The organism is Bradyrhizobium sp. USDA 223, assembly GCF_044909005.1.
In the GTDB taxonomy this organism is placed as follows: Bacteria; Pseudomonadota; Alphaproteobacteria; order Rhizobiales; family Xanthobacteraceae; genus Bradyrhizobium; species Bradyrhizobium yuanmingense.
On record NZ_JBIYDR010000001.1, the window covers coordinates 7262501 to 7375280 of the forward strand.

Annotated in this window: 109 protein-coding genes, 1 tRNA gene and 1 pseudogene (2 of these 111 cut by a window edge); 59 read left to right on the forward strand and 52 right to left on the reverse strand. The window is 64.7% G+C overall.

What is annotated here, in order from left to right:
• The 5 genes from ABIA40_RS33815 to ABIA40_RS33835 all read right to left on the reverse strand — a co-directional run.
• A protein-coding gene (locus tag ABIA40_RS33815; RefSeq protein ID WP_157287597.1) for a TRAP transporter substrate-binding protein crosses the window boundary here: on the reverse strand, window positions 1-766 show its 5' portion. Its footprint begins 323 nt before the window's first position; the window shows 766 of its 1089 coding nt (coding positions 1-766); its start codon is at window positions 764-766; its stop codon lies beyond the left edge, outside the window.
• A 178-nt stretch (window positions 767-944) separates the two neighbouring features.
• Window positions 945-2258: an NAD(P)H-dependent oxidoreductase gene (locus tag ABIA40_RS33820; RefSeq protein WP_404545564.1), complete on the reverse strand. Its 1314-nt coding sequence runs from the start codon at window positions 2256-2258 to the stop codon at window positions 945-947.
• A gap of 153 nt (window positions 2259-2411) precedes the next feature.
• Window positions 2412-3212 (reverse strand): phytanoyl-CoA dioxygenase family protein, encoded by an 801-nt coding sequence (locus ABIA40_RS33825; RefSeq protein WP_404545566.1) that lies wholly within the window; start codon window positions 3210-3212, stop codon window positions 2412-2414.
• A 162-nt stretch (window positions 3213-3374) separates the two neighbouring features.
• The gene (locus ABIA40_RS33830; RefSeq protein WP_404545568.1) at window positions 3375-4052 is read right to left on the reverse strand and encodes a GntR family transcriptional regulator; all 678 of its coding nucleotides are present in this window, start codon (window positions 4050-4052) and stop codon (window positions 3375-3377) included.
• Window positions 4053-4191: 139 nt separating this feature from the next.
• Window positions 4192-5091 carry a sigma-70 family RNA polymerase sigma factor gene (locus ABIA40_RS33835; protein ID WP_404545570.1) on the reverse strand — a complete coding sequence of 300 codons (900 nt, stop codon included), beginning with the start codon at window positions 5089-5091 and terminating at the stop codon, window positions 4192-4194.
• 100 nt (window positions 5092-5191) lie between these two features.
• Here ABIA40_RS33835 and ABIA40_RS33840 point away from each other — a divergent pair, with 100 nt between their 5' ends.
• A complete protein-coding gene (locus ABIA40_RS33840) occupies window positions 5192-5647 on the forward strand; it encodes a carboxymuconolactone decarboxylase family protein (RefSeq protein ID WP_271546516.1) in 456 nt (151 codons plus the stop codon).
• A gap of 1 nt (window position 5648) precedes the next feature.
• Here the strand turns inward: ABIA40_RS33840 and ABIA40_RS33845 are convergent, their stop codons facing one another.
• Window positions 5649-6461 carry an alpha/beta fold hydrolase gene (locus ABIA40_RS33845; RefSeq protein WP_404545572.1) on the reverse strand — a complete coding sequence of 271 codons (813 nt, stop codon included), beginning with the start codon at window positions 6459-6461 and terminating at the stop codon, window positions 5649-5651.
• A 2-nt stretch (window positions 6462-6463) separates the two neighbouring features.
• Entirely contained in the window at window positions 6464-7282 is an 819-nt protein-coding gene (locus ABIA40_RS33850; protein ID WP_275497676.1) for an alpha/beta fold hydrolase, read from the reverse strand.
• Between the two features lie 136 nt (window positions 7283-7418).
• Here ABIA40_RS33850 and ABIA40_RS33855 point away from each other — a divergent pair, with 136 nt between their 5' ends.
• Window positions 7419-7961 carry a methylated-DNA--[protein]-cysteine S-methyltransferase gene (locus tag ABIA40_RS33855; protein WP_404545575.1) on the forward strand — a complete coding sequence of 181 codons (543 nt, stop codon included), beginning with the start codon at window positions 7419-7421 and terminating at the stop codon, window positions 7959-7961.
• Window positions 7962-8089: 128 nt separating this feature from the next.
• Here ABIA40_RS33855 and ABIA40_RS33860 read toward each other — a convergent pair whose 3' ends face one another.
• Together ABIA40_RS33860 and ABIA40_RS33865 are read right to left on the reverse strand one after the other, a co-directional pair.
• Window positions 8090-9634 carry an acyl-CoA synthetase gene (locus tag ABIA40_RS33860; RefSeq protein ID WP_404545577.1) on the reverse strand — a complete coding sequence of 515 codons (1545 nt, stop codon included), beginning with the start codon at window positions 9632-9634 and terminating at the stop codon, window positions 8090-8092.
• Window positions 9635-9751: 117 nt separating this feature from the next.
• Window positions 9752-10924, reverse strand: a complete 1173-nt coding sequence (locus ABIA40_RS33865) for an acetyl-CoA C-acetyltransferase (protein ID WP_109142268.1) — start codon at window positions 10922-10924, stop codon at window positions 9752-9754.
• Between the two features lie 149 nt (window positions 10925-11073).
• Here ABIA40_RS33865 and ABIA40_RS33870 point away from each other — a divergent pair, with 149 nt between their 5' ends.
• From ABIA40_RS33870 to ABIA40_RS33900, 7 genes are all read left to right on the forward strand, one after another.
• The gene (locus ABIA40_RS33870; RefSeq protein WP_404545579.1) at window positions 11074-11727 is read left to right on the forward strand and encodes a TetR family transcriptional regulator; all 654 of its coding nucleotides are present in this window, start codon (window positions 11074-11076) and stop codon (window positions 11725-11727) included.
• A 69-nt stretch (window positions 11728-11796) separates the two neighbouring features.
• Window positions 11797-12555: an SDR family NAD(P)-dependent oxidoreductase gene (locus tag ABIA40_RS33875; protein WP_024337318.1), complete on the forward strand. Its 759-nt coding sequence runs from the start codon at window positions 11797-11799 to the stop codon at window positions 12553-12555.
• Window positions 12556-12747: 192 nt separating this feature from the next.
• Window positions 12748-13554 carry an enoyl-CoA hydratase/isomerase family protein gene (locus ABIA40_RS33880; RefSeq protein ID WP_271546048.1) on the forward strand — a complete coding sequence of 269 codons (807 nt, stop codon included), beginning with the start codon at window positions 12748-12750 and terminating at the stop codon, window positions 13552-13554.
• Between the two features lie 43 nt (window positions 13555-13597).
• Entirely contained in the window at window positions 13598-15469 is a 1872-nt protein-coding gene (locus tag ABIA40_RS33885; protein WP_271546046.1) for an AMP-binding protein, read from the forward strand.
• 162 nt (window positions 15470-15631) lie between these two features.
• Window positions 15632-16759, forward strand: coding sequence for an acyl-CoA dehydrogenase family protein (locus ABIA40_RS33890; protein WP_271546044.1), 1128 nt, complete (start codon window positions 15632-15634; stop codon window positions 16757-16759).
• 131 nt (window positions 16760-16890) lie between these two features.
• Window positions 16891-18135: an acyl-CoA dehydrogenase gene (locus ABIA40_RS33895; RefSeq protein ID WP_271546043.1), complete on the forward strand. Its 1245-nt coding sequence runs from the start codon at window positions 16891-16893 to the stop codon at window positions 18133-18135.
• Between the two features lie 136 nt (window positions 18136-18271).
• Window positions 18272-19516 (forward strand): acyl-CoA dehydrogenase, encoded by a 1245-nt coding sequence (locus tag ABIA40_RS33900; RefSeq protein ID WP_157283172.1) that lies wholly within the window; start codon window positions 18272-18274, stop codon window positions 19514-19516.
• A 69-nt stretch (window positions 19517-19585) separates the two neighbouring features.
• Here ABIA40_RS33900 and ABIA40_RS33905 read toward each other — a convergent pair whose 3' ends face one another.
• Window positions 19586-21181, reverse strand: a complete 1596-nt coding sequence (locus tag ABIA40_RS33905; protein WP_271546039.1) for an ABC transporter substrate-binding protein — start codon at window positions 21179-21181, stop codon at window positions 19586-19588.
• Window positions 21182-21377: 196 nt separating this feature from the next.
• Between ABIA40_RS33905 and ABIA40_RS33910 the strand changes: the two genes are divergently transcribed.
• The 12 genes from ABIA40_RS33910 to ABIA40_RS33965 all read left to right on the forward strand — a co-directional run bounded on the left by ABIA40_RS33910 (window position 21378) and on the right by ABIA40_RS33965 (window position 34741).
• On the forward strand, window positions 21378-23036 hold the full coding sequence (locus tag ABIA40_RS33910) for an ABC transporter substrate-binding protein (RefSeq protein WP_404545583.1): 1659 nt from the start codon (window positions 21378-21380) through the stop codon (window positions 23034-23036).
• A gap of 244 nt (window positions 23037-23280) precedes the next feature.
• Complete coding sequence (locus ABIA40_RS33915) at window positions 23281-24234, forward strand: ABC transporter permease (protein ID WP_057028344.1); 954 nt, start codon at window positions 23281-23283, stop codon at window positions 24232-24234.
• A gap of 216 nt (window positions 24235-24450) precedes the next feature.
• On the forward strand, window positions 24451-25353 hold the full coding sequence (locus ABIA40_RS33920; protein ID WP_057028343.1) for an ABC transporter permease: 903 nt from the start codon (window positions 24451-24453) through the stop codon (window positions 25351-25353).
• A gap of 2 nt (window positions 25354-25355) precedes the next feature.
• Complete coding sequence (locus ABIA40_RS33925) at window positions 25356-26417, forward strand: ABC transporter ATP-binding protein (protein ID WP_271546033.1); 1062 nt, start codon at window positions 25356-25358, stop codon at window positions 26415-26417.
• Window positions 26414-26611: a hypothetical protein gene (locus ABIA40_RS33930; RefSeq protein WP_404545585.1), complete on the forward strand. Its 198-nt coding sequence runs from the start codon at window positions 26414-26416 to the stop codon at window positions 26609-26611. Before ABIA40_RS33925 ends, ABIA40_RS33930 begins: the two co-directional genes overlap by 4 nt.
• Window positions 26608-28023: an amidase gene (locus tag ABIA40_RS33935; RefSeq protein ID WP_271546028.1), complete on the forward strand. Its 1416-nt coding sequence runs from the start codon at window positions 26608-26610 to the stop codon at window positions 28021-28023. Before ABIA40_RS33930 ends, ABIA40_RS33935 begins: the two co-directional genes overlap by 4 nt.
• Window positions 28020-28997 carry an ABC transporter ATP-binding protein gene (locus tag ABIA40_RS33940; RefSeq protein WP_271546026.1) on the forward strand — a complete coding sequence of 326 codons (978 nt, stop codon included), beginning with the start codon at window positions 28020-28022 and terminating at the stop codon, window positions 28995-28997. The genes ABIA40_RS33935 and ABIA40_RS33940 overlap by 4 nt, the downstream gene beginning before the upstream one ends.
• Before the next feature lie 99 nt (window positions 28998-29096).
• A complete protein-coding gene (locus ABIA40_RS33945) occupies window positions 29097-29366 on the forward strand; it encodes a GlsB/YeaQ/YmgE family stress response membrane protein (RefSeq protein ID WP_035997080.1) in 270 nt (89 codons plus the stop codon).
• 254 nt (window positions 29367-29620) lie between these two features.
• Window positions 29621-31369, forward strand: coding sequence for a type I secretion system permease/ATPase (locus ABIA40_RS33950; RefSeq protein WP_057028339.1), 1749 nt, complete (start codon window positions 29621-29623; stop codon window positions 31367-31369).
• 10 nt (window positions 31370-31379) lie between these two features.
• Window positions 31380-32711, forward strand: a complete 1332-nt coding sequence (locus ABIA40_RS33955) for an HlyD family type I secretion periplasmic adaptor subunit (protein ID WP_271546022.1) — start codon at window positions 31380-31382, stop codon at window positions 32709-32711.
• Between the two features lie 205 nt (window positions 32712-32916).
• Complete coding sequence (locus ABIA40_RS33960) at window positions 32917-34386, forward strand: AMP nucleosidase (protein ID WP_271546021.1); 1470 nt, start codon at window positions 32917-32919, stop codon at window positions 34384-34386.
• A gap of 46 nt (window positions 34387-34432) precedes the next feature.
• Window positions 34433-34741, forward strand: coding sequence for a DUF1488 family protein (locus ABIA40_RS33965; RefSeq protein WP_271546019.1), 309 nt, complete (start codon window positions 34433-34435; stop codon window positions 34739-34741).
• A gap of 170 nt (window positions 34742-34911) precedes the next feature.
• On the opposite strand, the gene ABIA40_RS33970 is transcribed toward ABIA40_RS33965, so the two are convergent.
• The gene (locus ABIA40_RS33970; protein ID WP_404545587.1) at window positions 34912-35394 is read right to left on the reverse strand and encodes a CinA family protein; all 483 of its coding nucleotides are present in this window, start codon (window positions 35392-35394) and stop codon (window positions 34912-34914) included.
• Window positions 35395-35539: 145 nt separating this feature from the next.
• On the opposite strand from ABIA40_RS33970, the gene ABIA40_RS33975 reads away from it, so the two are divergent.
• The 3 genes from ABIA40_RS33975 to ABIA40_RS33985 are packed head-to-tail and all read left to right on the forward strand — an operon-like array spanning window position 35540 to window position 38146.
• Window positions 35540-36598 carry an amidohydrolase family protein gene (locus ABIA40_RS33975; RefSeq protein ID WP_271546015.1) on the forward strand — a complete coding sequence of 353 codons (1059 nt, stop codon included), beginning with the start codon at window positions 35540-35542 and terminating at the stop codon, window positions 36596-36598.
• Window positions 36599-36623: 25 nt separating this feature from the next.
• A complete protein-coding gene (locus ABIA40_RS33980) occupies window positions 36624-37733 on the forward strand; it encodes an amidohydrolase family protein (protein WP_271546013.1) in 1110 nt (369 codons plus the stop codon).
• On the forward strand, window positions 37733-38146 hold the full coding sequence (locus ABIA40_RS33985; RefSeq protein ID WP_157283159.1) for a Rieske (2Fe-2S) protein: 414 nt from the start codon (window positions 37733-37735) through the stop codon (window positions 38144-38146). Before ABIA40_RS33980 ends, ABIA40_RS33985 begins: the two co-directional genes overlap by 1 nt.
• A gap of 188 nt (window positions 38147-38334) precedes the next feature.
• Here ABIA40_RS33985 and ABIA40_RS33990 read toward each other — a convergent pair whose 3' ends face one another.
• On the reverse strand, window positions 38335-39663 hold the full coding sequence (locus ABIA40_RS33990; RefSeq protein ID WP_271546011.1) for an MFS transporter: 1329 nt from the start codon (window positions 39661-39663) through the stop codon (window positions 38335-38337).
• A 144-nt stretch (window positions 39664-39807) separates the two neighbouring features.
• On the reverse strand, window positions 39808-40707 hold the full coding sequence (locus ABIA40_RS33995; protein WP_157283157.1) for a transcriptional regulator GcvA: 900 nt from the start codon (window positions 40705-40707) through the stop codon (window positions 39808-39810).
• A 110-nt stretch (window positions 40708-40817) separates the two neighbouring features.
• On the opposite strand from ABIA40_RS33995, the gene ABIA40_RS34000 reads away from it, so the two are divergent.
• Complete coding sequence (locus ABIA40_RS34000; protein ID WP_271546010.1) at window positions 40818-41021, forward strand: DUF1127 domain-containing protein; 204 nt, start codon at window positions 40818-40820, stop codon at window positions 41019-41021.
• 68 nt (window positions 41022-41089) lie between these two features.
• Window positions 41090-41713 carry a GNAT family N-acetyltransferase gene (locus ABIA40_RS34005; protein WP_271546008.1) on the forward strand — a complete coding sequence of 208 codons (624 nt, stop codon included), beginning with the start codon at window positions 41090-41092 and terminating at the stop codon, window positions 41711-41713.
• A gap of 186 nt (window positions 41714-41899) precedes the next feature.
• Here the strand turns inward: ABIA40_RS34005 and ABIA40_RS34010 are convergent, their stop codons facing one another.
• Both ABIA40_RS34010 and ABIA40_RS34015 read right to left on the reverse strand, forming a co-directional pair.
• Window positions 41900-42730, reverse strand: coding sequence for an enoyl-CoA hydratase (locus ABIA40_RS34010; RefSeq protein ID WP_157283155.1), 831 nt, complete (start codon window positions 42728-42730; stop codon window positions 41900-41902).
• A 122-nt stretch (window positions 42731-42852) separates the two neighbouring features.
• On the reverse strand, window positions 42853-43554 hold the full coding sequence (locus ABIA40_RS34015) for an SDR family NAD(P)-dependent oxidoreductase (protein WP_404545591.1): 702 nt from the start codon (window positions 43552-43554) through the stop codon (window positions 42853-42855).
• 34 nt (window positions 43555-43588) lie between these two features.
• Here ABIA40_RS34015 and ABIA40_RS34020 point away from each other — a divergent pair, with 34 nt between their 5' ends.
• From ABIA40_RS34020 to ABIA40_RS34030, 3 genes are all read left to right on the forward strand, one after another.
• Window positions 43589-43792: a hypothetical protein gene (locus ABIA40_RS34020; RefSeq protein ID WP_404545593.1), complete on the forward strand. Its 204-nt coding sequence runs from the start codon at window positions 43589-43591 to the stop codon at window positions 43790-43792.
• The gene (locus ABIA40_RS34025; RefSeq protein WP_404545595.1) at window positions 43776-45560 is read left to right on the forward strand and encodes an acyl-CoA dehydrogenase family protein; all 1785 of its coding nucleotides are present in this window, start codon (window positions 43776-43778) and stop codon (window positions 45558-45560) included. Before ABIA40_RS34020 ends, ABIA40_RS34025 begins: the two co-directional genes overlap by 17 nt.
• Before the next feature lie 173 nt (window positions 45561-45733).
• A complete protein-coding gene (locus ABIA40_RS34030; protein ID WP_271546002.1) occupies window positions 45734-46822 on the forward strand; it encodes a Zn-dependent alcohol dehydrogenase in 1089 nt (362 codons plus the stop codon).
• A 116-nt stretch (window positions 46823-46938) separates the two neighbouring features.
• Here ABIA40_RS34030 and ABIA40_RS34035 read toward each other — a convergent pair whose 3' ends face one another.
• The 6 genes from ABIA40_RS34035 to ABIA40_RS34060 form a co-directional block, all read right to left on the reverse strand.
• On the reverse strand, window positions 46939-48411 hold the full coding sequence (locus tag ABIA40_RS34035; RefSeq protein WP_404545597.1) for an amidase: 1473 nt from the start codon (window positions 48409-48411) through the stop codon (window positions 46939-46941).
• Window positions 48412-48504: 93 nt separating this feature from the next.
• The gene (locus ABIA40_RS34040) at window positions 48505-49653 is read right to left on the reverse strand and encodes an alpha/beta fold hydrolase (protein ID WP_404545599.1); all 1149 of its coding nucleotides are present in this window, start codon (window positions 49651-49653) and stop codon (window positions 48505-48507) included.
• Between the two features lie 118 nt (window positions 49654-49771).
• On the reverse strand, window positions 49772-50638 hold the full coding sequence (locus tag ABIA40_RS34045; protein ID WP_404545601.1) for an MBL fold metallo-hydrolase: 867 nt from the start codon (window positions 50636-50638) through the stop codon (window positions 49772-49774).
• Window positions 50639-50653: 15 nt separating this feature from the next.
• Window positions 50654-51265, reverse strand: coding sequence for a glutathione S-transferase family protein (locus ABIA40_RS34050; RefSeq protein WP_157283150.1), 612 nt, complete (start codon window positions 51263-51265; stop codon window positions 50654-50656).
• A 150-nt stretch (window positions 51266-51415) separates the two neighbouring features.
• The gene (locus tag ABIA40_RS34055; RefSeq protein WP_271545994.1) at window positions 51416-52258 is read right to left on the reverse strand and encodes a fumarylacetoacetate hydrolase family protein; all 843 of its coding nucleotides are present in this window, start codon (window positions 52256-52258) and stop codon (window positions 51416-51418) included.
• A gap of 86 nt (window positions 52259-52344) precedes the next feature.
• Complete coding sequence (locus tag ABIA40_RS34060) at window positions 52345-53193, reverse strand: MBL fold metallo-hydrolase (protein ID WP_275497704.1); 849 nt, start codon at window positions 53191-53193, stop codon at window positions 52345-52347.
• Window positions 53194-53320: 127 nt separating this feature from the next.
• Between ABIA40_RS34060 and ABIA40_RS34065 the strand changes: the two genes are divergently transcribed.
• Window positions 53321-53797 (forward strand): DUF3775 domain-containing protein, encoded by a 477-nt coding sequence (locus ABIA40_RS34065; protein WP_271545992.1) that lies wholly within the window; start codon window positions 53321-53323, stop codon window positions 53795-53797.
• 170 nt (window positions 53798-53967) lie between these two features.
• Here the strand turns inward: ABIA40_RS34065 and ABIA40_RS34070 are convergent, their stop codons facing one another.
• Together ABIA40_RS34070 and ABIA40_RS34075 are read right to left on the reverse strand one after the other, a co-directional pair.
• Window positions 53968-54750 (reverse strand): SDR family oxidoreductase, encoded by a 783-nt coding sequence (locus ABIA40_RS34070; protein WP_271545990.1) that lies wholly within the window; start codon window positions 54748-54750, stop codon window positions 53968-53970.
• Between the two features lie 130 nt (window positions 54751-54880).
• Window positions 54881-55393, reverse strand: coding sequence for a CvpA family protein (locus tag ABIA40_RS34075; RefSeq protein WP_036021099.1), 513 nt, complete (start codon window positions 55391-55393; stop codon window positions 54881-54883).
• A 121-nt stretch (window positions 55394-55514) separates the two neighbouring features.
• Here ABIA40_RS34075 and ABIA40_RS34080 point away from each other — a divergent pair, with 121 nt between their 5' ends.
• A complete protein-coding gene (locus tag ABIA40_RS34080; RefSeq protein WP_404545604.1) occupies window positions 55515-56276 on the forward strand; it encodes an SDR family oxidoreductase in 762 nt (253 codons plus the stop codon).
• A 207-nt stretch (window positions 56277-56483) separates the two neighbouring features.
• On the opposite strand, the gene ABIA40_RS34085 is transcribed toward ABIA40_RS34080, so the two are convergent.
• Window positions 56484-58076: a GMC family oxidoreductase gene (locus ABIA40_RS34085; RefSeq protein ID WP_404545606.1), complete on the reverse strand. Its 1593-nt coding sequence runs from the start codon at window positions 58074-58076 to the stop codon at window positions 56484-56486.
• Between the two features lie 423 nt (window positions 58077-58499).
• Here ABIA40_RS34085 and ABIA40_RS34090 point away from each other — a divergent pair.
• Window positions 58500-58576 (forward strand) — tRNA-Met (locus ABIA40_RS34090).
• 248 nt (window positions 58577-58824) lie between these two features.
• On the opposite strand, the gene ABIA40_RS34095 is transcribed toward ABIA40_RS34090, so the two are convergent.
• The 7 genes from ABIA40_RS34095 to ABIA40_RS34125 all read right to left on the reverse strand — a co-directional run bounded on the left by ABIA40_RS34095 (window position 58825) and on the right by ABIA40_RS34125 (window position 65749).
• A complete protein-coding gene (locus ABIA40_RS34095; protein WP_193760727.1) occupies window positions 58825-59310 on the reverse strand; it encodes a biphenyl 2,3-dioxygenase in 486 nt (161 codons plus the stop codon).
• 177 nt (window positions 59311-59487) lie between these two features.
• Window positions 59488-61464, reverse strand: coding sequence for a peroxidase family protein (locus tag ABIA40_RS34100; RefSeq protein WP_404545608.1), 1977 nt, complete (start codon window positions 61462-61464; stop codon window positions 59488-59490).
• Window positions 61465-61795: 331 nt separating this feature from the next.
• Window positions 61796-62563, reverse strand: a complete 768-nt coding sequence (locus ABIA40_RS34105; protein WP_404545610.1) for an ABC transporter permease — start codon at window positions 62561-62563, stop codon at window positions 61796-61798.
• Entirely contained in the window at window positions 62560-63324 is a 765-nt protein-coding gene (locus tag ABIA40_RS34110; RefSeq protein WP_404545612.1) for an ABC transporter permease, read from the reverse strand. The genes ABIA40_RS34105 and ABIA40_RS34110 overlap by 4 nt, the downstream gene beginning before the upstream one ends.
• On the reverse strand, window positions 63321-64127 hold the full coding sequence (locus ABIA40_RS34115; RefSeq protein WP_404545614.1) for an ABC transporter ATP-binding protein: 807 nt from the start codon (window positions 64125-64127) through the stop codon (window positions 63321-63323). Before ABIA40_RS34115 ends, ABIA40_RS34110 begins: the two co-directional genes overlap by 4 nt.
• Window positions 64124-64828: a GntR family transcriptional regulator gene (locus ABIA40_RS34120; RefSeq protein ID WP_271545975.1), complete on the reverse strand. Its 705-nt coding sequence runs from the start codon at window positions 64826-64828 to the stop codon at window positions 64124-64126. Before ABIA40_RS34120 ends, ABIA40_RS34115 begins: the two co-directional genes overlap by 4 nt.
• Window positions 64829-64840: 12 nt before the next feature.
• Window positions 64841-65749, reverse strand: coding sequence for an ABC transporter substrate-binding protein (locus tag ABIA40_RS34125; RefSeq protein WP_333919954.1), 909 nt, complete (start codon window positions 65747-65749; stop codon window positions 64841-64843).
• Window positions 65750-65878: 129 nt separating this feature from the next.
• Here ABIA40_RS34125 and ABIA40_RS34130 point away from each other — a divergent pair, with 129 nt between their 5' ends.
• Window positions 65879-66868, forward strand: coding sequence for a fumarylacetoacetate hydrolase family protein (locus ABIA40_RS34130; RefSeq protein WP_271546514.1), 990 nt, complete (start codon window positions 65879-65881; stop codon window positions 66866-66868).
• Window positions 66869-66927: 59 nt separating this feature from the next.
• Window positions 66928-67704: a cyclase family protein gene (locus ABIA40_RS34135; RefSeq protein ID WP_271545971.1), complete on the forward strand. Its 777-nt coding sequence runs from the start codon at window positions 66928-66930 to the stop codon at window positions 67702-67704.
• 100 nt (window positions 67705-67804) lie between these two features.
• Here the strand turns inward: ABIA40_RS34135 and ABIA40_RS34140 are convergent, their stop codons facing one another.
• Entirely contained in the window at window positions 67805-68863 is a 1059-nt protein-coding gene (locus ABIA40_RS34140) for a GlxA family transcriptional regulator (protein WP_271545969.1), read from the reverse strand.
• A 25-nt stretch (window positions 68864-68888) separates the two neighbouring features.
• On the opposite strand from ABIA40_RS34140, the gene ABIA40_RS34145 reads away from it, so the two are divergent.
• From ABIA40_RS34145 to ABIA40_RS34155, 3 genes are all read left to right on the forward strand, one after another.
• Window positions 68889-69593 carry a DJ-1/PfpI family protein gene (locus tag ABIA40_RS34145; RefSeq protein ID WP_157283137.1) on the forward strand — a complete coding sequence of 235 codons (705 nt, stop codon included), beginning with the start codon at window positions 68889-68891 and terminating at the stop codon, window positions 69591-69593.
• A gap of 55 nt (window positions 69594-69648) precedes the next feature.
• On the forward strand, window positions 69649-70875 hold the full coding sequence (locus ABIA40_RS34150) for an ABC transporter substrate-binding protein (RefSeq protein ID WP_157283136.1): 1227 nt from the start codon (window positions 69649-69651) through the stop codon (window positions 70873-70875).
• 371 nt (window positions 70876-71246) lie between these two features.
• Window positions 71247-72860 carry an acyl-CoA synthetase gene (locus ABIA40_RS34155; protein WP_404545618.1) on the forward strand — a complete coding sequence of 538 codons (1614 nt, stop codon included), beginning with the start codon at window positions 71247-71249 and terminating at the stop codon, window positions 72858-72860.
• Window positions 72861-72896: 36 nt separating this feature from the next.
• Here the strand turns inward: ABIA40_RS34155 and ABIA40_RS34160 are convergent, their stop codons facing one another.
• Window positions 72897-73586 (reverse strand): helix-turn-helix transcriptional regulator, encoded by a 690-nt coding sequence (locus ABIA40_RS34160; protein WP_404545620.1) that lies wholly within the window; start codon window positions 73584-73586, stop codon window positions 72897-72899.
• Window positions 73587-73721: 135 nt separating this feature from the next.
• Between ABIA40_RS34160 and ABIA40_RS34165 the strand changes: the two genes are divergently transcribed.
• Window positions 73722-74075, forward strand: a complete 354-nt coding sequence (locus tag ABIA40_RS34165) for a hypothetical protein (RefSeq protein ID WP_404545622.1) — start codon at window positions 73722-73724, stop codon at window positions 74073-74075.
• Here the strand turns inward: ABIA40_RS34165 and ABIA40_RS34170 are convergent.
• On the reverse strand, window positions 74050-75249 hold the full coding sequence (locus ABIA40_RS34170) for an MFS transporter (RefSeq protein ID WP_404545624.1): 1200 nt from the start codon (window positions 75247-75249) through the stop codon (window positions 74050-74052). The genes ABIA40_RS34165 and ABIA40_RS34170 overlap by 26 nt on opposite strands.
• Window positions 75250-75435: 186 nt before the next feature.
• Between ABIA40_RS34170 and ABIA40_RS34175 the strand changes: the two genes are divergently transcribed.
• From ABIA40_RS34175 to ABIA40_RS34185, 3 genes are all read left to right on the forward strand, one after another.
• On the forward strand, window positions 75436-76239 hold the full coding sequence (locus ABIA40_RS34175; RefSeq protein ID WP_157283132.1) for an MBL fold metallo-hydrolase: 804 nt from the start codon (window positions 75436-75438) through the stop codon (window positions 76237-76239).
• Between the two features lie 147 nt (window positions 76240-76386).
• Entirely contained in the window at window positions 76387-77403 is a 1017-nt protein-coding gene (locus tag ABIA40_RS34180) for an alpha/beta fold hydrolase (RefSeq protein WP_404545626.1), read from the forward strand.
• A gap of 15 nt (window positions 77404-77418) precedes the next feature.
• On the forward strand, window positions 77419-78360 hold the full coding sequence (locus tag ABIA40_RS34185; protein ID WP_404545628.1) for a fatty acid desaturase: 942 nt from the start codon (window positions 77419-77421) through the stop codon (window positions 78358-78360).
• 56 nt (window positions 78361-78416) lie between these two features.
• Here ABIA40_RS34185 and ABIA40_RS34190 read toward each other — a convergent pair whose 3' ends face one another.
• Complete coding sequence (locus ABIA40_RS34190) at window positions 78417-78665, reverse strand: hypothetical protein (protein ID WP_028138614.1); 249 nt, start codon at window positions 78663-78665, stop codon at window positions 78417-78419.
• Between the two features lie 137 nt (window positions 78666-78802).
• A complete protein-coding gene (locus ABIA40_RS34195; protein ID WP_275497720.1) occupies window positions 78803-79783 on the reverse strand; it encodes a YafY family protein in 981 nt (326 codons plus the stop codon).
• 86 nt (window positions 79784-79869) lie between these two features.
• Between ABIA40_RS34195 and ABIA40_RS34200 the strand changes: the two genes are divergently transcribed.
• The gene (locus tag ABIA40_RS34200) at window positions 79870-80514 is read left to right on the forward strand and encodes a glutathione S-transferase family protein (protein WP_271545955.1); all 645 of its coding nucleotides are present in this window, start codon (window positions 79870-79872) and stop codon (window positions 80512-80514) included.
• A 7-nt stretch (window positions 80515-80521) separates the two neighbouring features.
• Here ABIA40_RS34200 and ABIA40_RS34205 read toward each other — a convergent pair whose 3' ends face one another.
• The 3 genes from ABIA40_RS34205 to ABIA40_RS34215 form a co-directional block, all read right to left on the reverse strand.
• Window positions 80522-81307 (reverse strand): enoyl-CoA hydratase/isomerase family protein, encoded by a 786-nt coding sequence (locus tag ABIA40_RS34205; RefSeq protein WP_404545631.1) that lies wholly within the window; start codon window positions 81305-81307, stop codon window positions 80522-80524.
• Window positions 81308-81430: 123 nt separating this feature from the next.
• Entirely contained in the window at window positions 81431-81649 is a 219-nt protein-coding gene (locus ABIA40_RS34210; protein ID WP_018321417.1) for a hypothetical protein, read from the reverse strand.
• Between the two features lie 253 nt (window positions 81650-81902).
• Window positions 81903-83348, reverse strand: a complete 1446-nt coding sequence (locus ABIA40_RS34215; protein ID WP_404545634.1) for a TAXI family TRAP transporter solute-binding subunit — start codon at window positions 83346-83348, stop codon at window positions 81903-81905.
• A 403-nt stretch (window positions 83349-83751) separates the two neighbouring features.
• Here ABIA40_RS34215 and ABIA40_RS34220 point away from each other — a divergent pair, with 403 nt between their 5' ends.
• Both ABIA40_RS34220 and ABIA40_RS34225 read left to right on the forward strand, forming a co-directional pair.
• A complete protein-coding gene (locus tag ABIA40_RS34220; RefSeq protein ID WP_050991738.1) occupies window positions 83752-84099 on the forward strand; it encodes a DUF3307 domain-containing protein in 348 nt (115 codons plus the stop codon).
• A 308-nt stretch (window positions 84100-84407) separates the two neighbouring features.
• Window positions 84408-84806 (forward strand): hypothetical protein, encoded by a 399-nt coding sequence (locus ABIA40_RS34225; RefSeq protein ID WP_035997226.1) that lies wholly within the window; start codon window positions 84408-84410, stop codon window positions 84804-84806.
• Here ABIA40_RS34225 and ABIA40_RS34230 read toward each other — a convergent pair.
• Both ABIA40_RS34230 and ABIA40_RS34235 read right to left on the reverse strand, forming a co-directional pair.
• Window positions 84803-85117: a YkgJ family cysteine cluster protein gene (locus ABIA40_RS34230; protein WP_198399697.1), complete on the reverse strand. Its 315-nt coding sequence runs from the start codon at window positions 85115-85117 to the stop codon at window positions 84803-84805. The two genes, ABIA40_RS34225 and ABIA40_RS34230, sit on opposite strands and share 4 nt — an antisense overlap.
• A 5-nt stretch (window positions 85118-85122) precedes the next feature.
• Complete coding sequence (locus ABIA40_RS34235) at window positions 85123-85821, reverse strand: YafY family protein (RefSeq protein ID WP_025033709.1); 699 nt, start codon at window positions 85819-85821, stop codon at window positions 85123-85125.
• Between the two features lie 113 nt (window positions 85822-85934).
• On the opposite strand from ABIA40_RS34235, the gene ABIA40_RS34240 reads away from it, so the two are divergent.
• Together ABIA40_RS34240 and ABIA40_RS34245 are read left to right on the forward strand one after the other, a co-directional pair.
• Window positions 85935-86210 carry a hypothetical protein gene (locus ABIA40_RS34240; protein ID WP_035997233.1) on the forward strand — a complete coding sequence of 92 codons (276 nt, stop codon included), beginning with the start codon at window positions 85935-85937 and terminating at the stop codon, window positions 86208-86210.
• Window positions 86211-86248: 38 nt separating this feature from the next.
• Window positions 86249-86977, forward strand: a complete 729-nt coding sequence (locus ABIA40_RS34245) for a glutathione S-transferase family protein (RefSeq protein ID WP_035997236.1) — start codon at window positions 86249-86251, stop codon at window positions 86975-86977.
• 148 nt (window positions 86978-87125) lie between these two features.
• Here ABIA40_RS34245 and ABIA40_RS34250 read toward each other — a convergent pair whose 3' ends face one another.
• From ABIA40_RS34250 to ABIA40_RS34275, 6 genes are all read right to left on the reverse strand, one after another.
• Entirely contained in the window at window positions 87126-88277 is a 1152-nt protein-coding gene (locus ABIA40_RS34250; RefSeq protein ID WP_404545636.1) for an ABC transporter substrate-binding protein, read from the reverse strand.
• Between the two features lie 78 nt (window positions 88278-88355).
• Window positions 88356-88775, reverse strand: a complete 420-nt coding sequence (locus ABIA40_RS34255; protein WP_157283120.1) for a thioesterase family protein — start codon at window positions 88773-88775, stop codon at window positions 88356-88358.
• 10 nt (window positions 88776-88785) lie between these two features.
• Window positions 88786-89547, reverse strand: a complete 762-nt coding sequence (locus ABIA40_RS34260) for an SDR family NAD(P)-dependent oxidoreductase (protein WP_404545638.1) — start codon at window positions 89545-89547, stop codon at window positions 88786-88788.
• Between the two features lie 230 nt (window positions 89548-89777).
• Window positions 89778-91661, reverse strand: coding sequence for a feruloyl-CoA synthase (locus tag ABIA40_RS34265; protein ID WP_271545938.1), 1884 nt, complete (start codon window positions 91659-91661; stop codon window positions 89778-89780).
• Between the two features lie 10 nt (window positions 91662-91671).
• The gene (locus ABIA40_RS34270) at window positions 91672-92481 is read right to left on the reverse strand and encodes a crotonase/enoyl-CoA hydratase family protein (RefSeq protein WP_404545640.1); all 810 of its coding nucleotides are present in this window, start codon (window positions 92479-92481) and stop codon (window positions 91672-91674) included.
• 127 nt (window positions 92482-92608) lie between these two features.
• On the reverse strand, window positions 92609-93454 hold the full coding sequence (locus tag ABIA40_RS34275; protein WP_404545642.1) for an SDR family NAD(P)-dependent oxidoreductase: 846 nt from the start codon (window positions 93452-93454) through the stop codon (window positions 92609-92611).
• Between the two features lie 181 nt (window positions 93455-93635).
• Here ABIA40_RS34275 and ABIA40_RS34280 point away from each other — a divergent pair, with 181 nt between their 5' ends.
• The 5 genes from ABIA40_RS34280 (at window position 93636) to ABIA40_RS34300 (ending at window position 99038) form a co-directional block, all read left to right on the forward strand.
• Window positions 93636-95132: an aldehyde dehydrogenase family protein gene (locus ABIA40_RS34280; protein ID WP_404545644.1), complete on the forward strand. Its 1497-nt coding sequence runs from the start codon at window positions 93636-93638 to the stop codon at window positions 95130-95132.
• A gap of 111 nt (window positions 95133-95243) precedes the next feature.
• Window positions 95244-96371: an alkene reductase gene (locus tag ABIA40_RS34285; RefSeq protein WP_404545646.1), complete on the forward strand. Its 1128-nt coding sequence runs from the start codon at window positions 95244-95246 to the stop codon at window positions 96369-96371.
• Window positions 96372-96448: 77 nt separating this feature from the next.
• Complete coding sequence (locus ABIA40_RS34290) at window positions 96449-96604, forward strand: hypothetical protein (protein WP_404545648.1); 156 nt, start codon at window positions 96449-96451, stop codon at window positions 96602-96604.
• Window positions 96605-96620: 16 nt separating this feature from the next.
• Window positions 96621-97124 (forward strand): GFA family protein, encoded by a 504-nt coding sequence (locus ABIA40_RS34295; RefSeq protein WP_404545650.1) that lies wholly within the window; start codon window positions 96621-96623, stop codon window positions 97122-97124.
• A gap of 252 nt (window positions 97125-97376) precedes the next feature.
• Window positions 97377-99038, forward strand: a complete 1662-nt coding sequence (locus ABIA40_RS34300; protein WP_404545652.1) for a thiamine pyrophosphate-binding protein — start codon at window positions 97377-97379, stop codon at window positions 99036-99038.
• Between the two features lie 161 nt (window positions 99039-99199).
• Here the strand turns inward: ABIA40_RS34300 and ABIA40_RS34305 are convergent, their stop codons facing one another.
• Complete coding sequence (locus ABIA40_RS34305; RefSeq protein ID WP_404545654.1) at window positions 99200-100579, reverse strand: LLM class flavin-dependent oxidoreductase; 1380 nt, start codon at window positions 100577-100579, stop codon at window positions 99200-99202.
• Window positions 100580-100875: 296 nt separating this feature from the next.
• Here ABIA40_RS34305 and ABIA40_RS34310 point away from each other — a divergent pair, with 296 nt between their 5' ends.
• The 6 genes from ABIA40_RS34310 to ABIA40_RS34335 all read left to right on the forward strand — a co-directional run bounded on the left by ABIA40_RS34310 (window position 100876) and on the right by ABIA40_RS34335 (window position 106635).
• Complete coding sequence (locus tag ABIA40_RS34310) at window positions 100876-102273, forward strand: M20 family metallopeptidase (RefSeq protein ID WP_404545656.1); 1398 nt, start codon at window positions 100876-100878, stop codon at window positions 102271-102273.
• 87 nt (window positions 102274-102360) lie between these two features.
• Entirely contained in the window at window positions 102361-103272 is a 912-nt protein-coding gene (locus tag ABIA40_RS34315) for an amino acid ABC transporter substrate-binding protein (protein WP_404545658.1), read from the forward strand.
• Between the two features lie 145 nt (window positions 103273-103417).
• The gene (locus ABIA40_RS34320; protein WP_126259516.1) at window positions 103418-104149 is read left to right on the forward strand and encodes an amino acid ABC transporter permease; all 732 of its coding nucleotides are present in this window, start codon (window positions 103418-103420) and stop codon (window positions 104147-104149) included.
• Window positions 104150-104152: 3 nt separating this feature from the next.
• Window positions 104153-104845: an amino acid ABC transporter permease gene (locus ABIA40_RS34325; protein ID WP_128266201.1), complete on the forward strand. Its 693-nt coding sequence runs from the start codon at window positions 104153-104155 to the stop codon at window positions 104843-104845.
• Between the two features lie 12 nt (window positions 104846-104857).
• Window positions 104858-105589 (forward strand): amino acid ABC transporter ATP-binding protein, encoded by a 732-nt coding sequence (locus ABIA40_RS34330; protein ID WP_128266202.1) that lies wholly within the window; start codon window positions 104858-104860, stop codon window positions 105587-105589.
• Window positions 105590-105774: 185 nt separating this feature from the next.
• Window positions 105775-106635, forward strand: coding sequence for a D-amino-acid transaminase (locus ABIA40_RS34335; RefSeq protein ID WP_057028294.1), 861 nt, complete (start codon window positions 105775-105777; stop codon window positions 106633-106635).
• Window positions 106636-106771: 136 nt separating this feature from the next.
• Here the strand turns inward: ABIA40_RS34335 and ABIA40_RS34340 are convergent.
• The 3 genes and pseudogenes from ABIA40_RS34340 to ABIA40_RS34350 all read right to left on the reverse strand — a co-directional run bounded on the left by ABIA40_RS34340 (window position 106772) and on the right by ABIA40_RS34350 (window position 110058).
• A pseudogene (locus ABIA40_RS34340) lies at window positions 106772-107232 on the reverse strand (carboxymuconolactone decarboxylase family protein).
• Window positions 107233-107258: 26 nt separating this feature from the next.
• Window positions 107259-108869, reverse strand: a complete 1611-nt coding sequence (locus tag ABIA40_RS34345) for an MDR family MFS transporter (protein WP_404545661.1) — start codon at window positions 108867-108869, stop codon at window positions 107259-107261.
• A 4-nt stretch (window positions 108870-108873) separates the two neighbouring features.
• Window positions 108874-110058, reverse strand: coding sequence for an HlyD family secretion protein (locus tag ABIA40_RS34350; RefSeq protein WP_404545663.1), 1185 nt, complete (start codon window positions 110056-110058; stop codon window positions 108874-108876).
• Between the two features lie 189 nt (window positions 110059-110247).
• On the opposite strand from ABIA40_RS34350, the gene ABIA40_RS34355 reads away from it, so the two are divergent.
• Both ABIA40_RS34355 and ABIA40_RS34360 read left to right on the forward strand, forming a co-directional pair.
• Window positions 110248-111159: a LysR family transcriptional regulator gene (locus ABIA40_RS34355; RefSeq protein WP_275497738.1), complete on the forward strand. Its 912-nt coding sequence runs from the start codon at window positions 110248-110250 to the stop codon at window positions 111157-111159.
• Window positions 111160-111479: 320 nt separating this feature from the next.
• Window positions 111480-112499, forward strand: a complete 1020-nt coding sequence (locus tag ABIA40_RS34360; protein WP_404545665.1) for a DUF3616 domain-containing protein — start codon at window positions 111480-111482, stop codon at window positions 112497-112499.
• An 81-nt stretch (window positions 112500-112580) separates the two neighbouring features.
• Here ABIA40_RS34360 and iaaH read toward each other — a convergent pair whose 3' ends face one another.
• Window positions 112581-112780, reverse strand: partial view of an indoleacetamide hydrolase gene (iaaH, locus tag ABIA40_RS34365; RefSeq protein WP_404545667.1) — the 3' end only. The gene runs 1222 nt beyond the window's last position; only the last 200 of its 1422 coding nucleotides appear in the window; its start codon lies beyond the right edge, outside the window; its stop codon occupies window positions 112581-112583.

The window sequence follows — 112780 nt, forward strand, 5'->3', positions numbered from 1 at the left end:
GCCCATTCCACTTCTCGAGGTTCATGATGTTGTGGCCCTGGCCGGTGCCTTCCCACCAACCGGGATAGTAGTAGTACTTCGCCACCTTGACGAAGCCGAGCTTCTCGTCGTCATACGGACCGACCCACTCGGCAGCGTCGATCGTCCCTTTCTCCAGCGCGGGATAGATGTCGCCGGCCGCGATCTGTTGCGGCACGCCCCCGACCTTTGCGACAATGGTGCCGGCGAAGCCGCCAACCCGGAATTTCAGGCCCTTGAGATCATCGACGGTCTTGATCTCCTTGCGGAACCAGCCGCCCATCTGAGCCCCGGTCGAGCCGGTCGGCACGCCGATCGCGTTGTGCTCTTTCAAGAGCTCATTGAGCATGTCCTGACCGCCGCCCCATATCAGCCAGGAAATGTGCTGACGCGTATTGAGGCCGAACGGCAGCGAGGTGCCGAAGGTGAATGCCGGGTTCTTGCCCCAATAATAGTAGAGCGCCGTGTTGCCCATTTCGACGGTGCCGTTGGACACGGCATCGAGCACTTGCAGGCCTCCGACGATTTCGCCGGCCGCGAAGGGTTGGATCTGGAATCTGTTGTCGGTGATCTCCGCGACCCGCTTGCAGAAATACTCGCAGCCGCCGTAGAGCGTATCCAGTGATTTCGGCCAGCTCGCCGCCAGCCGCCATTTCACCTCGGGCATTGATTGTGCGACAGCCGGCGCTGCAATTGCGCTTGCGGCAAGGCCCAGTCCGCCTGCCGTCAGAAATTTACGACGTTCCATGCGTTCCCTCCTGCGGTGTCGTGTCCTCGACGAGGGATCGCGGTCTTGACGCCGCTTCATCTTCGCCGGTGGCCGACGTTTCTTGGTGTCCGAAATTCAATGTTCCCGGATCGCAGGCAGCATGACGAAAGGGGAACAGCAAATCAAGCTCGCTTTGGTTGTGCGCCTGCCAAGCCGATCAATGCTGCGGCGCGAACGCGGCTTCCATGGCCCTGCGTGCCTTCACCGTTTCGTTGCCGGGGTCGAATTCGACATCGCTCCAGCGTACCAACGTGCCATGGGCGACGTCGTGCTTAAGCTTGAGGCGATGTGCGAGCCCGATCGGCAGGGCCCCGGCCCTGAGGCTCGCGGCCGCCGGTATCAGCTTGCCCCATACCGTGTAGCCGCCTTCGCCGTCGAGCACCTCCCCGGCACGCAAGTTACGTTTGGCCACGGCGGCGACGTCGCCGCGGAAGCCGTAAGGCTGCCCGGTGGGCTCGCCCCGTAGCGCGGCCGACAGCACCGAGATGTTCAGCTCGAGCCCGATCAGGTGATACGGCTTGTACATGGCGGCGAAGCGTCCGCTGGCATCGGTCTTCAGTCCATATTGCCGGAAGCAGTCGGCGGCATAGTCGTTCGGTGCTTCCAGCACGACATAGACGCCCCAGCGCAGATCGCGAAACACCGGCCTGCCGTCGCGCTCGAGCGAGGAGACGACTTCGACGACACCGGATCGCTCCAGCACGCCGCCGCGCGAGCGCGGCCGCATGACATGCGGCAGATCGTCGACGCCGCACGGCGGAAACGCCAGGCCCTCCGCGGGCACGTCGAGGCCGCAGGCATTGGCAATCGCGGCCATCTCGATCGCCGATTTGGTGCCGTCGAGGAAAGAGTTGAACATTTGCGGATTCATGCCGGCCGACTGCGCTTCGCCCGCGGTCAGGCCATAGTGCTGCCAGACACCGTCGGGCGTCACGTCGTGATAGGCCGGCAGGTACTTCGTGCCCTTGCCGGCGGCAACGACGTGAAAGCCTGTGGCGCGGGCCCAATCGACCATCTCCGCCGTCAGCGCCGGCTGGTCGCCATAGGCGAGCGAATAGACCACGCCGGCTTTGCGCGCTTCGTCGGCGAGCAGCGCGCCCGCCAGCACGTCGGCCTCGACATTTACCATCACGATATGCTTGCCCGCCGCGATCGCGGCGCGCGCGTGGGCAATGCCGACGGCGGGATTGCCGGTCGCCTCCACCACCACGTCCATGGCGCCGCCGGCGATGGCGCGCACGCCGTCATCGGTGAACACGGTCGCGGCGATGCGCTCGGCGCTCCAGCCGACGGTCCGGCAGGCCTCGCGGGCCCGGTCGCGGTCGATGTCGACGATGATGGGCACCTCCAGCCCCGGCGTGTGCGGCACCTGTGCGAGGAACATCGAGCCGAACTTGCCGGCGCCGATCAGCGCGACACGGACGGGCTTGCCGGCGGATGCGCGGGCTTGCAGGAGGCGGAAGAGGTTCATGGGGGGTCCGAGATCGCTATGGCTGTGAGGTGACACTGTCAAACTTCGTCATTCCGGGGCGCGCGAAGCGCGAGCCCGGAATCCATTTCTCCACAAGCACTGCGGCCCGATGGATTCCGGGCTCGACGCTCCGCGTCGCCCCGGAATGACAGGTTACTCCGCCGCCTGCCGCGGTGTCCGTGCCAGCCGCAGCAGCGCGTCGTCGTCGACCGTCTTAATCGGCGTGAAATCGCGATGCGCGATGTAATCCGGTCGTGTCGGTGTGCGGATATGGTTCGAGACCGCATTCAGCGTCAGGTACACGATCTTGCGCGGATAGGGCGTGATGTTGCCGCTGGAGCCGTGCACGAGATTGCCGTGGAACATCAGCATGCCGCCGGGCTTGCCGGTGGGCGCGACGATGCCGCCCTGCTTGACGAGGCGCGTCACCGTATCCTCGTCCAGCGTCCACAGCGGGTAGGAGGTGGTGGCGAGATCGTGCGAAGCCTCGAGATCGCCCGCATTCTGGCTGCGCGGCACCAGCATCAGGGGGCCGTTGATCGGCATCACCTCGTCGAGGAAGATCGCGATGTTCATCGCCCGCGGCTCCGGCATGCCGTCGTCGCGCTTCCAGGTGCCGTAATCCTGGTGCCATTGCCAGACGTCGCCGGTGAAGGCCGATTTGGCGTTGATCTTGAACTGGTGCATGTAGACGGGCTCGCCGAACACCTGCTCGACCGGCTCGATCATGCGCGGATGCGCGCCGAGGATCGCGAACGCCTCGTTGTAGACATGCGCGGCAAAGGCGGTGCGCGGCGCGCCGCTCTTCTCGCGCCAGACCTCGGGCCGGTTGGCATCGTAAATGGCGACCGCCTCTCGCGCGAGCAGGTCGACCTCCTCTTGGGCGAACAGCTCGGGCAGGAACAGCCAGCCCTCGCGGTGGAAGAACTCCAATTGCTCCTGGGACAGTTTCACGGGTCGTCCTCCTGTTTGCTTTGTTTTGTCATTCCGGGGCACGCGAAGCGTGAGCCCGGAATCCATTCCTCCGCAGTCTCTGCCGCCCGATGGGTTCCGGGCTCGACGCTCCCGGGCCGCGCTTCGCGCGGTCCCGTCGCGTCGCCCCGGAATGACGGCGTGCTACGCCGCCGCCTCTTCCGTCACCCGCAATCTCTCCTCGGTCATCCGTCCCGCCGTCTGTGCATGCGCGAGCGCGGCGCGTTCGGCCGCCGTCGCGTTGCCGCTGAGAATATGTCCGGCAATATCGGCATGCTCCGCCCAGGCGCTGGCGCGATAATCGAGCTCGGAGAGCACTGTCGCCATCGAGCGCCGCATGTGCGGCCATTGCGGCGCCATGGCCTCCTCGATCACGGGATTGCCGGCGAGCTGATAGATCGCGCGGTGAAAATCGACATCGAGGGTGATGAGCTCGGGTAGAATCGTGTTGCGGTCACTGCGGCGCCCGGCGGCGAGCGCTGCCTCCAGTCGCGCGCGTCCCGCTGCGTCGCTGGCCGCGCGCTGAGCGGCCAGCCCGGCCGCCAGCGCGTCGATGGCGCCGCGCACCTCGTAGAGCTGACGGATGCGCGCGGGATCGAGCTGTGTCACTTCAAAGCCGCGGCGGCCGCTCTCGGCGACCAGGCCTTGCCGATGCAACAGATGCAGCGCATGCGACACCGGCTGGCGCGACACGCCGAGCCGATCGGCGAGCTCGTTCTGCCGGATGCGCTGGCCGGGCCGAAGCGTGCGGTCAGAGATCGCCTCCAGGATCCGCGCATAGACCTGGTCGATCAGGTTCGGGAGCGGGTCGAGAGGGATCACGCCGGCAGCTCCAAGCTTATCGGAATACGGAATTCCGTATTCGAACTTACGCTCGGCCAAGTAGAGCGTCAAGCCGTATCTGGGGCGATCCCAATGGCTTCATGTCACCCGGGTAAGCTGTTGATTTTCCTAAGTCCGTCTACTGTGCATGGGGTTGTTTTCGCGACAACGGGTCCGGATCTGAGCCATCCAGCACCTGCACCTCCATCGCGGCGATGTCGTCCGCATCGGCGACGGCCTCGATCGCGCCGATCCGCTCGCCCACGAACGTCACGCGCAGCGCGACCCGCAACTGTCCGCCGAGGATGACGGCAGCACCCATCTCGCCATCGACCAGCGCCGTGCGCGCCGCCCGGGCGCGGCCCTTGTAGAGCTGCGCGACAGCCTCGGCGCCGCGGACCTCCGCCAGCGAGCCGAGCCGCACCGCCGCCAGATCGGCGCGGAAGACGACGTCGGGATCCAGCACCGCGAGCAGCCCTTCGAAGTTGCCCCCGCGCGAGGCTTCGAGAAATGCATCGACGATCCTTCGCTGTTGCGTCAGATCCGTCTCCGGCACCGGTGCGCCCTGCACGCGCCGCCGGGCGCGGCTCGCCAGCTGCCGCGAGGCATCGACCGAGCGGCCGACGATCGGCGCGATCTCCTCGAACGGGACGGCGAACATGTCGTGCAGCACGAAGGCGAGCCGCTCCGCGGGCTGCAGCGTTTCCAGCACCACCAGCAGCGCCGCACCCACCGAATCGGCCATCTCCGCTTCGCGCTCGCGGGTATCGTCGACCGGCTCGGGTACGTGCGGACCCATCGGATACTCGCGGCGCGATTTCCGGGCGCGCAGCATGTCGAGGCAAATACGGGCAACGACCGTGGTCAGCCAGCCGCGCAAATTCGCGATGTCGGACAGGTCGTAGCGGCTGACCCGCAGCCAGGCCTCCTGCACGGCATCGTCGACCTCGGCGCGGGAGCCCAGCATGCGGTAGGCGACCGCACGCAAATGGTCCCTGCTCGCTTCGAACTGCTCAGTCAGAAAATTTTCTTCGGTCATCGGTCACATTCCCTCGTCGCGATCCGTCAAGCCCATGACGAAGCCAATCCAGTCGATGTGACCGGAACCTTCGAAATTCGACAGATGGAGTTGCAACATGATGCACGCCCGCATGAAACACCCTGTCATGGTCCTGCCGGAGGCCATGAATGTCCTTCAGTCCCTCGGCAACCTGACAAAACAGGGTCTGCCGGAAAAGCTCTTGGAACTGGTGCACCTGCGCGCCAGCCAGATCAATGGCTGCAGCGTCTGCGTCGACATGCACCCGAAGGTCGCCCGCAGGCTGGGCGAGACCGACGAGCGCCTGTTCGCCGTATCCGCCTGGCGCGAGGCGCCCTACTTCACCGATGCCGAGCGCGCCGCGCTGGCCCTGACCGAAGCCGCCACGCGCCTTGCCGATCGCGAGGATCCGGTGCCCGATGCGATCTGGAATGAAGCCGCCAAGCACTTCGACGAGCGCGAGCTCGCCACCCTGATTCTTGCGATCGCGACGATCAACGTGTGGAACCGCTTGAACGCGACGATCAAGATGCCCGTCGGCGTGTGGAAGGTGTGAGCTACTTCGCCAGGAACCTACTCACCACCTCGCCGAACTCGAGCGGCGCCTGCTCGAACATCCAGTGGCCGGCGTTCGCGATCACCGCCGTCTCGGCGCCCGCGATGTGCGCGGCCAGCACGCGCCACATCACTGACAGGCTGCCGGTGGTGGCGCCGCCGCCGATCAGCAGCGTCGGCGTCCTGATCGCCTGCGCATCGCCGAGCGTGTAGGGCCGGCGCTGCTCGTTGATCTGGCCGAGGAAGGTGAGCGCGTTGTCGCGCAGTTGCTGCTTGGCCGCAGCCGGCACGCGCCGCCAGGAGCCGTCGCCTTCGATACCTTCGTAGAAATTCCGCACCGCGCCCTCGAGGTCGCCGGCGCGGATCATCTCGACCGACCGCGCGGTGCGCGCCGCCAGCGGCGGATGCGCGGGCGTGCCTGCCGGCACAGGCAGGGATACGTCGAGATCGCCGCCGGGCTCGGCGAGCACCAGCTTGCGCAACAGATCGGGCCGCGCCTGCGCCACGCGGAAGGCGATGTGGCCGCCGCGCGAATGGCCCATCAGGTCGACGGGGCCGGGCTTGACCTGCTCGATGAAGGCGATCGTATCGGCAACGTGCTGCGCCATCTTGTAGTCGTCGCCGACGGCGTCCCAATGCTCGGGAAAGAAGTGCCGCAGGCTGACCGCGATCACGCGATGGGATTTCGACAGCGGACCGAGCACCGAATACCAGGTGCGGAAGTCGCCGAGTGTGCCGTGCACGCAGACCAGCGGCGGACCCTCACCGACTTCGAGATAGGCCATATCGTAACCGTTGACGTGGAAGCTTTGCATGGTCAGCTCGCCAGAAAATCCAAAACCACTTCGGAGAATTTCTGCGGCGCCTGCTCGAACATCGGATGCGTCGCGTTCGGGATGATCGCCGTCTTGGAATAAGGCACATGGGCGGCCAGCGCATGCAGCACTTTCGGCAAGAGGCCCTTGGTCCGCGCGCCCAGGATGAACAGCGTCGGCATCTTGATCGCCTCCGCGTCCGCCCTAGAGAACGGCGGGCGGCTGTCGCGGACCTGGCCGATCAGGGTATAGGCATTGTCGCGCAGGTTCTGCTTCACCATCGCGGGCAATCGCGGCCAGGTGCCGGGGCCTTCCAGCGTGTCGACGAAGACGGCAAGGCCGCCGTCGACATCGCCGGCGGCGATCTTCTCGGCCGAGGCGGTGAAGCGCGCCAGCAGCGGCGAGGGGCCGCCGACGTAATCCGGATCAAGGCTGGCATCTAGCTCGCCCCCCGGTTCGGCCAGGATCAGCCGTCGCAACAGATCGGGCCGCTGCTGTGCCACGCGGAAGCAGATATGCCCGCCGCGGGAATGGCCCATCAAATCGACCGGCCCGAGGTCGAGCTTGTCGATGAAGGCGATGACGTCGCTGGCGTGCTGGGCGATCGAATAGGTGTCACCGACCCCATCCCATTTTTCCGGGAAGAAGTGCCGCAGGCTGACGGCGATCACCCGGTGCCGCTGCGTCAGCGGCCCGAGCACGCAGCCCCAGACGCGGAAGTCATTCAGCGATCCATGCACGCAGACGAGTGGCGGACGGCCCCTGTCTTCGCCCACGTCGAGATAGGGCATGTCGTAACCGTTGACGTGGAGGCTCTGCATTATGGACTCGCGGGAGAGGATTGGAACGCCTGTGCAAGATTCCCGGAAACCGGGTGGATCGCAACTATTTCCAAGCCTAGATTTGGCACGACATCAAAGTGGGGGCCTGCAACGAAAGCAATCCAGGAACCAAGTCATGACCGACCAGCATTTTGCCCTGTTCGACACAAAGATCGGCCTGTGTGCCATCGCCTGGGGCCCGCGCGGCATCAACGGCACGCAATTGCCGATGGGCGGCGAGCAGAAGATCCGCACCCGCATCAGCCAGCGCCATCCTGACGCCATTGAGGCCGAGCCGACCGCCGAGGTGCAACAGGCGGTCGACCGCATGACGAGACTGCTCGCCGGCGAGCCGGATGATCTCACCGATATTCCGCTCGACCTCGACGGCGTGCCCGAGTTCAACCGCGGCGTCTACGCGATCGCCCGCGCGATTCCACCCGGCAAGACCGTCACCTACGGCGACATCGCCAAGCAGCTCGGCGGCGTCCAGCTGTCCCGCGACGTCGGCCAGGCGCTCGGCCGCAACCCGTGCCCGATCGTCGTGCCCTGCCATCGCGTGCTGGCGGCGGGCAACAAGCCCGGGGGCTTCTCCGCGAACGGCGGCGTGGTCACGAAGCTGAAGATGCTCGAGATCGAAGGCGCGCTGGTGAACCACACCCCGAGCCTGTTCGATTGAAGATACCAAAGCTTGCTCGGCGTCATGGCCGGGCTTGACCCGGCCATCCACGTCTTCCTTTGCGGTACAAAGAACGTGGATGCCCGGGACAAGCCCGGGCATGACGGTGTTGAGAGCGGCCGCTCTCCCTAAATCTTCGCCGCTGTCTTCGGCCAATACCGATCGCGCAAATGCCGCTTCACCAGCTTGCCGGTCGGCGTGCGTGGCAGCTCGGCTTCGAAATCGATCGAGCGCGGGCATTTGATGGCGGAGAGGCGGCTCTTGCAATAATCGATCAGATCGGCCTCGAGTGCCTTGCCGGCGCGGCTCATGTCGTGCGGCTGCACCACCGCCTTGACCTCTTCGCCCATCTCCTCGTTCGGCACGCCGAACACCGCGACGTCGGCCACCTCAGGGTGCGTGATCAGTACGTCCTCCGTCTCCTGCGGATAGATGTTCACCCCGCCGGAAATGATCATGTAGGACTTGCGGTCGGTGAGATAGAGGAAGCCGTCCTTGTCGAGATAGCCGACATCGCCGAGGGTCGACCAACCCTTGGCGTTGTAGGCCTTCTTCGTCTTCTCGGGATCGTTGTGATAGGTGAATGCGGGCGCGTCGGCGAAATAGACGGTACCGATTTCGCCGACCGGCAGCTCCTCGTCATTCTCGCCGAGAATCTTGATCTTGCCGACCACTGCGCGGCCGACGCTGCCGCGGTGCTCCAGCCATTGCTGCGAGTTGCAGACGGTGACGCCATTGCCTTCAGACCCGGCGTAATACTCGATCAGGATCGGCCCCCACCATTCGATCATCTTGGCCTTGACGTCGATGGGGCAGGGCGCGGCGGCGTGGATCGCGCCCTTCAGGGTGGAGACGTCGTACCTCGTGCGCACCTCGTCCGGCAGCTTCAGCATGCGCACGAACATGGTCGGCACCAGCTGTGATTGCGTCACCTTGTACTTTTCGACCAGCTTCAAGAACTCTTCGGCGTCAAAGTGCTCCATGATGATGGAGGTGCCGCCGAGCACGATCGCCATCATGTTGAAGCGCAGGGGCGCTGCGTGATAGAGCGGCGCCGGCGACAGATAGGTGCTCTCCGCATTCATGCCGCACATGTCGGCGCAGAGCACGCGCAGGAAGGCGTTCGGCACGTCGATCCTGTTGCCTTCGAAAGCCTTCTTGATTCCCTTCGGGCGGCCGGTGGTGCCCGACGAATACAGCATGTCGTAGCCTGCGACCTCATCGGCGATCGGCGTGGTCGGCTGCGCGGCGGCTTCCTTGTCGTAGGAGCGGAAGCCGGGCAGCGGGTCGTCCATCATGTAGAAGATCGGCTCGCCGGGCGTGCCCTTGATCAGGCCTTTGATCTGGTCGGCGCATTTCGGCGTCGTGATCACGACCTTGGCGCCGCAATCGGCGATGATGTAATCGATCTCGTCCTGCTTCAGGTAGCGGCTGATCGCGGTGTAATAGAGCCCGCTGCGCTGTGCCGCCCAGCACAGCTCCATGAAGGCGAGCCGGTTCTCCATCAACAGCGCAATGTGGTCACCGGCCTTGAGGCCAAGCGAGCGAAACAGCTGCGCGCCCTGGTTCGAGAGCTCGTCGAGCTCGCGATAGGTGATCGCCTTGCCGGTCCCGGCCATCTGGTAGGCGATCTTGTCGGGCGTCGTCTTGGCGTGGATACAGGGGTGGGTCATGGCGTTTCCTCAAAACGCGAATGGCGAGTAGCGAGTGGCGAATAGGGAAGAAGGGCAAACCGCTCTTCGCCTAGTCACCATTCGCTACTCGCCACTCGCTACTCGCTTTTGCTTTTCTTACAGCCGCTCCACGATCGTCACGTTGGCCATGCCACCACCCTCGCACATGGTCTGCAGGCCATAGCGCTTGCCGCGCTGGTGCAGGGCGTGGACCAGCGTCGTCATCAGCTTGGTGCCGGAGCCGCCGAGCGGATGGCCGAGCGCGATGGCGCCGCCGTTGACGTTGAGACGCTCCGGATCGGCACCCGTGGTCTTCAGCCAGGCGGTCGGCACCGAGGCGAAGGCTTCGTTGACCTCGAACAGGTCGATGTCGCCGATCTTCATGCCGGCCTTCTCCAGCGCACGCTTGGTGGCGTGCAGGGGAGCATCGAGCATGATCACGGGATCGCCGCCGGTCATGGTCATGTGATGGATGCGGGCGAGCGGCTTGACGCCAAGCTGCTTCAGGCCCTTCTCGTTCACCACCATGACGCCGGAGGCGCCGTCGCAGATCTGGCTGGCGCTGGCTGCGGTGAGCTTGCCGTTCTCGGCGATCAACTTGACGCCCTTGATGCCGTCGAGCGTGACATCGAAGCGGATACCTTCGTCGATGTGGTGGGTGTCCTTGCTGCCGTCGGCGCGGGTGATCTCGAGCGGCACGATCTCCTTCTTGAAGTGACCTGCTTGCGTCGCCGCGATCGCGCGCTGATGGCTGTCGTAGGAGTACTGGTCGAGCTCATCCTTGGAGAGGCCGTACTTCTCGGCCATCATCTCCGCGCCGGTGAACTGGCTGAACACGATGTTCGGATACTTCTTCTCGATGCCCGGGCTCTTGTAATTGCCAAAGCCGTTCTTGGCCGGAAGCTGCGACGACAGGCCCATGGGCACCCGCGTCATCGACTCCACGCCGGCCGCGATCACGACGTCCATCGCACCCGACATCACCGCCTGCGCGGCGAAGTGCAGCGCCTGCTGCGAGGAGCCGCACTGGCGGTCGATCGAGGTGCCCGGCACGCTTTCCGGAAGCTTCGAGGCCATGATCGCGTTGCGCGCGACGTTGTTGGACTGTTCGCCGACCTGCATGACGCAGCCCATGATCACGTCCTCCACCTGGGCCGGATCGACCTTGGTGCGGTCGACCAGCTCGTCCAGCACCTTCGCGGCGAGATCGGCCGGATGCCAGCCGGCGAGGCGGCCCCCCTTGCGCCCGCCGGCGGTACGCGCTGCGGCGACGATGTAAGCCTCGGCCATTCGGTCTCTCCCTGGATTCTGATTGGGTTAGTTGTCGGGGACGGATTTAAGGGGCCGAAGATCGTTTAGTCAATCGATCAATTAACTCTTGTGATGAGGCGCTGCTTGCGCTTATCTGCGCCCGCTCCAGCGGCCAAACAGGGATCTCCGTGGCGACCAGCGTACCGAACAGGCTCCCCAGCGGGAAAAATTCCACGGCAGAGAAATTGCTGGTGGCCGCGAGCGAGCTGATGATCGAGCGCTCGTCGATTGAGATCTCGCTCTCCGACATTGCGCAGAAGTCGGGCGCCAACGCGGCCCTGGTCAAATATCACTTCGGCAACAAGGACGGCCTGCTGCTGGCGCTGCTCGCGCGGGATGCCGCGACCGAGATGACCAACCTCGAATATCTGCTGGCGCAGCCGATCACGTCGACGGCGAAGCTGAAGCTGCATGTCGCCGGCATCATCCGCGCCTATCATCGGTTCCCCTACATGAACCGGCTGATCCACTATCTCTTGCACGAGACCAGCGCGAGCTCCGCCGACGAAGTCTCGAAATTCTTCGTTGCGCCGCTGTTGGACTTCCACCGCCGCCTGCTGGCGGAAGGCGTCAGCCGCGGCGAATTCCGCCCGACCGATCCGGTGCTGTTCTACACCAGCCTGATCGGCGCCTGCGATCACCTGTTCTTCGGCCGGCACGCGATGTCCCGCGCGACCGGCGTCGGCCCGGTCACCGATGATGTTTGCCGGCAATACATCAAGCACATGGAAACGCTGATCTGCGGCGGCATACTGAACGAGCGAATGGCGAATGGCGAATAGCGAATTGGGCCGCAGGCTCCATTCGCCACTCGCTATTCGCCATTCGCCACAACAAGGAGAGGTTCTAAAATGCAGTTGAAAGACGTAGCCGTTCTCATCACCGGCGGCGGCTCGGGCCTTGGTGCCGCGACCGCCCGCGCCATGGCCGCCAAGGGCGCCAAGATCGGCGTGATCGATCAGAGCAAGGAAAACGCCGAGAAGGTGGCCGCCGAAGTGAAGGGCGTCGCGCTGCACGCCGACGTCACCAGCGAGGAGCAGATCAAGGCTGCGATTGCCAAAGCGGAAGCCGCACACGGCGTCGCCCGCGTGCTGATGAACTGCGCCGGCATCGGCGGCTCGCAGCGCATCGTCGGCCGCGACGGTGTCTATCCGCTCGAAAAGTTCGCGCGCATCATCAACGTCAACCTGATCGGCACGTTCAACTGTCTGCGTCTGTTCGCTGAGCGCCTCGTCACTGCGGAGCCGATCGGCGAAGAGCGCGGCGTCATCATCAACACTGCCTCGGTTGCCGCCTACGAAGGCCAGATCGGCCAGATCGCCTATTCGGCCTCGAAGGGTGGCGTCGTCGGCCTCACGCTGCCGGCCGCGCGCGATCTCGCCAGCCAGAAGATCCGCGTCAACACCATTGCGCCCGGCCTGTTCTTCACGCCGCTGCTGATGGGCTTGAACGAAGAGGCCCGCAAGAGCCTGGGCGCCCAGGTGCCGCATCCCTCGCGTCTCGGCGATGCCAACGAATACGGCATGCTCGCGGTGCACATCGTCGAGAACCCGATGCTGAACGGCGAGACCATCCGCCTCGACGGCGCGATCAGGATGGCGCCAAGGTAGGCGGCTCTCTCTTACCCTCCCCTGGAGGGGGAGGGTCGGCGCGAAGCGCCGGGGTGGGGTGATCTCTCCACTCGGGCACTGTTCGGTGGGGAGAGACTGTCACCCCACCCCGCTCGCGCTGCGCGCGATCGACCCTCCCCCTCCAGGGGAGGGTGGGAGACGGTCTCTGTGTGGCACGAAGGTACGAGCCTCATGTCCCAACCGCTGCTGATCGAGCATGACGACGGCGTCGACCGGGTGACGCTCAATCGGCCCGAGCACCTCAACGCGCTCGATCCCGCGCTGATCGATGCGCTCAACGATTATTTCCAGGGCCTGCAACGCAATCGCGACACGCGCGTCGTCGTGCTCAAGGGCGCCGGCAGGAATTTTTGTGCCGGCCTCGATCTCAAAGCCGCGATGGAGCGCCGGGCCGGGCAGCAGGAGCCGCCGGGCGTCACGGAGTCGCTGGATTCGCAGCGGCGCATCGCCGACATCGTGATACTGATGCGGCGCTGTCCGCAGCCGATCCTGGCGCTGGTGCAGGGCGCGGCCGCCGGCGGCGGCTTTGCGCTGGCGCTGGCCTCAGACATGCGCATCGCGACGAGATCGGCGCGGATGAATTGTGCCTTCATCAAGCTCGGTCTCGGCGGCTGCGACATCGGCACCAGCTATTTTCTGCCGCGCCTCGTCGGCGTCTCCGTTGCATCCGAGCTGATCCTCACCGGGCGCTTCATCGGAGCGGAGCGCGCGCTCGCGGTCGGCCTCGTCTCGGAGCTCGTGGACGAGGACAAGCTCGATGACGCGGCAGGGCCTTACGTCGAGGCGATGATGACGGCCTCGCCCGTGGGCCTACGGCTATCCAAGGAATGCCTCAACATGAGCGTCGATGCCGGCTCGCTCGAAGCCGCGATTGCGATGGAGGATCGCAACCAGGTCCTGTGCAGCCGCTCGGAGGAGTTTTCGGAAGGCATCAGGGCCTTCCTTGAGAAGCGAAAGCCTGTCTATATCAGGCGCTGAACGAGAACGATCCGCAAAGGACAGTAATTCCGGGAGACGCAAAATGAGTGGAAGCGCGGCAGCGGTGATGACGAAGCCCGCCTTTCGCAAGGTCCAGTGGCTCGCGCGCGACATCGACGTCGAGCGCCGCGCCGACGGCACGGTGGTGCTGAAGTCGCGCATTCCGCTGCAGCCTTATGAGAAGCACATTCCGGCGTCGCTGGCGAAATGGGCGAAGGAAGCGCCCGAGCGCATCTGGCTGGCGCAGCGCGGCGGTCCGAACCGCGAATGGCGCAAGGTGTCCTATGGCGAAGCCAAGCGCATCGTGGACGCGCTGACGCAAGGCTTGCTCAATCTCGAGCTCGGCGGCCGGCCCGTCACGATCCTCTCGGGCAATTCGATCGAGCATGCGCTGATGACGCAGGCTGCGATGCAGGCGCGCGTCCCCGCAGCGCCGGTATCGCCGGCCTACTCCTTGATGAGCCACGACCACGTCAAGCTGAAGTATCTGTTCGACCTGATCAAGCCGGCCGTACTGATGGTGCAGGACGGACCGACCTTCGAGAAGGCGCTGAAGGCGCTCGACCTCAGCGGCGTCACCGTGGTCCACGTCGCGCGGCCCTGCGAGGGCATCAAGAGCGTCAGCTTTGCCGAGCTCGCAGCAACGCCCGTCACGGCCGATGTCGAGGCCTCGATCGCGAAGATCACGCCGCAGACCATCGGCAAGCTGCTGTTCACGTCGGGCTCGACCGGCATGCCCAAGGCCGTCATCAACACGCAGGAGATGATGTGCGCCAATGCGGCGATGATGATGCAGGTGCGGCCGCGCGATCCGAACGGGCCTGTTGCGACCATGCTGGACTGGATGCCCTGGAACCACACCATGGGCGGCAATGCCGCGTTCCATCCAATATTGGTCGACGGTGGCACGCTCTATATCGACGACGGGCGCCCGATGCCGGGCCAGTTCGAGGAGACGCTGCGCAATTTGCGCGAGATCTCGCCGACCTATTACGCCAACGTGCCCGCCGGCTATGCCGCGCTCGCCGCCGCCATGGAGAAGGACGACGCGCTTTGCCGCTCATTCTTCAAGAACCTCTCGATCATGGCCTATGGCGGCGCGCGCCTGCCTGACGATCTCTACGAGCGCATGCAAGCGCTGGCGGTAAAGACCACCGGAGAGCGGATCGTGTTCTATACCGGCTGGGGCTCGACCGAGACCGCGCCGACCTCGACCGGCACCTATTGGGACACCGAGCGCGTCGGCCTGATCGGCCTGCCGTTCCCAGGCGTCGAGTTGAAGATGGTGCCTTGCGGCTCGAAGTACGAATTGCGCCTGCGCGGCGTCAACGTCACGCCCGGCTATTTCGGCCAGCCGGAGCTGACCAGGAAAATGTTCGACGAGGAAGGATTCTACTGCATTGGCGATGCCGGCATCTTCGTCGACGATGCCGATCCGGTGCAAGGCATCATCTTTGCCGGCCGCGTGGTGGAAGACTTCAAGCTCACCACCGGCACGTTCGTGCATGTCGGCTCTCTGCGGACCGATGCGATCGCAGCAGCGACGCCTGTGGTGCACGACGCGCTGGTCGCGGGGCAGGACCGTCCCTTCATCGGCCTCTTGGCCTGGCCGAACCTGCACGCCTGCCGCCAGCTGGCCGGCAATCCCGATCTGAGCTTTACCGATGCGGTGAAGCATCCCGAGGTGATCGCCTGCTTCAGGCGCGGCCTGGAAGCCCACAACCGTGAGTGCGAAGGCGCCAGCAGCCGGGTCATCGCGCGCGCGATGCTGATGGTCGAGCCGCCTTCGATCGACGGCAACGAGCTCACCGACAAGGGCTACATCAACCAGCGCGCCGGCCTGGAACGCCGCGCGGCGCTGGTGGAGCGGCTCTATGCGGACAAGCCGGATGAAGATGTGATCGTGCTGAAATGAGAGCGCAACTCTCTCCCCTCGTCATTCCGGGATGGCCCGAAGGGCCAGGCCCGGAATCCATAACCCCGGCTCGTGGTTATGGATTCCGGGCTCGCGCCAAGGGGCGCGCCCCGGAATGACGGTGCCAATAAATGACAACGAATAAACAAAGGTAGCCCCGCCATGAACTTCGATTTCTCCGACGACCAAAAACAGCTCCGCGACCAAGCGCGCAAGTTCCTCGCCGAGAAATGCTCGCCCAAGGCGGTGCGTGTCGTGCTCGACGGCAAGACGCCTTACGACAAGGAGCTGTGGAAAGGCCTCGCCGAGATGGGCTTCCTCGGCGTCGCGATTCCCGAGGAGTTCGGCGGTGCCGGCGCGGGCCATCTCGAGCTGTGCGTGATCGCGGAAGAAATGGGCCGCGCCAACGCGCCGGTGCCGTTTTCCTCGACCGTGTACCTCGCCGCCGAAGCGTTGCTGATCGCCGGCAGCGACGCGCAAAAGAAGAAATGGCTGCCGGCGATTGCGTCCGGAGAGGCCATCGGCACGCTGGCGCTGTTCGAGGGCAAGGGCAACCCAGCGCCGAAGAACGTCAAGCTGACGGCTGCGAACGGGGTGCTCAACGGCGTCAAGAAGCCGGTCGCCGACGGTGCCATCGCCGATTTTGCGGTGGTTGCCGCGCGCACGGGATCGAGCGGGCGCGACAATGACATCTCGCTGTTCCTGGTCGATCTCAAAGCCGGCGGCGTCGAGGTCAAGAACCTCACTAATCTCGATCCGACCCGCGGGCAGGCCGAGATCACCTTTAAGGACGCCAAAGCCGAGCCTCTCGGCGCCGCGGGCGACGGCTGGAGCATCCTCACCCAGGTGCTCGACCGCGCCGCGGTGCTGTGCGCGTTCGAGCAGGTCGGCGGCGCCGACCGCGCGCTGGAGATGGGCCGCGACTACGCGCTGGACCGCATCGCCTTCGGCCGGCAGATCGGCTCGTTCCAGGCCGTCAAGCACATGCTGGCCGACATGTACGTCTCGGCGACGCTGGCGCGATCCAACAGCTATTACGGCGCCTGGGCACTCTCGACCAATGCGGCCGAGCTGCCGGAAGCCGCCGCCGCCGCGCGCATCAGCGCGACGCAGGCGTTCCAGCACTGCGCCAAGAACAACATCCAGGTCCACGGCGGCATGGGCTTCACCTGGGAATTTGACTGCCACATGTACTACCGCCGCGCCAATGCGATGGCGCTTGGCCTGGGCAGCCTGTCCTATTGGGAGGATCAGCTGATCGACCGCATGCGGAAGAAGAACGCGGCGTAACCCTCGCTCGTGTCCCGGACGCGGCGCGGAGCGCCGCAGAGCCGGGACCCAGGGGCTGCAATGGACCCCGGCTCTGCAGCGCACCGCTTCGCGCTGCGCAGCGTCCGGGGAACGAACCGAGAGATGAGACCATGAACTTCGACGACACCCCGCAGGAAGCCGAGTTCCGCGCCACCGCCCGCGCCTGGATCAACGCCAACGCGCCCAAGCAATACGAGGAGGAGCTGCGCAAATCCTCGCTCGGGCGTACCGTGCTCAAAAACGCGGATATCCTGCAGGTCGCAAAAGCCTGGCAGAAGAAAAAGGCCGACGCCGGCTGGGCCTGCCTGCACTGGCCGAAGGAATATGGCGGCCGCGGCGCCTCGCCGATCGAGCGCGTGATCTGGCAGCAGGAGGAAGGGCCGTTCGGCCAGCTCTCCCGCATGTTCATCATCGGCCACGGCATGTGCGGGCCGACCATGATGGCGTTCGCGCGCGAGGAGCATAAGCGCACCTATCTGCCGCCGCTCGCCTCCGGCGAGAAGGTCTGGTGCCAGCTGTTCTCCGAGCCCGCCGGCGGCTCTGATGTCGCGGGCCTCCGCACGCGTGCGGAGAAGGACGGCGACGACTGGGTGATCAACGGCCAGAAGATCTGGACCTCGGGCGCGCATTATTCAGACTATGGCATCCTGCTCACGCGCACCGATCCGACCGTGCCCAAGCACAAAGGCCTCACCATGTTCTTCCTGGACATGAAGAGCCCCGGCGTCGAGGTGCGGCCGATCAAGCAGGCGAGCGGCGCCTCGGATTTCAATGAGGTCTATTTCACCAACGTCCGCATCCCCGACCATCAGCGCCTCGGCGAGGTCGGCGACGGCTGGAACGTCTCGCTGACCACGCTGATGAACGAGCGCAGTGCGATCGGCGCGGCCGTATCGACCGGTTTCCCTGAATTGTTCGAGTACTGCTCCAGCTTGATGCTCGACGACGGCCCGGCGATCGAGGATCGCGCGGTGCGCTCCAAGCTGGCGAACTGGGCGGTGAAGGCGAGCGGCTTGAAATACACCAGCATGCGCGCGATCTCGGCGCTGTCGAGGGGCGAACGCCCGGGGCCGGAGAACTCCATCGGCAAGCTGGTGGCGGGCTCCATGATCCAGGACGTCGCGACCTACGCGTTGGATCTGCAGGGCGCGTCCGGCGTCGTCAGCGGTGAGGATGCCGAGCTCGCCGGCCGTTTCCAGGCCATGCTGCTGCGCGCGCCGGGTACCCGCGTCGAAGGCGGCACCGACGAGATCATGCGCAACATCATCGCCGAGCGGGTGCTGGGCCTGCCAGGCGACATCCGCGTCGACAAGGACGTGCCGTTCAACAGGATCCCGACGAAGGGAAGGAATTAGCCGTGTCCCGGACGCGATGCAGCACGCAGTGCTGCTTCGCAGAGCCGGGACCCAGATGGCCGCAATGGGCCCCGGCTCTGCAGCGCACCGCTTCGCGCTGCGCAGCGTCCGGGGCACGAGAGAGGAGAGCTCGAAGATGAATTTCGACGACACCCCGCAGGAAGCCGCGTTCCGTGAGACCGCGCGCAAATGGATCGAGACCAACGCGCCGAAGGAGCTGCATGGCGAGCTATCAAAGTCCTCGCTCGGCCGCATCCGCCTTGCCAACCGCGACATCGTCGAAGTCGGCAAGGCCTGGCAGAAGAAGAAGTTCGAGGGCAATTGGGCCTGCCTGCACTGGCCCAAGGAGTATGGCGGCCGCGGCGCGACGCCGATCGAGAAGGTGATCTGGCAGCAGGAGGAGGGCGTCTACGGCAAGCTGACGCAGCCGTTCCAGATCGGCGAAGGCATGTGCGGACCGACCGTGATGGCGTTCGGCAGTGAGGAGGCCAAGCGCCGTTACTTGCCGAAGCTCGCATCGGGCGAGGAGATCTGGTGCCAGCTGTTCTCCGAGCCGTCTGCCGGCTCCGATGTCGCAGGGCTTCGCACACGCGCGGAGAAGAAGGGCGACAATTGGGTCGTCAACGGCCAGAAGATCTGGACCTCGGGCGCGCATTATTCCGACTATGGCCTCCTCATCGCACGCACCGATCCGAACGTGCCCAAGCACAAGGGCCTCACCATGTTCTTCCTGGACATGAAGAGCCCCGGCGTTGAGGTGCGGCCGATCAAGCAAGCCAACGGCATGCAGGAGTTCAACGAGGTCTATTTCACCGATGTGGTGATCCCCGATAGCCAGCGGCTGGGCGCCGTCGGCGACGGCTGGAACGTCTCGCTGACCACGCTGATGAACGAGCGCATGTCGATCGGCGCGCGGCTCGCGACCGGCGTGCCTGAAATGTTCGAGCTCTGCTCGAACCTGATGCTGGAGGAGGGCCTCGCCATCGACGATCCCGCCGTGCGCTCGAAGCTCGCGAGCTGGGCGGCGAAGTCGAACGGGCTGAAATACACCAGCTACCGCACGATCTCGGCGCTATCGAAAGGCGAGCGCCCGGGCCCGGAGAATTCGATCGGCAAGCTGGTCTCGGGCATGATGCTGCAGGACATCGCGACTTACGCCATGGACCTGCAGGGTGCGGCCGGTGTTCTCACCGGCAACGACGAGGAAACGGCCCAGGGCCAATTCCAGCAGATGCTGCTGTCCTCGCCCTCGATGCGCATCGCCGGCGGTACCGACGAGATCCTGCGCAACATCATCGCCGAGCGCGTGCTGGGCCTGCCGGGCGACATCCGCGTCGACAAGGACGTGCCGTACAACAAGATCCCGACCAAGGGGCGGTGATCGCGCGCGCTGAGCATGGACCTCGGGTGGGCAAAGGCGCAAAGCGCCGTGCCCACCCTTGCGCGTTGCTCACTCCACCCCGATCGTCGTCAAGTCCTGGAACCAGTGCTGCGCCTGCACGAACTGCTTGATCTTCGGTGACAGCGCGTGCGGGTTGGTGTCGTGGACGACCCACACCAGCGTGGCATCGTCCACGATCAGCGCATGCGCCTGCGCCAGCAATTGATCCTGCTTGGTGCTCTCGAAAGTCTGCTTGGCCTCGTCGATCAGCGCGTCGACCTTCGGGTTCTTGTAGCCGCCCCAATTGACGCCTACCGGCGCGATCTGGCCGGAATGGAAGAAGCGGACGATGGCGTAAAGCGGATCCGAGGTGACATAGGCGATGTTGTTGGAGGTGATGCCGGCGTTCATCTCGTCGGCGGCGCCCTTGCGCCAATGCGTATAGAGCGTCTCCAGCTCGACCACCTTGAAGTCGATCTCGATGCCGATCTCCTTGAAGCTTTGCTGCAGGAATTCGTTCATCGGCAGCGACAGCATCTGGCCGGTGCCGCCTTGCGCGATGATGAAGGTGGTCTTCAGCGGCTTTGCTTTGGAATAGCCCGCTTCCTCCACCAGCTTCTTGGCGGCGGCGAGATCATATTTCAGCTCGAAGCTGGGCTTGCCGAACCACGGGCTCGACGGGTCGACCTGGCCCTTGGCGGGCTTGGCGAGGCCGTTCATCAGTCCGACGACTTCGTCGCGGTTGATCGCAAGGTTCAGCGCCTTGCGCAGGCGGATGTCGGTCCAGGGCGAGCCCGGCAGCACGCTGAGGTGATAATTCCACACATGCGGCGTGACGTTGTCGACCAGCTTCATTCCGGCCGCCTTCAACTGCGGCACGGCATCCGGCGCGGGTGTCTCGATCAGGTCGACCTGGCCGGCGAGCAGCGCATTGGTGCGCGTCAGCGCTTCCGGCATCGGTACCAGCACAATCTTGTCGGCCTTGGGAATGCGCTTCTTGTTCCAGTAGTCCGGATTTTTGCTGAGCTCGGCGAGCTCGCGCGGCACCAGCTTCGTCAGCTTGAACGGGCCGGTTCCGGAGGGCTGGCTGGCGAACTTGTCCCAATCCTTGCCGAGTTTTTCGTATTGCGCCGGGCTCGAGACCAGGAACCACAGCATCTGGTAGGGGAAGAAGGAATCGACCGTCTTGGTGGTGATCTCCACGGTGGAGTCGTCGATCTTGGCGTAGCTGGCGACGGAGGGGAGGCGGGTCTTCACCTGCGCGCTCTGCCGCTTGTCGAATTGCGGCGCCTTGTCGTTGAGCACCTTGTCGAGATTCCAGATCACCGCATCGGCGTTGAAATCGCTGCCGTCGTGAAACTTCACGCCCTTGCGCAAGCTGAAGCGCCACTTCGTCTTGTCGGCATCGTCCACCTTCCATTCGGTGGCAAGGCCCGGCACCAGCTTGCCGGGGCGGTCGGCGACGTCCATCTCCCAGGCCACCAGGGGATCGTAGATCGTGTAGGCCGTGAACTGATAGGCGCCGGCGCCGCGATCAGGCTGGCCGGTGGTGAGCGGAATATCCGCCATCGAGATGCCGTAGCGCACAACACTCTCCGCGCGCGCCGAGATTGCGGAGGACGCCAGCGCAAGCACGGCGAGACAGGTCGATAAGCGAATACGCATGGTCCAAGCTCCCAGGGATTTCGGAGCCGAACTTGCAATCTTGATGCCAGAATAGGCAGCCCGCCTGGTTGCCTCCTGGCGATCCACAAGGACTTGTCGCCGCAGGCAAGATTTGCAGAAAAAGTTTCTCCTTGGCATAGCCATTGCATACCATTGCATCAAAATTAATCATCCAAAGCCGGAGAAGGACGAGGCGATGCTTACTAAGAAGAAGACACGTGCGGCACTGATCGCGGTGCTCGCTCTGACGACAGCCGCCGCATGGCCGCGTGTGGCGAGCGCGCAGACCGTGCTGCGCATCGGCATGACCGCTGCCGATATTCCGCGCACGCTCGGCCAGCCCGATCAGGGTTTTGAAGGAAATCGCTTCACCGGCCTCACCATGTACGACGCGCTGACCGGCTGGGACCTGTCCTCCGCCGAGAAGGCGAGCGTGGTGATCCCCGGTCTTGCCACCGAGTGGAAGGTCGACGATGCCGACAAGACCAAATGGGTCTTCAAGCTGCGCCCCGGCGTCACCTTCCACGACGGCTCGCCGTTCAACGCGGACGCCGTGGTGTGGAACGTCGAGAAGGTGCTGAAGCAGGATGCGCCGCAATTCGACGCCAGCCAGGTCGGCGTCACGGCCTCGCGCATGCCGACGCTGGCCTCGGCGAAGAAGATCGACGACATGACCGTCGAGCTCACCACCAAGGAGCCCGACAGCTTCCTGCCGATCAACCTCACCAATCTGTTCATGGCGAGCCCGGCGAAGTGGCAGTCCTTCTACGACAAGACCGAGGGCGCCGACGCCAAGGCGAAGTCGCAGGCCGCCTGGACTGCGTTTGCCAAGGACGCCTCGGGTAGCGGTCCCTGGAAAATGGCGAGCTTCACGCCGCGCGAGCGGCTCGAGCTGGTCAAGAACGCGAACTACTGGAACAAGGATCGTGTGCCCAAGGTCGACAAGATGGTGCTGCTGCCGATGCCGGAAGCCAACGCGCGCACCGCGGCGCTGCTCTCCGGCCAGGTCGATTGGGTCGAGGCGCCGGCACCGGACGCGATCCCCGAATTGAAGCAGCGCGGCTTCAAGCTCTACTCCAACGAGCAGCCGCACGTCTGGCCATGGCAGTTCTCGCGCGTCGAGGGCTCGCCCTGGAACGACATCCGGGTGCGCAAGGCCGCGAACCTCTGCGTCGACCGCGAAGGCCTCAGGGACGGTCTGCTCGCCGGCCTGATGGTGCCGGCGACCGGCACCTTCGAGCCCGGCCATCCCTGGCGCGGCAATCCCACCTTCCAGATCAAGTACGACAAGGCGGCTGCGCAAAAGCTGATGCAGGAGGCCGGCTACGGTCCCAACAAGAAGCTGACCGTGAAGACGCAGACGTCGGCGTCCGGCTCGGGCCAGATGCAGCCCTTGCCGATGAACGAGTATCTGCAGCAGGCGCTGGCCGAATGCTATTTCGACGTCCAGCTCGACGTCATCGAATGGAATACGCTGTTCACCAACTGGCGCCGCGGCGCCAAGGATCCCAGCGCCAACGGCTCGCACGCGACCAACGTCACCTACGCGGCGATGGACCCGTTCTTCGCGCTGGTGCGCTTCCTGCAGTCGGGCATGGCGCCGCCGGTCTCGAACAATTGGGGCTTCATCAACAACCCCAAGTTCGACGAGCTGGTGAAGAAGGCGCGCCAGACCTTCGATCCCGCCGCGCGCGACGCCGCGCTCGCCGAGCTGCACGCAGCCTCCGTCGACGACGCCGCTTTCCTTTACGTCGCCCACGACGTCGGCCCGCGCGCCATGAGCCCGAAGGTGACAGGCGTCGTGCAACCGAAGAGCTGGTTCATCGACTTCTCGCCGGTGTCGATCAAGCAGTGAGGTGAGTACGCTCTATCGACGCGTCATGCCCGGGCTTGACCCGGGCATCCACGTGTCTCCTCCAGCTCCGTCATTGCGGGATCGTCCGAAGGACCAGACCTCAGGTGTGCAATTGCGCACCGGGGAATCTCGAGATTCCGGGTTCGATGCTTCGCATCGTCCCGGATGACGAACCAAGAAAACGTGGATGGCCGGGACAAGCCCGGCCATGACGACCACTACGCACTAACTTGAGTAATCCAACGTGCTCGCCTATACCGCCAGACGCATTGTCTACGTCGTCCCGATCGTCATCAGCGTCGCGCTGGTGTGCTTCCTGCTCGTGCACATCACGCCGGGCGATCCGCTGGTCGCCGTGCTGCCGGCCGACGCGTCGCAGGAGCTCGCCGCGCAGCTGCGCGCCGCCTACGGCTTCGACCGGCCGCTGCCGGTGCAGTTCGGCCTGTGGCTGTTGCGTGCCCTTCACGGCGATCTCGGCAATTCCATCGCGACGGGGCGTCCGGTGCTCGCCGAGGTCATGCGCGCGGTCGGCAACACCGTCACGCTCGCAATTGCCGCCGCCATCATCGGCTTCACCATGGGCGTCTTGCTCGGCCTGATCGCCGGCTATTTTCGCGAGACCTGGATCGACAAGGTCGCGACCTCCTTTGCCATCGCCGGGGTCTCGGTGCCGCATTACTGGCTCGGCATGCTGCTCGTCATCATCTTCTCGGTCCAGCTGAACTGGCTGCCCGCGGTCGGCGCCGGCCCCAGCGGCTCCAACTCCTGGGCCTGGGATTGGGCGCATCTCAAATATCTCGTGCTGCCGGCGATCACGACGTCGGTGATCCCGATGGGCATCGTCACCCGCACGGTCCGCGCGCTCACTGGCGACATTCTCTCGCAGGACTTCGTCGAGGCTTTGCGTGCAAAGGGCCTGCGCGAAACCGGCGTGTTCCGCCACGTCATCAAGAATGCCGCGCCCACCGCGCTCGCGGTGATGGGGCTTCAGCTCGGCTACATGCTCGGCGGCTCGATCCTGATCGAGACGGTGTTCTCCTGGCCGGGTTCGGGCTTCCTGCTCAACTCGGCGATCTTCCAGCGCGACCTGCCGCTGCTGCAGGGCACGATCCTGATCCTGGCGCTGTTCTTCGTCTTCCTCAATCTCCTGGTCGACATCGCCCAAGCCGCGATCGACCCGCGCATCAAGCGGGGCTAGCGGGATGCATTTGAGCCGAGCTATAGCCGCGAAGCCGGTGCGCTCCCTCCCCCGCGAGCGGGGGAGGGTTGGGGAGAGGGTGTCTCCGCTCGCGAGAACCCCCAAGAGGCGAAAGCCCTCACCCGTCGCTTCGCGACGACCTCTCCCGCAAGCGGGAGAGGTTAACCGACCAAGCGGTTCGCACCGACCACACCGATACGCAACGGGAGCCAGCCGATGAGCGAGCTTCCGCTGTCCGCCACCGCCGACGCCGCGCTGCAGGCGGCGCCTGCCACCAAGGCGCGCGGCTATTGGGCGACCGTCGGCCGCCGCATCATGCGCGACAAGGTCAGCATGGCCTGCGCGCTGGTGTTGCTGCTGATCTTCCTCTCCGCGATCCTCGCGCCGTGGCTCGGTCTCGAAGACCCCTACAAGGGTTCGATGATCCGCCGGCTCCGCCACATCGGCACCACAGGCTATCCGCTCGGCACCGACGAGCTCGGCCGCGACATGCTGGCGCGGCTGATCTATGGCGGGCGCCTGTCGCTGGTCATCGGCATCCTGCCCGTGATCCTGGCCTTCTGCATCGGCACCTCGCTCGGCATCATTGCCGGCTATGTCGGCGGCAAGCTCAACACCGCCATCATGCGCACGGTGGACGTGTTCTACGCCTTCCCGTCGGTGCTGCTGGCGATCGCGATCTCTGGCGCGCTCGGCGCCGGCATCCTCAACTCCATCGTGGCGCTGACCATCGTGTTCGTGCCGCAGATCACCCGCGTCGCCGAGAGCGTCACCACCGGCGTGCGCAACATGGACTTCGTCGAGGCCGCCCGTGCCTCCGGCGCGGGCGCCTTCACCATCATGCGCGTCCACATCCTCGGCAACGTGCTCGGCGCGATCTTCGTCTATGCCACCAGCCTGATCTCGGTCTCGATGATCCTGGCGGCCGGTCTGTCCTTCCTCGGCCTCGGCACCAAGCCGCCGGAGCCGGAATGGGGCCTGATGCTGAACACGCTGCGCACCGCGATCTACGTCAATCCCTGGGTCGCAGCCTTGCCGGGCGCAATGATCTTCGCAGTCTCGATCTGCTTCAATCTCCTTTCGGACGGCCTGCGCAGCGCCATGGACATCAGGAATTAGCCATGAGCGAGATCAACGCATCTGTCGCCATGCTGGAGCCGGTCGAGGACCGCGGCGGGCTCGCGCAGCCGCTGCTTCAGGTCAACGGCCTGACCAAGCATTTTCCGGTGCGCGGCGGCCTGTTCGCCGCCAAGCGCACGGTGCGTGCCGTCGACAATGTCTCCTTCTCCGTCGCCAAGGGCGAGACGGTCGGCATCGTCGGCGAGTCCGGCTGCGGCAAGTCCACGACCGCGCGGCTCCTGATGCACCTGATGCCGCGCGATGACGGCGACATTATCTATGACGGCATGACCGTCGGTCAGTCGCTGAGCTTGCGCGAGCTGCGCCGCGGCATGCAGATGGTGTTCCAGGATTCCTACGCTTCGCTCAATCCGCGCCTGACGATCGAGGAGTCGATCGCCTTCGGTCCCAAGGTCCACGGCATGGCCGATGGCTCGGCGCGCAATCTGGCGCGCGAGCTGCTCGGCAAGGTCGGCCTGCGCCCGGAAAACTTCGCCAACCGCTATCCGCACGAGATCTCCGGCGGCCAGCGCCAGCGCGTCAACATCGCCCGCGCGCTGGCGCTGTCGCCGCGGCTGGTGATCCTGGACGAGGCCGTCTCGGCGCTCGACAAATCCGTCGAGGCGCAGGTGCTCAATCTGCTCGCCGATCTCAAGCGCGAATTCGGCCTCACCTATCTCTTCATCAGCCACGACCTCAACGTGGTGCGCTACATCTCGGACCGCGTGCTGGTGATGTATCTCGGCGAGGTCGTCGAGCTCGGCCCGGTCGACCAGGTCTGGGACAGCCCGGCCCATCCCTACACCCGCGCGCTGCTCGCGGCGATGCCGTCTTCCGATCCCGACAGGCGCACCGAGACGCCCCCGATCACGGGCGATCCGCCCAATCCGATCGATCCGCCCCCCGGCTGCCGTTTCCACACCCGTTGCCCGTTTGCGGAGCCGCTCTGCGCAAATGCGACACCAAAGCTCACCGCGCTGGATAATATGGGTCACGAGGCCGCGTGCTACATGGCCATACCGGGCTCAGGCCATAGCCGCGCCCCCAGGGGAGATATCGCATGACGAGACCGACACCGAAAGAGATCAAGCCGATCGCGCATATCGCCGGCGTGCCCGTGGACGACGAGATCGCGATCCGCATCTCCAATGCCATCGGGCCCGCCTTCGAAGGCTTCACCGCGATCGCCGGCACGCTGCCGTTCGATCTGGAGCCCGCAACTTACGTGCTCGCGCAGACGCAGAAGGTGTCGAAATGAGCCGTGAGCCCGCTCTGATGACGCTCACCGAGGTCGCGCGCGCGATCGCGATGAAGCAGGTGTCCTCGCACGAGGCGACGCGTGCGCTGCTGCAGCGCATCGCGCAGTGGCAGCCGCATCTCAACGCCTTCATGTCGATCGAGGCCGAGGCTGCATTGAAAGCGGCGGATGCTGCCGATGCCGAGCTCGCCAAGGGCAATGTCCGCGGTCCCCTGCATGGCGTGCCGCTTGCGCACAAGGACATGTACTACGATGCCGGCCACGTCTCGACCTGCGGCTCGCTGATCCGCCGCGACTTCGTGCCGAACGTCACGTCCACCGCCTTGCAGCGGCTCAAGGACGCCGGCCAGGTCCGGCTCGGCACGCTGCATCTCGCCGAGTTCGCCTATGGCCCGACCGGGCACAACGCCCATTACGGTCCGGTGCGCAATCCCTGGAACGTCGCCCATATCACCGGCGGCTCCTCATCCGGCTCCGGCTCGGCGGTGGCCGCGCGCCTGACCTATGCGGCGCTCGGCTCGGACACCGGCGGCTCAATCCGCATGCCCGCGCATTTCTGTGGCGTCACGGGGCTCAAGACCACGGTGGGCCGCGTCAGCCGCGCCGGCGCAATGCCGCTGTCGCAATCGCTCGACACCGTCGGCCCGCTGGCCCGCACTGCCGAGGATTGCGCGCTGTTGCTGGCGCTGATGGCCGGGCCTGATCCCGCCGATTCGACCTGCAGCCACGAGCCGCTCTCGGACTACGTCGCGGCCACCAAGAGCTCGCTCAAAGGTCTCAAGATCGGCGTGCCCGCCTCGTTCTACGTCGACGATCTCGACAGCGAGGTTGCGCGCGTGCTCGACGAGACCATCGCGGTGCTCAAGCGCGAGGGCGCCGACATCGTCCCCGTCGAGCTGCCCGACCAGCGGCAATTGTCCTCGGCCAGCCAGCTCGTGCTCGCCGCGGAAGCTGCCGCCTTCCACAAGCGCTGGATGATCGAACGTCCGCAGGACTATGGCCCGCAGGTCTTGATGCGGCTTCAGAACGGCCTCGCCGTTCCCGCCATCACTTACCTCGAGGCGATGCGTTGGCGCGGGCCGGCGCTCGCGGCCCACAATGCCGCGACGGCAGGCGTCGATGCGGTGATCGCGCCGGCGTCCCCAGTGCCGGCGCCGACGATCGAGGAGAGCGACGTTGGCGGCGGCCCGAACGCGCCGGCGCTGTTGCAGCGGCTGACGCTGTTCACCCGCCCGGTGAATTTCCTGGGCTTGCCGTCACTGACCATTCCGTCGGGCTTCACCACGACCGGCCTGCCGGTCGGCATGCAGCTGATCGGCCGCTCCTTCGACGAAGCCACCCTGCTGACCATCGGCGCCGCGTTCCAGCGCGTCACCGATTATCACGATCGATTGCCGAAACTGCCGTCATGACAAAACTCGTCGAGATCTCAGGCCTCAACATCCGCTTCACCGGCGAGCGCACGGTCTATGCCGTGAACGATCTCAGCCTCTCGCTCGGCAACAGTGAGGTGCTGGGCCTGCTCGGCGAATCCGGCTCCGGCAAGAGCGTGACCTTGCGTGCGCTGATGCGGCTGTTGCCGAGGAAGCGCACGCAGATCTCGGGCACGGTCAATGTGTTGGGTCGTGACGTGCTCGCCATGAACGACGAGCAGCTATCGTCCTTTCGCGGCCAGACCGTCTCGATGATCTTCCAGGAGCCTGCGCTCGCGCTCGATCCGGTCTACACGATCGGCGCGCAGATCGCCGAAAGCGTCGTGCGCCACGAAGGCAAGAGTTTTGCGGAAGGGCGCGCGCGGGCGCTGGAAATGCTCGAGGTGGTGCGCATTCCTTCCGCCAAGCGCCGGCTGGATGCCTATCCGCACGAAATGTCCGGCGGCATGCGCCAGCGCGCCATGATTGCGCTGGCGCTGGCCTGTCGTCCCAAGATTCTGCTCGCGGACGAGCCGACCACCGCACTCGATGCCACCGTGCAGATCCAAATCCTGCTGCTGCTGCGCGAACTCCAGCGCGAGTTCGGCATGTCCGTCATCTTCGTCACCCACGACATCGGCGTTGCGATCGAGATCTGCGACCGCGTCGCAGTGATGTATGCCGGCCAGATCGTGGAGCAGGGCACCTTGCGCGACATCGTCCGCTCGCCGGTGCATCCCTATGCCAAGGGCCTGCTCGCCTCCACCATCCACGGCGCCAGGCGCGGACAGCGGCTGGAGACCATCCCCGGCACGCCGCCGTCGCTGGCCGAGAAGCCGCACAATTGCTCCTTTGCTCCCCGCTGCAAGCTCGCCGAGCCGCGCTGCCTGGAGCAATTGCCTGCCAATGTCGAGGTCGGGTCGGGCCGGGCGGCGAGGTGCGTGCTGGCGGAGCCGGTCACCGCAGTATCATAGTTCGGATGAATGAGCCGGGCTGAGCGAGCCTCCAGCATTCACACCCCGTTCATTCCGGTTCCCGTTCCATGGCTCCGTTCACGGAGAGGAACCTCACGGATGTACATTTCCAACGAAGGCCTGCTCGTTATCCTGTTCGTCGGTCTCGTCGCCGGTTGGCTCGCCGGCAAGATCGTGCGGGGCGCCGGGTTCGGCCTTATCGGCGACATCGTGATCGGCATCTGCGGTGCGCTGGTGGCAAGCCTGCTGTTTCCAAAGCTCGGCATTCGCCTGGGCACCGGCTTGATCTCCCAGATCGTCTATTCTGCCATCGGCGCGGTCATCCTGCTGCTGGTGGTCCGTCTGGTGCGCGGCGGGGGCCGGCTCTAGCCTCTGCATTCGGCTGAGCGGAACTTGAGCCGCGCTTTTCGCGGAAGCGGCTGAAAGCCTGCAAGAAAAAGCCGCAAGCCTGTGGAATTCCGGACTTGCGCGGAAGGCTGTCGGGGGTAGATGTGGCCCATGAGGCCTCGGATTAAATTCGACCGCGTTGGACGGCCGGAAAACAGATGTTAATCCAAGGCGAGTACTCCTTGAATCGCCTTTGAAATCAGGGCTTTGCCCGTTAGCCGAAAGAGATCAGACTGATGGCAGCCATCCCTGGCGTCCGCCGTTCAGAGCTCGGTGACGCCTTGCGCGCTTGTCGCACGGCCTTCATCGGCGTGGGCCTGATGAGCTGCATGATCAACCTGCTCTATCTGACCGGGTCGATCTTCATGCTGGAGGTCTATGACCGGGTGCTGCCGAGCCGCAGCATCCCGACCCTGGTCGGCCTCATCATCCTCGCCAGCTTCCTCTACATGGCGCAGGGCGTGCTGGACATGATCCGCAACCGCATCTTGGGGCGGATCGGCACCGCGCTCGACGAGGCCCTCAATAAGCGCGTGTTCGACACCATCGTGCGCCTGCCGCTGCTGGTCGGCAGCCGCAACGAGGGCCTGCAGCCGCTGCGCGATCTCGACAATGTCCGTTCCTTCCTCGGCGGCATGGGCCCGAGCGCGTTCTTCGACCTGCCCTGGCTGCCGCTCTATCTCGCCATCTGCTTCGCTTTCCATGTCCTGATCGGCGTCACCGCGCTGGTCGGCGCCATCATCCTGGTCGGGCTGACGCTGGTGACCGAGTTCATGTCGCGCCAGCCGGCGAAGGAGGCGATGGGCCTCGCCGCCCAGCGCAACGATCTCGCCCAGGCCAGCCGCCGCAACGCCGAAGTGATGGTGTCGATGGGGATGGCCGGCCGGATGAACCAGCGCTGGAGCGAGGCCAACGAAAAATACCTCGCCGGCAATCAGCGGGCGAGCGACGTCGCCGGTGGTCTCGGCGCGGTCGCCAAGGTGCTTCGCATGATGCTGCAATCGGCCGTGCTCGCGGTCGGCGCCTATCTCGTCATCCACCAGGAGGCCACCGCCGGCATCATCATCGCCGGCTCGATCCTGTCCGCCCGCGCGCTCGCGCCGGTCGATCTCGCCATCGCGCATTGGAAATCCTTCGTCGCGGCGCGCCAGAGCTGGCAGCGTCTGACGCGCCTGTTGGAGCAGATGCCGGCGCAGGCGATGCCAACCCAGCTGCAGGCGCCGACCAGCCGGCTCTCGGTCGAGGGCGTCGCCATGGTGCCGCCCGGCGATCAGCGTCTCGTGGTGCAGGATGTCACCTTCGCGCTCGCCGCCGGCAACGGCCTCGGCGTGATCGGCCCGAGCGGTTCCGGCAAGTCGTCGCTGATCCGCGCGCTGGTCGGGGTCTGGCAGCCGGTGCGCGGCAAGGTGCGGCTCGACGGCGCGGCGCTCGATCAATGGACGAGCGACGCGCTCGGCCGCCATATCGGCTATCTGCCGCAGGACGTCGAATTGTTCGGCGGCACCATCGCGCAGAACATCAGCCGGTTCGATCCCGAGGCCACCTCCGAGGCGATTATCGCCGCGGCCAAGGAGGCCGGCGTGCACGAGATGATCATCAAGATGCGCGAGGGCTACAACACCCAAGTCGGCGAGCAGGGCGCCGCGCTTTCCGCAGGTCAAGCCCAGCGCGTGGCGCTGGCGCGCGCTCTCTACGGCAACCCCTTCCTGATCGTGCTCGACGAGCCCAATTCCAATCTCGACACCGAAGGCGACGAGGCGCTGACCCGCGCCGTCCGCTCGGCGCGCGAGCGCGGTGCCATCGTCGTCGTGGTGGCGCACCGCCCGATCGGCGTCGAGGCGGTCGACCAGATCCTGGTGCTGCGCGACGGCCGCATGCAGGCCTTTGGGCCGAAGGAGCAGGTGCTCGCCCAGGTGCTGCAGCCGCGCGTGACGCCGCCGGCGCCGATCAAGATCGTCAGCGAAGGCGGAGTGGCCAAACCATGAGCACGAAGCCATGAGCACGATGGCCATCGGCGGCCCCAAGGCGGCCGCGAAGACCGTCCGCGACTCCATCAGGTTCCACCTGATGCTCGGCCTCGCCATCGTGGTGGTCCTGGTCATCGGCCTCGGCGGCTGGGCCTCGACCGTCCTGATCTCGGGCGCGCTGATTGCGCCGGGCCAGATCGTGGTCGAATCCAACGTCAAGAAGGTGCAGCATCCGACCGGCGGCGTGGTCGGCGAGGTGCGCGCCCGCGACGGCGACCTGGTCAAGTCTGGCGACATCGTGGTGCGGCTCGACGACACCGTCACCAAGGCCAATCTTGCCATCGTCACCAAGAATCTCGATGCGGCGCAGGTGCGTGCGGCGCGATTGCAGGCCGAGCAGCGCGGCCTCGACCGAATCGAGTACCCGCAAAGCCTCATCGAGCGGGCGGGCGATCCCGACGTCAAGGCGCTGCTCGCGGCTGAAACCAAGCTGTTCGAGGTCCGCGTCAACGGCCGCACCGGGCAGAAGGCGCAGCTGCGCGAGCGCATCACGCAGCTCAACGAGGAGATCGCCGGTCTCAGCGCCCAGGAAAAGGCCAAGGACCAGGAGATCGCGCTGGTGCTGAACGAGCTTACCGGCGTGCGCGAGCTCTACGACAAGCGTCTGGTGCAGATCTCGCGCCTGACCCAGCTCGAGCGCGACTCGGCCCGCCTCAATGGCGAGCGCGCGCAGTACATCGCCGCGCGCGCCCAGGCCAAGGGCAAGATCACCGAGACCGAGCTCCAGATCATCCAGATCGACAAGGACGTGGTCAGCGAGGTCTCCAAGGACCTGCGCGAGACCAACGACAAGATCGGCGAGCTGATCGAGCGCAAGGTCGCGGCCGAAGACCAGCTCCGCCGCGTCGACATCCGCGCGCCGCAGGACGGCATGGTGCTGCAATCGAGCGTGCACACGATCGGCGGCGTCGTCACCGCCGGCGACACCTTGATGCTGATCGTGCCGCAGGCCGACGATCTCCAGGTCGAGGCCAAGGTCAATCCGGTCGACATCGACAAGCTCCAGATCGGCCAGAAGACGCTGCTGCGCCTTTCCGCGTTCAACCAGCGCACCACGCCCGAGCTCAACGGCGTCGTCAGCCGCGTCTCGCCCGACGTCACCACCGACCAGCGCACCGGCCAGAGCCATTACACCATCCGCGTCTCGATGCCGCCGGAAGAAATCGCCCGGCTCGGCGACGTCAAGATGATCCCCGGCATGCCCGTGGAAGCCTTCGTCCAGACCGGCGACCGCACCATGTTGTCCTATCTGATGAAGCCGTTTCACGACCAGCTGATGCGCGCGTTCCGCGAGAAGTGACGCGCGACATCGCGTCATCTTCACCCGTCATTGCGAGCGTAGCGAGGCAATCCAGTCTCGTAGGGTGGGCAAAGGCGCAAAGCGCCGTGCCCACGATCTTTCACACGATGAGCATATTGGTGGGCACGCTTTCGCTTTGCCCACCCTACAACACCGCCTTCTTTGCTATAGTTCGACTCAGGCCCAATCATCCGGCGGTCGAACCATGCAATCCCCACCCTCCATCGCCACCCAATCCTTCTCCGACGCGTCCCTCGCCGTTGCCCGCCTCGAGGAGATCTACGAGCGCAACACGAAATTCCTGCGCGACCGGTTCGAAGCCTATGTCGGCGGCGAGGCGATCACGACGCGGGTTCGCGCCTACTATCCCTTCGTCCGTCTCACCACCGCGACGCATGCGCGGCTGGATTCGCGTCTTGCTTACGGCTTCGTGGCCGGACCCGGCGTGCATGAAACCAGCGTGACGCGGCCGGATCTGTTCCGCAGCTATCTCACCGAGCAGATCGGCCTCTTGATCCAGAACCACGGTGTGCCCGTCGAGATCGGCGAGTCCGCCGAGCCGATCCCGATCCACTTCGCCTATCGGCGCGACATCAATATCGAAGCCGCCATCACCACCAGCGAGAACTCGTCCGTCACACGCTCGCTGCGCGATGCGTTCGACGTGCCCGTTCTCGCGACGATGGACGATTCGATCGCCGACGGCACCTTCGAGCTCCAGCCCGGCGCGCCCGAGCCGCTGTCCCTGTTCCGCGCCGCCCGCGTCGATTACTCGCTGCGCCGGCTCTATCACTACACCGGCACCGATCCCGAATATTTCCAGAACTTCGTCATCTTCACCAACTACCAGTTCTATGTCGACGCCTTTGCGCAAGCGTGCCAGCAGCGGCTGCAGTCCGGCGAGGCCGGACTCGAGGCTTTCGTCGCGCCCGGCAACGTGATCACGAACAGCGGCGGCGCGATCAGCGGCACTGCGCCGGCTCGTGCACCGCAGATGCCGGCCTTCCACCTGGTCGCACCTGGCTATCGCGGCATCACGTTGATCAACATCGGCACCGGCCCGTCCAATGCGCGCAATGTCACCGACCACGTCGCGGTGCTGCGGCCGCATGCCTGGCTGATGCTCGGCCATTGCGCGGGCCTGCGCAACACGCAGCGGCTCGGCGATTACGTGCTGGCGCACGGCTATGTGCGCGAGGATCACGTGCTCGACCGCGAGCTGCCGCTGTGGGTGCCGATCCCGGCTCTGGCCGAGATGCAGGTCGCGCTCGAGGAGGCGGTCGAGGACGTCACCGGGCTCGAAGGCTTCGAGCTCAAGCGCCTGATGCGCACCGGCACGGTCGCGAGCGTCGACAACCGCAATTGGGAAATTTCCGGGCCCGAGGTGATCCGCCGGCTGTCGCAATCGCGCGCGGTGGCGCTCGACATGGAATCGGCCGCGATCGCCGCCAACGGCTACCGCTTCCGCGTTCCCTACGGCACGCTGCTGTGCGTCTCCGACAAGCCGCTGCATGGCGAGATCAAGCTGGCCGGCATGGCCAGCGAATTCTACCGCCGTCGCGTCGGCCAGCATCTCGAGATCGGCCTGAAGGCGCTGGAGCGGCTCAAGCAGCAGGAATCGGAACGGCTGCATTCGCGCAAGCTCCGCAGCTTTGCCGAAGTGGCGTTCCAGTAGGGCCGAGGCCGCACTTTGCTGCTGACAAGCGCAGCGATTTTCAGCATTGTCCGGCGCGGGGCTCGACCGGGACGACTTGATGCCACTCATGCGCCACAAGATCATTGGCCATGATCTGGAACGGCTGGCCTTTCGCTTCACCATGCTGAACGATGGCGAGGTCGTGCAGTGCCAGATCAGCGACGCCGCGATGGACGAGCTCGCGGGCATGCAGGGCACCGAAAGCAGCGCACGACAGGCGCAATTCCTGTCGTTGCGTGAGACCATCGAGCGGATCGCGTCCGATCTCTACGACGAGGCACCGCGATTCCCGGGCTATGTGGTGCGGATTTTCATGCGGCATTTGGAAAGGTAGCTGTCTCGCCACACTCCGTCGTCATCGCCCGGCTTGACCGGGCGATCCAGTACTCCGAGACGGCAGTGATAGAACCGAGAAGACGCGGCGTACTGGATGCCCCGGTCAAGCCGGGGCATGACAGCGATTATGTGGCGAGCTTGTCCGCTCGCTCACATCGCACAGCCGCATCACCCCTCAAGCTTCCTCAACATCAGCTTCAGCGCCGTCGCCGTGAATACCTGCATGTTGCCGAACCGGTCGTTGCTTCCTGTCTCCAGCGTCATCACCTCTGGCGCGGGCCCTGCAACCGCCATGCAGCTATGGCCCGCCGAATCGCCGTAGCGGTTGCCGGCGGGGCCGGCGGCGCCGGTCTCGGACAGGCCCCAATCGCTGTCGAAGCGCGTTCGCATCTGCTCGGCCAGCAATTGCGCGTAGGGCTCCGACGAGGACCGAAAGCCCCTCATTCCTTCGTCCGAAATATCCATGAGCACGCGCCTGGCATCGCGCGTATAGACCACCGCGCCGCCGAGGAAATAGGCGGATGCGCCGGGCACCGCGAGCAGGCTGGCCGCGATCAAGCCGCCGGCGGAGGATTCGGCAACCGCAATGGTCTGTTTGCGCGCGATCAGTTTGGCGGCGACCTGTTCCGCAATGCCGACGAGCTCTTTCATGTCGTAACCCCTCATTCCTTCGCAACCGAGCTCAGCCTTCCTAGCATATGACAGGACGCTTGGCCGAGTTGCGGGCGGCGGGCAGGCCTGCTTGAATGGCGGGGATAAGAAGAGACATGCGAGGAAACGTGAGAAGGGAGACGTAATGGCATCCCTGATCGCCGGCGGCATCGACTGCGACGTGCATCCGGCCGTGCCGCATCTGACCAGCCTGCTGCCGTACCTGAACGATTATTGGCGCGATCAGGTCACGACGCGCGGCATGGTCGACCTTGTCTCGCAATCCTATCCGCAGAACTCGCCGATCACCGCGCGGCCGGACTGGCGCCCCGAGACCGGCAAGCCCGGCGAGAGTCTGGAGGCCATGCAGCGTCACGTGCTCGATCCCTTCCAGCTCAAGCATGCGATCTGCAATCCGCTCTACGGCGTTCAGATGGTGTTTTCGGAAGACATGCAGGCGGCCTTCTGCCGCGCGCTGAATGATTGGCTGGCGAAGGAGTGGCTCGATCGCGACGCGCGGCTCCGCGGCTCGATCGTGATCCCCACGCAAAGCGTCGAGAAAGCGGTTGCCGAGATCGAGCGCTGTGCACCGGACGAGCGCTTCGTGCAGGTGCTGATGCTGGTGATGGGCGATACGCCGCTCGGCAAGCGCGCGCTGTGGCCGATCTACGAGGCCGCGGAACGTCTGGAACTCCCGGTCGGCATCCACGCCGGTTCCGCCTATCACAATCCGCCGACCGCCGTGGGCTGGGGGTCCTATCACATCGAGGATTATGTCGGGCAGGCCCAGGCGTTCCAAACCCAGCTCACCAGCCTGATCGTCGAGGGCGTGTTCGCCAAATATCCGCGGCTGAAAATGGTGATGCTGGAGTCCGGCGTGTCCTGGATCGCGCCCTATCTGTGGCGTCTGCACAAGTTCTGGCGCGGGGTGCGGATGGAGACGCCGTGGGTCGATCGCGCGCCGCTGGAGATTGTGCGCAGCAACATCCGCTTCTCGTTACAGCCATTTGATGCCCCGCCGGAACCCGAGACATTAATTCGCCTGTTTGATCATATGCAGTCGGACGAATTGGTCCTATTCTCCACGGACTATCCGCACTGGCAGTTCGACGGCCAGGACGCGCTGCCCGAAGGTCTGTCCCCCGATCTCGTGCGCAAGATCATGATCGACAATCCGCATGCAACCTATCCCCGCCTGACATGAGCCCGCTGCCAAAGGAGGCAAGGCGATGAATATCCAGTTCCGCGAGAACCAAGAAGCCGCTTCCCCACTGACCGTCAAGACCGCAATCGCGGACTGCGACATCCATCCGGCACGAACGACCCCCACCGAGCTCTATCCCTACCTCGCCAAACGCTGGCAGCATCATCTCGAAATTTACGGCGTCCATGCCTATCAGGGCATGCTGGAAGGCCCGCCCTATCCAAAGGCCCAGCCCAACGCCTCGCGCCGCGATGCCTATCCGCCGGAAGGCGGCCCGCAGGGCTCTTCACTCGCCTTCATGCAGAAGCAATTGCTCGATCCCAACAACGTGCAGCTGGGCGTGCTCAACCCGCTCAACACCGGGCAGGGCATCCGCAATCACGAGCTCTCAGCCGCGCTGTGCTCGGCCATCAACGATTGGCAGATCGACAAATGGACCAGCAAAGATAAGCGGTTGAAGGCCTCGATCGTGGTCGGCAATGAGGACGGGCTATCGGCCGCCGCCGAGATTCGCGAGCGCGCCGGCGACAAGAATTTCGTGCAGGTGCTGCTGCTCAGCCGCAATGTCGAGCCGCTCGGCCAGCGTCGCTATTGGCCGATCTACCAGGCCGCAGAAGAAGCGGGGCTCCCGGTCGGCGTCCACGCCTTCGGCTTCGGCGGCAATCCGATCACGCCGTCGGGCTGGCCATCCTATTACATCGAGGAGATGGTCGGGCATTCGCAGTGCCAGCAATCGGCGCTTGCAAGTCTGGTTTTGGAGGGCGTGTTCGAGCGCTTCCCGAAATTGAAGATGGTGATGATCGAGGCCGGCTTCGGCTGGGCGCCGTCACTGGCGTGGCGGCTGGACAAGGCCTGGCAGCGGCTCAGGAGCGAGGTGCCGCATGTAAAACGGCCGCCGTCGGAATATATCCGCGAGCAGGTGTGGTGGACGACGCAGCCGATGGAAGATCCTGAAAGGCGCGAGGATCTGTTCGACGTCATCAAATGGATCGGCTGGGATCGTCTCTTGTTCGCCACCGATTATCCGCATTGGGACTATGACGAGCCGTCGCGCGTGCTGCCAGCGGGAGTCAGCGAGGCCAACCGCGAGGCGTTCTATCTCGGCAATGCGAAGAAGCTGTACGGAATCAATTGATGGCGCGGCACGTCATTGCGCCAGTGGATGAACTCCCGCCCGGCACGCGAAAATTCCTGGAGATCGACGGGCGGCCGATCGCAGTCTTCAACATCAAAGGCGAATATTTCGGCCTGATGAACCGCTGCCCGCATCAGGGCGCTGCGCTGTGCGAGGGGCCGTTGATCGGTCTCGCCCAGTCGCGCAATCCCGGCGAGATCGAATACACCAAGCTGGGTGAGATCATCCGCTGCCCCTGGCACGGCTGGGAGTTCGACATCCGCACCGGCCAATCCTATTGCGACCCCCGCCGTTTCCGCGTGAAGGCCTATCCCGCCCATGTCGAGCCGGGCGCGAGCGTGGTGAAGGGGCCCTATGTCGCGGAGACCATCCCGGTGAAAGTCGAGAGCGACTACGTGGTGGTCGAAATCTAAGCCGCACCGGCGGTGCGCTCCCTCGCCCCGTTCTTACAGGGAGAGGGTTGGGGTGAGGGGCCTCTCTCAACACGAGCGGTCGTCGAGATACCTGTACCCCCTCACCCGAATTCGATCTGCGATCGAATTCGACCTCTCCCCGCAAGCGGGGAGAGATGAAGAGAGTGCGCGTCCCGAAATGACACCGTCTAGCGCCCCGCCACCGGCTCCGGCACCGCATCATAGGCCGGCACTGTGCCGCCGCCGCGATACACCGTCGAGGCCGCGATGATGCCGAGCAGGGCGGCGAACATTAGCCAGAAGCCAGGCGCGGCCTTGTCGCCGGTGCGCTCGATCAGCCAGGTCGAGGCGAACGGCGTGAAGGTGCCGAACAGGGCGGCGGCGAGCGCGAAGGCGAGCGAGAAGCAGGTGGTGCGCACGTGCGCCGGCACGATCTCGACGAGTGCGCCGAGCATGGTGCCGCTGTAGACGCCGAAATAGAACGAGAACATCATCTCGACCGCGAGCAACTTGCCGAACGTCGGCGCGGCCACCAGCCAGTGCAGCGCCGGATAGGCGGTGACGAGAGAGAGGCCGGCGATGGCGAGCAGCACCGGCTTGCGGCCGATGCGATCGGACAGCGCGCCGCCGACCGGATTCCAGATGAAGTTGCTCACTGCGACGAGCAATGTCACGAGCAACGCGTCCTGCGTCGACAGCTTCAGCACAGTCTTGCCAAAGGTGGGCGTGTAGACGGTGACGAAATAGAACGTCGTCGTGGTCAGGATCGCGATCATCATGCCGAGCACGACGATGCGCCAGTTGGTGAGTGCGGAGGCGAACACCTCGCGCGTCGTCGGATGCTTTCTCATGGCAAGGAAGGCCGGCGTCTCCTCCAGCGTCCGCCGCAGGATGAAGATCAGCGGAATGATCAGGCAGCCCACGAAGAAGGGAATGCGCCAGCCCCAGGCGGCCACCAAGTCGGCCGGCATCACCTCCGAGAGGATGAAGCCGAGGATCGAGGCCACGAAGATCGCGACCTGCTGGCTCGCCGATTGGAACGAGGTGTAGAAGCCGCGATTGCCGGGCGTTGCGATTTCCGCGAGATATACCGAAACGCCGCCGAGCTCGACGCCCGCCGAGAAGCCCTGCAGCAGCCGGCCGATCAGCACGATGATTGGCGCGGCGATGCCGGTGGTCGCGTAGCTCGGGCAGAACGCGATGACGACGGTGCCGAAGGCCATGATGCCGAGCGTGACGATCAGGCCCTGGCGGCGGCCGATGCGGTCGATATAGGCGCCGAGCACGATCGCGCCGACGGGACGCATGAGAGCGCCGAGCCAGAATACGCCGAACGTGTTGAGTAGCGAGGCCGTCTCGTTGGTGGAGGGGAAGAACGCCTTGCCGATCGCGGCGGCATAGAAGCCGAACAGGAAGAAGTCGAACTGCTCGAGGAAATTGCCCGAGGTCGCGCGCAGGATGGCGCCGATGCGCGATTTGATCGCGGGTGGATTGGTCGATGCGGCTGATCCAGCCATGGCGTTCTCCCCTTGGAAAGGCGTGGCCGGCCGAGAATCGTTCTTTCGGCAAGGCGACAGATTGATGCTGCGACAATCTGCCATACCCCTTCCCGCGCGGGGCGAGGCGAGTCAACCGATTTCGCCGGGGAAGCTGATGAATTTTCAGGCTTTATTTTGCGCTGCAGCGATCATCCAGTCGCGAAAAGCGACCAACTTTGGCGCCTCGCGACGGCCCTCGGGCGAGACCAGGTAAAAGCCGGCGTCCGCCGGCAGCGCGATCTTGAACGGCACGACGAGCCGACCTTTGGCGATGTCGTCCTGCACGTAGGAGGTCCGTCCCATCGCGACGCCGATGCCGTCGATCGCCGCCTGGATGGTCATGAAGATCATGTCGAAGGTGATGCCGGGGTGTCTTGCGATATCGGCCGGCAGGCCCGCCGCGGTCAGCCACAGCCGCCAGTCGTCGCTATTGGTGCTCGACGTGTGCAGCAGCGGATGGTTGCGCAGATCCTCGGGGCGGCGCAGCGGCTTGTCGCCGCGCAGTAGCGACGGGCTGCACACCGGAAACAGCTCGTCCGCCATCAGCCAGTCGGCGCGCAGGCCCGGCCATTGGCCGCGGCCATAGCGGATCGCGGCATCGACATTGTCGCGTTGGAAATCGACGAGGCTGGTCGAGGTGGTGATGCGCACATCGATGCCGGGGTGCTGCTCCTGGAAATCGGTCAGCCGCGGCAGCAGCCATTTGGCGGCGAGTGAGGCCAGCGTCGACACCGTCAGCACCTTGTCGTCCTCCTTACGCAGCAGGCGGTCAGTGGCCAGGCGCAAGTCGTTGAAGGCGGCGCGGACGCCCGGCAGGTAATCGCGCGCCTCCGGCGTCAGCGCCAGCGCGCGGTTCTGCCGGATGAACAGGCGGATGCCGAGCTCCTCCTCCAGCCTGCGGATCTGATGGCTGATCGCGGTCTGGGTCACGTTCAGCTCGCTGGCTGCCAGCGTGAAGCTGAGATGGCGCGCGGCGGCCTCGAACGCCCGCAATCCGTTCAGGGAGGGCAATCTGGCAGTCATTTGGCAGCAGGATGCATGACGTTATTTCATGCGAAAAGGTACAAATTGTCGTTTGTCGCGGCGCAGCAGAAGGCAGATATTAGCCGTCAACTTAGCTCCAGGAGCTGAAAATGTCTACATTGACCGACAATTCGATGACAAATCATCATGCGCACGGCCTCCTCTACCAGATCGGTGAAATCCTCCACGTCTGGCACGAGCGCTACCGGACCCGGCGCGAGCTGACCAACTGGACCGCCCGCGACCTCCACGACGTCGGGCTGTCCTGGTCCGACATTGCCTACGAGGCCGACAAGCCTTTCTGGCGGGCCTGATAGGCCGCCAGGCCGGCGCCGCCTGAGCACAGGGGCGCCGGCGGTCCCTTTTCCGCAGGGCATGTGACATGAGCAGCCTCCGCCTCGAAGACCTCAAGCAATATTCGGACGTGCTGCGCACCCGGCACGGTGAGCGGCTCAATGTCCGCTTCGTCGAGCCGCGCGACACCGATGAACTGCAGCACTATTTCCGCTCGCTCTCGACCCGCTCCCGCTACAACCGCTTCTTCGGCGCGATCAGCGAATTGCCCAAGGGCCTGCTGCACGATTTCCTCGAGGTCGGCGAGCGCGATCGCTTCACCATCGTGGCGACCATGATGGTCGACGGCTTCGAAACCATCGTGGCCGAAGCGCGCTATGCCTTCCATGCCGAGACCGCGACCCTCGAGTTCGGCCTCTCGGTCGATGACCGCTGGCAGGGCCACGGCATCGCCACCGCGCTGATGAAGAATCTCGAATGCCGCGCGGCCGCGCTCGGCGCCGAGCACATCTACGGCGACACGCTGCGCTCGAACGAGACCATGGTCTCGCTCGCGCGCAAATCCGGCTTCACCTTCGTCAACCACCCTGATGACTGGAAGCTGGTGCGCTTCGACAAGGAGATCAGGGTCGAACCGAAAGACATTCCCTGTGCGAGCTGGCGCCTCGCCGCCCTTTCCCGTCAGGCCGACAGCCCCTCAGCCTCGGCCTGACATGACTGCAGCCCGGCCTGGCCAAGCCAGCGCCGGGCTTTTTTTTCCACTGCGGTCTCTCACTCCATCGTCATTCCGGGGCGCGCGTAGCGCGAACCCGGAATCCATTACACCGCGCGTTTCGCGGCCCGATGGATTCCGGGTTCGATGCTGCGCATCGCCCCGGAATGACGCCTCGTTTCGGAACTACTTCCCCGTGAACACCGCCTTGCGCTTCTCGATGAAGGCCTGCACGGCCTCCTTGTGGTCGGCGGTCGTGGTGAGGCGGACCAGCCGCTCGGCTTCGTGGTCGCGCGCGGTTTCGAAGTCGAACAGCAGGGCCTCGTCGAGATTGTCCTTCATGTAGCGCAGCGCGAGGCGCGGGCCTTCGGCGAGCGATTTGGCCAGTGCGAACGCCTCGGTCTGCAATTTGTCGTCGGGCACGACGCGGTTGACGAGGCCGATCGCTTCGGCGCGCGCGGCATCGACGCGGTCGCCGGTGAACATCAATTCGCGCGCCCGCGCGGTGCCGACCAGCCGAGTGAGCAGCCAGGCGATGCCATAATCGCCGCTGAGCGCGATGCGGGCATAGCCGGTGGCGACGAAGGCGGATTGCGCGGCGATGCGGATGTCGCAGGCCATGGCGATGGCGAGCCCGGCGCCGACCGCGGGGCCGGGAAGCGCAGCGATCGTCGGCTTGCGCACAGACACCAGCGCGCCGGTGAGCAGCCGCTGCCGCTCCTGCAGGTCGGCGACCTTGTCGTCAAAGGACATGTCGAGCTTGGCCTTGTCGCGATGCGCACCCATGCCCTTGACGTTGCCGCCGGCGCAGAAGGCTTCGCCCGCGCCGGTCAGCAGCAGCGCGCCGACATCGGGATTCTCGCCGCAGCTCCTGATCATCGTGCGCAGCGCCGGCGTCAGCGCGTCCGACAGCGAGTTGCGCGCCTCCGGCCGGTTCAGCGTGATCACAGCGACGCGGTCACGGACCGTGCAGAGGAGTTCATTGGTGCCGGTGTCAATGGTGGTTTCGGTGGTCATGTCGCCTCCCTCGTTCGTCATTGCGAGCGAAGCGAAGCAATCCAGAATCTTTCCGTAGAGCCAGTCTGGATTGCTTCGTCGCTTCGCTCCTCGCAATGACGGGTGTTGTTGTCAGCTCGCCCTCAAAACCTCTCCACCCAGGGCCGCAGCTCCAGCTCCCAGCTCCAGGCGCTGCGCGGCTGCTGCAGCACGTTCCAATAGCTCAGCGCGATCGCGTCGGGATCGAGCATCGAGTCCGACTTGTCCGCCGGATCCGTCCGCGCGGCGCTCCTGATGCCGCCGTCGATGACGAAATGCGCGACATGGATGCCCTGCGGCGAGAGTTCGCGCGCCATGCTCTGCGCAAGTCCGCGCAGCGCGAACTTGCCCATCGCGAAGGGAGCGGACTGCGCATAGCCCTTGACGCTGGCGGAGGCGCCGGTGAACAGGATCGCGCCGTGCTGGTTCGGCAGCATGCGCTTGGCCGCCTGCTGCGCCACCAGGAAACCGCCATAGGCGCTGACCGCAATCGCCTGCGCGACGTCGGCGGGCACGAGGTCGACGAACGGCCCGCGCGTGCGGCCGGAGGCGTTGTAGACGACGAGGTCGGGCATGCCGATCTCGCGCTCGACCAGGCCGAACAGCCGCTCCACCTCGTCGGGCTCGGTGGCGTTGCAGGCATAGGCCTTGGCCCCGGTCTCCGTGCAGAGCGCGCCAAGCTTCTCGATCTTGCGTGCGGCGAGCGCGACGCGGATGCCCTGCGCCGCCAGCAGGCGCGCCAGCGATGCGCTGAGGCCTTCGCCGGCACCGACGATGAGGGCGATCCTGTAGTTCGGGTGTTCCATGGCGTGATCTCTCCGAAGTAGGAGCCGCTGATCTATGCATGGTCCGCGCAGACAACCAGCCGGCGCGATCACAATTCCGCAGGGCGAGTTGCTCCCTCGCGGCGATCATGCCGCCCTGACATTTTGCGGCTTTATCGCTGTCTGCGACTGGAGCATGATCGACATCATCCAAAGCGGCAAGCGCAAAGAATTGCCGTCGGACGGAAACGAAGAGGACGATCATGCCCGGACCGGTTAAAGCGCAGCCAAAAGATATCGCGGCCGCACCCTCCGGCCTGCTGGCGCCCGATACGTCGGGCATGAATTTCTACCGCGCCGATCCCGCGCTCGCGGACCTGCTTCGCATCCATCTGCCGGAGAATCTGTTCCGCCACATCGAGCCGCATCTCGACCGGCTCGGTGAGCTCGCCGGCGGCCATCTCGACGAATGCGCGCGTCTTGCCGACCGTCACACGCCCATCCTGCACCAGCGCGACAAGTTCGGCCGCGACGTGCAATGGATCGAATATCACCCGGCCTATCGCGAGCTGGAGAACGCCGCGTTCGGCGAGTTCGGCATCCATGCGCTCTCGAACGCTAAGGGCATCATGGGCTGGCCGGAGAAATACCCTGTTGTCGCCAAGCACGCCTTCACCTTCCTGTTCAACCAGACCGAATTCGGGATGGGCTGCCCGATCAACGTCACCGATGGCTGCGCCAAGCTCTTGGCGAATTTCGGCAGCGAGGCGCTCAAGGCGAAATATCTGGATGGCCTGACCTCGACCGACATGAGCAAGCTGACCCAGGGCGGCCAGTTCATGACCGAGAAGGAAGGCGGCTCCGACGTCGGCACGCTGACCACGCGCGCCGTGCAGGAAGGCGACCATTGGCGCCTCTATGGCGAGAAATGGTTCTGCTCGAATGCCGACGCCAAGGTCGTAATGCTGCTGGCCCGGCCCGAAGGCGCCGGGCCCGGCACCCGCGGCGTCGGCCTGTTCCTGATGCCGCGCTTCCTCGACGACGGCACGCAGAACCATTACCGGATCGTGCGCCTCAAGGACAAGCTCGGCACCCGCTCGATGGCCTCGGGCGAGATCAAGCTCGAAGGCGCGATCGCCTACCCCGTAGGCAAGCTCGACCGTGGTTTCGTGCAGATGGCCGAGATGGTGAATTCGTCGCGGCTCTCCAACGGCGTCAAGTCCACCGCACTGATGCGCCGCGCCTATCACGATGCGATGACGGTCGCGACCAACCGCGTGGTGTTCGGGCAGCGCATCATCGATCTACCGCTGGGACGGCGGCAGATGCTGAAGATCATGCTGCCGGTGGAGCAGGGCCTGTCGATGAGCTTCCTCACTGCTGATGCCCTCGACCGTGCCGAGGCCGGCAGCCAGGATGCTGCGGCGCTGCTGCGCATCCTCACCCCGACGCTGAAATTCCGCGCCACGCGCGATGCGCGCAAGGTTTGCGGCGATGCGCTCGAGATGCGCGGCGGCATCGGCTATATCGAGGAATTCGCCACCGCCCGCCTGCTGCGCGATGCGCATCTCGGCTCGGTCTGGGAAGGCACCGGCAACATTGTCGCGATCGATGCGCTGCGGCGGGCAGTGGGCCGCCACGGCGCGGAATCCGCGCTCGCGGCCGATCTGCACGCCCGGCTCGGCGACAGCGCCTCGGTACCGCAGGCCTGGCGCGATCATCTGCGTGGCCTCACCGACCGCGTCGTCGGCTTCGCACGCGAAGTTGCGGCCAAGTCCGAGAACGAAGCCGATGCGCGCCGCGCCACCAGCGCGCTCTATCACGTCGCCAGCGCAGTCGCCTTCGCCTGGGAAGCGCACCGCGTCCACGAGATGCGTGGCGATGCACGCCGGCTGCTGCTCTCGCGCCTCGTGATCGACCATCGCGTGACGCCGAGCGATCCGTTCCGGCTGACGGAAAATGCCGCGCAGGCGAAGATTGCCGCGCTGTTGCTCGGCGATCGTGCCGCCAGCATGAGCGAGGTTGGCGAACTGGTTCTGGCGGCGTAGGCTTCTGTCTTCACCTCTCCCATAGGGAGAGGTCGATTTGCGTAGCAAATCGGGTGAGGGGCTCAGGTCCCACGAGGGGGTGTAACCCCTCACCCGACGCTTCGCGCCGACCTCTCCCCATGGGAGAGGTAACGTCCGCACGCAACGAAATCATAAACAACGAGGAAACACCGATGAAGGCCGCCGTCCTCTATGAAGTCAACCAGCCGCTCGTCATCGAGGACATCAGCCTGCCGAAGCCGGGACCGCGCGAGGTGCTGATCCGGACCGCCGTTGCCGGTCTCTGCCATTCCGACCTGCACTTCATGGAAGGGCTCTATCCGCATCCGCTGCCTGCGGTGCTCGGTCACGAATCCGCTGGCGTGGTTGAGCAGGTCGGCTCCGATGTGACTTATGTCAAGCCGGGCGACCATGTCGTCACATGTCTCTCCGTCTTCTGCGGCACCTGCGACAATTGCACCACCGGCCGCACTGTGCTCTGCACCGACGCGACGGTGAAGATGCTGCCGGGCGTCTCCAACCGGATGCAATGGTCGAAGCCGGAGAAGCTTCACCAGTTTCTCAATCTCTCCTCCTTCGCCGAGCAGATGCTGGTGCACGAGAACGCCATCGTGAAGATCCGCAAGGACATGCCGCTCGATCTCGCCGCCCTGATCGGCTGCGGCGTCATCACCGGCTATGGCGCGGTGGTGAACACGGCGAAGGTGACGGCCGGCGAGACCGTAGCGGTGATCGGCTGTGGCGGCGTCGGCATGGCCGCGATTAACGGCGCGCAGATCGCCGGCGCCGGTCGTATCATCGCCATCGACACCAATCCCGCAAAACTCCAGCTCGCGACCAAGCTGGGCGCGACCGACATCATCAACCCCGCCGACGGCGATGTCGTGAAGCAGGTGCGCGACCTCACCAATGGCGGCGTGCACCATGCCTTCGAGGTGCTCGGGCGCAAGGAGACGGCCGAGCAGGCTTTTGCGATGCTCGCCTCCGGCGGCACCGCCACCATCGTCGGCATGATCCCGTTCGGGCAGAAAATCGAGCTGCACGGCTTCGACTTCCTGCGCGAGCGCAAGATCCAGGGCTCCTCGATGGGCTCGAACCATTTCCGCGTCGACATGCCGCGCCTGGTCGACTTCTATTTGCGCGGCCGGCTGCATCTGGAAGATTGGATCTCGGCCAAGCTGAAGCTCTCCGAGATCAACGAGGGCTTCGCCAACATGAAAGCGGGCAAGACGCTACGCAGCGTGATCGTGTTCGATAGTTGATTCCAGAACCGCTGTTTCGCTCCGTCATTGCGAGGAGCCCTCGCGACGAAGCAATCCAGGAGTCTCCGCGGAGATAGTCTGGATTGCTTCGCTTCGCTCGCAATGACGTGAAGGAATCAATCATCGAACATCTTCGGCGGCACGAAGCCGCCGAACTCGCGCTCGATCAGCTCGGCGAGCTTGAGCGGCGTGCGGTCCTCGAGGAAGGGACCGACGATCTGAGCGCCGACCGGCAGGCCGTCCTTCGACAGGCCGAGCGGAACGGCCGTTGCCGGCAGGCCCGGAAGCGTTGCGATGCCCGGCCAGGCGAGCTGGTCGGAATAGGGGTAATCCTTGCCGTCGATGCTGATCGTTCGCAGGCGCTGCTCCGGCGAATGATCGTGCGGAAAGGCCGGCGTCGGCATGATCGGGCAGATCACCGCGTCGAAGCTCCCGAACAACGCCCGCCATTGCGCGCGCAGGACGGCGCGGGCCCCCGCATCGAGCACCCAGGCGCGGTGGCTCGCGGTGATGCCGCGCAGTCGCTCCGCGTCAAGGCTGGTGTCCTCCGGTGACAGCTGGCTCGCCCGCGCCTGCGCATCCGCCAGCTCGTCGGGAGGCAAGAACGCGCCGAGGAAACCCAGCAGCATGCGCATGTAAAGCCGGGACGTCTCCGCGAAGTCCGGGAGCAGCGCGCTCTCGCGTGCGACGGTGACGCCGGCCTTCGCAAGATCGATTGCGAGCTTGTCGATCGCGCTGCGGACATCTCGGTCGCTCGGCAGCAGAGGATGGCTGTCGATCACCAGGATACGAAAATCCCGCAGCGACTGATGCCGCGCAGCCGGCAAATCGAGCTTGTAGGCGATACCGATGTCGAGAGGATCGGGTCCCGCCATGACGTCGAGCAGCAAGGACAGATCCGCCGCATTGCGCGCCATCGGCCCGATGACGGCGAGGTCGCCCTCGCGCGGAATGGCTGGAAACGGCGGCGGGGTCTCGCCGCGCGCCGCGCAGAGATTGAGCGTCGGCTTGTGCGCGAACACGCCGCAATGAAATGCCGGCACACGCAGGGAGCCGCCGATGTCGGAGCCGGTGGCGAGCGCGCAATAGCCTGCGGCGAGGGCTGCCGCCGATCCCCCGGACGAACCGCCCGGCGTGCGGCCGAGATCGTAGGGGTTGTTGGTGGTGCCGTAGATGTCGTTGTAGCTCTGCCAGTCGCCGAGGCCGACCGGCAGGTTGGTCTTGCCGAGGATCACGCCGCCGGCTTGCTTGATGCGGGCCACGGCCAGCGCGTCTTCCACGGGCTTGAAATCCTTCTGCGGCAGGAATCCCCAGGTCGTCGGCAGGCCGGCGATGTTGAAGGATTCCTTGATCGTCGTAGGCAGGCCGAGCAGCGGCTTGCGCTCGCCGCGCGCCAGCGCCGCATCCGCCTCGCGCGCCGCAGCGAGCGCGCGATCGAAGTCGCGCACGCACACCGCGTTGATCCTGCCGTCGTGCCGTTCGATACGCGCGATCGCGTCCTGCGCCAGCTCGACGGCCGAGACCTTCTTCGCACGCAACGCGGCCGACAGTTCGACCGCACTCTTGAAACTCCATTCCGATCTGGCCACGGCGCTTCTCCCGCTCCGGTTCTTGGAAGATGATGCGCAGTTTGGCCGAATCTCTCAACGGCTGTTTGATGGAGATTGTGGTTCCCGATCAAATCAGGCCATGCCGGCGCTAGCGAGGAAGTCGAGCAGCAACCTGCTCACCGCGGCCGGCTGCTCCTGCTGGACCCAATGGCCGGCGCCGTCGACGAGATGGCAACCGAGCATCTTCGTGCACGCGCTGCGCTGCATCGTCTCGAATACGCCGGGCCGTTGATAGGTGCCCCAATCCTGCTTGCCCGAGATGAAGCAGGAGGGCACGTCGATGCTGCGGCCGGCAAACAATTGCATCTCATTGTTCAGCGTGCCCGACGTGCCGTAGCGGTACCATTGCAGCCCGCCCTGAAATCCGGTGCGGCTGTACTCGGCGCTGTAATGGGCAAGTTGGCTGTCCGGCAGCCATTGGTTCGCGGCGATCGCGGCCGGAGAGGGCATTTCCTTCGCGACCGTCTCGGCCATGGTCTCATGCAAGTCCATCACGTAATAGGTCGGCAGCTTCGCCAGCTCCTGCGCCGACCACGCTTGCAGCGGATAGGGCTTGTTGTCGGTCCAGTCCGCGCTCTTGTGATGATAATAGGCGCGCAGGAAATCGTGCACGCCCTGCGGTGCCTGCTGCATGTGGGCATTGGCTTCCCGTGTCGAATAGTACCATTGATAGTGCTTGCGTGGCCGCGGCAGCGCGGCGAGCTCGCGATGCACCGGGTCTTCCACCGCGGGCTTTGCCGGATTGTCGACCGTGCCGAACGGCAGCGCCGGTGGGCCGCCGAACGGCGCGCTCATCATCGTCACCGAACGAAACACGTCGGGCCGGATCAAGGCGCACCAGGCTGCGACCGGGCTGCCAAAATCATGTCCGACCACATCGACCTGCCTGTAGCCGAATGCCGACACCAGAGCGAGCGCATCGCGCACGAGATTGAGAAGCGAGAACGGCGCGAGAGGGCCGTCGTACTCCGCGCTCCATCCCGTGGTGCGTCCGTAGCCGCGCTGGTCCGGTGCGATTACGTGATAACCAGCGGCGGCCAGCGCCGGCATCACCTTGCGCCAGGAGAAGGCGAGCTCGGGAAAGCCGTGCAGCAAGAGGATACAGGGCCGTCCCTTGGTCTCGAAACCGGCCTCCAGCACATGCATCCGCAAGCCGTTGATGCCGTCGACGGTGCGCGAGCGGATTCCGGCGGGCAGGGGGACGTCGGGGAGTGCGGTCATCGTATTCTCCCCACGGGCAGTATCGTAGGGTGGGCAAAGGCGCAAAGCGCCGTGCCCACCATTGTTCAACGCGAGATACCGTGGGCACGCTTCGCTTTGCCCACCCGACGACAGCTCGCTACACCGCCGTGCACACGAACGCGTTGCCCTTGCGCCTGATCTTCCCCACCGACGGCGAGGGGAAATGCGCGGTGCAGCACAGCGTGTCGGTGTCGCAATAGCGTTCCAGGAAGCTGCGGCGCGTTTTCGCGGCTGCGGCCGGATCGACGTCGAATTTGATCGACAGCTCCGGATAGAGCGTCTGCAGTGGCGAGTGGATGAGATCGCCCGAGAACACCGCATCGTCCTTGCCGCGGCCCATCGTGATGGCGATATGGCCCGGCGTATGGCCAGGTGTCGGCAGGATGCGGACGTGGTCGCCGATCTCGTGGTCGTTGCCGACGAGCTCGTGCCTGTTGGCCTCGACCACCGGCAACACGCTGTCGACGAAGGGCGGGATCTCCGTCTTCTCGTTCTGCGCGGACCAGTGATCGAATTCCTGCTTGGCGAACACATAGCGCGCCTTGGGGAAGGTCGGCACCCAGCGGCCGTTTTCCAGCCGCGTGTTCCAGCCGACATGGTCGACATGCAGATGCGTGCACATCACGAAGTCGATGTCGTCGACCGAAAACCCCGCGGCCCCGAGGCCGCGCAAATAGGTGTCGTCGGTCTTCATGTTCCATTTCGGCCGCGGCCGCGGCTTGTCGTTGCCGATGCAGCTGTCGACCAGGATGGTGTGGTGCGGCGTCTTCACTACGTAGGACTGGAAGCACAGCAGCAGCACGTCCTCTTCGTCCAGCGCCTTCGCCTCGCGCATCCACGCCCGGTTCTCGGCCAGCACCTCGGCCGTCAGCCCCGGCAGCATCTCCAGCGCCGGGACGAACGAGGTCTCCTGCTCGATGACGCGATGGATGGTGAGATCGCCGACCGAGAATCTGAGGCTCATGAGAACTCCCGAACTTTATGCGGGTGGCGGCACCGAGATCTTCACTGAGGGCCGCTCCAGCATCTTCTGGTGGAAGGCGTCGAGCTTGGGAAAGGCCTTGCGCCAGCCGCAATCGGCGAAGCGGAAGTCGGCATAGCCGAGCACGCAAACGAGGCCGATCTGCGAGATGTCGAACGGGCCGTTCAGCACGTCAGGCATGTTCTCGAAGCGCGCCATGCCGGTCCAGGCTCTGTTCCAATGGTCGTCCGACCAGGCCTGCCATTGCAGGCCCTGCGGCCGCACCATCTTCTCGTAACGGCACAGCAGCATGGAATCGAGCATGCCGTTGATCAGCGAGTGATTGGTCTTGGCCTTCCAGCGCCGCGGGCCGTAATCCGGAATCAGGCTGCCGCCGGCGATCTCGTTGAGATATTCGACGATGACGTAGGAATCCAGGATCACGTCGCCGTCATTGGTGATCAGCACCGGCAGCTTCTTCAGCGGCGTGATCTTCGAATAGTCCTCGTTGGCCGTGCCCGGCGTCACGCTTGCTGGCACGAATTCGATCTTGTCGATCAGCCCGAGCTCGATCGCGGCGATGCGCACCTTGCGGGCAAAGGGCGAGGCGGGGGAGAAGGTGAGCTTCATGGGAATTCCCTGCAATCGAACTTGTGCGAACGGCGTCTCCTCGTCATGGCCGGGCTTGACCCGGCCATCCACGCCTTGCCGCGTAGTCAGACTGTGAGACGTGGATGCCCGGGTCAAGCCCGGGCATGACGACGGTGTATGATGCGCGGCTTACGCCGCCACGATCTCCTGGCGCTGCTCGCCGAGGCCTTCGATGCCGAGCGTGACGACGTCGCCGACATTGAGGAAGGTCGGCGGCTTCATGCCGAGGCCGACTCCGGGCGGGGTGCCCGTGGTGATGACGTCGCCGGGCAGGAGCGTCATGAACTGCGAGACATAGGAAATGCACTTGGCCATCGAGAAGATCATGGTCTTGGTCGAGCCGGTCTGGCGGCGCTGGCCGTTGACATCGAGCCACATCGACAGGTTCTGCACATCCTTGATCTCGTCCTTGGTGGCGAGCCACGGCCCGAGCGGGCCGAATGTGTCGTGCGACTTGCCCTTGGTCCACTGGCCGAGGCGCTCGATCTGGAAGGCGCGCTCGGAGACGTCGTTGCAGACGCAATAGCCGGCGACGTGGTTTAGCGCGTCGGCTTCCGAGACATATTTGGCGCGAGTGCCGATGATGGCGGCGATCTCGACCTCCCAGTCGAGCTTGGTCGAGCCGCGCGGCTTCTCGACGGGATCATTCGGGCCCGACAGCGAGGTATTGGCCTTCATGAAGATGATCGGCTCGCTCGGAATCTCGGCGCCGGTCTCCTTGGCATGGTCGGAATAGTTGAGGCCGATCGCGACGAATTTCGAGATGCCGGTGACGGGCGCGCCGAACCGGGGCTTGCCGGAAACGGCGGGCAGCGAGGCGGGATCGATCGCGGCCAGCTTCTTCAGGGATTCCGGCGAATAAGCTTCGCCGGTGAGGTCCTTCAGATGCGCCGACAGGTCGCGCAATTGGCCGGATCTGTCGATCAGGCCGGGCTTTTCCGCACCCTTCTCGCCATAACGAACAAGCTTCATTCTCGTTTCTCCCTGGAGATTGGACCGATCGGTTGAATAGCTTCTTGGAACAGGGCGGCGGGAAATTCAACCGCCCAAAACGGGCATCACCCCAGCGCCACGAACCTGAATGCGTCGCCGTCCCGCTTGATATGTCCGGCCGAATAATGACCGCCGATCACCAGTGTGGGCGTGTCGGCAAAGCGCGAGAACACCGCGTACCGGCTTGCCGCCGATCGCGCGGGATCGGTATCCACGGTCGAGCACCAGTCGAGATGGGCCATCTGGCAGGGATGATGGGCAACGTCGCCGGTCAGAAGCGCCTGCTCGCCATCGGACTCGATCAGGACGCTCATGTGCCCCGGGCTGTGACCGGGGGTTGGGATCATTTCGATCTGCTCGCAAAGCCGATGGTCACTCGGGACCAGATCGGCCTGGCCGGCATCGACCACTGGCTTCACGGAATCGTTGAACACCGCGACCTTGTCCGGCTCGGCCGTGTAATCACGCCAGTGCTCATATTCGGTCCTGCCGAAAACATAGCGCGCCTTCGGAAATGTCGGCACCCAGCGGCCGTCAACCAGCCGCGTATTCCAGCCGACATGGTCGACGTGAAGATGCGTGCACAGCACGGTGTCGATGCTGTCAGGCGGAAACCCCGCCGCTGCCATGGTCTCCAGAAAGGGTGTGCTGCGGTTGTTCCAGGTGGGGACACCGCGGCCCTGCTTGTCGTTGCCAAGGCCGGTGTCCACCACGATCCGGCGCGTCGGCGTCTCCACCACCAGCGAGTGGATCGACATTTTCAGCCGGCCTTCGTCGGTGGCGAAATGCGGGATCAGCCAGGGCAGCTTCTGGATCTCGTCATTGGTCGCTGCCGGCAGGATGAAGCGGGTCGAGCCGACCGTCTCCATTTCGACGAATTTGGTGATCCTGACCTTGCCGACCTTCCACTGCATCCGGCGCCTCCCCTGTGTTCTTGCTCTTGCGCTGGAACATGCACATTTTCTGCCATCGGGCGCAATGGATCATCTGAGGTGATGTGGCGTTATCGCGGGGAACTGGATGCTAGCCGAAGAGGACGCCATGCCAGAGCTTGCGATTTCCGCGGAGAAGGTCGCCTTCATCATCGAGAAGGCGCGCGAATTCGACGTCAAGGAGGGGGCTTCTGATCCGGACTCCGGCTCGAACGCGGCCGACGACGATATGATGGACGTCCTCGACGACGATGGCTCCGATCCGGTCGTGCAAGAGCTCGGCAGCTTCATGATCGCCCTGAACGAGGACGAGCAGCTCGACCTCGTCGCGCTGACCTGGCTCGGCCGCGGCGACGGCACGATCGATGACTGGGACGAGCTGCGCGCCCGCGCGGCGGAGGCGCGCCGTGAATATGGCAGCCCACGCCGCGAAACGGTGCACTATCTGCTCGGCGAGCCCATGCTGGGCGATCTGCTCGCGAACGGGCTCGACGAATTCGGCATCGACTGGACCGATGAGCGCACCACCGCCGATTCCTCCGCTCCGAGCCAGCAGGATGAGGACGAGCCCACCAAGCAGCGGTGAGGATCGGGCTTTGACGCCTCCACATCGTCATGGCCGGGCATAGCCGTCCGAAGGACGGCGTCGCTTCCGCTCGCCTATGCCCGGCCATCCACGTCTTACTTTGCCGAACAAAGAACGTGGATGCCCGGGACAAGCCCGGGCATGACGATCCTTCGTGATGCGATGATGCTTTACAGCGTCCCCGGGAACGCGCCACCATCCAGCAGAATGTTCTGGCCGGTGATGAAGCCGGCCTTGGCGCCGCACAGGAAGGCGCAGGCATAGCCGAATTCGTCGGGCTGGCCGAAGCGGCCGGCGGGGTTGAGCTTGGCGCGCTCGGCCAGGATCTGCTGCGGCGTGACGCCACGCTTGTCGGCTTCGCCCTTCGCGGTGCTGGTCAGGCGATCGGTCTCGAACGGGCCCGGCAGAAGGCCATTGATGGTGACGTTGTTGATGACCGTCTTGCGCGACAGGCCGGCGATGAAGCCGGTGAGGCCGGCGCGGGCTCCGTTGGAGAGGCCGAGGATATCGATCGGCGCCTTCACCGCGGCCGAGGTGATGTTGACGATGCGGCCGAACTTGCGTGCCATCATGCCGTCGACCGTCGCCTTGATCAGCTCGATCGGGGTCAGCATGTTGGCGTCGATCGCCTTGATCCAGTCGTCGCGGGTCCAGTTGCGGAAATCGCCGGGCGGCGGGCCGCCGGCATTGTTGATCAGGATGTCGGGCTCGGGGCAGGCCTTCAGCACCGCCTCGCGGCCCGCCGGCGTCGTGATGTCGCCGACGATCTCGGTGACGGTCACGTCGGGATAGGCCTTGCGGATCTCGTCGGCGGTCTTCTTCAGCGTATCAGCGCCGCGCGCGGTCAGCGTGACGTGAACGCCGGCCTCGGCCAGCGAGATGGCGCAGGCGCGCCCCAAGCCCTTGCTGGATGCGCAGACGATGGCGCGGCGACCCTTGATCCCAAGATCCACTGTTTCACTCCCGTAAATGTCAGGCAGGTTTTGGACGGCGGCTACCTTAGCCAACTGTGATGCCGCTGATAAGGGAGCGGCCCGCACCAAAATGCATGCGCCTCGCGGCTAGCGATGCAAATGCGCCAGATCAGATCCGCCGCTCCTGCTTGAGGCGGTCGATCGCGGCGGCAGCTTCCGGCGGCAGCGACTTGAAGCCCATCTGGCCCGCGGTCGAGAACAGCGGGCGCAGATGCGAGCCGGCGAGGAAGGGCGGCTGGCGGTTCGTCGGCACGATCTGATCGAACACCAGCACCAAGGTGGTGGCGACGAGGCCGACCCTGACGGCGCCGAGCGCCGCGCCGCCGAGCCGGTCGCCGAGGCCGGCCTCGCCGATCGTGTCGTTCAGCGCGATGCGGCCGATATGGCCGAACAGCATGCCGACGACGACGAAGATGGCGAAGAACCAGATCCAGTTCTGCAACAGCGGCGAGTTCGGATTGCCGGCGATCTGCGGTGCGATCAGCGGCATCAGCGCCACCGCTATGGGTGCGGCGAGCAGATAAGCGAGGATGGTCATGGCACTGCGCAGCAGCCCGGTCCTGAACCCCAAGCCGACCGCGACTGCCAGCGCGGCGTAGACAGCGAGATCGAAACTGTTCATTCGCGAAAGCCCCGCCTCGACGGAACGAATGAACGCCGAGCCGATCATTCCGGTTTCAGATCGCTAAAATCGTCTGTATTGGTGGCCTCAAAGCTCAAGGGAACCGCGCAAGGAACGCGTCATGTCAGACCTATTCGACGTCAGTAAAGAAATCATCCTCGTCACGGGTGCGAGCCAGGGGCTGGGCCGGCAATTTGCCCGGGTGCTGGCCGCGCATGGTGCGGCCGTCGCGCTCGCTGCGCGGCAAACGGACAAACTGAGGAGCCTGGAAGAGGAGATCCGCGGCAAGGGCGGCCGCGCCGCTGCGGTCGCGCTCGACGTCACCGACACCGCCTCGATCGCCAGGGCTGTCGACGCCGCCGAGGCCGCGCTCGGGCCCGTCACCGTGCTGGTCAACAATGCCGGCATCGCCATCGAGAAGCTCGCGACCGAGCAGACCGAGGCGGATTGGGACGCCGTGATCGGTGCCAATCTCAAAGGCGCCTATTTCCTCGCAACCGAAGTGGCGCGGCGCATGATCGCGCGCAAGCAGCCGGGCAACATCGTCAACATCGCCTCCGTGCTCGGCACCGGCGTCTTGAAGGCGCTCTCGCCTTACGCGATCTCCAAGGCCGGCATCATCCAGGCGACGAGAGCGATGGCACTCGAGCTCGCGGGCCAGAACATCCGCGTCAACGCGCTCGCGCCCGGCTATATCGACACCGAGATGAACCACGCCTTCTGGTCGACGCCGGCAGGCGAGCGCCTCGCCAAGCGCATCCCGCAACGCCGCGTCGGCGCCGAGTCCGATCTCGACGGCGCGATCCTGCTGCTGGCATCGAACGCGTCGCGCTACATGACGGGCAGCGTGGTGACCGTGGACGGCGGCTTCTTGCTGAATTGAGCCCCTCTTCGCCTCTCCCCGCTTGCGGGGAGAGGCCGGAATTTGCGAAAGCAAATTCCGGGTGAGGGGGAGTCTCCACGTGTCGCGATCGTTGGCACACGCAGTGTTCCATCCACATCGTCATTGCGAGCGTAGCGAAGCAATCCAGAATCCCACCGCGGAAAGACTCTGGATTGCTTCGCTGCGCTCGCAATGACGGAGAACGACTTAGCGCATCTCCCCCCGGATCATATCCGCCGCCTTCTCCCCGATCATGATGGTCGGCGCATTGGTGTTGCCGCCGATAAGCGTCGGCATGATCGAAGCGTCGACGACGCGCAATCCTGCCACGCCATGCACCTTCAACGCCGGGTCGACCACGGCCATCGCGTCGGTGCCCATCTTGCAGGTGCCGACGGGGTGATAGACGGTGTCGACACGCGCGCGCAGAATTGCGCGGATGTCCTCGTCCGTCTTCACCTCGGATGTGAACATGTCCTTCTTCTGCAGCGCCCGCATCGCGGGCGTCTCCATCAGCCGCCGCGTCGTCTTGAAGCCGGCGACCATCGCCTCGAGATCCTCCGCCTCGCCCAGAAAGTTCGGGTCGATCATCGGTGCTGCGAGCGGATCGGCGCTTTTCAGCCAAATGCTGCCGCGGCTCTTCGGTCTGAGCAGACAGAAATGGCATGAGAAGCCCGCCTCCTTGTGCTTCTTGCGGCCGTGGTCGTCGAGCATCGCGATGACGAAGTGGAGCTGGATGTCAGGCACGTCGAGATCAGGCCGGGTTTTCAGAAAGCCACCGCACTCGGCGAAATTCGTCGTCATCACGCCGCGCCGTTCGCGGCGATAGCGCTGGATACCGCGCAGCAGGGATGGCAGCCGGCTGATCGAGGCGTGAACGAAGTGCGGATAATCGGAGGCGTAGACGAATACGAAGTCCGGATGGTCCTGCAGATTACGCCCGACGCCCGGCAGGTGATGCACGACGCCGATGCCGTGCGCGGCAAGTGCGTCGGCGTCGCCCACGCCCGACAGCATCAATAGCTGCGGCGACTGGAAGGCGCCGGCGGCGAGGATCACCTCGCGGCGGGCGCGCAGCTGCCTTGTCTGCTTGCCCTGCACATATTCGATGCCGACCGCGCGCCCAGCTTCGAACAGGATCTTCGTTGCCTGCGCTCCCGTCTCGACCCGCAGATTCGGCCGCTTGCCGAGATGAGGAGCCACATAAGCCCGCGCCGCGCTCCAGCGCTCGCCGCCCCGCTGCGTCACCTGGTAGCTGCCGAGCCCTTCGTGGTCCTCGGCATTGAAGTCCTCGCGGATGCGGAACTGCGCCTCGCGCGCCGCCTGATGGAAGACGTCATGGATCGGATTGTCCGAGCGCAGCCGGTTGACATGCAGCGGTCCGCCCTTGCCGTGATACTCGCCGTCGAAATCGGCGTTGTCTTCGGAAGCCTTGAAGTAGGGCAGCACGTCGGCATACGACCAGCCGGCATTGCCGAGCGCGGCCCAGTGGTCGTAATCCCATTTGTGGCCGCGGATATAGACCATGGCGTTGATCGCCGAGGACCCGCCGAGGCCCTTGCCGCGCGGCTGATAGCCGATGCGGCCGTTCAATCCTTTCTGCGGCACGGTATCGAAGGCCCAGTTGGCCGCGGCGTAAGGCAATGCGAGCCCGAATGGCGTCGTGATCCGCCAGGTGTCGTTCCGTCCCCCAGCATCGAGCAGCGCGACGGATGTCGGCGCATCCTCCGATAGCCGCCCCGCAACCGTGCAGCCGCCCGAGCCCGCGCCCACGACGACGAAATCGAATGTGTCGGTCAATGTTGTTTCCCCCATTTAGCGTCATTCCGGGGCGCGCGAAGCGCGAACCCGGAATCCATTCAGCCGCATGACGTGCTGAGAGATGGATTCCGGGTTCGATGCTGCGCATCGCCCCGGAATGACACTCCGGCGTTTCAGCCTTAATCTTGTTGCCGCAAGCTGGCCCTTTGTGGAACTTCTGGCAAGACCGCGCGAAACGGCGCGAAAATCCGCCCATTCCCCTGTCACAAAGTCGAAAAAAACGTTCCCGCAGCCCTTTCCAAAGGCAGCCCGCCTTGATACATACCCCCCGCACCCCGACGGGCATTGCCCAGGGGTCGCCTTCCAAGGAAGCCTTTGGGACGGAAGCGAAAAGCCAGCGCGACCAGCGCCGGCCGCAACAGACCGTCCCCAGGACTTAACGGAAGGCGCGCAAAGGTTTAACGCGGGGTGGAGCAGCCCGGTAGCTCGTCAGGCTCATAACCTGAAGGTCATAGGTTCAAATCCTATCCCCGCAACCAAATTCGGATTGACCGGATCCGAGACGAAAATGGCCCGCGATAAGCGGGCCATTTTTGTTTTTGGGGGGAAGGATCGCGGGCCGTCTCAAAGCCGGGACGAGGCCGCGGCTAGTGCCAATCCGCTTGAGTCGGTCAGCAATACGGCACGTCTGTGAACCGTGCCGAACTTGGCCAGGTCGGAGAGGCAAACTGAGGCGCTGTCATCGTAGCTCACAATCCGCGGACCAGCAGCACGTCGCAGCAACTGCTTATTCAATGACGATCTCGCCTATCATGCCGTGGTCGGCGTGCGTGCGGCCGTCAGCCGCAACGATGCCGCAGCGCAGGTCGGTGACGCGGCCGGTCGCCACCGGCACGAACCACCATTCCGCCGTTTGCCCGGGATAGACCTCAATCTCGCGGATCGCCCCCTTGAACTCGGCGAGCGCCGCCAACTTGCCGTCGCGCGTTCCCATGGCCTGGACCTTGCGCGTGAAAATGAGCTGCGCGAAGCCCTGCGAGGTGAAGTAATGCGCGTCGTTGCTCGGGTTCTTGAGCACCAGCTTGTAGAGCTTGCCGGTCTCGAACCTCAGCTTGTTTGGCACGAACACGTGCTGCCCTGGCTTGCCGAGCTCGATTGTGACCTCGATCGGCTCCTGCCCCGCCAGATTACCCGCGGCAAACGCGCCGCTCGCGAATGCCATAGACAACAGACCAACGACAGCTAGTGTCGAGGTGAAAGAAAATCTGCGCATGATCGTCATCCTCCTTGCTCGTCTGGTTCGCGCTTCATCCGTTTTCAATCCCGTCAACGATAGAAGTCCATGAACGGCTCGCGGCCGTTGTGGTATCTGCGGCTCCGCATTCAGACATCGAAAATGAAATCATATTTGTGAATGGCGGAGGGACGAACGCCAATCAGTTCGATGTGGTCATCGCCGACCCGACAAGATGGCATTGCCTTGCACAGATGAGATGCGGACATCATTCCAGCCGAGATTTTCTGCGTGCTTGAACTCGAGTTTGTCGACGCCGGGCTGGAAGTCGGTGATCGTGGCTCTGGTCCCGCCCTTGTCGAAGACGAAATGGTCGGCACCGCCCAGTCCCGTGAGTGTTTGCTTTCCAGTGCCGGCGAACAGGAAATCTCCCTGTGGGCCGCCGACAAGCGTGTCCTTGCCGTTCGAACCGATGACGAGCTGTCGCTCATCGGGATCTTCCGACTCCACGCCGCCCTTTAACCCGGTGTGTCGTGTGTATGCGATGAAGACATCGTCCTGAATGTGTTGGGTATCGGTGTTGCGGAGGATGATGTCGGCGAGCGTCGTCTGCTCGATCTGCTGCAATGTCTTGGCGTCGAAGCCCTGATTTTCAAACCAGAATCGGTCACCATCGCGCAAGGCCCCGAACTGCATGGCGATGACGGTCTGGAAAGTCTCGCCGACGAGCGCGCCAGCGGCATGATTCTCGGCCAGCCCCCCGGTCCAAAGGTCGATCAGGTCGACGTTGTTCGAGAAGGCCTCCTTCAAGGCCGCCCGCGTTCCCGGATCGCTGGTGATCTGGTCGATCTCCGTATACCGGGCGAGGCCGAGCGATTCGCGTACGTCGTTGAGGGATCCGACACCGAAATCGCGCTCACGCTGGATGTTGATCGCGGCGAGATCCATGCTCACCGGCGGGTCGAAGAGGAAATTGCGCAGGTCTTCGACGATGCGAACATCCATAGCCTGCGACGGGTCGCCCGCCAGATGGCGCAACTGCCCGTCGGCGCCGCCGGACGCAACGAAATCCGATGGCGGTGCGAAGAAGATATCCTTGAGCTCACGCTCCGTTCCTTCGATCACCTCGCCGTTCTCCGCCAGGCTCTCGGTTTCTGCGGAGACGATCGAATGTCCGAAGCGGAAGGCGATGTTGAACTCAAGCGAAAGGCGCGGGTCCACGCTTGCGTCGTAACCGCCGTAAGGCGCAATCGCATCGTCGCCGAGCAGGTTCGGCAGAAATTCCTCATACGTGATGTTCGCGATCTCCGCCGTGACGATGGCTCGCGCATAGTTGTAGAGCTGATCGCCGCTCCAGGTCGGGTGCGCATTGTGCAGCTTGTCGACCTGATAATTGTGTTCGCGCACGAACAGCGTGTGCAGCGAAGTCAGCGCAAAGTTCTCTGCGGCGCGCGGATCGCCGGCAGCGAACATGCCGTTGACGATCGGAAGATTGCCTCCCTCCGACACCTTCATGTGTCCGTCGGGCAGGCGTAGGCTCGTCGCCGTCGCTAAGTTGGAGCCGTAGACCATGGAGGCATCGAGCCAGCCGGTGCTGAAATTGAGGGGAGTGGCCGGGTTGTCCGGGCTCGTTCCGCTCGACGGATCGGTGATCGCTCGGGTCATGGGCATGATTGCGCCGTCGCCGAACACGGGGTCGCCGTTGGGCACCGCGATGCTGATGTCATTGATGCCGTCGCTGCGCGTCAGCGTCAGATCGTGATCGATGAACTGGCCCCAGGCGTACATGAATGCCGACACGCCTTGCTCGTTGGGGACGTTCGCGTCGCCCTCGCCGACAACGACGTTGCTGATGGTCCGCGGGTTGGGGCCATCGAGCGGCTCGGAAATGCCGTCGCTGAAATGGGCGGGGCCAATGCGGTCGACCGCCGTACCGGCGGCGTTGAGGTCGAGGTCCGTGAGATTGTTTCCCGAACCGTCAAAGCTGCGAAACTGGAGCGTTGGCAAGGGCGGTTGCGGGCACCCGTACCAAACCTGATGGCCTTTAAACGCCCAGTGAAACTCGCCTGAATGACTGCCGCGCGGCTCTTGGAAACCAGTCCAGAGAGACGCGCCGGGGTCGTCGTCAAAGTCGAAAGGGTTCTGCTCGAGGCGAAACTCGCTTGGCCAAGTCGGTCGCAGCCCCCGCATCATGTGCCTCCCCTTTTTATGTAATGCGAGTAAGAATGATTTGCATCTGTAGTGCAAATGCGAATTAGTTGCAATACATTCGATACGGAGCGTCCGCGCCGGGGAGGGGAAGGGGCCTCCGGGCTCGGCAGATGTCGAGTTGTGGAGAGGTCGTGGCCGCGATGCACCTGCTGCTGGGATAGCGTCCAAGGTCTGCCGCTCAAATTGCGGCTTGAAGCAAGTGTCGGTATCGGTGGTTGCCTATCCCCGCAGTCAAATTCGGATTGACCGGATCCGAGACGACAACGGCCCGCGCGAAGCGGGCCGTTTTTGTTTTGGCGATGGGATCGCCGCGCTACCTCGCCGCGGTCTGCCAGGCGAGTAGCCGCTGCTCGACGAGTGACATCGCAACTGACGTCAAATATCCGGTCGCACCGAGCAGGATGACGCCGGCGAAGAGGTCGGCGGATCGAAACGCGCGTGCCGAGAGCAGGACCCAGTGACCAAGGCCGTCGAGGCCGGCCAGGATCTCGCAGACCACCGAGAGGATCAGCGCGACGGTCAGGCTGAGCCGCATGCCCGCGAGGATATCCGGCAATGCCGAGGGCAGGGCGATCTTGGCGATGATGGCGGTGCGCGACATCTGCAGCGAGCTGGCGACCTCATACAGCCGCGGCTCGACTGCGGCAAAGCCGTGAATGGTGGCGAGCATGATCGGCCAGATCGCGCCGAAGGCGATCACGAACAGCGCCATGCCTTGCGTCAGCCCGAGCATCGCGATCGCGACCGGGATGATCGCCGAGACCGGCAGGGGCCTTAAGAATTCCAGCGACGGCGCGACATAGGCGCGCATCGTCTTGGACGAGCCGATCAGCGCGCCGAGAGCAATGCCGGCGATCGAGGCGGCGAACCAGCCATAGGCCATGTGCTCCAGCGTGCCGACGAGCTTGCCCGCGAGATCGCCGCTGGCGAAGCCACGCACCAAAGCGGCCCAGGCGCGGTCCGGACCAGGCAGGAACACAGGCGACACCAGGCGCAGGTCGGCGATGAGCTGCCACGCCGCGATGAAGCCCGCTGCGACGAGGACGCTTGCGACACGCCAGAGGATCGCCGCGCGCTTCATGGATTGTCTCCGGCGAGCGCGGCGCGGCCGAACAGGCGGCGCTGGGCCCCGATCAACAGCATGTTCAGCGCGTAGCCGATCGCGCCGATCCAGACGAGATAGGCCAGCATCAGGTCGGCGCGCAGTGCCTGCTGCGCCAGCATGATGCCGGCACCCAAGCCGATCGGGTTGATGGCGATCTCGACGGTGACGGCGACGATCAGGGCGATCCCGGCCGACAGGCGGAAGGCGACGAAGATCCTCGGCAGTGCGGCCGGGATCACGATCTTCGCGATCCGTTGCGGCGCGCTCAGCCGCAAGGCCCGCGACACCTCCATCAATCGCGGCTCGATGCTGCGCACCGCGCTGCGCGTCATGATCAGCATCGGCCAGACGCAGGCGAACGCCACGATCACGATCTCCATGCGGTAGCCGAAGCCGAGCGCGATCAACGCAATCGGCAGCAGCGCGATCGAGGGAATCGGGCGGATCGCCTCGACCGTCACCTCCATCAGCCGGTCGAGGGGACGCGAGATGCCGAAGGCAATGCCGAGCGCAAGTCCGATGGCGCTGCCGATGGCAAGCCCCGCAAAGGCGGCGAACAGCGTGTCGCGGGTCGCGACCGGAATCGAGAGATCGGCGAGCGCCGTGGCCAGCGCCGCGAGGATTGCGCTCGGCGGCGCCAGGCTGTCGCTTTGCAGATGGGTGAGGCGCGCCCAGAGCTCAAACGCCAGCACCAGCGCCAGCGGCAGCAGCAAGGGCTTGGTGCGGTCGAGGCTCAATGCTCGGTCGCCTTGATGAAGTCGAACAATTGCCGGCGCAGCCGCAGGAATTCCGGATGTTCGCGGGTGGCGAGCTGGTCGCGCGGACGCGGCAGGTCGACGTCGAGCTCGATCCCGATCCGGCCGGGATGCGGCAAGAGGCCGATGACGCGGTCGCCGAGATAGATCGCCTCGTCAAGATCGTGGGTCACGAAGATCACGGTGGTCTGGCTCGCCTGCGTCAGCGACAGGACCTCGTCCTGCAAGCCTTGCCGGGTCATCGCATCCAGCGCGCCGAACGGCTCGTCCATCAGCAGCGTGGTCGGCTCCTGCGCAAGGCAGCGCGCGATCTGCAGCCGTTGCTGCATACCTCCTGACATCTCAGTCGGATATTTGTCGGCATGGCCGGGCAACCCGACCTTGCGCAGCAGCGCCTCGATGCGCGCGCCGCGTTCGCGCGCCGGCACCCGCGAGGCTTCCAGCGCCAGCGAGATGTTTCCGGCGGCGGTCCGCCACGGCAACAGCGCCTTGCCGTAATCCTGGAACACGATCGCGACCTCGCGCCGCGGCTCGGTGATCTCTTCGCCCTCAAACGTCACCGCGCCGCTCGTGGGGCGATAGAGGCCTGCGGCGAGCCGCAGCGCCGTGGTCTTGCCGCAGCCGGAGGCGCCGACGATGCAGAGGAATTCGCCCGGCCGCACCTGAAGATCGAGGTTCTCGATGATGGTCTTGCCGCCGAGCCGCAGCGTCGCGGCATTGAACGCGATCAGCGGTTTCTGCCGCCGCGCGGCGCGCGCCTCGCTGAGCCTTGCAACGACGCTCATGATTGCTCTCCGCCCACCTGCGGATAGACGAAGTCGATGGTCGAGTGCAGATGCGCCGCCAGCATTTTTTGCGCGGCGGCCACGTCGCGGGCGAGCACGTGGTCGGCGAGTATCTGGTGACTGCGGATGAATCTCTCGCCGCTGTCGATGGCGCCCATCATCACGCGGCGGTAGCGGTAGGCCTGGTCGTAGAGGTCGGAGTGGGCGGCCAGCATGCGCCGCGAGCCGCAGGCGGCGAGCAGCGCGGTGTGGAAGCCCTTGTGCAGCCGGTCGAACTCCGCAGCGCCCTCGCGGAATTCGTTGCCGGTGCGCTCGATATGCCGGCGCATCTGATGCAGCGCGCTGATGATGCCGGCCTCCCAGGCGGCATCGCCGTGCAGGATCGCCAGCCTGACCGCCTCGATCTCGACCGCGGTCCGCATGCAGGTGATGTCGGCGAGATCTTCGCGGCTGACCTCGGCGACGCGGAAGCCGCGCTGGCCGATGCCGACGATCAGGCCGCGCGACATCAGCCGCGACAGGCCTTCACGCAGCGGCGTGGCGCCGATATCGTAACGCTGCACGAGGTCGACGATGCCGAGCCGCGATCCCGGCGCGAGATCTCCGGCCAGGATGTCCTGCTCGATGAGGTTTGCGGCACGCTCGCTCAAGGTGCCGGCTTCCGTCGGCGGGCGTTCGAGAGTGCGCTCGGGAGCTGGCATCGTCGATATCCCCTAGTTCAGCACCAGTTTCGCGGTGTCGAGCTTCGATTGCAGCATCTTCTGCGACGACATCACCTCGATCCACCAGCTGAGGTTTTGCGGCTTGAGGTTCGGCTCGGACTGGTTCGGCGGCGTCGCCTTGACGAGATCGAGCGGCTGCTTGGTGAACTTGGCGATCGAGGCCGAGGCCTTCTCGCGGTCGCTGTTGACGATCGTGGCGGCCTCCGCGATCGCTTCGCGGAACTTCTTCACGGTGGCCACATTCTTCTCCGCCCAGTCGCGGGATGCGGCATAGAAGATGATCGGATCGGTGCGGCCGAGCTCGGCGCCATAGCGCGCGCCGACCGAGCCGAGCCCCGCATTGCTCATGCGCGTGATGAACGGCTCGGCGGTGAGCACGGCATCGACGCCGCCTGATTTGATGATGTCGGCCATGGTCGGGAAGGTGACCTCGACGAAATTGACGCTTCGGGGATCGACGCCTTTCTCGACCAGCCATTTCACGAACAGCACGTGCAGGAAGGCGTTCAGGCCCGGCGCGCCGACCTTCTTGCCGATGAAGTCCTTGGGATCCTTGATTGTGATGCCGTTGCGGACGAAGGCCGCGATCGCGGTGTTGGAGGTCGGGTTCATGACCGAGGCGCCGGCAATCGCGACGAGGTCGAGGCCGCCGTCGACGGCTTGCAGGAAGACGGTGGAGGTGGGTCCGCCGACCTGAATCGAATTCGACAGGATCGCCGCCGGGATGTTGGAGTTGATCGCGATCGGCGTCATCTCGACGTTCAGCCCGTGCTTTCTAAAAATGCCTTCGTCGACTGCGACCATGGCCGAGGCGCAGTCCGAAGTCGCGGTGCAGCCGATCTGGATCTTGGCCTGCGCCAGCACGGGCGCCGTGGAAGCAACGGACACCCCAAGGCCCACCGTGAGACCTGCCAATATCGCCCTGACCTGTGTCCCTCTCACCGCGCTCTCCCGATTTGTATTTTTCTATCTTGTTTATCGATATTTTATCTGATCATATATTTCGAACGATAACAAGGGGTGCCCAAGGTGAAACTCGCAACATTCAGATCGGCCGGTCAGGAGAAGATCGGAGCCGTCCACAGCAATAGCAGCCAGGTGTTCGACCTCGCCGCCGCGGCCGCACGGGACGGCGGGGCCGATCCGGCCTTTGGCTCGATGCTGGCGCTGATCGACGCCGGGCCCCGCGCGCTCGATCGGGCCCGGGCCCTGCTCGACAAGCACGGCCAGGACGCGACGCTGTCGGCGGCGGTCAACGCCGTCGACATCCTCGCGCCGGTCCCGGAGCCCAGGCAAATGCGGGACGGCATGTCGTTTCCCCTGCACATCCTGCAGGCGCCGCGCGGGCAGCAAAAGCTCGCCGCGCGTGCCAAGGGCGACATGGCGGCATTGGCGCGCATCGACGCCGAGCCGCTCGGCGAATTGCCCGAGGTCTATCGCAAGCAGCCGATCTTCTACATCACCAACCGCTTCAGCGTCCGCGGCACCAACACCACGGTGAAATGGCCTCGCTACAGCAAGGTGATGGACTACGAGCTCGAATTCGGGATCATCACCAAGAACAAGGGCGCCAACATCACGCCTGCGAAGGCTGGGGATCACATCTTCGGCTATACCATCTTCAACGATTTCTCGGCGCGCGACGCCCAGCGCATCGAGATGGAGGGACGGCTCGGCCCTGCCAAGGGCAAGAGTTTTGACGGCGGCAACGTGATGGGGCCCTGGATCGTGACACCGGACGAGATCGGTGATCCCTACAAGCTAAAGATGGAAGCGCGCGTCAACGGCGAGACCCGCTCGAAAGGCGTGAGCGAGGGCATGCTGTTTTCGTTCGAGGAGATCATCGCGCACGTCTCCCAGGACGAGACGCTGATGCCCGGTGAATTCATCGGCTCCGGCACGGTCGGCAATGGCTGCGGCCTCGAGCTCGGCTGGTTTCTCGAGCATGGCGATACGATCGAGCTCGAGGTCGAGAAGATCGGTATCTTGAAGAACCGCGTCGAGCGGCAAGATACCTGAAGGGGACGTCTGAAGGCGCGGCTGACGCCGCCAACGAAAACAATCGACGAGGAAGCGCCATGACGAGCAAGCTGATCGACATCTCAGTCCCTCTCCAGAACGACGTGCCCGCCGACCCGCCCGGCAATCATCCGACGATCCAGTATATCGATCATCAGCAGGGCCTGCCGCGCATGCTGCAGTTCTTCGACGGGCTGAAGGCCGAGGATCTGCCTGATGGCCAGGGCTGGGCGGTGGAGCAGGTCAGTCTCTCCACCCACAACGGCACGCATCTCGACGCCCCCTGGCATTTTCACCCGACCATGAATCGCGGCGAGCGGTCCTGGACCATCGACGAGGTGCCGCTGGAATGGTGCTACCAGCCCGGCGTGAAGCTCGACTTCCGGCACCTGCCGGACGGCTATGTCGCAACGGCCAAGGACGTCGAGGCCGAGCTCGAGCGCATCGGCCACGAGCTGAAGCCGCTCGAGATCGTCGTGGTCAACACCAGCGCTGGCGCCAAATATGGCCGGCAGGACTACGTCACGTCGGGCTGTGGCATGGGCTACGAAGCAACCATGTACCTGCTCGAGCGCGGCGTGCGCCTGACCGGCACCGACGGCTGGAGCTGGGACGCGCCGTTCGTTCACACCGCGAAGAAATATGCCGAGACGAAAGACGCCAGCCTGATCTGGGAAGGCCACAAGGCCGGACGCCATATCGGCTATTGTCATCTCGAGAAGCTGCACAATCTCGAACTGCTGCCGCCGTCAGGCTTCAAGGTGTCATGCTTCCCGGTCAAGATCGAGCGCGCCTCGGCCGGATGGACGCGTGCGGTCGCGATCTTGGAAGGCTAGCTCCTCGAGGCCCGCGACCACCGAGACCGACAATTGCCGATGACGTCCATTTGACGCGATTGACGCCCAACGCGGAGCCGCCGCCGGCCTGTCGCTGACTTTACCCTTGATGGAATCGAGTCCGATAGTCATGCGGCAACACGTTCAGGCGGCGGCGGAACGCGCGGCGCAGATGCTCTTCGCTTTGAAAGCCTGCGCGCGCGGCGATTTCCTTGATAGGGGAGGCGGACTCTTCCAGCGCGCGTCGGGCGGCCTCGACGCGAAGCTCTTCCACCGCCTTGGCCGGGGTGCGGCCGGTCTTCTGGCGAAACACGCGCGCGAAGGTGCGCGGGCTCATGCCGGCTCGTTCGGCGAGACTTTCGACGCGCAAATCGCGGCCCAGATTTTCCTGCATCCAGCTCGAAATTGTTTCGAAAGCGCGGTCTTCCGAGGCCTGCATTGACAGCGGCACGCTGAATTGCGCCTGCCCGCCGGGCCGCTTGAGGAAAACGACGAGCCGGCGCGCGATGCGCATGGCCTCGCGATGGCCGAGATCATCTTCCAGCAGCGTAAGCGCCAGATCGATGCCGGCCGTCACGCCTGCCGATGTCCAGATGCCGCCGTCATGCACAAAGACTGGATCGACCTGAACCGAAACGTCGGGATGTTTTTCTCGCAGCAGGTCACAGGAACCCCAATGGGTGACCGCGCGCCGCCCGCGCAGCAGCCCGGCCGCAGCCAGAACGAATGTACCCGTGCAGACCGAGCAGACGCGCCTTGCCTTCGGCGCTGCCAGGCGAAACCAATCGACCAGCGCGGCTTCTGCAGCGGCGCGATGGACGCCGGGACCCCCACCCACCACGAGGGTGTCGATGTTCTTTTGGTCGCAATCAGCGAGGGCGGTCGTGATCACCTCCAGACCGGACGAGGTTTTGACCGGCCCGCCCTTCAACGAGCAGATCTGCCAGACATAGGGCGCCTGCCCCGCTTTGGACGTTTCGCAGGCCAACTCGAAGGCCTGCAGCGGTCCGGCGAAGTCGAGCAACAGGCAGTCGTCGAACAGCACGAAGATCACGCGGCGGCGGACGGAACGGGCCATTGGCAGCGCCTTGAGCAGGGACGGCTTGGCAGGAATTGCGTGTGTAATGACATTTCGGCAAATGCCCTCCGCTGTCAACATGGGTTATCCAACGTAGGAGGGCTCCATGTCCGGCAAGCGGATCGAAATCGGAATTCTGTACTATCCCGGGATGACGCAGCTGGACGTCACCGGACCTTTCGAAGTGTTTGCCCGTCTGCCGAACGTCCGCATGCACCTGTTGTGGAAGCGTATCGAGCCTGTCGTCAGCGACGTCGGTCTTCCGCTGCTGCCAACCACGACGTTCGCCGACTGCCCGGATCTGGACGTGTTCTGCATCGGCGGCGGCCCGGGACAGGTCGCCACCATGGACGATGACGAGGTGATTGCCTTCGTTCGCGACAAGGGTGGATCGGCACGCTACATCACTTCGGTTTGCGCCGGCTGTCTGATCCTCGGCGCCGCAGGCCTGATCGACGGATACAGGTCAGCCTGCCATTGGCTGATGAGCGACCAGCTTGCTGCCTTTGGCGCCATCGCCGTCGACGAACGCGTCGTGGTTGACCGCAACCGCATTTCCGGCGGCGGTGTCACCGCCGGTATCGATTTCGGTTTTCAGGTCGCCGCCGAGCTCTGCGGCGAAGACGTTGCGAAAAATCTCCAGCTGATGCTGGAATATCAGCCGCAGCCGCCGTTCGACATCACCGTGCAGAATGCGCCGCGTGAGCTGATTTCCCGCATGCGCCGCGAGGCCGAACCTTGGCTGCAAAAGCGCGCAGCCGCGGTGCAGAAGGCAGTTTCTAAACTCAAGGCGAAAGCAACGGCAGCTTAAGCCCGTTCGGCACAGGGAGGAAAGCCACAAGCGCCACTATTGGAAAGGTGTTCGCATGAACTGGCACGGCCGCATCGCTACCCTTCTCGTCGTTGGGACTTTCATCGCATCTTGTCCGCCCACTCGCGCCGCCGAACTCTCCGGTAGTGTGGTCCGGATCGGCATCATCAATGACCAGACCGGGCCATTGTCCGACCTGTCGGGATCGGGCTCCGTTGCGGCAGCCAAGATGGCGGCGGAAGATTTTCAGAAATTAGTGCCGTCGATCAAGGTCGAGATCTTGGCCGCCGATCATCAGAACAAGCCTGATATCGGCGTCGGCATTGTGCGGAAATGGTTCGACGTCGACGGCGTCGACATGGTCGCCGACGTGTCCAATTCGGCCGTGGGGCTGGCGATCCAGTCGCTGGCGCGCGACAAGAACAAGATTGCGATCTATTCGGCGGTGGCGACCACCGAATTGACGGGCAAGCAATGTTCGCGAAGCGGCCTGGCCTGGCTGCACGATTCCTACAATCTGGTGTCGGGACCGATCCGTACCCTGGTCAGCCAGGGCTACGACACCTGGTTCTTCATCGCGGCCGATTACGCGTTCGGCAAGAACATGGTGTCGGAATCGCAGCGCGTGCTGGCGGCCGCGGGCGGCAAGTCGCTCGGCGCGGTGTATCACCCGATTGGCAACGCGGACTACAGCTCGTTCATCCTGCAGGCGAAGGCGTCTGGCGCGAAGGCGATCGCCTTCGCCAATGCCGGCGATCAGCTGGTCAATCTGATGAAGCAGTGGAACGAGTTCGGCATGAACACGGGAAACCAGAAGCCCGTGGCCGAACTGATGTTCGACACCGATGTTCATGCCATGGGCCCGAAAATCGCCATGGGCCTGACCACGCTGACGGCATGGTACTGGGCGCTGGATGACGAGAGCCGGGCGTTCGGCCAGCGCTTCTTCAAGCTTCGCAGCGCCATGCCCACGGCACCGCAAGCCGCGGTCTATTCCGGCGTCAGCCACTATCTGAAAGCAGTCGCTGCCGTAGGCACGGATGCAACGGATCCAGTGCTGGAGAAGATGCGCGCGACGTCCGTCGACGATTTCTACGCACGCGGCGCGCGGTTGCGCGAGGACGGCAAGCTCGTGCACGACTTCTACCTTGTGCAGGTGAAGGATCCGTCCGAGGTCAAGGCACCCTGGGAGTACTACAACGTGCTCGAGAAAATTCCGAGCGGCGAAGTCTACGCTTCGCTCGCTGACAGTGAATGCCCGCTGGTCAGGCGGGGTAATTGAGCTTGGAGTGCCAAACCGCGATGATGCCACTATGCTCCTGTTTTGCCCGACGAAGCAAATCACGGGAGACGTCATTCGGATGGGAGCAACCATCGCGGCCAATTCTCCTCGGCTCGCTTAGGCGCGCCGGACGGGCGAGTGGAACCACTGTCCCTTGGCTTTTTGGCTCCTGAAATCCTGCCCGACTCACACCCAATCCCGCTTCCCACCTAACCCATTGATCTTGCAGCCACCGTCTACTGTGCATGGGGTTGTTTTCGCGGGTTTTATTTGCCCGCGTGTAATTTGACGTCGCTGACGGCGCCGACTACGGTCCGCGAAACACGAAAGCTCGCGGCCTTTGTGCTGAACGAAAATTCCACGGGGAAGAAATGACCGGCGACATTGCAGCCACCATCTCGAAAGCGCGCGAGCATTCCATCGGCGATCTCCTGCGCCGCTCCGCAGGCCGCGAGCCGAACAAGCTCGCGGTGAGCTGCGGCGACGTGAGCTGGAGCTTTGCCGAGATTGACGCGATCTGCAACCGGCTCGGCCGCGGCCTGCTTGGCCTCGGCGTCGGGAAGGGCGACCGCCTCGCCGTGCTCTCGCGCAACTCGCACGCCTTCGCTGCGCTGCGCTTCGCGGCGGCGCGGATCGGCGCGGTGCTGGTGCCGATCAACTTCATGCTCAATCCGGACGAGATCAATTTCATCCTGAAGAGCTCCGGCGCAAAGCTGCTCGCGACCGGTCCCGATTTCGTCGAGCCCGCACGCGCGGCGAGCGCAAAGGATTGCGCGGTCGAGAAGATGATCTGGCTGCCGGGCGAGGATCCGGCCGCGCCGCCCGCAGACCTCACCACCTTCGATGATCTCCTGCATCCGGACGGCTCGTTCCTGGACGCCTCGGTCGACAGCCGCGATCTCGCGCAGATCGTCTACACCTCAGGCACGGAATCGCTGCCCAAGGGCGCGATGCTGACCCATGAAGCCGTGATGTGGCAGTATGTCAGCTGCATCATCGACGGCGGCATGAGCGTGGACGACAAGTTCCTGCACGCTCTGCCGCTCTATCATTGCGCGCAGCTGGATGTGTTCCTGGGCCCGCAGGTGTATCTCGGCGCCTCCGGCGTAATTACCGGCAAGCCGACCGCCGACAACATCCTGGCGCTGATCCAGGCGCACAGGATCACCTCGTTCTTCGCGCCGCCGACGATCTGGATCGCGATGCTGCGCTCGCCGAACTTCGACAAGACCGATCTGTCGACCTTGCAGAAGGGCTATTACGGCGCCTCGATCATGCCGGTGGAGGTGCTGCTCGAATTGCAGCGCCGTCTGCCCGCGGTCAAGTTCTGGAATTTCTACGGCCAGACCGAGATCGCGCCGCTCGCGACCGTGCTGCGACCGGAGGATCAGCTCCGCAAGGCCGGCTCCGCCGGCAAGCCCGTGCTCAATGTCGAGACGCGCGTCGTCAACACGGCGATGGAGGATGTCAAGGTCGGCGAAGTCGGCGAGATCGTGCATCGCTCGCCGCATCTGCTCTCCGGCTATTACAACGATCCGGTCAAGACTGCGGCGGCATTTGCCGGCGGCTGGTTTCACTCCGGCGATCTCGCCACCGTCGACGAGGAAGGCCACATCACCGTGGTCGACCGCGTCAAGGACATGATCAAGACCGGCGGCGAGAACGTCGCGAGCCGCGAGGTCGAGGAGATGGTCTATCGCATTCCGGAGGTCTCCGAGGTCGCGGTGGTCGGCCTGCCCGATCCGCGCTGGATCGAGGCCGTGACCGCCATCGTCGTGGTCAAGACCGGGGCGAAGCTCGACGAAGACGCCGTCATCAGGCATTGCGCCGGCCACATGGCCCATTTCAAGGTGCCCAAGCGCGTGATCTTCGTGGACGCCCTGCCGAAGAATCCGAGCGGCAAGCTGCTCAAGCGCGAGCTGCGCCAGCGCTTCGTCGGCGGCGAGACGCTCGACAAGGCGGTGCAGAAGAGTTTTGGGACCTAGCAGGCGCCGTTCCGGCGCCGTCGCGGCGGAACTCGCTTATTCGGCCTCGCCAGCCAGCTTCCTGACATCGTCGGGCGTCGCTCCGAAACGGCGGCGAAACGCGCGATGGAAGTAGGAGACGTCGTGAAAGCCAGCGAGGTGCGCGATCTCGATGATCTTGCGGCTGCGCATGGCAGGACTTCGCAGCAGTCGTTCGGCGCGCAGTAATCTTTGCTCCAGCACGAAGCCGCTATAGGTGATGCCGGCGCGCTCGAACAGCAATTGGATGCTGCGCGGACTGATCCGGTGCGCGGCTGCGAGGTCGGACAGCGACAATGCGGGGCTGTCCAGCTGAGCCAGGATGTCGGACTTGAGCGCTTCGAAGCGCGCCGCCGCAAGGCCCCGCAATTGAGCCTCTTCGGCGGCATCGCCGCGTGCGCCGAGCATCAGGACGGCGAGGTCGAACAGGTGCTGCGAGACCGCATCGAGCTCCGCCGGCGCGAGCTTGTCCGCGTGCGCGTGTGCGAGGTCGTAATATCGCAGGAACATCGATGTGATCGGGTTGGCGCCGGAGATCGACCCCGCGATTAGGTCCTCGGCATTCGGGCAGGCGCGCAGCAGAGCTTTCCGCGGCAGCAGCGCGGTCTGGAAATTACCATACGCCAGTTGCGTGATTTGGGCCCCCTTGATCGAGGGATCGCCGATCGTGATGTCGCCGGCGGCGACCTCCAGTGGCCGTTTCCCCATGGCCCCACGCAATGCCGAATTGGGCGACGTCGTGATCACCAACTCGTCGTTCGTTCCCAATGACACGAAGGACATCGGCGTGCCGAACGAGGCCGAGAGTCTGAGGCGGGGAAGAATGGCAGGCGCAATGGTTCGGTGAACGCGCCCTTCACCAACCGGCACGAAATCGACGTTCGCTACCTGACGGCAAAACTGCTCGCGCCATTGCTCATAGGCCGCACCGTTCGGCGCGGGTCGCCATCGAATGAGAGCTGCGGCTGGGTCATCGATCGCCGGAACGCCTATTGCCGATTCATTGCGGTCCGCACTTTCGTCGGCGCGCCGGGGATGCGGCAACTGGAAAAGCGCCAGATTGCGCGAAAAACCACTCGCACCTACGCGCTGAGCCAGCGACGAGGTGCCGCAGCCTGCTTATTGGGCAAATCGAGCACTTTGCGCCGCGACCGCCAGGCGCCGGAGAACCTCAATACTTCTTCACCGCCGCACTGAAGGCCAGCCACAGCGCGATCGACGCCAGGCCAAAGCCGCCGAGCAGCAGGAAGGTCGGCCCATAGCCGATCCATTGCGCGATCCAGCCGCCGAGAGCGGGACTGAGGCTCGCGCCGATACCCTGCACGGTGATCACGGCGCCCTGGCCGAGATTGATGCGGCCGGTGCCGTTGAGCGAGCGCGCGACCATGCCGGGGACGGCGACCGTTTGCAGTCCGGTGCCGATGCCGTCGAGCACCTGCATCGGCACCACGCCCCACCATCCCGTGACGAAGAACGCGAGCACGCCGCGGACCGGCAAGAACATGAAAGACACCAGGATCACCGGCCAGTAATTGCGCTTGCTCGCGGCCGTCATCGCGATCAGCGAGGTCACGATCATCACGCCCTGTGCGATCACCACGGTCGTTGCGACGAAGCTCGGGCCGTTGGCCTGTCCCTCGGCGACCGCGGCAAGTCCGTACAGCGGCACGATCGCGGCATTGCCGAGGTGGAACAGCGCGAGGGCGAGAGCAAGCACGAGCAACGCCTTGTGCTTCAGCAGCATCGTCATCGCATCCGGCGGCGCCTTGGAATCGTCCTCCTTGCTGCCGCGCGCGGCGCGGTCGTCGATCGCCTTGGCTGGAATCATCAGCACGCAAGCGATCGCGATGGCGCCGAACAAGGCCGCCAGCGCGAACACGGCAAAATAGCCATACTTGTAGCCGAGATAGCCTGAGAGCGCGGCTCCGACCATGTTGCCGGCGTGGTTGTACGCCTGGTTGCGGCCATTGAGCGCATTGAAGCCCTTCTGCTTGGCGATACCGAGCGTGATGCCCGTGACGGCCGGCACGATTGCGGCGCTCGCCAGCGATTGCGCGACTTGCGAGAACGTCACCGCCCAGAAGTTTTGCGAGATCAGGATGATTGCGGACGCCGAAACGACGCAGATGCCGGGAATGATCACCCACAGCCGCTTGTTGCGGCTGGAATCGATGAAGCCGCCGATCGGAGTCGTGACCAGCATGCCCGCGACGTTGCCGATCGTCATTGCCGTGCCGATCAGGCCGGTCGCCCAGCCGCGTTCCTGAAGGAAGACCCCGACGAACGGCCCGATGCCCGACTGCATGTCGGCCATGAAGAAATTGAGCGCGAACAGGGGCCAGATGCGAGACGTTGAAGGGCGCGATGTCATCGAGACGCTGAACTTGATGCTGCCGATCGAATCGGATCTCGCATGAGACGGGCTCGGCGGGCGCTGCGGGCGCCCGGGGCGGACCAGAACTTAACCTGCTCTCATGGCGTTGGTTCCGGTTGCTCTTGCGATCCGGCGCGCGCGACGTCATGTCTTGCAAGAATGGACTCACGATGGATCAGCGCGATGCCCCTCTGGACCTGCGCAACCTGCGGCGCTCAATTCCCGGATAGCGGGAATCCCCCTGCGGCCTGTCCGATCTGCGAGGACGAGCGCCAGTTCGTCGGCTGGGACGGTCAAGCCTTCCTCACGCGCGAGGAGCTCGCGCGCAAGCACCGACTGGTGGGGCGCGACGATCTCGGCCTGACCGGAATCGGCATGGAGCCGAGCTTTGCCATCGGGCAGCGCGCGCTGCTGGTGCCCGACGGCGGCGGCTGCTTGATGTGGGACTGCATTCCACTCGCGAGCGACGAGGCCATCCATCACATCGCAGCGCTCGGCGGCCTCAAGGCCATTGCGATCTCGCATCCGCATTATTATGGCGCGGCCGCCGACTGGAGCGATAGGTTCGGTGGCGTGCCGGTCTATCTGCATGCCGACGATCGCGCCTTCGTCACGCGACCTCACCCGGCGATCGTGCACTGGACCGGCGAAAGCCATCGCCTCTCCGACGACGTGCTGCTGCTGCGCACCGGCGGCCACTTCGCCGGCGCCACCGTGCTGCATTATGCGCGTGGTGCGGACGGCAAGGGCGCGCTGCTCACGGGAGATATCGCGCAGGTGACGATGGACCGGCGCTTCGTCAGCTTTATGTATTCCTACCCGAACTACATGCCGCTCAACGCCGCTGCGGTACGGCGGATCGCGTCGGCTGTCGAGCCGCTCGCCTTCGACCGGATCTACGGCGCCTGGTGGGGCCGCAACATCGCCGGCGGTGCCAAGGCGGCGTTTGCTGCGTCGGTCGCGCGCTATCTCGCGGCCATCGCCTGAGCCGGGCTGCGGATCGGATTTGTCTTGCCGGTCTCTAATAACTGTACTAGAAGTACAATATAGGCCAATCGAAGCATCTGGCCAAGGGCCGGCATGATCGATGCATTGCGGACGCCGAGAAGGCCTCCGCGAGCGGGAGCTGAGTGCATGACGGTGCAGCGCGATGACGAGATCTTCGAGGCTAGCGACGTCGCGCTCCAATCCGGGACCGTCTTTCCCTCCCTGAAGCTCGCCTACAAGACCTACGGCACGCTGAGCCCGGCCAGGGACAACGTCATCCTCTATCCGACCTCGTTCAGCGCGCAGCATACCGACATTGAATGGCTGATCGGCCCCGACGGCGTGCTCGATCCCACGCGCTACTTCATCATCATCCCGAACCTGTTCGGCAACGGCCTATCGTCTTCGCCCTCGAACACGCCCGCGCCCTTCCCGGAGGTGAGCTATCACGATGCCATCGCGGTCCAGCACCGGCTGCTCACCGAACGCTTCGGCATCTCGAAGCTTGCGCTGGTCTATGGCTGGTCGATGGGCGGCATGCAGGCCTATCACTGGTCGGCGCTGCATCCCGACATGGTCGAGCGCGCCGCCGTCGTTTGCGGCAGCGCCCGCTGCGCGCCCTATAACTACGTCTTCCTTGAAAGCGTGAAGGCCGCGCTCACGGCCGATCCCGCCTTCCGCGACGGCCGCTTCCTCGAAAAACCCGTCGCCGGCTACCGCGCCATGGGACGCGTCTATGCCGGCTGGGCGATGTCGCACGGCTTCTATCGCGACGAGCTCTGGCGCGAGGCCGGCTTCACTTCACTCGAGGATTATCTCGCCCGCGCCTGGGATGCGACCTTCGCGCGGCGCGATGCCAACGATCTCCTGGCGCAGATCGGCATCTGGCAGCGTGGCGACATTAGCCGGTGTGTGGCATTCGCCGGTGATCTCGATCGCGCGCTGGCGGCGATCAAGGCACACATGCTGCTGATGCCGGGCGCGACCGACCGCTATTTCGACGTGCACGACAACGAGGACGAGCTCGGCAAGCTCGTCAACGCGAGATCGGCGGTGCTGCATCCGATCCCATCGCTGCATGGCCACCGCGCCGGCAATCCCATCAACAATCCCCGCGACCAGGCCTTCATCAAGGCCGAGATCGCCGAGCTTCTCCGCAAGTAGGGCACGCAATCGATCATGAGCGACGCAACGGACGCCGGCCATCGCCTGAAGCCCCTGACACCCACCACGCTGCGCGAATTGTCGGTTCGCTCCAACATCAGAGGTGCGGTGCAGAGCCTCGGCCATTACGGCGTGATCGTGCTGGTGGGCGCGCTGATCTGGAAGGTTTGGTCGAGCTGGGGCGCGCTCTGGGCGCTGCCGCTGATGGTGGTGCAGGGCTATGTCGTCGCCTTCCTGTTCATGGCGGTGCACGAGACCGCGCACAAGACGGCGTTCAGGAGCCGGGGCCTCAATCTCGGCGTCGGCTATCTCTCGGCGTTCATCATCGGGCTGCCTTACGAATATTACTGCCTGTTTCACTGGGACCATCATCGCTACACGCAGGACCCCGAAAAGGATCCCGAGCTGATCGTTGGCGTGAAGCCGACGTCCGACACCCAGCTTGCGCTCGCCTATAGCGGCCTGCTCCAGGTCGCCGGCCGTCTGCGGCTGATGCTCGGCCACGCGATCACCAGCAAGGTCGTCGTGCCATGGATTCCCGAGAGCAAGCGCAGCACCATCGTGGCCGAGGCGCGCGCCTATGTCGCGCTCTACGCCCTGCTGCTGGCGCTGTCGCTGTGGTTCTCTTCAGCGCTGCTGCTCTGGGTCTGGATCGTGCCGCTCGTGATCGGGCAGTTCTTCCTGCGGCCCTATCTTTACGCCGAGCATACCGGTTGCGACCGCACCCGCAGCGCCTTTCAGAACACCCGCACGACTTACACCGGTGCTATCGTCAAATGGTTCGCGTGGAACATGCCGTATCATGTCGAGCACCACGCTTATCCCTCGATCCCCTTTCACGCCCTGCCGAAGCTGAACGCGATTGTCGACGGCGAGATCGTCCATCGCGGCCGCGGTTACATCAGAACGACGCGCGAGACCTGGGCTTGGTTTCGCCGGCAGCGGCAGGCCGGCTAGCTCAGCGCAAAACTCCGGCCGCGATGCGACCGGAGCTTTGTCGGGATATCGAGATATCAGTAGATCCCGTAGGCGCAGACGTTCACGACGCGCACGCGCAGGCCGTGACGGGTCCGGACCAGGCGCTCCTGATAGCAATTGCTGACGCCGGTGTTGAGGTAGATACCGCCAAAGCCCCAGCCGGGACCCCAGTGGTGATGACCATGATGGTGATGGAAGCCGCCGGCCGAGGCCGCGGTGGGGGCGAGAGCGGCAACGCCGAGCGAGCCGGCGGCGATCAGACCAAGTGCAAGCTTACGAAACATCTTCATTCTCCATTCGGCGCTAGGGCCATTGTTGCGTCCCTGCATTTCCGTCGAGACGAGACGCGATCGCGTTCATGGCAAGCGGGAAGAATCGTGTTTCAGGAATGTTTCGTCGGCTGCGGCAGAATGCGCCGCGATCAGGCTTTCTGCGCCGCGCGATACCGCGCGGCCATCGCCTGCGTCAGCTCGGCCATCTTGTCGCGGAGATCGGCCGGTTCAAGGACTTCGGCTTCCGGGCCGAGTCGCAGCAGTTCGGCCGCGGCATGCCACGATGTCTTTCCGACCGGCACGCGCGCAATGCGCCAGCCGTCTGCATCGGTTGTCTCCTCGAGCTGCGTGCGTGCCTTGACATAGGGCTGGCTCAGCGCGCCGAGCAGCTTCACGCCGAACGGCGACAGCCGGACGATCGCGACATTGGGATGCATCTCCGCTTCGAGCCGCAGCGTCGCGGCCCGCCAATGGGCGGCGAGGTCGAAGCCGGCGGGACGATCGAAGCGGTCGCCAAGGGCTGTGCAGTCGAGCACGCGTGCGACGCGATAGGTACGCACGCTGGCGTCGACTTGTCCTGCGAGATACCAGCTGCCGCCCTTCAGCACGAGGCCGAGCGGCGCGACGCGGCGCTGCTTCTCAGCACGCCAGCTCTGGTACCGAATCCTGATCAGCGTCCCGCGCAGTACGGCGCCGGCGATGGTGCGCAGGTGCTTCGGGTCTTCCGCTTCGCCGAACCAGCCGGGCGCGTCCAGGTGGAAACGCTCCTGCATCCGCCCGGCATCCTCGCGCAAATTCGGAGGCAGTGCCGCCATCAGCTTGTTTTGGGCGGCGATCATCGCGGCATCGAGCCCGAGCGCGGCGGCCGGGCCCGGCAATCCTGCCAGGAACAACGCGCCCGCCTCGCTCTGCGACAGCCCGTTCAGTCGCACGCGATAGCCGTCGAGCAGGCGATAGCCGCCTTCCGCGCCGCGGTCGGCGTAAACGGGAACGCCGGACGCCGCGAGCGCGTCGATGTCGCGATAGATCGTGCGCACCGAGACCTCACAGGCCGCCGCGAGCTCGGGAGCGGTAACCATCCCCCTGGCCTGAAGGGTGGTGAGAATCGACATCATTCGGCTCGCGCGCATGATCCCTTAGACCATACCTGACAGAGGATGTCAGGTATGGTCCGCTACAAGCGGCGCCATCGCCAGCCGGCCAGATGGAGATTGCCATGACCGATCCGAACCGCATCACCCTGTTCTATTCGCCGCAGTCGCGGGCCACCGGCACGCGGATGCTGCTGGAGGAGCTGGGGGCTCCTTACGATCTCCATGTCCTCAACATGAAGGCCGGCGAGCAGCGCAAGCCCGCTTATCTCGCCGTCAACCCGCTGGGCAAGGTGCCGGCGATTCGCCACGGCGAGGCGCTGGTGACCGAGCAGGTCGCGATCACCATCTATCTCGCCGACCTGTTCCCGCAAGCGGGGCTGACCCCCGCCCTGAACGATCCGCTGCGCGGGCCTTATCTGCGCTGGATCGCCTATTATGGGTCGTCGTTCGAGCCGGCCTTGATCGACAAGTTCATGCAGCGAGAGCCGGCGCCGATCACGCAATCGCCCTATGCCGATTACGATACGATGCTGGGTGCGCTCGAGGCCCAGCTGGCGAACGGGCCCTATCTGCTCGGCGAGCGCATGACGGCGGCCGACGTATTGTGGGGCGTCGCCTTCAGCTGGACCATGATGTTCGGCATCGTGCCGAAGAAGGATGTCTTCGTCCGCTATGCGGAGCGCATGACGGCGCGGCCGGCGTTCCAGCGCATCAATGCCGCAGATGCGGAGATGGCGGCGCAGCATGCCGCCGCGGCGGGTGGATGAGAGGGCGTCAAAATCGCGGTGCCCGCTTCTCGGCGAACGCCTTGATGCCTTCCTTGATCTCGTCGCCGCGCATGCTGTCGCGGTGGCGCTGATCGGCGGCGTCCTCCTCGAGCTCGCCGCGGGCGAACTCGTTGATCGCCCGCTTCATGCCGCGCATCGCCTCCGGGGCGTTGCCGGCGAGGATCGCAGCGAGCTTGTCGACCTCCTGATCCAGCAAGTCCACCGGCACCATCGCGGTGAGATAGCCGATACGCAGCATCTCCGGAGCGTCGATCTTCTGCGCGGTGAGGAACAGCTTTTTCGCATTGTCCATGCCGAGGCGAGTCACGTAGCGTTTGATGCCGCTCGGGTAGTAGTGCAGCCCAAGTCGCGCCGCCGGCATGAACATTTCCGCGGTATCGACGCCGATGCGGAAATCGCAGGCGAGCGCGAGGTCGGTCGAGCCGCCATAGACGCCGCCATTGAGCCGGCAGATCGTGGGAACGCCGAGATCCTCGAGCCGGTTGACCACCGCCTCGAAGGCCGAGCCCGCGCTCTGCTGCTCGCTCGCGCTGACCGCGCGTTCCGCGACTGAATTGAGATCGTAGCCGGCGGAGAAGGCGCGCCCGGTGCCCGTCAGCACCAGCACGCGAATAGCAGGGTCGGCCTCGACCCGGCCGAACAATCTCGTCAGCTCGTCGAGATCCTCGGCCTGGAGCCGGTTGAGATGCTTGGGCCGGTTGAGGCGGATGGTGGCGCGGGCGCCGATGATTTCGAGCAGGGGGCTAGAAGCTGCGTCGGCTGTGTCCGACATTCTCATCTCCGTTGTCGGCGCCAAAGTGCCCGCCCGGGCGGAGGCCGTCAACGACGGCGCCGGTCGTTTGCCGCGCCGCTGCACCGGGCCTGCCGTCCACGCCGCTGTCCCTGGCGAGGTGCCCTACCTGAAATGTGGCGGTTCGTCGTAGCCGCGGCGGCTGCTGAAGAACAGCAGCACCATCAGCCCGACGCCGACGATGACGGAGAACCCCGCGCCCAGCGCCAGCGCCACATAGCCTTCCGTCGGGATCGGCTCACCTTCGACCGCCATTGCGGAATAGGCGAAGTAGCCGGCCGCCGCCAGCATTCCCAGAAGGAGGATGATGAGGAGTGCACGCATGCCGCGTTCTCCGGTTGCAACCGGAAACCAACGGTTGCGGATGGGCAGGGTTCCAGACGGCCGGCTGGCGATCGGACGGGCCTCGGTGTCGTCCCCCGGACGCAGCGCAGCACGCAGTGATGCGCCGCAGAGCCGGGGCCCATGTGGCAACGCATATTGTCGCCGGTTCCTGGGTCCCGGCTCAGCGCTGCAACGCCTTTGTGCATTGCAGCTTGTCCGGGACACGGACGGTGGTGTGCTCAATCCGGCGGGGTCAGGCGCTCTGGGCGGTCTTCACCACCACGACATTGCTGTCGTCCGACGGAGCCGGGCCGGCATCGCGTACCGTCTTGTCGGCTTCGCCGGCATGACGTTTCAGATAGTCGCGGCGCATGCCGATCTCGTCACGGACGAATTCGTAGCCGAGCTTGAAGGTGTCGAGCCCGTCGGTACTGATCGTGCCGTCCCTGAGGCCGATGACGGCACCGCGCAAGATAGTCTCGAGCTCATCCTGGAGACATTCGAGCTGATCCAGCGAATGGGCGTGCTCGATCCGCTCGCCGATATCCAGGATGGCGGTGGAGAGCTCGCTGGCCTTCTCCGGCGCGATCCGCGTGATCTTGGCGTAGATCGCCGCGAAGATCGAGCCGATGATGCTGAGCGCGGCGACGCCCAGATACATCACGTCACTGTACTTATCCAGGAACGACTTGGTGTCGTCGTTGATGTAGTCGGCGGCGCCCCGATGCGCGATCACGAAGGCGTCCTTCTCCACCGAGGCCGGCTCGATCCTGGTGGCAAAGCCGTTGTCGAGCCCGAGCGCCGACTTATTCTCGTAGACGGTGCGGGCGAGCTCGCCGGCCGTGCTTGGGGATATCCGGGATTGCGCGACCAGCAGCCATTCGAGACCGATCGTGTCGAGATCGTCGTCGGGAATCTGCGGGGATGTCGACACCGAGCCTGCCGTTACGGTCTCGTCGGAAATGCCGGGAAATTTGCGCGCCAGCGTCTTGGCTTCTTCGATGGTGTTCAGTGTGAAGCCGCCGCGTTTGGCGGCTTGCTCATAGGATTTGTCCCGGACTGCCTTCGAGGCGTGGACGATCGCGATCACCGCGCTGAAGCCGTTTGCCGGGGCGAACAGCTTGTCGAGCGTCGCGCCCTGCGGCGCCATCTGGATCTTCGCAGCCTCAGGGCCATCGGGGACGTCGAGGATGCTGCGGACGAAGGCGAGCGAGGATTCGTTCTCGGCGACGACCGCCACCTTCTTCTTCTTCAATTCGGCCAGCGATTTGATCTTCTTGTTGCCGGGACCGAGCAGGAGCACGAGATCGTGCTCGAGGATCGCGAGCGTGCGCGCCCGCAGCGGCACCTTGGCGTCGGTGCGCAGCACGGCGAGGTCGGCCTGCCTGCGGTCGAACTGCGCGAGCGCCTTGGCATTGTCGGCGTTGTTGACGATGTTGATCCGCAAGCGCGACGCGTTGTTCTTCAGGAGGGCGGCGAGCTTGGCCGCGAACAGCGCCTCATCGCTGTTGGGGCCGCCGACGGCAAAGGTCAGCGTCTCCGAATTGTGCACCAGCGTGCGGCCGGCCCAGACAGTGGCGAACGACAGCAGCAGGGTCAGCACGACGTAGAGGAGAACCTGCTGCTGGTTGGTCTTGATCACCTTGGGGCGCCGGGGCGGCGGCATGGTCGGCGATGCGATGGGGCCTTCGGTACTCATGGCAGCACTCTGGCCTTATCGTTTGGCTGGCGGCGGCGCGTGGCTTGGAAGCGCGGCGGGCCCCGGTAATTCGTAAACGCCTGAAAAAAGAACGATATTCCCGATCGCCGATGATAGCGCGAAGGCGGCGGAATGCAAATTTCGAGCCGGAGGTAACCTTACTCGATATGTCCGCGGCGATTGGCACTCCTATCACCGGTTAGCCACACTTGGCGATTTTCCGGTTCCACCCGGCTGCATTCCGCCGCGGGAGATGTCATAAATTGCGCGTCCCGGCGCTTGACCGGTCCAAGAAGAAGTTGCGCTGAACGCTCCAATTCTTCTCGTCACGTCAATGAGGGCGTCAGCTTTGTCGTTTCCACCCATGTCATCGGCGATTCCGGTTGAAGCGCTCATTGGCTGGATGTTGCTGCTCACCTTCAAGCACGTCATCGCCGATTTCGTTCTTCAAACCGCCTGGATGGCGCACGGCAAGGATCAGAAGCATGGCTGGGCCCTGCCGCTCCTGGTGCACTGCCTGGTCCACCTTGCCGTCGCGCTGCCGCTGATCGTGATCGTGGCGCCGCGATTCTGGTTCGTGGCCTTCATCGACTTCCTGATCCACATCACGATCGACCGCGCCAAGGGATACGTCTCCGCCAATTTCGGCGTCGACCTCGCCCATCCCTGGTTCTGGACGCTGATCGGCGTCGACCAGGCGCTGCACCACCTGACCGGCTTCGGCCTCGCGATCTTCATGGCGGCGAACTGAGGGCGGGCTGCCCTTTTGAGCGAGGCAACTTTTCATCGGCACTAGAGGTCGTCATGCCCGGGCTTGTCCCGGGCATCCACGTTCTTCGTGCATCTGGGCTGTCCGTGGATGGCCGGGACAAGCCCGGCCATGACGCAGTGGAGACGCCGGTGCCCCGCTATCCCAGCCGGCGCGGTAGTCCCCGAGTCCCCACTGCGCCCCACCGATTCGCGGCCGACGCGCAACTACCCCGGGTGACTACCGGGCAGCGTGGTTAACCTTTCGTTAGAGAATTGCGCTGCATCTTCCTCACACGAGGGAGAACTGCAATGTTTTCAAGCCGCGACGCCTTTGAAAGCGATTTCTGCCCGGTCCGCGACGAGCTCCTTGGCGAGATGTATCGCGCCAGCGAGAGTGGCCTGCCGAGGCTGGTTGAGAGTGTTTCCCCTGACGTGCGCGCCAGGCTGGCGCTGTTCTGCTACCGCCGTAGCCATTTGCACTCGCTGGCGGTCGCGATCGCAGCGAGCTGCAGCGAGCGCGATCTGATCGAGAATGGCGGCCGCGTCGGCTCGACGCTCTTCGCGCTGTCGCGCGAAGGCACCGCGAAAGCTTCGACGTCGCTGACGGGTGGGCGCAAGCCGATCACGCTGTCGACCAAGCCGCTCTCGGTGCTCGCACCGCTGGATGACGAGCTCGACGACGAGATCGGCGAAGCCGTCCCCGCCTAAGCGGCCTCGATAACGGGCAGGCCGAACTTCCGCCGCGCCATCGCGCATTCGGCGTCACCAGGCATGCAGGTGCGGCACACCTCCGGCCGCACGTCATAGATGCCACAGGCCGTCATCTTTCCGATCTCGCCTTGCAACGCCGCGCAGCGATCGCCCTCGCATCGCATGCCCGATTGCCGGTCGTTGACGAGCGCCTCCGGGATCAGCGCAAGCTCCTCGTCGCTCTCGATCGAGAAGCGCGGCCAGTTCTGCGAATAGCCGCAGCAGGCGCCGCAGCCCTGGCAACAGCTCGACAGCTCGGTCTCGTCCATCGTCCTCACGTGTCCTTCGGCGGACCCCAGACCAGGCTTTGCCGCCATCTCGCGCGCAGAACGTCGCGCCTTTCAGGATATTTCTCGTCGAGATAGGTCGCCTCGACCACGCGGTCGGTGCGGAAGCTGCGGAAGTCGCCGCGCAGCTCGCACCAGGCCGCCAGCAGCCGCACCGCTTCGAGATAGCCGACCGAGATCGGCCAGATCATGCGCTCGCTGGGGCGGCCCTGTTCGTCGCGATAGCGCAGCATGATCTTCTTGCCTTCATGGATTTGGGTGCGCGTGCGCGCCATGTCCAGGCGGTCCGGTTCCCGGTTCCAGCTCGGACGCGCCCGGCTCGCCGGCTCCAGCACGAAGGGGCGCAGGCGCTCCGGGACGGTATCGGCGATCTTGGCCATCAAGTCTTCGGCCGCGCGCGCCAGCGCGGAATCGGCGTGGCCCGCGACCCATTGCGCGCCCAGCACGGCCGCCTCGATCTCGTCCGGCGTCAGCATCAGGGGCGGCAGGTCGAAACCCTTTTCCAGGATGTAACCCATGCCGGCTTCGCCGCGGATCGGCACGCGCTGGCCGATCAGTGTTGCGATGTCGCGGTAGATGGTGCGCTTCGAAGTCTCGAGCTCGGCCGCGATCGCGTCTGCCGTCAGCGGCTTACGCGTGCGCCTCAGCACCTGGATGATTTGAAACAGCCGGTCGGCGCGTCTCATGACAATTCTCTTCTCGAACGATGGATCAGAAATCGGCGCGCGGCTGCTGACAGGATGTTGGCAGCAGGGGGGTTCTATACCGGGACAACACATCGACTGAAGAGGATTTGTCCATGATCATTCCAACCCATTTCGGCCAGGCCGGTCCACTGTGGCGGGCGCAGCTGTGGCACGGCCAAATGTTGCGGGCTTGGGCGTTTGGCCGCCTCGTTCCGCTTGATCTCATGGCCGTTGATCTCCGATTTGCGCTCGCAAGCGTGGTGACACGCTCGCTGAACCATGCCGCGGATGCGCTGGTCCGCCATCTGATGGGCCGCGCCTGGCGCGGGGCCCGCTTCGCAGAAGATATCACGGCTGCTGCCACCATGGTGGCAGCAGCCGGCCGCTAGGTTCCTTCCACTCGTTCGACAGGTTCAGGAGAGCTTGCATGATCACGCTTTACGGTTTTGGCGCCGGCTTCGGCCTGCCGGAAATCAGCCCCTTCGTCACCAAGACCGAGGTGCAGCTCAAGATGGCGGGACTGCCTTACCGGAAAGAGCGGGCGATGCCGCCGGCCTCGCCCAAGGGGCAGCTGCCCTTCATCGACGACGGCGGCGAGGCGGTGGCCGATTCCACCTTCATCCGGGCCCATATCGAGCGCCGCTATGGCTTCGATTTCGATGCCGGCCTCACTTTGGCCGAGCGGGCGCAGGCCTGGGCGTTCGAGCGCATGATCGAGCACCATGTGTATTGGGCGCTGGTGGGCGCGCGCTGGGTCGATCCGGTCAATTTCGCCAAGGGGCCCGCGCATTTCTTCGACGGCGCGCCGGAGCACAATCGCGAGAAGCTGCGCGAGGATGCGCAGTTCCGCGTCGCCGAGAACTACCTGCTCTCCGGACTCGGCCGCCATGCGCCGGATGACGACGTCGATCTTGCCGTGCGTTCGCTGTTCGCGCTCTCGGTGCAGCTCGGCGACAAAGCCTACCTGATGGGCAACAGGCCCTGCGGCGTCGATGCCACTGCGTTCGGCATGCTCGCCGGCGTTCTCTCGCCGTTCTTTGAATCCGCCTTGCGCGAGCGGGCCGAGGGATTTCCGAACCTCACCGCTTATGTCGACCGCATGATGGACGACTATTATCCCGAGTTCGCCTGGACCCCGTTGCGGCAGGCGGCGTAGCCGCGGTGCATCGGCTGACTCGGTGCAACCTCTCTCCCGCTTGCGGGAGAGGGGGCGCACCTGGGCCGGTGCCGCAGCTTGCCCCATTGACCAAACAAAAGAGCCGGCCCATCGGGCCGGCTCTCGTCGTCTCGAATCTTCGCCGCGCCTACTTCACCAGCGTGTACTTGCCGTCCTTCACCGTGAGCAGGATGCGCGAGCGCTCGTCGAGGCCGTAGCGGTCCTTTTCGGTGAAGTTGTAGACGCCCTGGCTCGCCGCCAGCTCCTTCTCCGTCAGCAGCGCCTGGCGGATGGCTTCGCGGAATTCCGGCGTGCCGGGCTTGGCCGTCTTCAACGCCGCTGGAATGACGCGCTTGAGGATCTCGAACGCATCAAAGGAATGGCCGGCGAACTGGCTGCGGCTGTTGGGGCCGTACTTTGCCTCGTAGGCGGAGTTCAGCGCGAGGCCTGGCTTCTTGGTCAGCGCGCTGTCCGGCTGTTCCTCGGGGGCCATGACGGGACCCGAGGCCATCAGCACGCCTTCCGCCGCTTTGCCGGCAATGCGGATGAAGTCCATGCTGGCCGCGCCGTGGGTCTGGTAGATCAGGCCCTTGTAGCCGCGCTCGCGCAGCTCGGTCTGCGGCAGCGCGGCCGCGGTGCCGGACGCCCCGACCAGGACGGCGTCGGGATTGGCGGCGACGAGCTTCAGCACCTGGCCGGTCACCGAAGTGTCGGGACGGGCGAAGCGCTCCTCGTCGACGATCGTCATTCCCATCGGCACGGCCTGCGCCTTGAGGTCGTTGAACCAGAGGTCGCCGTAGGAATCGGAATAGCCGATATAACCGAGCGTCTTCACGCCCTTGGACTTCATGTGGTCGTACAGCACCTTGCCGACGATCGGAATCGGCTGCGGCATCGCCACCGACCACTTCATGCGCTCCGGCGTGATCGGGAAGGGTGCCAGACCGAAGTGCGGGATACCGGCTTCGTTGGCGACATTGGAGACCGCGATGGTCGGCGGCGTCAGCGCCGAGCCCATGATGATGTCGGCCTTGGATTCGGTGACGAAGCGACGGGCGTTGGTGGTGGCGGTGGTGGGATCGCCGCCGTCGTCGAGCACGATCACCTTCAGCGGCACGCCGCCGATCTCCTTCGGCACGAATTCCAGCGCGTTGCGCTCGGGAATGCCGAGTGCCGCACCCGGGCCGGTCGTGGTGGTGGTGATGCCGATGGTGACTTCGCTGGTCTGGGCCAGCGCGGGCAATGCCGGCAGGGCCAGCGCAGCCGCAGTGATGGCAGCGGTCAAATAAAAGCGTTTCATCTATTCCTCCCTTGACGTGTTTATTTGAAAGCAGAAATCGGGGGGTAATTCAGCCCCCTCTTTTGGTGATGCGGCGATTTAGCTTCCCGTGAATTTGGCTACCATTTCCGCCGGGAACGGTGCCGATTTCAACTTGTCTGGGTTAACGGGATCGCGGCCGACCAGGACGCGGGTCTCGAAACCCTCGATGGCGAGCGCCTCGCCCTTGTAGACGTTGTGCTTCACCTCGAAGCTCGAGCGCTTGATGCTCTCGATCTTGGTTTCAATGGTGATCCAGTCGCCATAGGTCGAGGGGATGTAGAACTTGGCCCGCGTATCGACCATGGGAATGCCCACCAGGCCGTATTTGCGGACCAGGTCCTGCTTGGAGAAGCCGGCGGCTTCGAACAGGGTCGAGGTCGAATCGTCGAACATCGCGAAATAGCGCGGGTAGTAGACGATGTTCGCGGGGTCGCAATCGCCCCACTGGATCTGGACCTCGCGCCGGTTCACGAACATGAGCGCTGCCTTACTTGGGCGCCATGCGCAGCGAACCGTCGAGGCGCACCACCTCGCCGTTCAGGTAGGCATTCTCGACCATGTGCAGCGCGAGCGCTGCGAACTCGTCGGCTTGTCCGAGCCGGCGCGGGAAGGGGATCGCGGCGGCGAGCGAGTCCTGGGCCTCCTGCGGCAGGTTCGCCAGCAGCGGCGTCAGGAACAGGCCGGGGGCGATCGTCAGCACGCGGACGCCGAACTGCGCGAGCTCGCGCGCGATCGGCAGCGTCATGCCGACGATGCCGCCCTTGGAGGCCGAATAGGCGGATTGGCCGATCTGGCCGTCATAGGCGGCAACGGAGGCGGTGTTGATGATGACGCCGCGCTCGCCGGTCGTCTGCGGCTCCAGCTTGGACATTTCGGTGGCGGCGAGGCGCAGCATGTTGAAGGTGCCGATCAGGTTGACCTTGATCACCTTGTCGAAATCCGAAAGCGCCATCGGGCCGTCGCGGCCGACCACGCGCTTGGCAACGCCGATGCCGGCGCAATTGACCAGCACGCGCGCCGGGCCGTGGGCCTTGGTCGCCTGCGCGATCGCGGCTTCAGCGGAGGCGGCATCGGAGACGTCGCAGGTGACGGCCACGCCCTTGATCTCTGCCGCGACCGTTTCGGCCAGCTTGGTGTTGAGGTCGCACACAGCGACCTTGGCGCCCTGTGCCGCCAGCGTTCTTGCGGTGGCCGCACCAAGTCCCGATGCGCCGCCGGTGACGATGGCTGCCTGATCCTTCAACAACATGGCGTTCTCCTTTGACCGTTCTTGGGTGCGACCGGATCGGCCGGTCTGCTCCCTCTCCCCGTTCTTACGGGGAGAGGGTTTGGGTGAGGGGCTTGCTTCCGCGAATGCGGTGGCAGTGGGACTCGCGGCGGCTCCCCCTCACCCGAATTTGCGCGTTGCGCAAATTCGACCTCTCCCCGCAAGCGGGGCGAGGTGAAGGAAGCGCCGACTGGTTCACTCCCATTGTCATGTTAGCCGACCGATATCACACGGTTCGACGGATTGGCAGCGTAGAGCTCCTCGATCAGCTCGCCGCGATGCTCCAGCACTGCGCGCTGGTTGATCGAGCCCTTGTCGGTGACTTCGCCCTTGTCGATCGAGAGCGGCGTGTCCATCAGGATCGCGCGCGTGATCCGTGTCGAGGATCCCGTGGCCTGGCCGAGGAAACGGGTCAGGCGCTCGCGGAAAGCCTCGCGCACCAGGCGGTCGCGCGTCGCGACGATGAGATCGTCGGGCGGCAGTGTCGGGTTGATCAGCCGGCAGCCGTCGAGATCGAGCACGACCAGCGCGGAGATCTCGTCGCGGTTGATGCCGGCGATGACGACGTCGCGCACCAGGGGCGCGCAGGCCGCGGTGAGGCGCGCGCGCAGCGGGCCGACGCTGACCCAGGTGCCGCTCGCGAGCTTGAAGTCCTCGCTGACGCGGCCGTCGAAGTCGAAGCCGGCGTTGAAATCATCGGGATCGGCGGGCTTGAGCGCATCGCCCATCTTGTAAAATCCTTCCTCGTCGAAGGATTTTGCCGTGATGTCGGGTTGGCGCCAGTAGCCGGGCATCACGTTCGGCCCCTTGGCGCGCACTTCCAGCTTGCCGTTGTTCGGCACCAGCTTGGCGTCGTTGCCAGAGACCGGCAGGCCGACATGGCCGGAGCGGCTGGTGCGCGGATTGACCGACATGAAGAACGGCGCGGTCTCGGTCGCGCCGAGACCGGTCAGCATCGGCACGCGATAGCCCTTCTCCTTCGCCGCGAGCTCGTCGAGGCTGTCCCAGACGAACGGCGACAGCGCCGCGCCGGAGAAGAACATCGCATGCAGCCGGTCGAAGAACTTGGCTCGCAAGCCCTGGTCGTCGCGCAGATAGGGCAGCAGCGATTCGTAGCCCTTGGGCACGTTGAAATAGACCGTCGGTGAAATTTCCCGGAGATTGCGCACGGTCTCCTCGATGCCCCCAGGCACCGGCTTGCCGGCGTCCAGATACATCGAGCCGCCGTTGTAGAGCGTCAGGCCGATGTTGTGATTGCCGCCGAAGGTGTGATTCCACGGCAGCCAATCGATGATGACTGGCGGCTCGTCCTTCAGGAAAGCGAGCGTCTCGCGCAGCATCACCTGATTGGCGCAGATCATGCGCTGGGTGTTGATGACGGCCTTGGGATTACCGGTCGAGCCCGAGGTCAGCAGGAATTTTGCGATCGTGTCGGGGCCGATCCGGCCGTGGACATCGTCGAGGTCGCCACGGATCGGCGTCGCCATCAGGTCGGCCAGCAGGGTGACGTCGCGGCCCGGCACTTGGCCATAGGACGCGGCGATCTCGGTGCCGAGCGAGACGTTGGCGGCGAGCGCATCGGCGAACTTGTCGGCATCGTCGGCGAAGACGAGGCCCGGCGTCAGCAGCTTCATCAGATAGGACAGCTTGCCGTAATCCTTCGACACCAGCGAATAGGCCGGCGACACCGGGCAGAACGGAACGCCGGCATAGAACGCGCCGAACGCCAGGAGCGCGTGGTCGATCGAATTGCCCGAGAGGATGACGACCGGCCGCTCCGCCGACAGGCCGCGCTGGATCAATGCGGAGGCGATGTGCCGGCTCGCGGTGAGCAGCTCGGCATAGGTGATCTTGCGCCAGCCGCGGCCGCCTTCGCGCTCGGCCATGAAGACGCGGTCCGGCGTCGTCGTGGCCCAATGATGCAGGCGGTCGGTGATGCGGACCGGATATTCGCCGAGCGGCTGCTTTGGCCGCAGGTAAATCGTGCCGTCGTCGCGCCGCTCGATGTTGACGACGGGATCACCGAACGAGATGGGCCGCAGCGGGAAATTGCTCGCGCCGCGCTCGATGCCGGAAGAGGACGGCTGGGCGCTCATGACTTTACGCTCATGATTTGGGCTTCACCTTCGCGGTCTTGTGCTCGAGGAATTCGCGGATCCGCCGCTTGGCCTCCTTGTCGCTCTGCGCGACGGTGGCCATCAGCGACTCCATCAACAGGCCGGTCTGCGGATTGGTTTCTGCGATCATCGGCAGCGCCTGGAGCACGGCGAAATTCGTCAGCGGGGCGTTGGACGCCACCTTGGTCGCAAGCTCCAGTGCTTTGCCGAGCCCGTTGCCGGCCTCCGTCAGATATTGCGCAAAGCCGTAGGACGCGCCCTCGGTCGCGCTGTAGACGCGTCCCGTCAGCATCATGTCCATCATCCGGGCAACGCCGATCAGCCGCGGCAGCCGCACCGAGCCGCCGCCGCCGACGAAAATGCCGCGCTGCCCCTCCGGCAGCGCGAAATAGGTCGAGGGCTCGGCGACGCGTATATGGGCCGCGCAGGCAAGCTCCAGCCCGCCGCCGATCACGGCGCCCCGGAGCGCTGCGATCACGGGCACGCGGCTGTACTGGATGCGGTCGAACACCCGGTGCCACATCTGGGAGTGCAGGAGCCCGCCGGTGGCGTCGTGCTCGGTCAGCTCGGAGAGGTCGAGACCACTGGAGAAATGGTCGCCGATACCGTGGATGACGACCGCGCCGATATCCTCGGGCAGGTTCGCAAAACACTCGCCGATTTCCAGGATGATGCCGTCATTGAGCGCATTGCGCTTGGCCGGCCGGTTCAGACCCACGGTCAGAACCCGGTCCGCCCGCTCGATCCTCAAAAGCCCGGAGGGACCCGCATTCGCGGTCTCGGCGTTTCCTTGTGTCATTTGCGTCCTTGTCAGAATAGTTATGTTGTATAACGAATTTTGGGGGAGTCAAGGTGGGGCAAGGCCAGGCGGCCGTGACCCCACCCTCTCCGTGAGACCCGGGGACGAGCGAGAGAGCGGTGCAGGCCTACTCACGCGCCACAAACTTCGCGAACGCATCGGCGTAATCCGGATGCCAGCGCGACAATGGCGGGCGGTTCTCGACGATATCGCCGGCCGCCCAGAGCATGCGCTTCTCGTCGAGCGCGCGCGGCACGTCATTATCCGGGCAGAGAATGTAGAAGTCGCCGACCTCCAGCCGCGCCAGCATGAAATCGACCGTCTGCTCCGGCGTCCAGGCGCCGGCCGGCTTCTCGGTGCGGCCCTTTGCGGTCAGGCCGGTGAAGACGAAGCCGGGGATCAAGAGGTGCGCCGTGACGCGACAGTCTTTCGTGTTGCGCAACTCGTGCTGGAGCGCCTCGGTGAACGCCTTCACGCCGGCCTTGGAGACGTTGTAGGCGGGATCGCCGGGCGGCGTGGTGATGCCCTGCTTGGAACCGGTGTTGATGATGAGGCCGCGCCTGCCACGGGCGATCATGTTGGGTGCGAAGATGCGCGAGCCGTTGATGATGCCCCACATGTTGACGGCGATGATGCGCTGCCAATTGTCCGGCGCGTCGAACAAGGTGCTGCCGGGCTGAATGCCGGCATTGTTCATGAGGACATCGGTGCCGCCGAACCGCGCGTGGACGGCGCGCTCGAGTTCCGTCACGCTCTCGATCCTGCTAACATCGACGGCCGAGGTCATGACGTTTGCGGCCGATGTTACGGATGACAATCTTGTTGCAGCTTCTGCCAACCGTGTCTCGTCGACATCCGCGATACACACCTTCATTCCAGCGCGCGCAAATGCCGCGGCGGCGGCAAATCCGATGCCGGCTGCGCCACCCGTGATCACGGCAACATTGTCCTTGACGATGGCGGGATGTGACATCGAGCGTCTCCGTGGAAAGCCTTCAGCCGAGCTATAGCATGGCAGCCGTGCGACCCTGCACAAGTCGGCATGGGAGGTCTTCGTTGCGCGCTGCCTTTACGCCTATCAGGCGCGGCTGTATCCTCGACAAAACGATCCCGCCCAGATCGAACCAATCAATCACCTGACAGGGAGTGCAGCCATGGCTGTGTCGCAGGCTATTCCGATCACGCGCCATCCGTTCGCCAACGGGTCCTACAAGCAGATGCTGATCGACGGCAAGTGGGTCGATGCAGCCTCGGGCAAGCGCTTCGAGACCCGCAATCCCGCCACTGGCGAGCTGCTCGCAACCGTCGCCGAAGGCGACAAGGAAGACATCGATCGTGCGGTCGCGGCCGCGCGCCGCTCTTTCGAAGGTCCGTGGAGCAAGGTCAAGCCGTTCGAGCGGCAGAACCTGCTTCTGAAGCTCGCCGATCTCGTCGAGAAGAATTTCGACGAATTGTCGCAGCTCGACACGCTCGACATGGGCGCGCCGCTGAGCCGCACCCGTGCCTACCGCCTGCGCGCCGTCGGCATGCTGCGCTATTACGCCGGCCAGACCACCGCGATTCATGGCGAGACCATCGAGAACTCGCTGCCCGGCGAGATATTCTCCTACACGCTGAAGGAGCCGGTCGGTGTCGTCGGCGCCATCATTCCCTGGAACGGGCCGCTGACCGCGACGATCTGGAAGATCGGCCCGGCGATCGCGACCGGCTGCACCGTGGTGCTCAAGCCGGCCGAAGAAGCGCCGCTGACCTCGCTGCGCATCGCTGAGCTCGCGCTGGAAGCGGGCGTGCCGCCCGGTGTCATCAACGTCGTTCCCGGCTATGGCGAGACCGCGGGCGCGGCGCTCGCCTCGCACCACGACGTCGACAAGGTCGCGTTCACCGGCTCGCATGTCACGGGCCAGTCGATCATCCGTGCCTCCGCCGGCAACCTCAAGCGCGTCTCGCTCGAGCTCGGCGGCAAGTCGCCGGACATCGTGTTCGCCGATGCCGATCTCGACGCCGCCGTGCCGGGTGCCGCGATGGCGGTGTTCGCCAATTCGGGGCAGATCTGCAGCGCCGGCACGCGCCTGTTTGTCGAGCACTCGATCTACGACGAGTTCGTCGGCCGCGTCGCCGAGTTCGGCAAGAAGCTGCAGGTCGGCAACGGCCTCGATCCCAACGTGCAGATCGGCCCGCTCGTCTCCGAGCAGCAGCTCGAGCGCGTCACCGGCTATCTCGACATCGGCCAGAAGGAAGGCGCGAAGGCGCTTGCCGGCGGCGGCCGTGTCACCGAAGGCGCGCTGTCGAAGGGCTTCTTCGTCTCGCCGACGGTGTTCGCGGGTGTCGAGGACAACATGCGCATCGCGCAGGAGGAGATTTTTGGCCCCGTCATTTCCGCGATCGCGTTCAAGGACATGGACGAGCTGGTCAAGCGCGCCAACAACACCACCTTCGGCCTCGGCTCCGGCCTGTGGACGCGCGACGTCAGCAAGGCCCATGCGGTGGCGAAACGCTTGCGTGCCGGCTCGGTGTGGGTCAATTGCTACCAGGCGATGGACCCGGCGGTGCCGTTCGGCGGCTACAAGATGAGCGGCTACGGCCGCGAATCCGGCAAGCAGCACGTCGAGGAATATCTCAACGTGAAGGCCGTCTGGATCAAGACGGCCTAATGTCCCTCCTGCGTTTCGCGGGGAGGAGTTTCCTTCGTGGGGGCGGCGCCTTCTCCAGGTTTCGCCCCCGCTCTATGATCGTCATCTTACCAAGCTCCAGTTGAGGCCAGCATGAAATTCGAAGCGTTGTTTCGGCCGTTGCAGGTCGGTCCCTACAGGCTCGCGCATCGCGTCGCGATGGCGCCGTTGACGCGCATGCGGGCCGAGCGCGACACTTTCGCACCGCGGCCGCTCAACGCCGAGTATTACGGCCAGCGCGCGACGAAGGGCGGCTTGATCATCGCCGAAGCCTCGCCGGTGCTCTCGCACGGCCGCGGCAACCCGGCGACGCCAGGCATCTATTCGGAGGCGCAGGTCGCAGGCTGGCGCGAGGTGACGGATGCCGTGCACGTCAAGGGCGGCATCATCTTCCTCCAGCTCTGGCATGTCGGTCGCGTCTCGCATTCCTCCTTCCATGGCGGTGAGCTGCCGGTTTCGGCCTCGGCAATTCCGATCAAGGCCGAAGGCATGAAAGCGATGACGGCCGACGGCAAGATCGCCGACTACGAGACGCCACGCGCGCTGGAGACCGATGAGGTCAAGGGCATCGTGGAAGCATTCCGGCAGGGTTCCAAGAATGCGCTCGCCGCCGGCTTCGACGGTGTCGAGATCCATGGCGCCAACGGCTATCTGCTCGAGCAATTCCTGCAATCGCGCAGCAACCAGCGCACGGACCAATATGGCGGCGGAATCGAGAACCGTGCGCGCCTTCTGCTCGAGGTCACGCAGGCCGCGATCGACGTCTGGGGCGCCAACCGCGTCGCGGTGCGGCTATCACCCCACGGCATCGCCAATGATTCCGGCGAGCCGGATCCGATGCCGCTCTACACGCACGTGGTGAAGACGCTTGACAAGCTCGGTCTCGCCTATCTGCATCTCATCGAGCCGCGCTCGAGCGGCGCCGGCCGCGCCGAGGTCAATTGGCAGAACGTGCCGTCCGCCATGGTGCTGTTCCGCCCGCTCTACAGCGGCGTCTTGATGACGGCCGGCGGCTTCACCGGCGAGACCGCGAATGCGGCGATCGCGGAAGGCCACGCCGACATCATCGCCTTCGGCCGCATCTTCATCTCCAATCCGGATCTGCCGCGTCGTCTTGAGCACGGCTACCCGATCACGCCGTACAACCGCGCGACCTTCTACAGCGGCGAGGAGAAGGGGTACACGGATTATCCGGTCTATGACGAGCTGACGCCGGCTTAGGCGCTCTCTCTCGGTCATTCCGGGGCGCGACGAAGTCGCGAGCCCGGAATCCATCGGGCCGCATGCCTGGACGTGGGATGGATTCCGGGCTCGATGCTTCGCATCGCCCCGGAAATGACGAGCTTGATTTGTTGCGCGACCGCCACCACAGATTCCGTCATTACGAGCGCAGCAAAGCAATCCAGCATCTCTCCGCTGAGGCACTCTGGATTGCTTCGCTGCGCTCGCAATGACGACGGAGAGACGTCCATGGCCAAAGCCGCAGCCGCCGCAGGGATCGCCACGGGCCGATGCCTCTGCGGCAAGGTCGCCTTCGAGATCGACGTGCCTGCGCGCTGGGCCTGGCACGATCATTCCGCCGGCAGCCGGCGCGCCCATGGCGCGGCTTACGCCACCTATGTCGGAAGCTGGAAGAAGCGCTTCCGCATCACCTCGGGCAAGACCGCGCTGACCCGCTACGAGGACAAGGCGACGAAGACCGCGCGCAGCTTCTGCTCGCATTGCGGCACGCCGATCATGTACGAGCGCCCGCGCGGGCCGCACATGGTCAACATCCCCCGCGCCCTGTTCAACGAGCGCACCGGCCGCCAGCCGCTCTATCACATCGCCATCGAGGAGCTGCAGGAATGGGCCTATACCGGCGAGCCCCTGGTGCCGCTGAAGGGCTTTCCCGGCGTCGTCTGGCAGCGCTCGAAAAAGAAGAAGCGCCCAGGCGGCGAGGATCCGTTCGAGCTGGGGCGGGAGGAGATGTAGCTCAACTCTCGTGCCCCGGACGCAGCGCAGCACCTCTTCGGTGGTGCGCTGCTGAGCCGGGGCCCATGCAGCGGAGAATGGGGTGAGCAACTGGGTCCCGGCTCAGCGCCGCAACGTTGCACGTGGCGACGCGTGCGGGACACGAAACCGCCGAGCGCAACGCAGCCATGACCGCGCTTCCTTGCGCCTCTGCCAACATCTCGGCCATCATGCTTTCGGTCCTTGCGGCAACGGTCCGCTCCTGGAGGAAACATGAAGAACAAGATTACCGGCCGCTCCGCCTTTCTCGCGCTGCTCAAGGACGAGGGCATCACGCATCTGTTCGGCAATCCCGGAACCACCGAGCTGCCGATCATGCATGCGCTGAAGGACCATCCCGATCTCACTTACGTGATGGCGATGCAGGAGAGCCTGGTGGTCGCGATCGCCGACGGCTACAGCCGCGCTTCGGGCAAGCTCGTCGCCTGCAACGTTCACGTCGCGCCCGGCCTTGGCAATGCCATGGGCTCGCTCTACAACGCCCAGTTCACGGGCACGCCGATGATCCTGACCGCAGGCCAGCAGGAGCAGGGCCACGGTCTGATGGAGCCGGTGCTCTATGGTCCGCTGGTGCGCATGGCCGAGCCGCTGGTGAAATGGGCGGTCGAGGTGACACGGCTGGAGGACCTGCCGCGCATCGTGCGCCGTGCCGCCAAGGTGGCGATGACGCCGCCGACCGGGCCAGTGTTCATCTCGCTGCCCGGCGACATCCTCAACAGCGAAGCGGGGATCGATCTCGGTCGCTCCACCCGCATCGATGCGCGCACGAAACCGTCGGACGAGGCGCTGAAGGCCTTTGCCGCACGCCTGCTCAAGGCCGAGCGTCCCGTGATCGTCACCATGGACGAGGTGGTCAAGAGCGATGCGCTGAAGGAGGCCGCTGAACTCGCCGAGCTGCTCGGCGCTGCGGCCTATCAGTCCTCGACGCCGTACGGCTCGCACTTTCTGTCCGAAAGCCCGAGCTTCGTCGGAACGCTCGCGCGCGTACAGAAGGTCGCCCGCGATACGCTCGCGCCATACGATCTCCTGATCGCGCTTGGCGGTGATCCCTTGCGGATGTCGGTCTATAGCGAGGTCGACGCGCTGCCTGAGGGCCTCGGCATCGTGCAGATCGGCCTCGTCGACTGGGAGATCGCCAAGAATTACGGGGCCGAGATCGCACTGAAGGCGGATCTGAAGGAAACGCTGCGCGCGCTGATCCCGGTACTCAAGGAGATGGGCGGGGCAGCCCTCGCGAGCCGCGCTAAGCAGCGTCTCGCCGAACTCGCGCCGAAGAACTGGACCGCGCGCCGCGCGGCGCTGGTCGAGCAGATCGGCAAGAGTGCCGGCCGCACACCGATCGATCCGGACTTCCTCGTGCTGCAAATGGTCGAGGCGATGCCTGACAACGCCATCCTGGTCGATGAAGGTCTCACCTCCAGCCGCCAGATCCCGGCCCTGTATCCGCATCGCGACCGCTACGGCTATCACGGGCTCGCCTCCGGCGGCATCGGCTGGGGCCTGCCGGCCTCGGTCGGCGCCAGCATTGCCAATCCCGATCGCCCCGTCGTGTGCTTCTCCGGCGATGGCAGCGCGATGTACTCGATCCAGTCGCTCTGGACCGCGGCGCATCACAAGCTGCCGCTCAACGTCGTCATCGCCAACAACGGCGGCTATCGCATCATCAAGCAGCGCCTGCTCGCCTTCCACGGCGACGACAATTACGTCGGCATGGACTTCGTCGATCCGCCCGTGGATTTCGCCGGCGTCGCGAAGGCGCTGGGCTGCGAGGCGATCAAGGTCAGCGATGTCAGCGAACTCAAGGCAACGCTGGCGTCGGCGTTTGGCCGGCCGGGGACGAAGCTGATCGAGGTGATGGTGGACGGGAAGGTGTAGCCCCGCTGTCGTCCCCGCGAAGGCGGGGACCCATACCGCGTGATCTATCGACTGCGGCTGGTAGGCGTACCGAACTCCCGAGTCTTCGCCAAACCACTCCCTGTGGTTATGGGTCCCCGCCTTCGCGGGGACGACAGCCTGCCTGTGGCGCGATTTTCCGCCTACCCCTTCTTCCCCACGCGATACCCCGCGGCCGGATGCGGCGCACTTAACCGCGCGCGGCCCCCACCGAACAGCTTCTCCCGCAACGTGCCCTTGGCGTATTCGCGCTTGTACCGCCCGCGCCGTGTCAGCTCCGGCACCAGCATGTCGGCGATGTCCTCGAAATCGCCGGGCGAGATCGCGAACGCGACGTTGAGGCCGTCGACGTCGGTCTTCTCGAACCAGTCTTCGATCTTGTCGGTGACACTTTCCGATGTGCCGACCACGACCGGACCGGCGCCGCCGATGCCGACATGCTCGATGACGTCGCGCACGCTCCAGACGCGGTCGGGGTCGGCGCGGGTGACGTTGTCCATGGCGCTGCGGCCGGCATCGTTCTGGACGTGGCGCACCTGCTGGTCGAGGTCGTAGCCGGAGAAGTCGACACCGGTCCATCCCGACATCAGCGCCAGCGCGCCTTCGGGGCTGATGTGGCGGCGGTAGTCGGCGTATTTTTCCTTCGCCTCGGCCTCCGTCCGGCCGAGGATGATCGTCATCATCGAGAACATCAGGATTTCGGCGGGGTTGCGGCCGAGCGCGGCAGCCTCCTGCCGGATCGCGGAGACGCGCGGCGCGATCACCTTGGCCGACGGTCCCGACATGAACACGCACTCGGCGTGCCTGGCCGCGAATTGCCGGCCGCGCGGCGAGGTGCCGGCCTGGTACAGCACCGGCGTGCGCTGCGGCGAGGGCTCGCTGAGGTGAATGGTGTTGTTGATGCGGTAGTTCGCGCCCTCATGATTGACGCGATGAACTTTTGCCGGGTCGGTGAAGATGCCGCGCTTGCGGTCGCGCAGCACGGCATCGTCCTCCCAGCTTCCTTCCCAGAGCTTGTAGACGACCTCCATATATTCGTCGGCGATGTCGTAGCGGTCGTCATGCCCGGTCTGCTTGTCCCTGCCCGCACCGCGCGCGGCGCTGTCGAGATAGCCCGTGACGACGTTCCAGCCGATCCGCCCCTCGGTGAGGTGATCGAGCGTCGACATCCGCCGTGCGAACGGATAGGGCGGCTCGAAGGACAGATTGCTGGTGACGCCGAAGCCGAGATTTTGCGTCACCGCCGCCATCGCCGATAGTAGCAGCAGCGGCTCGTTCGATGGCGTCTGCGCTGCATTGCGCAAGGCTGCGTCAGGGCTGTTGCCATAGACGTCGTAGACGCCAAGCACGTCGGCCAGGAACAGCCCGTCGAAACGGCCGCGCTCCAGCGTCTTCGCGAGATCGATCCAGTAGGGCAGGCGGTTATACTCGGCGGTGCGGTCGCGCGGATGGGTCCACAGGCCCGGTGATTGGTGTGCGACGCAATTCATCGCAAAGGCGTTGAGCCTGATCTCTTTGGCCATGCTGGTCCCTCGGCGCTCTGTACTGAGCGCTCTTCGAATGATAGACGTGCGCCCCAACTTGGCGAAGTTCTTGCATATAATTGGCCCTTGGCAAGGGCCAAGAATAGAAGGCTTGCGCTTGGCAAGGCCAAAGTCAGCGTCGCAGCTGCGCTTGGCAAGCCAGTCTCAAGGAAGCAAGAACGAAAATCCCAAGAGAACCACGAGAAGAGAACTACAAGAACTATCCAGTCCCCGCCACTTTCGAAGGCCAACCCGCCTCAGGTAAGGTCCTTCGTCTCACATCTCGAAAAGCAAGTATGACCAGAGCCGACGCCATCGCCCGCGCCCGTGAGGATTTCAAGTCCGGCGCGTTCCTCGCCGAACTCGACCGCCGCGTCGCCTACAAGACCGAGAGCCAGAATCCGCAGCGCGGCCCCGAGCTGCGTGCCTATCTGGAGCAGGAGATGCAGCCGGCTTTCGCCGCGCTCGATTTTTCCAGCCGCATCGTCGAATCCCCGAGCGGCAAGGCGCCGTTCCTGTTCGCCGAGCATCACGAGAGCGCGTCTGCGCCGACCGTGCTGGTCTACGGCCATGGCGACGTCGTCGACGGTATGGAAGGCGAGTGGCGTGATGGCCGGGATCCCTGGCGCACCAATGCTTCCGGCACGCGCCTCTATGGCCGCGGCACCGCCGACAACAAGGGCCAGCACAGCATCAACATGGCCGGGCTGCGTGCAGTGCGCGAGGCGCGCGGCGGTAAGCTCGGCTTCAACGCCAAGTTCATTATCGAGATGGGCGAGGAGATCGGCTCGCCCGATCTCGGCAAGGTCTGCGATCTCCACCGCGAGGCTCTCAAGGCCGACCTGTTCATGGCCTCCGACGGGCCGCGCCTCTCGGCCGATCGGCCGACGCTCTTTCTCGGCTGCCGGGGCGGCATCCGCATCCATCTCGACGTGAACTTGCGCGACGGCGGTCACCATTCCGGCAATTGGGGTGGCGTGCTCGCCAACCCTGCGACCATCCTGGTCAACGCGATCTCCACCCTGGTCGACGGCCGCGGCCGTCTCCAGCTCGATGCCTTGAAGCCGCCGCGGCTGACCAACCAGATCCGCGCCTATCTCGCCGACGTCGAGGTGGTGCCGACCGCGGACGAGCCGGCGCTGGCCGAAAATTGGGGCGAGGAGGGTCTTTCGGCCGCTGAACGGCTCTACGCCTGGAACACGCTGGAAGTGCTGGCGATGTCCTCGGGCAATATCGAGAAGCCGGCCAACGCGATTCCGGGCCATGCCAATGCGGTGCTGCAACTGCGTTTCGTGGTCGGGACGAAGGTTGACGGGCTGATCGACGCGGTCCGCGCGCATCTGGTCGGACGCGGTTTTCCGATGGTCGAGGTGCGCGCCGCGCAGAGTTTTGCTGCATCGCGCACCGATTTCGACAGCCCGTGGATCAAATGGGCGGCGGATTCGGTGCAGCAGACCACCGGCAAGGCGCCGGCCGTGCTGCCGAATTTCGGCGGCTCGCTGCCCAACGACGTGTTTTCCGAGATCCTGGGACTGCCGACGATCTGGGTGCCGCACTCCTATCCCGGCTGCTCCCAGCATGCGCCCAATGAGCACATCCTGCTGCCATTGACCGAAGAGGCCTTGACGGTGATGGCCGGGCTGTTCTGGGATCTCGGCGAGCTGCCAAAGCCACTGACAGGCCCGTTAACCTGAGCCGATGATCCAGCCGAAAGTTACATTCTAATCCGGCCCGATTTGTGCTTGCATCCGGGCCGCATCATCCGAAAGGGGAAGAAAAACGTGAAACATTTCCGTCACATCGGGCTCGCGCTCGCCGCGACCTTCGTCGTCAGCCAAGTCGGGGCCCAGGAGCTGACCGGCACGCTGAAGAACATCAAGGACACCGGCGCGATCACGCTCGGCTTCCGCGATTCCTCGATCCCGTTCTCTTATCTCGACGACAACCAGAAGCCCGTCGGGTTCGCGATGGACATCTGCTACAAGATCGTCGACGCCGTGAAGAAGGAGCTCAAGCTCGACAAGCTCGAGGTCAAGCTCAACCCGGTGACCTCAGCGACCCGTATCCCGCTGATGGCCAATGGCACCATCGACCTCGAATGCGGCTCGACCACTAACAATGCCGAGCGTCAGAAGCAGGTCGCCTTCACCAACACCCACTACCTGACGGCCAGCCGCTATGTCTTCAAGAAGTCGAGCGGCCTGAAATCGATCGACGATCTCAAGGGCAAGACCGTGGTCTCGACCGCCGGCACCACCAACATCAAGCAGCTCACCGAGGCCAATGTCGCCAAAGGCCTCGGCGCCAATATCATCCCGGCCAAGGATCACGCCGAAGCCTTCCTGATGGTCGAGACCGACCGCGCGGTCGCCTTCGTCATGGACGACATCCTGCTGGCGAGCCTCGTCGCCGGCTCGAAGAACCCGGACGACTATGTCATCTCCAAGGATGCGTTCTCCAAGCCCGAGCCCTACGGCATCATGCTGCGCAAGGACGATCCCGCCTTCAAGAAGGTGGTCGATGCCGCGACCGCGGCGCTCTACACCTCGGGCGAGGCCGAGAAGATCTACAACAAATGGTTCACCCAGAAGATCCCGCCGAAGGGCCTGAACCTCAACACGCCGATCTCGGCCGAGCTGAAGAACGAGTTCGCCAAGCCGACGGACTCGCCGAACCCGGACGATTACAAGTAAGGTAAAACCTCGATCTTTCGATCGGGATCATGTCCGGCCACTCTTGACACCAGGGTGGCCGGACATTTGCATAGGCGCCCAGGACTGCTCTGAACAAGACTTCTCTGAAGACGTCCAATGACGGGCGCGTTCGCGCGGGGGACACGTGAACTATAACTGGAACTGGGGAATCTTCTTCCAGCCGAACCCGATGGGGACCGGCACCTACCTCGACATGCTGCTGTCGGGCCTGGTGCTGACCCTCAAGACCGCGGCGCTGGCTTGGGTCATTGCACTGATCACCGGCTCGCTCGTCGGCGTGATGCGCACGCTGCCGTCGAAGGGAGCGAACTGGTTCGGCTTCGCCTACGTCGAATTCTTCCGCAACATGCCCCTGCTCGTGCAGCTCTTCCTGTGGTACTTCGTACTCCCGGAGCTGTTGCCAAAAGGCGCCGGCACTTGGCTGAAGCAACTGCCGAACGCGCCGTTCTGGACGGCGGCGATCGGCGTCGGCTTCTTCATGTCGGCGCGCGTGGCCGTGCAGCTGCAGGCCGGCATCGGCTCGCTGCCGCGTGGGCAGAAGATGGCGGCAACGGCGCTGGGCCTCACCACCGCGCAGGGCTATCGTTACGTGCTGCTGCCGATGGCCTTCCGCATCATCCTGCCGCCGCTGACGTCTGAATTCCTCAACACCATCAAGAACACGGCCGTCGCGATCACCATCGGCCTGCTCGAGCTGACCGGACAGGCGCGCTCGATGCAGGAATTCTCGTTCCAGGTGTTCGAGGCCTTCACCGCCGCGACCATCCTCTATCTCCTCGTCAACGCCGTCGTCGTGACCGCGATGCGCTTCCTCGAGCGCTGGGTCGCGATCCCCGGCTACATCACGGGGAAATAAGCGATGTTCGGCAATCTCGATTTCGATGTCATCCGCCGCGCGCTGCCCTATCTGTTCTACGAGGGCATGACGTTCACCCTGACGCTGACCTTCCTCGCAGCTCTCGGCGGTCTCGTCTTCGGCACGGCGCTCGCCCTGATGCGCCTGTCCGGATTCAAGATTCTGGGCCGCATCGCCGGCATCTATGTCGACTTCATGCGCTCGCTGCCACTGGTGTTGGTGATCTTCTGGTTCTACTTCCTGGTGCCCTATATCGGGCAGTGGGTGACAGGCGCCTCGCGTCCGATCAGCGTCGGCGCGTTCACGTCCTCGCTCGTCACTTTCATCATGTTCGAGGCGGCGTATTTCTCCGAGATCATGCGCGCCGGCATCCAGTCGATCTCGCGCGGCCAGCCGGCCGCGGCGAGTGCGCTGGGGCTGACCTACGCCCAGACCATGCGCTACGTCGTGCTGCCGCAGGCCTTCCGCAACATGCTGCCGGTGCTGATCACGCAAACCATCGTGCTGTTCCAGGACACCTCGCTGGTCTACGTCCTGTCGATCACCGACTTCCTGGGCGCGGCGAGCAAGGTGGCGCAGCGTGACGGCCGCCTGGTCGAAATGTATCTGTTCGCCGCCGTGGTCTACTTCACCATCTCCTGTATCGCGTCCTACGGCGTCCGCCGCCTCCAGGCGCGCATCGCCATCATTCGCTAGGGCTCCCCGCTCATGATCGAAATCAGCCACGTCAACAAATGGTACAGCCCCACCTTCCAGGTGCTGACCGACTGCACCACCAATGTCACCAAGGGTGAGGTGGTCGTGGTCTGCGGCCCCTCGGGCTCGGGCAAGTCGACGCTGATCAAATGCGTCAATGCGCTGGAGCCGTTCCAGAGCGGCGACATCCTGGTCGACGGCATCAAGGTGAACGATCCCAAGACCAACCTGCCGAAGCTGCGTTCGCGCGTCGGCATGGTGTTCCAGCACTTCGAGCTGTTTCCTCACCTGAAGATCATCGACAATCTCTGTCTCGCGCAGGAGAAGGTGCTCGACCGGTCGCGCGACAAGGCGATGGCGAAAGGCATGCAGCTGCTGGAGCGCGTGGGCCTCAAGGAACAGGCGCAAAAGTATCCCGCGAACCTGTCCGGCGGCCAGCAGCAGCGCGTCGCGATCGCCCGTGCGCTCGCCATGGATCCGATCGTCATGCTGTTCGACGAGCCGACCTCGGCGCTCGATCCGGAAATGGTCAGTGAGGTGCTCGACGTCATGGTGGACCTCGCTCATGAGGGCATGACCATGATGGTTGTCACCCACGAGATGGGCTTTGCCCGCAAAGTGGCCAATCGCGTGATCTTCATGGACCGTGGCGAGATCGTCGAGGACGCGGCGAAGGAAGACTTCTTCGGCAAGCCCCGCAGCGACCGCGCACAGAAGTTCTTGTCGAAGATTTTGTCGCATTAACCGGTCGTCATCCCGGGGCGCGCATAGCGCGAGCCCGGGATCCATCATGCGGCAGTACCGCGGTGAGATGGATTCCGGGCTCATTCGCCTTGCGAATGCCCCGGAATGACGGATCGTGGGTTTATCGAGCCCGCCAAATCTCCTATACCCGTGGCCAAATCCCTTCCCTCCCCAGGAGACCTGCCTTGGACTCGATCGCCTACGTCAACGGCTCATTCGTCCCGCTCTCGGAAGCCAAGATCTCGGTGCTCGATCGGGGCTTCCTGTTCGCCGACGGCATCTACGAGGTCTCGGCCGTGCTCGACGGCAAGCTGGTCGACAATGCTTCGCATCTGGCGCGGCTGGAGCGGTCCGTCGGCGAGATCAAGTTGAAGCTGCCGGAGACCATCGAGCGCATCACCGAGCTGCAGAAGGAGCTGATCGCGCGCAACAAGCTCGTGAACGGCCTCGTCTATCTCCAGGTGACGCGCGGCGCCGACAAGGGCCGCGACTTCCCGTTTCCCAAGGCTGACGTCAAGTCGAGCCTGGTGATGTTCACGTCCGAGAAGGACATCATCAACGCCGCGGTGGCCAAGACCGGCATCAATGTCATCACGGTGCCCGACATCCGCTGGGAGCGCCGCGACATCAAGAGCGTGGCGCTGCTGGCGCAGGTGCTGGCAAAGCAGGCCGCGGCGGAAGCCGGCGCCGGCGAAGCCTGGATGCTACAGGATGGCTATGTGACCGAAGGCGGCTCGTCCACCGCGTTCATCCTGACCAAGGACGATGTCATCGTCACCCGCCAGAACTCCAACGCGATCCTGCCCGGCTGCACCCGCAAGGCCGTGATTGCGCTTGCCGAGGAGCGCCAGCTGCGCGTCGAGGAACGCTCCTTCACGGTCGCCGAAGCGCTCGCCGCCAAGGAAGCATTCATCACCAGCGCATCCTCGTTCGTGCAGCCAGTGGTCGCCATCGACGGCAAGACGATCGGCGACGGCAAGCCCGGCCCGATGGCGACGCGCCTGCGCGAGATCTACGTGGACTTCGCCAAGGCGACGGCGGTCTGAGCCACACACTCGGCTGCCGTAGGGTGGGCAAAGCGAAGCGTGCCCACCTTTTCTTGAGTTCATGGAGAGATGGTGGGCACGGCGCAAGTGCGCCTTTGCCCACCCTACAAGACTGCGTCCGAGACGGCGCTGCAGCCTACGCCACCGACGCCTTCACCTTCACCGGATGCACGGCGCGGAACGCGATCGCGATCCTGTTCCAGGCATTGATGGCACCGATCAGCATGGTCAGGTTCACCGTCTCCTCCTCGGAGAACTGCGCGCGAACCTGTTCGTAAGTCTCGTCGGGCGCGTGCGTCTGGGCGATCAGCGTCACCGCTTCGGTCCAGGCCAGCGCGGCGCGCTCGCGGTCGGAATAGAGCGGGGATTCGCGCCAGCGTTGAGCAGGTAGATGCGCTGCTCGGTCTCGCCGCGCTTGCGGGCGTCCTCGGTGTGCATGTTGATGCAGAAGGCGCAGCCGTTGATCTGCGAGGCCCGGATCTTGACCAGCTCGATCAGCGATTTCTCCAGGCCCGTCGACTGGATCTGCTGCTCAAGCGCCATCAGCGCTTTGATCGTATCGGGCGCGGCCTGGTAGTAGTTCATGCGGGGCTTCATGGTCGTTCTCCTTTTCTTTGGTTGGGTTAGTGGGCTCCGCCGGCCGAGACTTGGCCGGGCTTCTTCAGAAAGAATACGGCGACGAGGGCAACGATCAGCGCCATGCCGAGCAAGTAGAACGTGTCGCTGAAGGCGAAGATGAAGGCCTGCTTCTGTACGGTATGGCCGATCGCGACATAGGCGCGATGCGCGGCGTCCGCACGGTCGAGAACGCCGTGATTGACGAAATATTGCGTGAGCTGCTCGAGCCGCGTGCGCGTGGCCTCCTCGAACACAGAGACCGACTGCATCAGCACGTTGGAGTGATATTGCTCGCGCTTGGACAGCAAGGTTTGCAGCAGCGCGATGCCGACGGCGCCGCCGAGATTGCGCATCATGTTGAACAGGCCGGAGGCCGAGCCCGCATTCTCCGCTTCGATGCCTGCCGTCGCCACCGCCGACAACGGCGCCATCACCAGCGCCTGGCCGATGGCGCGCACGACATTGGGCCACAGCAGCTGGTCAGCGGCATAGTCGTTGGTCATGTAAATGTTCATGAAATTTGATGCTGCGAACAGAACGAAGCCGACGCCGATGATGAACCGCGCATCGAGCTTCTGCATCAGGCGGGGCACCAGCGGGATCAGCACGAGTTGCGGCAGCCCGGTCCAGGCCAGCACCATGCCGATCTGCTCGGCATTGTAGCCCTGAATACGCGCCAGATATTGCGGCAGGATGAACACGGAGCCGTAGAGTGCAATGCCGAGCAGGAAGTTCGCGAGCATACCGAAGCCGAAATTGCGACGCACGAGCAGACGCAGATTGAGCAGCGGCTTCTTCACCGTGAGCTCGATGATCAGGAATGCCGTCAGCGCAACAGCGGCGATGATCGAGAGCTTGACGATGAACGGCGAGCCGAACCAGTCGTCCTTGTTGCCTTCCTCCAGCACGGTCTGGAGCGCGGACAGGCCGATCGCCATGGTGATGATGCCGGCCCAGTCGCCCTCGCGAAGCAGCGCCAGCTTCATCGGCTTGGGCTCGAGCGCGTACCAGAGCATGCCGACCATGATCGCGCCGGGCACCAGGTTGACGTAGAAGATGTATTGCCAGCCGAAATTCTCGGTGAGATAGCCGCCGATGGTCGGGCCGATCGCCGGCGCGAAAGTCGCCGACAGCGCGAACAGCGCAAGGCCGACCGGCTGCTTGGCGCGCGGCAGCAGCATGATGATCAGCGTGAAGGCCATCGGGATCAGCACGCCGCCGGTGAAGCCCTGGATGGCGCGCAGCACGATCATCTGCGACAGATCCTGCGCCAGCGCGCAGGCCGCGGACAGAACCAGGAACAGGATCGCGTTGGTGAGGAGATAGATGCGGATCGAGAGCACCTGCGCCAGCCAGCCGGACAGCGGGATCACCACGATCTCGGCGATCAAATAGGAGGTCGAGATCCAGCCGCCGTCGTCGATGCCGGCGCCGATCGCGCCCTGGATGTCCGCGAGCGAGGCGTTGACGATCTGGATGTTCAGAACTGCCATGAAGGCGCCGAGCGTGGCGCCGATCACCGCGATCCAGGTTTTTGTCGACACCGCGGGCGTGAGGGGGGCAGCGGGGGCGGGGAGGCCGGCAGCGGCGTCGACCGTCGGTTGGAGCGTGCTCATGGTTTCAACCGCCATTCGCGCGGGACGTACTGCCGGCGAGACGCTTGGCCGTCTCCCGCTCGGCCAGCACCGCCTGTTTGGTGTCGACGGTCGGCACCGCGGACATGCCGGGCCGCAGCAAGCCGGTGAGGCTGTGGTCGTCGAGCACGATCTTCACCGGAACGCGCTGCACGATCTTGGTGAAGTTGCCGGTGGCGTTGTCGGGCGGCAGCAGCGCGAATTCGAGCCCGCTCGCCGGCGACAGGCTGTCGACATGGCCGCGCAGGCTGATGTTGCGGAAGCTGTCGACGTGCAGCTCGACCGGCTGGCCCGGCCGCACATGCGTGAGCTGGGTCTCCTTGAAATTGGCGACGACGTAGACGGCGTCGAGCGGCACCACCGCCATCAATTGCGTGCCGGCCTGCACGTATTGGCCGACACGCAAGCTGCGGGCGCCGACCGTGCCGTCCACCGGCGCGGTGATCTCGGTATAGGACAGGTTCAGCGCCGCCTGCTGCGCGACCGCGCGGGCGCGTTCGAGCTGGGCGGTGGCCTGAGCGCGCTGGGTGGTGAGCACGTCGACCTTGCGCTGCGCGGCGACGAGGCCGGACTTGGCATGCTGCAATTGTGCGCTGCTGGCGCGCAGCGCCGCGTCGGTCTGCTGCGCGCGCTGGATCGTGCCGGAGCCCGACTTCATGAGGTCGTCGTAGCGGGCGCGCTCCTCCTGCGCGAATTTCAGATTGGCTTCTGCAGCTGCGACGTCGGCGGTGCTCTGTTCGATGATCGGCTGCTGCAGTTCGAGCTGGGCGTCGATGTTGCGGACCGAGGCTTCGCCGGCAGCGACGTCGGCTTTCGCCTGGTCGAGCGCCGCCTTGAAATCGCGGTCGTCGATCTTGGCCAGCAGCTGGCCCGCCCGAACCTTCTCATTGTCCCCGACCAGCACCTTGGCGATGTAGCCAGAGACCTTCGGCGCAACGATCGTGGAGTCCGCCTTCACATAGGCGTCGTCGGTGGATTCGAGGTAGCGGCCGTTGGCCCAGTAATCGTGTCCGTAGTAGCCCATGGTCGCAGTGGTTGCGAGCAGTGCGAGCACCAAGGCCGCCCGCCGGACCCTGTTCCGCCGGGCCGGCATAGCGGGCGGCGCCTTGGCGTAATCGCGCGTGATTTCAGTGGCTTGCTGGAAGGTCTCGGTGCGGGGCATTTCGGACATTGCAGTCTCCTGTCGGCTCGCTGAGACTATCGGTCTTGCTGGCGCGGATGATAATCGGCTAGATTCTGGAAGGATTATCCATTCAGGGTGGATAATCCGAGCGGTCACCCTGGCTCGTGATGTCTCCCAGGCGCGCGGCTACGCCAGCGCGATTGCTGCTGAGGCGCACATCCCAGTGCAAGGAAAGCCATGGACCGATTGACCAGCCTCGAAGTGTTCAGCCGGGTGGTCGAGACCGGCGGCTTCTCCGCAGCAGCCCGCAAGCTCAACATGTCGACCACCATGGTGAGCAATCACGTGCAGGCGTTGGAAGACCGGCTCGGGGTGCGGCTGCTTCACCGCACCACGCGCAAGGTCAATCTAACCGAGATCGGGAAGGCCTATTACGACCGCTGCGTCCAGATTCTCGCCGACATCGAACAGGCCGACGACATCGCGAGCGAATTGCAGTCGGTGCCGCGCGGCACGCTGCGCATTCACGTCGCCACGCACATGGTGCCGTTCGTCGCGCCGATTGCGGCCAAACTGCTGTCGACCTATCCGGAGCTCAAGATCGATCTGCGCATGGGCGAGGCCGAGGTCGACCTCATCGAGGAAGGCTATGACGTTGCCCTGCGCATGACACAGCCACCGGACTCGAGCCTGATCGTGCGGAGCCTTGCCACCTGGCGCCACGTGCTGTGTTGCTCCCACGATTACATCGAGAAGCACGGCCGGGTGCAAAAGCTCGACGAACTCGCCGGGCACAATTGTGGTCGGCACTTGAACTATCCGTTCGGCGACGAATGGCGCTTCCTCGATCGCAAGGGCACGCCGGCCTCGGTGCGCGTCTCCGGCAGCTTCGTCACCAATAGCGGAGAAGCGCTGCGCAAGGTCGCGCTGGAGGGCGCCGCGATCTGCCTGATGGCGGGGTTCCTCATTCAGGATGATCTCGAAGCCGGCCGCCTCGTGCGCCTGTTGCCGGAATATCGGACGGTCGAGCTCTCCATGAACGCGGTCTATCCGCACCGTCATCATCTGTCGGCGAAGGTGAGGACCTTCATCGACCTGCTCGTGCACCACAGCGCCGAGCAGCAGAAGCTGATCAACCCGTATTCATGAGACCTTTCACAGGCGGGCTCCACGTGCGGCAGGAAGCGTGTTGACATCACCGAGTTATCTGCAACAATACAACCTGAGATATGAATGATGTATTTGGGACCGAGGCAATCGGTTCGATCCTTTTTTGATACGACGTTTCGTCCGGGCCAGCTTTCTAGCTTCTCCTCTTCCATCTGTTGCTCTTCCATGTTTGACGGATCGACGGGCGGCAAGCCGGTCAACGTTCGCTTGCGTGAGCTTCGCAAGGGATCGGCGGCATCATCCCTGTGATGGAGCTGGATGGCTTGGTCTGGCCCGACTGCCGCTCTAGGGAGGCTTCGATGACCATTGCCAGAACAGGATGGATTGCGACTTTGCTACTCGGCCTCGTGATGGCGAGTGGCGTGCAGCCTTCTCCTGCTGCGGCCGACGATGCGTGGCCGGTCAAGAACAAGCTGATCGGCAAGGACGGAGGCACGTCGAAGGATGTCAGCGGCATCGCCTGCACGACCGCTGATGGGTTTCCCCGTTCGTGCCTCGTTATCGACGACAATCTCCAGGGCGCTCAATTCATCGAATTGACCGACGGCAAGCTCGTCGCCGGCAGCCCCGTGAAGTTGATCGACAACACGTTCAATGGCAAGGCGCTCGAACTTGATGGCGAGGGCGTCGCCTTCTCCAAACGGCAGTATTACGTCATCGGCTCGCATGGCCATCCGCGGGACAAGGACCACAAGCTCGACCCCAAGAAAGATGCCGATAAGATTCGAGCGAGGATTGCCGCAAGCAGCCAGATCGTTCGGTTCCGCACGACGGGGGCAGATGGCAATGCGTCGGGCATCGAGCGTACGGGGCAATTGCGAGAGGTCATCGCGGCCGAACCTGCGCTTCTCGAGTTCATGGATATCAGGCTGGAGAAGAACGGCTTGACCATCGAGGGCGTGGCGATCAAGGACGATCGGACGTTGCTCGCGGGATTCCGGGGGCCCGTCTTGAACGACAATCGCGCCGTCGTCCTGTCGGTAGAGATAGACGCGCTGTTCGGCGATCGAAAAAGCACGACTCACCGGCTGTTCCGACTTCCGCTCGGTGACAACAGGGGTGTACGCGATCTCGCCGCGTTCGGCGATCGCATCCTCATCCTGGCCGGTCCTGGTGCGGACGGGCCGGGAGCCTACGCAATATATTCTTGGGACGGAGCGTCCGAGACCGTACGGCTATTGAAGGAACTTCCGTTCGATCCAAAGCGAAAGCCGGAGGGACTACTGCCGTTGGGCGCGACTTCCGCCGGACTGCGCGTCCTGATCGTATTCGACAGCGATAAGGAAGGTACGCCCACCCCCATCGAAATACCACGATGAACGGGATCGGACCTCCCCTCGCCTTGTCCGGCCGGCCGAACGAACGAGGCGCCACCTTCGATCATTTCCGGAGGGAGTCCGTCAGCGAGCCGGTGGCGGCAAGCGCCCAAACGCAGCCTCGAGCGCCATGCCGATCGCGAGCAGGCGGGAATCGCTACCAGCGGGGCCATCGAGCTCAAGCCCGATCGGCAATCTGCTGCTGGCACCGAGCGCGATCGGGATCTGGATGCCGGGAATCCCGGCATTGCTGCCGGGGTCCGTGTTCTGAATGAACAGGCCGA

Bases quoted from the DNA above. Each gene is read 5' to 3' on its own strand.
- ABIA40_RS33820 (WP_404545564.1), bottom strand. From the start codon at position 2,258: ATGAACCTCTTCCGCCTCCTGCAAGCCCGCGCATCCGCCGGCAAGCCC.
- ABIA40_RS33835 (WP_404545570.1), bottom strand. From the start codon at position 5,091: ATGACCGAAGAAAATTTTCTGACTGAGCAGTTCGAAGCGAGCAGGGAC.
- ABIA40_RS33840 (WP_271546516.1), top strand. From the start codon at position 5,192: ATGCACGCCCGCATGAAACACCCTGTCATGGTCCTGCCGGAGGCCATG.
- ABIA40_RS33845 (WP_404545572.1), bottom strand. From the start codon at position 6,461: ATGCAAAGCTTCCACGTCAACGGTTACGATATGGCCTATCTCGAAGTC.
- ABIA40_RS33850 (WP_275497676.1), bottom strand. From the start codon at position 7,282: ATGCAGAGCCTCCACGTCAACGGTTACGACATGCCCTATCTCGACGTG.
- ABIA40_RS33855 (WP_404545575.1), top strand. From the start codon at position 7,419: ATGACCGACCAGCATTTTGCCCTGTTCGACACAAAGATCGGCCTGTGT.
- ABIA40_RS33860 (WP_404545577.1), bottom strand. From the start codon at position 9,634: ATGACCCACCCCTGTATCCACGCCAAGACGACGCCCGACAAGATCGCC.
- ABIA40_RS33865 (WP_109142268.1), bottom strand. From the start codon at position 10,924: ATGGCCGAGGCTTACATCGTCGCCGCAGCGCGTACCGCCGGCGGGCGC.
- ABIA40_RS33875 (WP_024337318.1), top strand. From the start codon at position 11,797: ATGCAGTTGAAAGACGTAGCCGTTCTCATCACCGGCGGCGGCTCGGGC.
- ABIA40_RS33880 (WP_271546048.1), top strand. From the start codon at position 12,748: ATGTCCCAACCGCTGCTGATCGAGCATGACGACGGCGTCGACCGGGTG.
- ABIA40_RS33885 (WP_271546046.1), top strand. From the start codon at position 13,598: ATGAGTGGAAGCGCGGCAGCGGTGATGACGAAGCCCGCCTTTCGCAAG.
- ABIA40_RS33890 (WP_271546044.1), top strand. From the start codon at position 15,632: ATGAACTTCGATTTCTCCGACGACCAAAAACAGCTCCGCGACCAAGCG.
- ABIA40_RS33895 (WP_271546043.1), top strand. From the start codon at position 16,891: ATGAACTTCGACGACACCCCGCAGGAAGCCGAGTTCCGCGCCACCGCC.
- ABIA40_RS33900 (WP_157283172.1), top strand. From the start codon at position 18,272: ATGAATTTCGACGACACCCCGCAGGAAGCCGCGTTCCGTGAGACCGCG.
- ABIA40_RS33905 (WP_271546039.1), bottom strand. From the start codon at position 21,181: ATGCGTATTCGCTTATCGACCTGTCTCGCCGTGCTTGCGCTGGCGTCC.
- ABIA40_RS33910 (WP_404545583.1), top strand. From the start codon at position 21,378: ATGCTTACTAAGAAGAAGACACGTGCGGCACTGATCGCGGTGCTCGCT.
- ABIA40_RS33920 (WP_057028343.1), top strand. From the start codon at position 24,451: ATGAGCGAGCTTCCGCTGTCCGCCACCGCCGACGCCGCGCTGCAGGCG.
- ABIA40_RS33925 (WP_271546033.1), top strand. From the start codon at position 25,356: ATGAGCGAGATCAACGCATCTGTCGCCATGCTGGAGCCGGTCGAGGAC.
- ABIA40_RS33930 (WP_404545585.1), top strand. From the start codon at position 26,414: ATGACGAGACCGACACCGAAAGAGATCAAGCCGATCGCGCATATCGCC.
- ABIA40_RS33935 (WP_271546028.1), top strand. From the start codon at position 26,608: ATGAGCCGTGAGCCCGCTCTGATGACGCTCACCGAGGTCGCGCGCGCG.
- ABIA40_RS33940 (WP_271546026.1), top strand. From the start codon at position 28,020: ATGACAAAACTCGTCGAGATCTCAGGCCTCAACATCCGCTTCACCGGC.
- ABIA40_RS33945 (WP_035997080.1), top strand. From the start codon at position 29,097: ATGTACATTTCCAACGAAGGCCTGCTCGTTATCCTGTTCGTCGGTCTC.
- ABIA40_RS33950 (WP_057028339.1), top strand. From the start codon at position 29,621: ATGGCAGCCATCCCTGGCGTCCGCCGTTCAGAGCTCGGTGACGCCTTG.
- ABIA40_RS33955 (WP_271546022.1), top strand. From the start codon at position 31,380: ATGAGCACGATGGCCATCGGCGGCCCCAAGGCGGCCGCGAAGACCGTC.
- ABIA40_RS33960 (WP_271546021.1), top strand. From the start codon at position 32,917: ATGCAATCCCCACCCTCCATCGCCACCCAATCCTTCTCCGACGCGTCC.
- ABIA40_RS33970 (WP_404545587.1), bottom strand. From the start codon at position 35,394: ATGAAAGAGCTCGTCGGCATTGCGGAACAGGTCGCCGCCAAACTGATC.
- ABIA40_RS33975 (WP_271546015.1), top strand. From the start codon at position 35,540: ATGGCATCCCTGATCGCCGGCGGCATCGACTGCGACGTGCATCCGGCC.
- ABIA40_RS33980 (WP_271546013.1), top strand. From the start codon at position 36,624: ATGAATATCCAGTTCCGCGAGAACCAAGAAGCCGCTTCCCCACTGACC.
- ABIA40_RS33985 (WP_157283159.1), top strand. From the start codon at position 37,733: ATGGCGCGGCACGTCATTGCGCCAGTGGATGAACTCCCGCCCGGCACG.
- ABIA40_RS33990 (WP_271546011.1), bottom strand. From the start codon at position 39,663: ATGGCTGGATCAGCCGCATCGACCAATCCACCCGCGATCAAATCGCGC.
- ABIA40_RS33995 (WP_157283157.1), bottom strand. From the start codon at position 40,707: ATGACTGCCAGATTGCCCTCCCTGAACGGATTGCGGGCGTTCGAGGCC.
- ABIA40_RS34000 (WP_271546010.1), top strand. From the start codon at position 40,818: ATGTCTACATTGACCGACAATTCGATGACAAATCATCATGCGCACGGC.
- ABIA40_RS34005 (WP_271546008.1), top strand. From the start codon at position 41,090: ATGAGCAGCCTCCGCCTCGAAGACCTCAAGCAATATTCGGACGTGCTG.
- ABIA40_RS34010 (WP_157283155.1), bottom strand. From the start codon at position 42,730: ATGACCACCGAAACCACCATTGACACCGGCACCAATGAACTCCTCTGC.
- ABIA40_RS34015 (WP_404545591.1), bottom strand. From the start codon at position 43,554: ATGGAACACCCGAACTACAGGATCGCCCTCATCGTCGGTGCCGGCGAA.
- ABIA40_RS34020 (WP_404545593.1), top strand. From the start codon at position 43,589: ATGCATGGTCCGCGCAGACAACCAGCCGGCGCGATCACAATTCCGCAG.
- ABIA40_RS34025 (WP_404545595.1), top strand. From the start codon at position 43,776: ATGCCCGGACCGGTTAAAGCGCAGCCAAAAGATATCGCGGCCGCACCC.
- ABIA40_RS34030 (WP_271546002.1), top strand. From the start codon at position 45,734: ATGAAGGCCGCCGTCCTCTATGAAGTCAACCAGCCGCTCGTCATCGAG.
- ABIA40_RS34040 (WP_404545599.1), bottom strand. From the start codon at position 49,653: ATGACCGCACTCCCCGACGTCCCCCTGCCCGCCGGAATCCGCTCGCGC.
- ABIA40_RS34045 (WP_404545601.1), bottom strand. From the start codon at position 50,638: ATGAGCCTCAGATTCTCGGTCGGCGATCTCACCATCCATCGCGTCATC.
- ABIA40_RS34050 (WP_157283150.1), bottom strand. From the start codon at position 51,265: ATGAAGCTCACCTTCTCCCCCGCCTCGCCCTTTGCCCGCAAGGTGCGC.
- ABIA40_RS34055 (WP_271545994.1), bottom strand. From the start codon at position 52,258: ATGAAGCTTGTTCGTTATGGCGAGAAGGGTGCGGAAAAGCCCGGCCTG.
- ABIA40_RS34060 (WP_275497704.1), bottom strand. From the start codon at position 53,193: ATGCAGTGGAAGGTCGGCAAGGTCAGGATCACCAAATTCGTCGAAATG.
- ABIA40_RS34065 (WP_271545992.1), top strand. From the start codon at position 53,321: ATGCCAGAGCTTGCGATTTCCGCGGAGAAGGTCGCCTTCATCATCGAG.
- ABIA40_RS34075 (WP_036021099.1), bottom strand. From the start codon at position 55,393: ATGAACAGTTTCGATCTCGCTGTCTACGCCGCGCTGGCAGTCGCGGTC.
- ABIA40_RS34080 (WP_404545604.1), top strand. From the start codon at position 55,515: ATGTCAGACCTATTCGACGTCAGTAAAGAAATCATCCTCGTCACGGGT.
- ABIA40_RS34095 (WP_193760727.1), bottom strand. From the start codon at position 59,310: ATGCGCAGATTTTCTTTCACCTCGACACTAGCTGTCGTTGGTCTGTTG.
- ABIA40_RS34100 (WP_404545608.1), bottom strand. From the start codon at position 61,464: ATGATGCGGGGGCTGCGACCGACTTGGCCAAGCGAGTTTCGCCTCGAG.
- ABIA40_RS34105 (WP_404545610.1), bottom strand. From the start codon at position 62,563: ATGAAGCGCGCGGCGATCCTCTGGCGTGTCGCAAGCGTCCTCGTCGCA.
- ABIA40_RS34115 (WP_404545614.1), bottom strand. From the start codon at position 64,127: ATGAGCGTCGTTGCAAGGCTCAGCGAGGCGCGCGCCGCGCGGCGGCAG.
- ABIA40_RS34120 (WP_271545975.1), bottom strand. From the start codon at position 64,828: ATGCCAGCTCCCGAGCGCACTCTCGAACGCCCGCCGACGGAAGCCGGC.
- ABIA40_RS34135 (WP_271545971.1), top strand. From the start codon at position 66,928: ATGACGAGCAAGCTGATCGACATCTCAGTCCCTCTCCAGAACGACGTG.
- ABIA40_RS34140 (WP_271545969.1), bottom strand. From the start codon at position 68,863: ATGTTGACAGCGGAGGGCATTTGCCGAAATGTCATTACACACGCAATT.
- ABIA40_RS34145 (WP_157283137.1), top strand. From the start codon at position 68,889: ATGTCCGGCAAGCGGATCGAAATCGGAATTCTGTACTATCCCGGGATG.
- ABIA40_RS34150 (WP_157283136.1), top strand. From the start codon at position 69,649: ATGAACTGGCACGGCCGCATCGCTACCCTTCTCGTCGTTGGGACTTTC.
- ABIA40_RS34155 (WP_404545618.1), top strand. From the start codon at position 71,247: ATGACCGGCGACATTGCAGCCACCATCTCGAAAGCGCGCGAGCATTCC.
- ABIA40_RS34160 (WP_404545620.1), bottom strand. From the start codon at position 73,586: ATGGGGAAACGGCCACTGGAGGTCGCCGCCGGCGACATCACGATCGGC.
- ABIA40_RS34170 (WP_404545624.1), bottom strand. From the start codon at position 75,249: ATGACATCGCGCCCTTCAACGTCTCGCATCTGGCCCCTGTTCGCGCTC.
- ABIA40_RS34175 (WP_157283132.1), top strand. From the start codon at position 75,436: ATGCCCCTCTGGACCTGCGCAACCTGCGGCGCTCAATTCCCGGATAGC.
- ABIA40_RS34180 (WP_404545626.1), top strand. From the start codon at position 76,387: ATGACGGTGCAGCGCGATGACGAGATCTTCGAGGCTAGCGACGTCGCG.
- ABIA40_RS34185 (WP_404545628.1), top strand. From the start codon at position 77,419: ATGAGCGACGCAACGGACGCCGGCCATCGCCTGAAGCCCCTGACACCC.
- ABIA40_RS34190 (WP_028138614.1), bottom strand. From the start codon at position 78,665: ATGTTTCGTAAGCTTGCACTTGGTCTGATCGCCGCCGGCTCGCTCGGC.
- ABIA40_RS34195 (WP_275497720.1), bottom strand. From the start codon at position 79,783: ATGCGCGCGAGCCGAATGATGTCGATTCTCACCACCCTTCAGGCCAGG.
- ABIA40_RS34200 (WP_271545955.1), top strand. From the start codon at position 79,870: ATGACCGATCCGAACCGCATCACCCTGTTCTATTCGCCGCAGTCGCGG.
- ABIA40_RS34205 (WP_404545631.1), bottom strand. From the start codon at position 81,307: ATGTCGGACACAGCCGACGCAGCTTCTAGCCCCCTGCTCGAAATCATC.
- ABIA40_RS34210 (WP_018321417.1), bottom strand. From the start codon at position 81,649: ATGCGTGCACTCCTCATCATCCTCCTTCTGGGAATGCTGGCGGCGGCC.
- ABIA40_RS34215 (WP_404545634.1), bottom strand. From the start codon at position 83,348: ATGAGTACCGAAGGCCCCATCGCATCGCCGACCATGCCGCCGCCCCGG.
- ABIA40_RS34220 (WP_050991738.1), top strand. From the start codon at position 83,752: ATGTTGCTGCTCACCTTCAAGCACGTCATCGCCGATTTCGTTCTTCAA.
- ABIA40_RS34225 (WP_035997226.1), top strand. From the start codon at position 84,408: ATGTTTTCAAGCCGCGACGCCTTTGAAAGCGATTTCTGCCCGGTCCGC.
- ABIA40_RS34230 (WP_198399697.1), bottom strand. From the start codon at position 85,117: ATGGACGAGACCGAGCTGTCGAGCTGTTGCCAGGGCTGCGGCGCCTGC.
- ABIA40_RS34235 (WP_025033709.1), bottom strand. From the start codon at position 85,821: ATGAGACGCGCCGACCGGCTGTTTCAAATCATCCAGGTGCTGAGGCGC.
- ABIA40_RS34240 (WP_035997233.1), top strand. From the start codon at position 85,935: ATGATCATTCCAACCCATTTCGGCCAGGCCGGTCCACTGTGGCGGGCG.
- ABIA40_RS34245 (WP_035997236.1), top strand. From the start codon at position 86,249: ATGATCACGCTTTACGGTTTTGGCGCCGGCTTCGGCCTGCCGGAAATC.
- ABIA40_RS34250 (WP_404545636.1), bottom strand. From the start codon at position 88,277: ATGAAACGCTTTTATTTGACCGCTGCCATCACTGCGGCTGCGCTGGCC.
- ABIA40_RS34255 (WP_157283120.1), bottom strand. From the start codon at position 88,775: ATGTTCGTGAACCGGCGCGAGGTCCAGATCCAGTGGGGCGATTGCGAC.
- ABIA40_RS34260 (WP_404545638.1), bottom strand. From the start codon at position 89,547: ATGTTGTTGAAGGATCAGGCAGCCATCGTCACCGGCGGCGCATCGGGA.
- ABIA40_RS34265 (WP_271545938.1), bottom strand. From the start codon at position 91,661: ATGAGCGCCCAGCCGTCCTCTTCCGGCATCGAGCGCGGCGCGAGCAAT.
- ABIA40_RS34270 (WP_404545640.1), bottom strand. From the start codon at position 92,481: ATGACACAAGGAAACGCCGAGACCGCGAATGCGGGTCCCTCCGGGCTT.
- ABIA40_RS34275 (WP_404545642.1), bottom strand. From the start codon at position 93,454: ATGTCACATCCCGCCATCGTCAAGGACAATGTTGCCGTGATCACGGGT.
- ABIA40_RS34280 (WP_404545644.1), top strand. From the start codon at position 93,636: ATGGCTGTGTCGCAGGCTATTCCGATCACGCGCCATCCGTTCGCCAAC.
- ABIA40_RS34285 (WP_404545646.1), top strand. From the start codon at position 95,244: ATGAAATTCGAAGCGTTGTTTCGGCCGTTGCAGGTCGGTCCCTACAGG.
- ABIA40_RS34290 (WP_404545648.1), top strand. From the start codon at position 96,449: ATGGATTCCGGGCTCGATGCTTCGCATCGCCCCGGAAATGACGAGCTT.
- ABIA40_RS34295 (WP_404545650.1), top strand. From the start codon at position 96,621: ATGGCCAAAGCCGCAGCCGCCGCAGGGATCGCCACGGGCCGATGCCTC.
- ABIA40_RS34300 (WP_404545652.1), top strand. From the start codon at position 97,377: ATGAAGAACAAGATTACCGGCCGCTCCGCCTTTCTCGCGCTGCTCAAG.
- ABIA40_RS34305 (WP_404545654.1), bottom strand. From the start codon at position 100,579: ATGGCCAAAGAGATCAGGCTCAACGCCTTTGCGATGAATTGCGTCGCA.
- ABIA40_RS34310 (WP_404545656.1), top strand. From the start codon at position 100,876: ATGACCAGAGCCGACGCCATCGCCCGCGCCCGTGAGGATTTCAAGTCC.
- ABIA40_RS34325 (WP_128266201.1), top strand. From the start codon at position 104,153: ATGTTCGGCAATCTCGATTTCGATGTCATCCGCCGCGCGCTGCCCTAT.
- ABIA40_RS34330 (WP_128266202.1), top strand. From the start codon at position 104,858: ATGATCGAAATCAGCCACGTCAACAAATGGTACAGCCCCACCTTCCAG.
- ABIA40_RS34345 (WP_404545661.1), bottom strand. From the start codon at position 108,869: ATGAGCACGCTCCAACCGACGGTCGACGCCGCTGCCGGCCTCCCCGCC.
- ABIA40_RS34350 (WP_404545663.1), bottom strand. From the start codon at position 110,058: ATGTCCGAAATGCCCCGCACCGAGACCTTCCAGCAAGCCACTGAAATC.
- ABIA40_RS34355 (WP_275497738.1), top strand. From the start codon at position 110,248: ATGGACCGATTGACCAGCCTCGAAGTGTTCAGCCGGGTGGTCGAGACC.
- ABIA40_RS34360 (WP_404545665.1), top strand. From the start codon at position 111,480: ATGACCATTGCCAGAACAGGATGGATTGCGACTTTGCTACTCGGCCTC.